General features: G+C 68.8%; 82 protein-coding genes, 1 tRNA gene and 2 pseudogenes. 38 read left to right on the forward strand and 47 right to left on the reverse strand.

Annotation, left to right across the window (positions count from 1 at the left end):
- Positions 1-34: 34 nt before the first annotated feature.
- Both HQ312_RS08125 and HQ312_RS08130 read left to right on the forward strand, forming a co-directional pair.
- Positions 35-1030 carry an alpha/beta hydrolase gene (locus HQ312_RS08125; RefSeq protein ID WP_374198284.1) on the forward strand — a complete coding sequence of 332 codons (996 nt, stop codon included), beginning with the start codon at positions 35-37 and terminating at the stop codon, positions 1028-1030.
- Between the two features lie 56 nt (positions 1031-1086).
- Positions 1087-1515 (forward strand): SRPBCC family protein, encoded by a 429-nt coding sequence (locus HQ312_RS08130; RefSeq protein WP_027504095.1) that lies wholly within the window; start codon positions 1087-1089, stop codon positions 1513-1515.
- 16 nt (positions 1516-1531) lie between these two features.
- Here the strand turns inward: HQ312_RS08130 and rsmI are convergent, their stop codons facing one another.
- On the reverse strand, positions 1532-2359 hold the full coding sequence (gene rsmI, locus HQ312_RS08135; protein WP_027504096.1) for a 16S rRNA (cytidine(1402)-2'-O)-methyltransferase: 828 nt from the start codon (positions 2357-2359) through the stop codon (positions 1532-1534).
- Between the two features lie 176 nt (positions 2360-2535).
- On the opposite strand from rsmI, the gene HQ312_RS08140 reads away from it, so the two are divergent.
- Positions 2536-4002: a dolichyl-phosphate-mannose--protein mannosyltransferase gene (locus HQ312_RS08140; RefSeq protein WP_222629038.1), complete on the forward strand. Its 1467-nt coding sequence runs from the start codon at positions 2536-2538 to the stop codon at positions 4000-4002.
- Positions 4003-4006: 4 nt separating this feature from the next.
- Here the strand turns inward: HQ312_RS08140 and HQ312_RS08145 are convergent, their stop codons facing one another.
- The 3 genes from HQ312_RS08145 to HQ312_RS08155 form a co-directional block, all read right to left on the reverse strand.
- On the reverse strand, positions 4007-5695 hold the full coding sequence (locus HQ312_RS08145; protein ID WP_261781633.1) for a BCCT family transporter: 1689 nt from the start codon (positions 5693-5695) through the stop codon (positions 4007-4009).
- Positions 5696-5754: 59 nt separating this feature from the next.
- On the reverse strand, positions 5755-6189 hold the full coding sequence (locus HQ312_RS08150) for a DoxX family protein (protein ID WP_222638299.1): 435 nt from the start codon (positions 6187-6189) through the stop codon (positions 5755-5757).
- A 76-nt stretch (positions 6190-6265) separates the two neighbouring features.
- Positions 6266-6625 carry a GntR family transcriptional regulator gene (locus HQ312_RS08155; RefSeq protein WP_027504099.1) on the reverse strand — a complete coding sequence of 120 codons (360 nt, stop codon included), beginning with the start codon at positions 6623-6625 and terminating at the stop codon, positions 6266-6268.
- Between the two features lie 27 nt (positions 6626-6652).
- On the opposite strand from HQ312_RS08155, the gene arsC reads away from it, so the two are divergent.
- Positions 6653-6994, forward strand: a complete 342-nt coding sequence (gene arsC / locus HQ312_RS08160) for an arsenate reductase (glutaredoxin) (RefSeq protein WP_222638300.1) — start codon at positions 6653-6655, stop codon at positions 6992-6994.
- A gap of 60 nt (positions 6995-7054) precedes the next feature.
- Here the strand turns inward: arsC and arcA are convergent, their stop codons facing one another.
- Both arcA and HQ312_RS08170 read right to left on the reverse strand, forming a co-directional pair.
- Entirely contained in the window at positions 7055-8269 is a 1215-nt protein-coding gene (gene arcA, locus HQ312_RS08165; protein ID WP_027504489.1) for an arginine deiminase, read from the reverse strand.
- Between the two features lie 62 nt (positions 8270-8331).
- Positions 8332-9210: an SDR family oxidoreductase gene (locus tag HQ312_RS08170; RefSeq protein ID WP_222627644.1), complete on the reverse strand. Its 879-nt coding sequence runs from the start codon at positions 9208-9210 to the stop codon at positions 8332-8334.
- Between the two features lie 108 nt (positions 9211-9318).
- Here HQ312_RS08170 and HQ312_RS08175 point away from each other — a divergent pair, with 108 nt between their 5' ends.
- Positions 9319-9918 carry a sulfite oxidase-like oxidoreductase gene (locus HQ312_RS08175; RefSeq protein ID WP_056447072.1) on the forward strand — a complete coding sequence of 200 codons (600 nt, stop codon included), beginning with the start codon at positions 9319-9321 and terminating at the stop codon, positions 9916-9918.
- Position 9919: 1 nt separating this feature from the next.
- Positions 9920-10690: a ferredoxin reductase gene (locus tag HQ312_RS08180; protein WP_222638301.1), complete on the forward strand. Its 771-nt coding sequence runs from the start codon at positions 9920-9922 to the stop codon at positions 10688-10690.
- A 23-nt stretch (positions 10691-10713) separates the two neighbouring features.
- Here the strand turns inward: HQ312_RS08180 and HQ312_RS08185 are convergent, their stop codons facing one another.
- From HQ312_RS08185 to HQ312_RS08205, 5 genes are all read right to left on the reverse strand, one after another.
- Positions 10714-10896, reverse strand: coding sequence for a hypothetical protein (locus HQ312_RS08185; protein ID WP_056447066.1), 183 nt, complete (start codon positions 10894-10896; stop codon positions 10714-10716).
- An 84-nt stretch (positions 10897-10980) separates the two neighbouring features.
- The gene (locus HQ312_RS08190; RefSeq protein WP_051612955.1) at positions 10981-11676 is read right to left on the reverse strand and encodes a TetR/AcrR family transcriptional regulator; all 696 of its coding nucleotides are present in this window, start codon (positions 11674-11676) and stop codon (positions 10981-10983) included.
- Between the two features lie 267 nt (positions 11677-11943).
- Positions 11944-12381 (reverse strand): effector binding domain-containing protein, encoded by a 438-nt coding sequence (locus HQ312_RS08195; RefSeq protein ID WP_027504103.1) that lies wholly within the window; start codon positions 12379-12381, stop codon positions 11944-11946.
- Entirely contained in the window at positions 12378-12845 is a 468-nt protein-coding gene (locus HQ312_RS08200; protein WP_027504104.1) for an effector binding domain-containing protein, read from the reverse strand. The genes HQ312_RS08195 and HQ312_RS08200 overlap by 4 nt, the downstream gene beginning before the upstream one ends.
- 135 nt (positions 12846-12980) lie before the next feature.
- Positions 12981-14003: a DMT family transporter gene (locus tag HQ312_RS08205; RefSeq protein WP_082544602.1), complete on the reverse strand. Its 1023-nt coding sequence runs from the start codon at positions 14001-14003 to the stop codon at positions 12981-12983.
- A 59-nt stretch (positions 14004-14062) separates the two neighbouring features.
- Between HQ312_RS08205 and HQ312_RS08210 the strand changes: the two genes are divergently transcribed.
- The 5 genes from HQ312_RS08210 (at position 14063) to HQ312_RS08230 (ending at position 18653) form a co-directional block, all read left to right on the forward strand.
- A complete protein-coding gene (locus HQ312_RS08210; RefSeq protein WP_027504105.1) occupies positions 14063-14605 on the forward strand; it encodes a CGNR zinc finger domain-containing protein in 543 nt (180 codons plus the stop codon).
- A 248-nt stretch (positions 14606-14853) separates the two neighbouring features.
- Positions 14854-16098: an aspartate aminotransferase family protein gene (locus HQ312_RS08215; protein ID WP_222638302.1), complete on the forward strand. Its 1245-nt coding sequence runs from the start codon at positions 14854-14856 to the stop codon at positions 16096-16098.
- Positions 16095-17129: an SDR family oxidoreductase gene (locus HQ312_RS08220; protein ID WP_222638303.1), complete on the forward strand. Its 1035-nt coding sequence runs from the start codon at positions 16095-16097 to the stop codon at positions 17127-17129. The genes HQ312_RS08215 and HQ312_RS08220 overlap by 4 nt, the downstream gene beginning before the upstream one ends.
- A gap of 26 nt (positions 17130-17155) precedes the next feature.
- Positions 17156-17650, forward strand: a complete 495-nt coding sequence (locus HQ312_RS08225; RefSeq protein ID WP_051612957.1) for a type II toxin-antitoxin system RatA family toxin — start codon at positions 17156-17158, stop codon at positions 17648-17650.
- A 28-nt stretch (positions 17651-17678) separates the two neighbouring features.
- Positions 17679-18653 (forward strand): TAXI family TRAP transporter solute-binding subunit, encoded by a 975-nt coding sequence (locus tag HQ312_RS08230; protein ID WP_222638304.1) that lies wholly within the window; start codon positions 17679-17681, stop codon positions 18651-18653.
- On the opposite strand, the gene HQ312_RS08235 is transcribed toward HQ312_RS08230, so the two are convergent.
- From HQ312_RS08235 to HQ312_RS08245, 3 genes are read right to left on the reverse strand one after another with little or no spacing between them, the layout of a single operon-like run.
- Positions 18580-19965, reverse strand: coding sequence for a HAMP domain-containing sensor histidine kinase (locus HQ312_RS08235; protein ID WP_222638305.1), 1386 nt, complete (start codon positions 19963-19965; stop codon positions 18580-18582). The genes HQ312_RS08230 and HQ312_RS08235 overlap by 74 nt on opposite strands.
- Complete coding sequence (locus HQ312_RS08240; protein ID WP_222638306.1) at positions 19962-20636, reverse strand: response regulator transcription factor; 675 nt, start codon at positions 20634-20636, stop codon at positions 19962-19964. The genes HQ312_RS08235 and HQ312_RS08240 overlap by 4 nt, the downstream gene beginning before the upstream one ends.
- A 44-nt stretch (positions 20637-20680) precedes the next feature.
- Positions 20681-22012 carry an MFS transporter gene (locus tag HQ312_RS08245; protein ID WP_222627659.1) on the reverse strand — a complete coding sequence of 444 codons (1332 nt, stop codon included), beginning with the start codon at positions 22010-22012 and terminating at the stop codon, positions 20681-20683.
- A 149-nt stretch (positions 22013-22161) separates the two neighbouring features.
- On the opposite strand from HQ312_RS08245, the gene HQ312_RS08250 reads away from it, so the two are divergent.
- On the forward strand, positions 22162-22911 hold the full coding sequence (locus HQ312_RS08250; RefSeq protein WP_222638307.1) for a hypothetical protein: 750 nt from the start codon (positions 22162-22164) through the stop codon (positions 22909-22911).
- A gap of 13 nt (positions 22912-22924) precedes the next feature.
- Here HQ312_RS08250 and HQ312_RS08255 read toward each other — a convergent pair.
- The 5 genes from HQ312_RS08255 to HQ312_RS08275 all read right to left on the reverse strand — a co-directional run bounded on the left by HQ312_RS08255 (position 22925) and on the right by HQ312_RS08275 (position 26963).
- Positions 22925-23000 (reverse strand) — tRNA-Ala (locus tag HQ312_RS08255).
- Between the two features lie 62 nt (positions 23001-23062).
- Positions 23063-23827 (reverse strand): gephyrin-like molybdotransferase receptor GlpR, encoded by a 765-nt coding sequence (gene glpR, locus HQ312_RS08260; protein ID WP_056447538.1) that lies wholly within the window; start codon positions 23825-23827, stop codon positions 23063-23065.
- 208 nt (positions 23828-24035) lie between these two features.
- Positions 24036-24686, reverse strand: a complete 651-nt coding sequence (locus tag HQ312_RS08265; protein ID WP_027504111.1) for a GNAT family N-acetyltransferase — start codon at positions 24684-24686, stop codon at positions 24036-24038.
- 31 nt (positions 24687-24717) lie between these two features.
- Positions 24718-25974, reverse strand: coding sequence for a gephyrin-like molybdotransferase Glp (glp, locus tag HQ312_RS08270; RefSeq protein ID WP_027504112.1), 1257 nt, complete (start codon positions 25972-25974; stop codon positions 24718-24720).
- Between the two features lie 32 nt (positions 25975-26006).
- On the reverse strand, positions 26007-26963 hold the full coding sequence (locus HQ312_RS08275) for a UTP--glucose-1-phosphate uridylyltransferase (protein ID WP_051612960.1): 957 nt from the start codon (positions 26961-26963) through the stop codon (positions 26007-26009).
- 63 nt (positions 26964-27026) lie between these two features.
- Between HQ312_RS08275 and HQ312_RS08280 the strand changes: the two genes are divergently transcribed.
- From HQ312_RS08280 to mscL, 4 genes are all read left to right on the forward strand, one after another.
- Positions 27027-27626, forward strand: coding sequence for a 5-formyltetrahydrofolate cyclo-ligase (locus HQ312_RS08280; protein WP_222638360.1), 600 nt, complete (start codon positions 27027-27029; stop codon positions 27624-27626).
- A gap of 93 nt (positions 27627-27719) precedes the next feature.
- Entirely contained in the window at positions 27720-28061 is a 342-nt protein-coding gene (locus HQ312_RS08285) for an FmdB family zinc ribbon protein (protein WP_222638308.1), read from the forward strand.
- A gap of 89 nt (positions 28062-28150) precedes the next feature.
- The gene (locus HQ312_RS08290) at positions 28151-28807 is read left to right on the forward strand and encodes an SAF domain-containing protein (RefSeq protein WP_222638309.1); all 657 of its coding nucleotides are present in this window, start codon (positions 28151-28153) and stop codon (positions 28805-28807) included.
- 100 nt (positions 28808-28907) lie between these two features.
- On the forward strand, positions 28908-29354 hold the full coding sequence (mscL, locus tag HQ312_RS08295) for a large-conductance mechanosensitive channel protein MscL (protein WP_037183963.1): 447 nt from the start codon (positions 28908-28910) through the stop codon (positions 29352-29354).
- A gap of 80 nt (positions 29355-29434) precedes the next feature.
- On the opposite strand, the gene HQ312_RS08300 is transcribed toward mscL, so the two are convergent.
- From HQ312_RS08300 to HQ312_RS08330, 7 genes are all read right to left on the reverse strand, one after another.
- The gene (locus HQ312_RS08300) at positions 29435-29857 is read right to left on the reverse strand and encodes a hypothetical protein (protein WP_056447534.1); all 423 of its coding nucleotides are present in this window, start codon (positions 29855-29857) and stop codon (positions 29435-29437) included.
- A 247-nt stretch (positions 29858-30104) separates the two neighbouring features.
- Complete coding sequence (locus tag HQ312_RS08305) at positions 30105-30743, reverse strand: MspA family porin (protein ID WP_222638310.1); 639 nt, start codon at positions 30741-30743, stop codon at positions 30105-30107.
- An 803-nt stretch (positions 30744-31546) separates the two neighbouring features.
- Complete coding sequence (locus tag HQ312_RS08310; protein ID WP_197027709.1) at positions 31547-32041, reverse strand: molybdenum cofactor biosynthesis protein B; 495 nt, start codon at positions 32039-32041, stop codon at positions 31547-31549.
- A gap of 95 nt (positions 32042-32136) precedes the next feature.
- Complete coding sequence (locus tag HQ312_RS08315) at positions 32137-33507, reverse strand: S1C family serine protease (protein ID WP_222627665.1); 1371 nt, start codon at positions 33505-33507, stop codon at positions 32137-32139.
- A gap of 41 nt (positions 33508-33548) precedes the next feature.
- A complete protein-coding gene (locus HQ312_RS08320) occupies positions 33549-35021 on the reverse strand; it encodes a HAMP domain-containing sensor histidine kinase (protein WP_231476140.1) in 1473 nt (490 codons plus the stop codon).
- A gap of 71 nt (positions 35022-35092) precedes the next feature.
- Positions 35093-35779: a response regulator transcription factor gene (locus HQ312_RS08325; RefSeq protein ID WP_027504120.1), complete on the reverse strand. Its 687-nt coding sequence runs from the start codon at positions 35777-35779 to the stop codon at positions 35093-35095.
- Positions 35780-35838: 59 nt separating this feature from the next.
- Positions 35839-36984: a lipase family protein gene (locus HQ312_RS08330; protein ID WP_374198282.1), complete on the reverse strand. Its 1146-nt coding sequence runs from the start codon at positions 36982-36984 to the stop codon at positions 35839-35841.
- A 73-nt stretch (positions 36985-37057) separates the two neighbouring features.
- On the opposite strand from HQ312_RS08330, the gene HQ312_RS08335 reads away from it, so the two are divergent.
- Positions 37058-37297, forward strand: a complete 240-nt coding sequence (locus tag HQ312_RS08335; RefSeq protein ID WP_027504121.1) for a hypothetical protein — start codon at positions 37058-37060, stop codon at positions 37295-37297.
- 407 nt (positions 37298-37704) lie between these two features.
- Positions 37705-39267 carry an HNH endonuclease signature motif containing protein gene (locus HQ312_RS08340; RefSeq protein ID WP_222638312.1) on the forward strand — a complete coding sequence of 521 codons (1563 nt, stop codon included), beginning with the start codon at positions 37705-37707 and terminating at the stop codon, positions 39265-39267.
- A gap of 62 nt (positions 39268-39329) precedes the next feature.
- On the opposite strand, the gene HQ312_RS08345 is transcribed toward HQ312_RS08340, so the two are convergent.
- Positions 39330-40397 (reverse strand): cellulase family glycosylhydrolase, encoded by a 1068-nt coding sequence (locus HQ312_RS08345; RefSeq protein WP_307109166.1) that lies wholly within the window; start codon positions 40395-40397, stop codon positions 39330-39332.
- Positions 40398-40599: 202 nt separating this feature from the next.
- On the opposite strand from HQ312_RS08345, the gene HQ312_RS08350 reads away from it, so the two are divergent.
- The 10 genes from HQ312_RS08350 to HQ312_RS08395 all read left to right on the forward strand — a co-directional run bounded on the left by HQ312_RS08350 (position 40600) and on the right by HQ312_RS08395 (position 53081).
- On the forward strand, positions 40600-41319 hold the full coding sequence (locus tag HQ312_RS08350; protein ID WP_027504123.1) for a GAF domain-containing protein: 720 nt from the start codon (positions 40600-40602) through the stop codon (positions 41317-41319).
- A 271-nt stretch (positions 41320-41590) separates the two neighbouring features.
- The gene (locus HQ312_RS08355) at positions 41591-42961 is read left to right on the forward strand and encodes a sugar transferase (RefSeq protein WP_081821047.1); all 1371 of its coding nucleotides are present in this window, start codon (positions 41591-41593) and stop codon (positions 42959-42961) included.
- 19 nt (positions 42962-42980) lie between these two features.
- A complete protein-coding gene (locus tag HQ312_RS08360; RefSeq protein ID WP_222638313.1) occupies positions 42981-44354 on the forward strand; it encodes an O-antigen ligase in 1374 nt (457 codons plus the stop codon).
- The gene (locus tag HQ312_RS08365) at positions 44264-45316 is read left to right on the forward strand and encodes a glycosyltransferase family 1 protein (protein WP_056447022.1); all 1053 of its coding nucleotides are present in this window, start codon (positions 44264-44266) and stop codon (positions 45314-45316) included. The genes HQ312_RS08360 and HQ312_RS08365 overlap by 91 nt, the downstream gene beginning before the upstream one ends.
- Entirely contained in the window at positions 45316-46866 is a 1551-nt protein-coding gene (locus HQ312_RS08370; protein ID WP_081821048.1) for a flippase, read from the forward strand. The genes HQ312_RS08365 and HQ312_RS08370 overlap by 1 nt, the downstream gene beginning before the upstream one ends.
- Complete coding sequence (locus tag HQ312_RS08375; RefSeq protein ID WP_308123851.1) at positions 46863-47948, forward strand: glycosyltransferase family 4 protein; 1086 nt, start codon at positions 46863-46865, stop codon at positions 47946-47948. Before HQ312_RS08370 ends, HQ312_RS08375 begins: the two co-directional genes overlap by 4 nt.
- A 211-nt stretch (positions 47949-48159) precedes the next feature.
- On the forward strand, positions 48160-49491 hold the full coding sequence (locus tag HQ312_RS08380) for a hypothetical protein (protein ID WP_197027710.1): 1332 nt from the start codon (positions 48160-48162) through the stop codon (positions 49489-49491).
- The gene (locus HQ312_RS08385) at positions 49478-50590 is read left to right on the forward strand and encodes a glycosyltransferase (RefSeq protein WP_027504128.1); all 1113 of its coding nucleotides are present in this window, start codon (positions 49478-49480) and stop codon (positions 50588-50590) included. Before HQ312_RS08380 ends, HQ312_RS08385 begins: the two co-directional genes overlap by 14 nt.
- Positions 50577-51869: a hypothetical protein gene (locus HQ312_RS08390; RefSeq protein WP_222638314.1), complete on the forward strand. Its 1293-nt coding sequence runs from the start codon at positions 50577-50579 to the stop codon at positions 51867-51869. The genes HQ312_RS08385 and HQ312_RS08390 overlap by 14 nt, the downstream gene beginning before the upstream one ends.
- A gap of 6 nt (positions 51870-51875) precedes the next feature.
- Entirely contained in the window at positions 51876-53081 is a 1206-nt protein-coding gene (locus tag HQ312_RS08395; protein WP_308123852.1) for a lipase family protein, read from the forward strand.
- 1 nt (position 53082) lies between these two features.
- Here HQ312_RS08395 and zwf read toward each other — a convergent pair whose 3' ends face one another.
- The gene (gene zwf / locus HQ312_RS08400) at positions 53083-54540 is read right to left on the reverse strand and encodes a glucose-6-phosphate dehydrogenase (protein ID WP_056447015.1); all 1458 of its coding nucleotides are present in this window, start codon (positions 54538-54540) and stop codon (positions 53083-53085) included.
- A gap of 124 nt (positions 54541-54664) precedes the next feature.
- On the opposite strand from zwf, the gene HQ312_RS08405 reads away from it, so the two are divergent.
- The 3 genes from HQ312_RS08405 to HQ312_RS08415 all read left to right on the forward strand — a co-directional run bounded on the left by HQ312_RS08405 (position 54665) and on the right by HQ312_RS08415 (position 58997).
- Entirely contained in the window at positions 54665-55915 is a 1251-nt protein-coding gene (locus HQ312_RS08405) for an Ig-like domain-containing protein (protein ID WP_027504131.1), read from the forward strand.
- Positions 55916-56051: 136 nt separating this feature from the next.
- Positions 56052-58436: an ATP-binding protein gene (locus HQ312_RS08410; RefSeq protein WP_056447009.1), complete on the forward strand. Its 2385-nt coding sequence runs from the start codon at positions 56052-56054 to the stop codon at positions 58434-58436.
- 27 nt (positions 58437-58463) lie between these two features.
- Positions 58464-58997 (forward strand): DUF1992 domain-containing protein, encoded by a 534-nt coding sequence (locus HQ312_RS08415; RefSeq protein WP_027504133.1) that lies wholly within the window; start codon positions 58464-58466, stop codon positions 58995-58997.
- On the opposite strand, the gene HQ312_RS08420 is transcribed toward HQ312_RS08415, so the two are convergent.
- Genes HQ312_RS08420 through mrf form a run of 5 tightly spaced genes read right to left on the reverse strand, consistent with a single transcriptional unit; the run spans position 58912 to position 62320 of the window.
- Positions 58912-60087 carry a cation:proton antiporter gene (locus tag HQ312_RS08420; RefSeq protein WP_027504134.1) on the reverse strand — a complete coding sequence of 392 codons (1176 nt, stop codon included), beginning with the start codon at positions 60085-60087 and terminating at the stop codon, positions 58912-58914. The two genes, HQ312_RS08415 and HQ312_RS08420, sit on opposite strands and share 86 nt — an antisense overlap.
- 3 nt (positions 60088-60090) lie before the next feature.
- A complete protein-coding gene (locus HQ312_RS08425) occupies positions 60091-60570 on the reverse strand; it encodes a cation:proton antiporter regulatory subunit (RefSeq protein WP_027504135.1) in 480 nt (159 codons plus the stop codon).
- Between the two features lie 17 nt (positions 60571-60587).
- Positions 60588-60764: a 50S ribosomal protein L32 gene (gene rpmF, locus HQ312_RS08430; protein WP_056447007.1), complete on the reverse strand. Its 177-nt coding sequence runs from the start codon at positions 60762-60764 to the stop codon at positions 60588-60590.
- A 3-nt stretch (positions 60765-60767) separates the two neighbouring features.
- Positions 60768-61025 carry a type B 50S ribosomal protein L31 gene (locus tag HQ312_RS08435; protein ID WP_027504137.1) on the reverse strand — a complete coding sequence of 86 codons (258 nt, stop codon included), beginning with the start codon at positions 61023-61025 and terminating at the stop codon, positions 60768-60770.
- Positions 61022-62320, reverse strand: coding sequence for a ribosome hibernation factor-recruiting GTPase MRF (gene mrf, locus HQ312_RS08440; protein ID WP_027504138.1), 1299 nt, complete (start codon positions 62318-62320; stop codon positions 61022-61024). Before mrf ends, HQ312_RS08435 begins: the two co-directional genes overlap by 4 nt.
- 148 nt (positions 62321-62468) lie before the next feature.
- Here mrf and rpmB point away from each other — a divergent pair, with 148 nt between their 5' ends.
- The 6 genes from rpmB to HQ312_RS08470 are packed head-to-tail and all read left to right on the forward strand — an operon-like array spanning position 62469 to position 64922.
- Complete coding sequence (gene rpmB / locus HQ312_RS08445) at positions 62469-62705, forward strand: 50S ribosomal protein L28 (RefSeq protein ID WP_027504139.1); 237 nt, start codon at positions 62469-62471, stop codon at positions 62703-62705.
- 1 nt (position 62706) lies between these two features.
- Complete coding sequence (gene rpmG, locus HQ312_RS08450; protein WP_027504140.1) at positions 62707-62877, forward strand: 50S ribosomal protein L33; 171 nt, start codon at positions 62707-62709, stop codon at positions 62875-62877.
- Entirely contained in the window at positions 62877-63182 is a 306-nt protein-coding gene (rpsN, locus tag HQ312_RS08455; protein WP_222638315.1) for a 30S ribosomal protein S14, read from the forward strand. Before rpmG ends, rpsN begins: the two co-directional genes overlap by 1 nt.
- A gap of 12 nt (positions 63183-63194) precedes the next feature.
- A complete protein-coding gene (rpsR, locus tag HQ312_RS08460) occupies positions 63195-63449 on the forward strand; it encodes a 30S ribosomal protein S18 (RefSeq protein WP_027504142.1) in 255 nt (84 codons plus the stop codon).
- A 31-nt stretch (positions 63450-63480) separates the two neighbouring features.
- Entirely contained in the window at positions 63481-64407 is a 927-nt protein-coding gene (locus HQ312_RS08465; RefSeq protein WP_056447002.1) for an AEC family transporter, read from the forward strand.
- 53 nt (positions 64408-64460) lie between these two features.
- A complete protein-coding gene (locus tag HQ312_RS08470) occupies positions 64461-64922 on the forward strand; it encodes a hypothetical protein (protein ID WP_027504144.1) in 462 nt (153 codons plus the stop codon).
- Between the two features lie 6 nt (positions 64923-64928).
- Here the strand turns inward: HQ312_RS08470 and HQ312_RS08475 are convergent, their stop codons facing one another.
- From HQ312_RS08475 to HQ312_RS08485, 3 genes are read right to left on the reverse strand one after another with little or no spacing between them, the layout of a single operon-like run.
- Entirely contained in the window at positions 64929-66893 is a 1965-nt protein-coding gene (locus HQ312_RS08475; protein WP_056446995.1) for a VWA domain-containing protein, read from the reverse strand.
- Complete coding sequence (locus HQ312_RS08480; RefSeq protein ID WP_222627689.1) at positions 66893-68296, reverse strand: sigma 54-interacting transcriptional regulator; 1404 nt, start codon at positions 68294-68296, stop codon at positions 66893-66895. Before HQ312_RS08480 ends, HQ312_RS08475 begins: the two co-directional genes overlap by 1 nt.
- A 48-nt stretch (positions 68297-68344) precedes the next feature.
- A complete protein-coding gene (locus HQ312_RS08485) occupies positions 68345-68680 on the reverse strand; it encodes a hypothetical protein (RefSeq protein ID WP_081821049.1) in 336 nt (111 codons plus the stop codon).
- 67 nt (positions 68681-68747) lie between these two features.
- On the opposite strand from HQ312_RS08485, the gene HQ312_RS08490 reads away from it, so the two are divergent.
- Positions 68748-69239 (forward strand): glutathione peroxidase, encoded by a 492-nt coding sequence (locus HQ312_RS08490; RefSeq protein ID WP_204866400.1) that lies wholly within the window; start codon positions 68748-68750, stop codon positions 69237-69239.
- Between the two features lie 29 nt (positions 69240-69268).
- Here HQ312_RS08490 and purH read toward each other — a convergent pair whose 3' ends face one another.
- From purH to HQ312_RS08550, 11 genes and pseudogenes are all read right to left on the reverse strand, one after another.
- Complete coding sequence (gene purH, locus HQ312_RS08495) at positions 69269-70870, reverse strand: bifunctional phosphoribosylaminoimidazolecarboxamide formyltransferase/IMP cyclohydrolase (RefSeq protein WP_051612967.1); 1602 nt, start codon at positions 70868-70870, stop codon at positions 69269-69271.
- Positions 70839-71483, reverse strand: coding sequence for a phosphoribosylglycinamide formyltransferase (gene purN, locus HQ312_RS08500; protein ID WP_222629067.1), 645 nt, complete (start codon positions 71481-71483; stop codon positions 70839-70841). The genes purH and purN overlap by 32 nt, the downstream gene beginning before the upstream one ends.
- Positions 71484-71589: 106 nt before the next feature.
- Positions 71590-73038, reverse strand: a complete 1449-nt coding sequence (locus HQ312_RS08505; protein ID WP_222638316.1) for a DUF6350 family protein — start codon at positions 73036-73038, stop codon at positions 71590-71592.
- A 59-nt stretch (positions 73039-73097) separates the two neighbouring features.
- The gene (locus tag HQ312_RS08510; RefSeq protein WP_222638317.1) at positions 73098-74369 is read right to left on the reverse strand and encodes a DUF5336 domain-containing protein; all 1272 of its coding nucleotides are present in this window, start codon (positions 74367-74369) and stop codon (positions 73098-73100) included.
- Between the two features lie 99 nt (positions 74370-74468).
- Complete coding sequence (gene sfnG, locus HQ312_RS08515) at positions 74469-75593, reverse strand: dimethylsulfone monooxygenase SfnG (protein ID WP_027504151.1); 1125 nt, start codon at positions 75591-75593, stop codon at positions 74469-74471.
- 38 nt (positions 75594-75631) lie between these two features.
- The gene (locus tag HQ312_RS08520) at positions 75632-76867 is read right to left on the reverse strand and encodes an acyl-CoA dehydrogenase family protein (protein WP_222638318.1); all 1236 of its coding nucleotides are present in this window, start codon (positions 76865-76867) and stop codon (positions 75632-75634) included.
- A gap of 68 nt (positions 76868-76935) precedes the next feature.
- Positions 76936-78426 (reverse strand): annotated as a pseudogene (locus HQ312_RS21855) (DUF222 domain-containing protein).
- Between the two features lie 30 nt (positions 78427-78456).
- A complete protein-coding gene (locus HQ312_RS08535; protein WP_222638321.1) occupies positions 78457-79449 on the reverse strand; it encodes a zinc-binding alcohol dehydrogenase family protein in 993 nt (330 codons plus the stop codon).
- Between the two features lie 90 nt (positions 79450-79539).
- Positions 79540-80442, reverse strand: coding sequence for a succinate--CoA ligase subunit alpha (gene sucD, locus HQ312_RS08540; protein WP_027504157.1), 903 nt, complete (start codon positions 80440-80442; stop codon positions 79540-79542).
- Positions 80443-80456: 14 nt separating this feature from the next.
- On the reverse strand, positions 80457-81620 hold the full coding sequence (sucC, locus tag HQ312_RS08545) for an ADP-forming succinate--CoA ligase subunit beta (RefSeq protein WP_056446972.1): 1164 nt from the start codon (positions 81618-81620) through the stop codon (positions 80457-80459).
- Between the two features lie 137 nt (positions 81621-81757).
- Positions 81758-82019 (reverse strand): annotated as a pseudogene (locus HQ312_RS08550) (hypothetical protein); the annotation flags it as partial.

Genomic DNA, 82019 nt, shown 5'->3' on the forward strand with positions numbered 1-82019 from the left:
CGCCGTGGACCGCCAGGAGTTCGAGGGCGGCAGCATGCAGTCCAAGCTTCTCGCCGCGTACCTGCGCCGCACGGTCCGTCCCTTCCTGGGCGTGTGGGCCCGGACCCACAGCCTGCCGTGGCCCATGTCGATGGTCGACCAGGCCGGCCGACTCCTCCCACCCGTGGGTGACACCACCGTCGCGCCCGTGCGGCTCGACGAGTGCCGGGCCGAGTGGGTCCGCACGGACAGCCCGCGTCGTGTCGGTGCCGGCGGCAGGTCCGAGCGACCGACCCGCCGCGCGGACCGCGATCGCGTGATCCTGTATCTCCACGGCGGCGCGTTCGTGGTGTGCGGCCTCAACAGCCACCGCCGGCTCGTCTCGCGCATCGCTCAGTCCACCGGTGCCGACGTGCTGTCGGTCGACTACCGGATGATGCCCCGCAACCCCATCTCGCACGCGGTGGAGGACGGGGTCGACGGCTTCCGCTACCTGCTCGACGCGGGGTACCTGCCGGAGCAGATTTTCATCGCCGGTGACTCCGCCGGCGGCTACCTGGCCTTCATGGTGGCGCTCGCCCTGCAGAGCCAGGGTCTGCCGCCCGCGGGCGGCATCATCGCCCTGTCTCCGCTCACCGATCTCGATCCGACGCGGAAGATGCTGCATCCCAACGCGTCCCTGTGCTCGGTGTTCCCCAAGGGCGCCGTGCCGGCGCTCACCGAGCTGGCGGACGAGGTCGAGGCCCGCATCGTCGTGGACGGCAAGCGTGGTCCCCGCGTCTGCCCCGTCGACGCGGACCTGTCCGCCCTCCCGCCGGTCCTGATCCAGGTCGGATCCACCGAGATGGTCTACGCCGACTCCGAACTGATGGCGGAGCGCCTGGCGGACGCCGGAATCGAGTGCCGTCTCCAGGTGTGGCAGGACCAGGTGCACGTGTTCCACGCCGCGGACTTCGTTCCCGAGTCGGCGCGGGCGATCTCGGAGATCGCCGTCTTCGTCGACGAGCAGGTCCGCCGCGGCACAGTTCCCCTGGCCGGCACCGGGACATGATCACGACACCGACCCAAACCGCCCTGTAGGTGTGGACGGTCGGTTACATTCACGCCATGGCTGTCAGCGGAAACAGAGAAGTCGAGATCGAGGCACCACCGGCCGACGTGCTCGCGGTCATCGCGGACCTCGAGGGTCTGCCGGCCTGGTCGTCGATCCACAAGAAAGTCTCGGTACGCGAGCGTGACGATCAGGGTCGTCCCGTCCTCGCCGAGATGACCGTCGCCGTCATGGGATTCACCGACGAGCAGGTGCTGCGCTTCACGTGGTCCGACATGTCGGTGGCATGGGACGTCGTCGAGAGCACCCAGCAGAAGTCGCAGCACGCGGAGTACCGCCTCAGCGAGACCGACAAGGGCACCCACCTCGAGTTCGAGATCACGCTGGACCCAAAGATCCCCGTGCCGGGATTCATCGTCAAGCGCGGGACCAAGTCCGTCCTCGAGACGGCGACCGACGGACTGCGCCAGCAGGTCGTCGGCTGACGTCGCGGCGTCGGCGTCAGCCGCGCGCGGCCAGCACCGCTTCGTAGAGCGCACGCTTGGACACGTCCGCCGCCGTCGTGGTGGCCACCCGTGCGCACGCGTCCTTGAGGCCGAGCCCGGCGGACACGAGATCCTCCACCTCCGCGACGAGGTCGGCGGGATCCGCACTGACGGGCTCGGCTCCGGCCAGGACCACCGTGATCTCGCCGCGCACGCCGTCGGCGGCCCACGCGGCCAACTCCCCCAGCGTCCCTCGCTTCACTTCCTCGTAGGTCTTGGTCAACTCCCGGCACACCGCGGCGCGCCGATCGGGGCCGAGTACCTCGGACGCGTCGGCGAGGCAGTCCGCGATGCGGTGCGGGGCCTCGAAGAACACGACGGCGCGGCTCTCCGTCGTCAGCGTGCGCATCCACGCCTGCCGGGGACCACGCTTGCGAGGGGCGAACCCGTCGAAGCAGAAGCGCTCGACCGGCAACCCCGACAGGGCCAGTGCGGTGGTCACGGCGGACGGCCCGGGCAGGCAGGTCACGCCGATCCCCGCCTCTGCGCACGCGGCGACGAGTCGGTAACCCGGGTCGCTCACCGAGGGCATACCGGCGTCGGTGACCAGCAGGACCCGCCGTCCCTCGCGCATCTCGGCGAGCAACAGGGGAACCCGATCGACCTCGACCTGGTCGTAGAAACTGACGACGCGACCGGTGATCTGCACACCGAGAGCCGTGGCCAGGGACTTCGTGCGACGCGTGTCCTCCGCCGCGACGACATCGGCCGTGGCCAGTGCGTCGCGCAGTCGGGGCGACGCGTCTGCGGGGTCCCCCATCGGTGTCGCACCGAGTACCAGCACGCGTCGTCCTCATCTCGCTCGTCGGTCACGACCGCGGTCGCCGTCGGCATCTAGCCTACGATCGAATCGTGACCCTCGTGACCGCGCGTATCCCCACCGGTCGCGACGGTTCCGACGAGTACCTCACCGCGCCGCGCCCGGCTCTCCCGCCCGCAGTGTTCGGGCCCACCGACCGCATGCGCGGATGGATCGTCACCGCGGTCCTCACGGTCCTCGCGGCCGTCACCCGCTTCACGATGCTCGGCTATCCGACCGACGCGGGCACCCCGGTATTCGACGAGAAGCACTACGCCCCGCAGGGCTACCAGGTGCTCACCGGCGGCGGCGTCGAGGACAACCCGGCCTACGGCCTCGTCGTCCACCCGCCCGTCGGCAAGCAGCTGATCGCCGTCGGCGAGGCACTGTTCGGCTACACCGGATGGGGTTGGCGGCTGTCGTCGGCCGTCTTCGGTGTGATCCTCGTTCTCCTCGTCGTCCGCATCGTGCGCCGCATGACGCGCTCGACGCTGCTGGGCGCGATCGCCGGGATCCTCATGATCGTGGACGGTGTCACGTTCGTGACGTCCCGAGTCGGCATGCTCGACATCTTCATGGTCGTGTTCGTCGTCGCCGCGTTCGGCGCTCTGGTCCGCGACCGGGACGACGTCCGGGAGCGGTTGCACCGGGTCGCCGTCGAGGGCCGCATGGAGATGACCACGTGGGGCCCGCGTCTCGGCGTCCGCTGGTGGCGGTTCGGCGGCGGACTCCTGCTCGGTCTGGCGTGCGGAACGAAGTGGTCGGGCATCTACTTCGTCGCGTTCTTCGGACTGCTCAGCGTCGCCTTCGACGTCGCGGCGCGTCGCCAGTACGGGGTCACCCGGCCGTGGGTCGGCACCGCCGTGCGCGACGTCGGACCCGCGCTGTACGCGCTGGTGGCGATTCCGCTCGTCGTCTATCTGGCCACCTACGCCGGCTGGTTCGCGAGTGAGACCGGCGTCGACCGGAACGCCGTGGGCACCGACATCGGGACGGGCGGACCGTTCTCGTTCGTGCCCGCCGCTCTGCGCTCGCTCTGGTACTACAGCGGCAACGTCCTCGACTTCCACGCCGGACTGACCAACTCGGCCGGTAACCGCCACCCGTGGGAGTCGAAGCCGTGGACGTGGCCGATGGGTCTGCGGCCGATGCTCTACTACTTCGCCGACGGGCAGCAGATCACCGGTTGTTCGACGGGCGGCAACTGCGTCAAGGCCGTCATGCTCATCGGCACGCCTGCTCTGTGGTGGGTCGCGTTCCCGATGCTCGGCTGGGCGCTGTGGAGCACCGTGGCCCGCCGCGACTGGCGCTACGCCGCCGTGCTCGTCGGCTACGGCGCCGGCATCCTGCCGTGGTTCCTGACCCTCGACCGTCAGATGTACTTCTTCTACGCCGCGGCGCTCGCGCCCTTCCTCGTCATGGGCGTCACCCTGGTCCTCGGCGACATCCTCGGGCGAGGACTCCGCGGTGGGCAGGGTCGCGAGCGCCGCACGCTCGGTCTGCTGCTGGTCTCGCTGTACGTCGCCGTGGTGATCGCCAACTTCGTGTGGCTCTGGCCGATCCTCACGGGTCTGCCCATCAGTCAGGAGACGTGGCAGCAGCAGCTCTGGCTGCCGAGCTGGCGCTGACCGCTCAGAGCTCGGTGCGCCCGGCCTTCGTCAGCCGGAGACGTCGACGACGTTGCGTGAGCACCAGTGGATCGTGCGACAGGTCGCGGTAGAGCGACACCGACAGCCCGATCATGACCAGCACGAACGGCGCCGCGGCGATGATTGTCATGGTCTGCAAGCCGTTGAGCGCGTCCGCGCCGCCCGTCCACAGGATGATCGCGGCGGTGCCACCGGTGATGGCTCCCCAGAACACGACGACCCAGCGGCTGGGCTCGAGGGTTCCGCGCTGACTGAGGGTGCCCATGACCATGGACGCCGCGTCGGCACCGGAGACGAAGAAGACGGCCACGAGAATCATCACGACGACCGTCGACAGCCCGAAGAGCGGCAGGTTCTCGAGCATGCCGAACAGCTGAGACTCGCTGCTGGCGCGCGCGGCCAGGTCGATGCCGTCGCGCTGTTCGCCGATACCGGCTCCGCCGAAGATCGAGAACCACACCAGGCTCACGGCACTCGGGATCACGATGACACCGATGATGAACTCACGAACGGTGCGGCCACGGCTGATGCGGGCGAGGAACATGCCGACGAAGGGGGTCCAGGAGACCCACCAGGCCCAGTAGAAGATCGTCCACGACGACAGCCACGACGCGGTCTCCGGATCGGACGACGCCGCCGAGCGAGCCGACATGTGGAACAGCTGGCTCGCGTAGTCGCCGATGGTGGTGGGAATCAGGTTGAGGATCAACACCGTCGGGCCCAGCACGAACACGAAGAGTGCGAGGACGAGTGCCAGCACCATGTTGATGTTGGACAGCCACTGGATGCCCTTGGCGACGCCGGAGACCGCGGACGCGACGAAGGCGAGGGTCAACAGCGCGACGATGGCGACGAGCAGGAGCGTGCCGGCCTCACCGAGCCAGCCGATGACCTCGACACCCGAACCGATCTGCAGCGCACCGAGTCCGAGGGAGGCGGCGGTACCGAACAGCGTCGCGAAGATGGCGAGGATGTCGATGACCTTGCCGATCGGGCCCTCGGCGCGGCGACCGAGGAGCGGGAGGAAGGCGGAGCTGATGAGCTGACGACGGCCGCGGCGGTAGGTGCTGTACGCGACGGCGAGACCCATGACGGCGTAGATGGACCACGGATGCAGGCTCCAGTGGAACATCGTGGTGGCCATGGCCGTTCCGACACTGCTGTCGGTGCCGGGCGGCGGCGTGACGAAGTGCGTCAGCGGCTCGGAGACGCCGTAGAACATCAACCCGATGCCCATGCCGGCGCTGAACATCATGGCGATCCAGCTGACGGTCTTGAACTCCGGCTTCTCCCCGTCCTTGCCGAGCGGGATACGTCCGTACTTCGACATCGCCAGGTAGATGCAGAAGAGCACGAAACCGGTGGCGGAGATGATGAACAGCCAGCCCATGTTGGTGACGAGCCAGTCCAGCATCGAGGACGTCACGTTCTCGAGGCTCGTCGGTCCGGCCAGTCCCCAGACGATGATGCCCGTGACGACGGCTGCCGCGACGCCGAACACCACGGGGTCGAGGGTGGCGCGCCGCGGCGCCGGTTCCTGCGACCCGGGGTCCTGCGCATCGGGGTGCGCGGAGGTGGGCAGCACGGCAGATGCCGCGGACGACGGAACGTCCGCGGCATCATCGCGTGGGGTGTCAGCCGGTCCTGTGTCCGTGTCCATACGCGATGTCATGAGACGTCACGTTGCTCGCCTCGACGCCCCGGTGCAAGTTCACAGACTGTTTTCGCAGGTCAGGACGATACGCGTGCACGTGACTTCGGACGGCGGAATGCGCGGTCGACACTGTACGTGCCCGAGCCGACTGCCGCGAGGAGAAGCGCTCCGGCGCCGAGTGCGACGACCAGTTCCCAGCCGCCCTCGCCGACGAACACGCCCTTGTCGAGGTGCACGAAGACGAGCGCGCCGACCATGTCGGCGACCAGCAGCAGAGCCGCGACGGACGTCAGCACGCCCAGGATCAGAGCGGCTCCACCGATGAGCTCGACGAAGGTGGCGAAGTACGCCGACACCTGCGGGGCCGGAATGCCCATGCCCTCGAAGCCGGCGGTGGTGGCATCGAGCCCGTTGGTACGCAGTTTCTGCCACCCGTGGGCGACGAACACGACGCCCAGGGCGATGCGCGCGACGAGTGCGGCGATGTCTCGAACGACGACAGGTGTCTTCACAGTGATCCTCTGATGGGTCGGGGTGGATTCGGGATCACGATGACACACTTAGGTTGAAGCGTCAACCTTGGTGGTGTCAGGAGTCCGTGAGCGCCGTCCGGACGTAGCGCAGAGCCACCTCGTCGTCGATGCCGGCGCGACGCGCCGCGCGGACGTACTCCGTGGCCGCGAGTTGCACTGCCCCTGCCGAAGGATCGCCGCCGGCCGCCACGAAGGTGCCCGACCGCCCCCGGGTCTCGATCACGCCGTCCTTCTCGAGTTCGCGGTACGCCTTCGCCACCGTGTTGGGAGCGAGGTCCAGCGTCGCCGCGAGAGCTCGCACCGTCGGCAGTTTCGATCCCGCGATGAGCTGCCCCGACCGCACCGCGGCCACGATCTGCGACCGCACCTGGTCGAACGGCGCCGTCCCCGACGCACCGTCGATCGTGAACCTCATCGGTCCCACTCCCGCCATACTTGCTCCATGTCCGTCACGATCTATCACAACCCCCGGTGCTCGACGTCCCGCAACGTACTCGCGGCCATCCGCGACGCGGGGGTGGAGCCGACCATCGTGCCCTACCTGACCACCCCGCCGGACGAGGCGACGTTGCGAGCCCTCATCTCCGATGCCGGCCTCACCCCGCGCACCGCTGTGCGCAAGCGCGAGACACTGTACAAGGAAATCGATCTCGCGAATGCCGACGACGAGACGGTCCTGCGCGCCATGCTGACGCATCCGGTACTCATCGAGCGGCCCTTCGTGGTCGGCGAGAAGGGCACCGTCCTGGCGCGCCCGGCGGCCACGGTGAGCACGGTCCTCTAGCCGGCCGGACAACAGCGGGAAGGCCGGCGGCCGGCCGGACATCTGCGGGAAGGCCGGAGGTCAGACGGGATCGCGGGCGACGGGGCAGGACATGCAGCGGGGTCCGCCGCGGCCCGATCCCAGTTCCGATCCCGAGATGCGCAGCACCTCGATGCCCGACGCCTCGAGGCGCGCGTTGGTCTCGACGTTGCGTTCGTACGCGACGACGACGCCGGGAGCCAGTGCGAGCGTGTTGTTCCCGTCGTCCCACTGCTCACGTTCGGCGGTGACGTTGTCGAGTCCGGTGTCGATGACCCGCAGTTTGCCGATACCCATGGCGTCGGCCGCGGCGTCGAGGAACGGGCCCGCGCCGGTGATGGTCACACCGGTGTCCTCGCGACGAATCGTGAACGCGGACAGCGTGTCCTGGATGATCGGGTACATCACCACCGCGTCGGTGTCGACCATCGTGCACACGGTGTCCAGGTGCATCGACGCCCGTTCCTGCGCGATGGGCACCACGAGCACGGTGTGCGCGAGGTCGTCGTCGAAGAGGCTGCGCGCGAGCGCTTCGGCACCGGCGGGCGTGGTGCGTTCACCGACTCCCACGGCGACGACGCCGGGCGCCATCAGCAGCACGTCGCCGCCCTCCACCGGCGCGGTGTGCGACTCGTAGGCCCGGCGCACACCGAGGAATCGTGGATGGAAGGCGTAGATCAGATCCGTCAGCGACGTCTCCCGAGCGCGGGCCCGCAGCGCCAGCGACGTGATCGCGACGCGTTGCTGGATCCAGAACGACGAGTCGCGGGTGAACAGCAGGTTCGGGAGCGGCTCGATGACGAAGTCGCCGCCGTGGTGCATGCGCCGGACCAGCGAGACACCCGAGTCGTCCGCTACCGGCAGTTCGTCGAAGGTCATGCCTGCCATCAGCACGGTCGCCAGTTCGGGTGCGGGCAGGCCGCGGAGGTAGGTCGCCAGGTCCCGGGCGAGCACGTGTCCGAGCCGCCGGGGTTCCACCGCGGCGGCGACACCCTGCACGCGTGCGGCACCGCTGAGGGCCAGGGTCTCGGTCAGCAGATCACCGAGCAGGAGGACCTCGACACCGCGTCCTCGCAGCAGGTCGGCGAACGCGTCGTGCTCGTCGCGAGCGCGGTCCACCCACGGCAGTCCATCGAACAGCAGCTGATCGTTGTTGCGTGGGGTGAGTCGGCGCAGCTCGTCGCCAGGGCGGTGCAGCATGACCGTCCGGAGCGTTCCCACCTCGGAATCCGCTCCCAGCGGAGCCGTCGCGTCCATGCCAGAACGGTAGTGCGTGAGCGCCGACTCGGCACGCGCTCCGCCGCGACACGCGCGTGAGGTCAGCGCAGCAGTCGGGAGAAGTAGTCGTTGGCCGCCTGCATGGTCATCTCGTAGGGGCGCGCGAACTTGCGCGACACCCAGTACCCCACCCGGATGTCGTTGCTCGAGTAGACGAGGAAGTGCCGCTTCGCCATCCCGGTCAGGATCTTCTCCGCGACCACCTCGGGGGACACGGCGTGGGCCTCGAAGCGTGCGGTCAGCTTCGTCACGCGTGGGTCGTCGCGATCCACGCCGGCGATGTCCACCGTCTCGACGAGCGGTGTCCGCACCGCCCCGGGGACCACGAGCGAGACGTCGATGCCGTGCCGGGCGAGGTCGTAGCGCAACACCTCGGACATGCCGCGCACGCCGAACTTGCTGGCGCTGTACGCCGCGTGCCACGGATACGCGAGCAGGCCGGCCGACGACGACACGTTGACCAGGTACCCACCGCGACCCGCCGCGATCATCGGGGGAACGAAGCACTGGGTGACGTGGATCGGGCCCATCAGGTTGATGTCGATCAGCGCCTTCCACGTCTCGTGGGCCATGTTCTCGACGGTGCCCCACGCGGAGATCCCGGCCACGTTCATGACGACGTCGACGCTCCCCACCTCGGCGTGCACGGCGTCCGCGAACGAGGCGACGGCGTCGTGGTCGGAGACGTCGAGCGCACGCGAGGCGACGACGCTGCCGCCGTTCTCGGCGATGGTGGCGGCCGTGGCGGCCAGTCCCGCCTCCGCGATGTCCGTGACGACCAGCCGCGCCCCACGCCGCGCGGCCTCGATCGCCGTGGCGCGACCGATGCCGCTGGCGGCGCCGGTGACCAGCACGATCGCCCCGCGCAGGTCGGTCCACGACCGTCGCGGACGTCTCCCTCTCAGCCTGCTCTGCACCATCGCGTCGCACTCCCCCCTCGCCGGCCTGCTGTGGTGCCCGACACTACCGGTCGAGTGTGCGCGCTCCGACTTGTCAGAGGCGCGACGACCGGCGCAGAATCTGCCACCATGGCGTTGATCTCGAAGGGCTTCGTGGGCCGCCGGCGCGGCGACGACGGTCGGACTCCCCCCGGCCAGTACCTGACCAACGATTTCCCGGTTCTCGCCATCGGGCCCGCGCCCGTGGTCGCGACCGACACGTGGTCGTTCTCCATCACGTCCGAGACCGGTGAGACCCGGACCTGGACGTGGGACGAGGTGGCCGCGCTGCCGCACGAGACCCCGACGGTCGACATCCACTGCGTCACCAAGTGGTCGAAACTCGACACCAACTGGAACGGCGTGAGTCTCGACGTGCTGCTGGACGGTCTCGACACCGAGGCCGGATACGTCGTCGTGCACGGCTTCGACGGATACACCACCAATCTGCCCCTCGAGGACCTGCGAGACGGGAAGGCCTGGCTGGTCACCGAGTTCGACGGAGAGCCGCTCGCACGCGAACACGGCGGTCCCGCAAGGCTTCTCGTGCCGCACCTGTATTTCTGGAAGTCGGCGAAGTGGGTCTCGCGCATCGAACTCACCGAGGAGAACGAACAGGGATTCTGGGAGCGCGGCGGCTATCACGACTACGGCGACCCGTGGCGCGAGCAGCGATACCAAGGCGACTGACGTGACCACCGGATCCACCGCCGGGGTCGGGGCCCGGCCGTGGCTCGTCGCGAGGGTCCTCGAGGTGCGGCGCGAGACACCGACCGCCTCGACGCTGGTGCTCGACGTCGACGGCTGGCCGGGACATCTCGCCGGACAGCACGTGGACGTGAAGCTGACCGCCGAGGACGGGTACAGCGCGCAGCGCAGCTACTCCCTCGCCTCCGCACCGGACGGCACGTCGCGCATCGAGATCGCCGTGCAGAACGTCTCCGACGGCGAGGTGTCCCCCTACCTCGTCGGCGCCGTCGAGGTGGGCGACCGGTTCGAGATCCGCGGACCCGTCGGCCGGTGGTTCGTCTGGCGGCCGTCGGCACCCACCGAGACCCCGTCACCGCCTGTCCTGCTGGTGGGCGGCGGCTCGGGCATCGTTCCGCTCCGCGCGATGGTCCGCGCGCAGGCCGCGGCGGGATCGAGCGGCGGCCGGGTGCCGTTCCGCGTGCTCTACTCGGTCCGTGAACCGGCGGAGGTGTACTTCGCCGACGAGTGGGCGCATCCGCCCGCGGGAGTCGACGTCACCACGCTCTACACGCGGCGCGCTCCCACCGGCTCCCGCAGGCCGCTCGGCCGCATCACGATCGAGGATCTCGACGCGCACGGGTGGCCCGCCGAGTTCGAGCCGCGGTGCTACATCTGCGGGCCCACGAGCTTCGTCGACACGGTCGCGGACATGCTGGTCGAGCGAGGACATGCACCGGCGAACATCCGCACGGAGCGCTTCGGCCCCAGCTGACAACCGTCCCCGCCCGGCCGAGTTCAGAGGCGGGTGGTCATCTCGTCCTGGTAGTCGCGGACAGTGCGTTCGATGCGTGCGGCATCGTCGGCGTCACCGCGTTTCCGAGCGTCGTCCGCGCGTGACTGCAGCACGCGGATGGCCTTGCGCAGCTCGTTGTCGGACATGCGGCGGTCGGTGCGTTCGCGCGTGGCGATGTCTTCCATGGGTCTCTCCCGACGTCACTCGTGCGGTCGACACACGATGCCGTGTGTCTCACGTCACAGTGTGCGCCGGGAGAGCGCCGAACGCTAGTGGTTGCTGGAGACGCCGGTGTCGCTGGTGGCGTCGGCACCCGAGCGATCGCGCACGAAGCTGGAGAGGCTTCGCGAGGCGAACTCGCGGAAGTACGGGAGCTTCGCCGGCGGCACGAGCGAGGGCAGGATGGTGTGCCAGACCTGCTCCATGCGCACGGCGGCACCGTCGAGGCGCGCAGTGCCCTCGGCGACCATCAGCACGCCACTGAGCATCTCCGAGACCAGGCAGGACGCGGTCTCGGCGTCCAGCGAGTCGATGACGTCACCGTGCTCGATGGCACGCTCGAAGAGGTGCGAGAAGATGTTCTGCCACGTACCGAAGACGCTCCCCCGCGTGGGGTCCGGTGCGTCCACCTCGAGCTGCAGGCGGTACATGATGCGCACCAGGTTGTCGGTATTGGCAAGGTCGAGAACGGAATACGTGATCCCGATGACGGATTCCAGTGCGGGAGAACGGCTGTCGACCATTCCGGTGCAGGCGGCCGCGACACGCTCACGACCCTCGTCGACGAGCGCGCGCGCCAGCTCTTCCTTGGAGGCGAAGTGGAAGTACAGCGCGCCCTTGGTCACACCCGACTCCGCCGAGACCTGGCTCAGGGTCGCCGTGGCGTGGCCGACCCGCAGGAACAGATCGGCGGCAGCCCGCAGGGCCGCGGACCGCGTTGCCTCTGCACGTAATTGCCTGACCATTGTTACTCCCCACTAGTCACGCGCGTTCGGACCGGTGCTCCGAACCGCCGGTGTGAATCCCGTGTCACACCCTTCTACTGCGCGTGATCATGATAGGCACAGGTTGGACTCGAACACCGCCACAGAAATGCACTCGAGACAAAATCACAATGACGACCAGCGCTCGAGCGAGTCCAGGCACCGCTCCGACTGCTTCTACTCGTCGGTAGGTTCTTTATCTCGACGAGAGCCGACTTCTCGTCCGCCGGCACCGGACGTCGGCGCACGTCATTGCAGCGAGACGGCGACGAAGATCTCGACGTTCCCGTCGGCTGAGAGGCACTCGAACTCCACCCCGCCGGCGCGCACGATCGAGCCGTCGGCGATGGCCTCCTCGGCCTGCGCCCACGCGTCCTCCGCCCGGTCGGGCAGCGTCATCGACGGCGTGAAGACCGCGAACGCTCCCGACGGAACCGTGACGAAGACGTCGCCGATCGGCACGTCGTCGACGTTCCCACGAGGTACGCCGACGACGACGTTGCAGACACCACGCTGATCCGGGACGTAGACGGTGTAGACGTCGGCGTCCTCCGGTTCACGTTCGCGGATACGTTCACGCAGGAACACGACGAGATCGCTGGCGCTGCCCTCGGGTCCGGGATCGACACCGGGCACGACCAGTCCGCCGAACACCATGCTCGGACGTGCCACGAGACGGAACGTCATCCCGCACCGCCGACGCCCCGCGAGCCGGGCGTCGCGACCGGAACGTACATCTCGATCTTGTACGCGTGGGGATACACCTCGAACTCACCGGTGAAGGCACGAGTGAAGGACCCCATCTCCTCCGCGTGGGTGATCTCGTTCCACAGCGTCGTCAGGACCTGCGGAAAATTGCCGACCGCGGAGAATTTCGCATAGCGCCCCGCCGGCACACGCGCCACGATGTGCCCGCGGCGCACGTCACCGTCCGCGACGCGGTACCCGACGATCTGCGTGCTGTAGGACCCGATCGCGGGAACGAAGTCGGTGTAGATCGACCCGAGCGGTTCACCGATGTCCTGGTTCAGGATTCCGGACCACGCACGTTCGAGATTGGTGTCGTAGAGAGAGCCCAACGCCCGTTTCGGGCTACGCACAGGGAGACCCGCAACCCACGTTTCCGCGAGGTCGACGAATTCGATGGTCATGACGGGCTCCCGTGCAACGGCTTCGATGTCCGCGTGGTGGTCACTGACATTCCGGCGGACCGGCACTCGCGACCCCGCCCGGAGAAGTGCCCACCCGCCGAATACCACGACGCGCCCTCACCATACAGTGCCGCGTCAGGGGAGAACGGATACCCCGTGAGATCCGTCCATTCCTGCCGAGGCCGGCAACGCCTCCACGGGCGGCGGTGCATCGGACCGCCACTGCACCACGGCGGCTCCCGTCAGAATTGCTGCACCACCTGCGATTTGAGTGAGAGACACCGTCTCGCCGAGCAGGAGCCACGCCGCAACCACCGCGCACAGCACCTCGACCAGCGCGATCACCGATGCGGTCGATGCCCCGAGGGCGCGGGACGCCATGATCCCGAAAACGTACGCGACGGCTGCGGAGACCAGGGCGAGCACTGCGACGGCAGTCCACCACGGCCACGCCCGGCCGTCGAGAGCGACGTCGTTCGTCGACACCTGCAACGGAACCATTCCCAGCATTCCGGCGACGCCGACCACAATGGCGCCCACCGCCAGTCCGGCGGCCGAGAGAACCAACGGATCGACGGCGTCACCCTGTTTCGCGGACACCACGAAGTAGAACGCGAGACACACGGCGGCGGACAGTCCCCAGAGCACGCCGACAGGATCGAACACGGCGCCGTCGAACACGTCGAGCACGACCAGCGCACCGCCGAGCGCGAGTGCGACACCCGCCATCGTCGTCGGGCGGGGGCGCCGCCGGGTGGTGATCCAGATCCAGCCGATCACCAGGACCGGCCCGAGGTACTCGAGCATGAGTGCGACACCCACCGAGAGGTGTTGGATCGCATTGAAGAAGCAGACCTGGGCTCCTGCCACCGCGACGACGCCGTACGCGACGACGGTGACGGGAGCCGAGAGCACCCCGCGGAGTGCGCCGCGGCGCAGCAGGACGACGACGGGCAGGAGGATCACCGCACCGCCAACGATGCGAGCGAGCACCGCGGACTCGGGCGACCACCCGGTGTCGGTGAGCGCCTTCGCGAACGGGCCCGACATTCCGAACGCGATCGCGGAGGTCACGGCGAACGCGACACCGGAACGGGAGGACACCATGAGCGGCCCTTTCGAGGATCCGGCCACACCGTCGGGTACGTCGCCCGTCATGTCATGACCGTAACTGTAGATTGGTCATGACACTAGAGACCCGGAAGGTCAGGAGTCAAATGCTTTTTGCTCATGACACACGCACCGCCCTCGTCTGGGCGGCGGCGCTGATCAACACCGCCGCGAACGGCGAGGACCACCTCCCTGACGTGAGCACCCTGTCGTCGATGCTCGACGAGCACGAGTGGACGGGGCGCCGCGACGGCACACAGGAGGAACTCGACGCCGTGCGGGCCCTGCGCCCGGCCTGGCGGGCGCTGTGGGAGACGGGCGAACCCGACGCCGTCGTACCCGTCGTCAACGCGATGCTGGCCGCATCCGACGCCCGGCCGTACCTCACCCGCCACGGCGACTGGGGCTGGCACATGCACGTCAGCGACGACGACGCGCCCCTCGCCGATCGCATGACGGCCGAGACCGCCGTCGCCCTCGCCGACATGGTGCGGTCGGACGAGCTCGAGCGGCTCCGCCTGTGCGACGCACCGGACTGCGACGCGGTGCTCGTCGACCTCTCCCGCAACCGATCGAGGCGGTACTGCGATACGGGAAACTGCGGCAACCGCGCCAACGTCGCCGCGTACCGGGCCCGCAAGAAGATCTGACGGCGACCGGTTCGGGTGAACCGATATTCGCACAATTCCTGATCATCCGGATTCACTCCGTGGTCACCGGACCAGCCACTGGTAGCTACCCCGCTCAATAACGGTGGTTCGCTCCATCTGTTGTCGCGCAACATCATACGACTCATCGGTGGCTTTGACGCCACCTGCAGCCGGGGTTACCGTCGGTGATCGCGGCGGCCCGCCGGGCCGCACGCCTCATCGCTTCTCCTCGTCTCGGGAGCCACACCATGTCGATCTCGACGTCCCTCGACGGGCGGGTGCAGAGCCACACCCGCGCGCATCTGTCCGAGTCTCGTGCACGCGTGGCCTCCATGCTGGGCGACATCGTCGAGGACCGCTCCCTCGGAGCCAGGCTGTGGTCGACCGACGACGTCGAGTACCTCAACTGTGGCGGGTACGGGACCCTCCTGCTCGGCGCCCGGCATCCCCGCGTCGTCGACGCGGTGATCGGCCAGCTCGGACGCCATCCCGTCTCCACCCGCACCCTGCTCGAACCTCGGGTGGCCGAGGCCGCGGCGGCGCTGGCGGCCCGCCTGCCGGACTCGCTGTCGAAGGTCTACTTCGGCGCCTCCGGAACCGAGGCCACCGAAGCCGCCGTCAAGATGGCCTGCAGCGCCGGCCACCATCGCCTGATCGGGGCGAGCCGCGGCTACCACGGCAAGACCCTCGGCGCGCTCGCCCTCACGGCGAATCCGTCGTATCAGAACCCGTTCCGTCGACTGTTCACCGCGGCGACCACAGTTCCGTACGGCGACGTCCAGGCACTGTCGGACGCACTCGGCGACGACGCCTCCGACGCCTGCGTGGTCCTCGAACCCGTGCAGGGCGAGGGCGGGGTCGTGCTCCCGCCCCGCAACTACCTCGCGGTCGCCTCGGCACTGTGCCGTGAACGCGGAGCCCTCCTCGTGATCGACGAGATCATGACCGGGCTCGGACGCACCGGCCTGATGTGGGAGAGCGAGCGGGACGCCGTCGATGCCGACATCGTCCTCGTGGGAAAGAGTCTGGGCGGCGGCGTGATTCCCGTGTCGGCCGCCGTCGCGACACCGCGCGCCTTCCGTGCCTTCGACATCGACTTCGGCATCCACACGTCGACCTTCTCCGGTGCGCCGCTGGGGATGGCGGCCGCGTGCGCCGCGCTCGAGGTCATCGACGACGAGAAGCTGGTGGCGCGATCCGCACGGACGGGCGGACGACTGCTCGACGAGTTGCGCATACTCACAGCGGATCTCGGGACCGTGGAGGTCCGCGGTCGAGGGTTGCTCATCGGGCTCGACTTCGGCGACGCCGGCACCGCCGGCCGCTTCCTGCTCGCGCTGCTCGACCGGCGCGTCGTGGCCAACCACTCCCTGAACGCCAGTCCAGTCGTGCGTTTCACTCCCCCGGCCACGATGACCGAGGCTGATGTCGACTGGATGCTCACCGCCGTCGGCGACGCACTGCGCGAGACGTTCTCGAAAGGACACCGATGACGATTCTGCTGACCGGAGCCTCCGGCGTCGTCGGACTGCCGACGCTCCGCGCCCTCACCGAGGACCACGACGTCGTCGTGCTGGAAGGTCGACGGGCCGTGCCGCACTCGGGGATCACTGTCCGCGGCGACCTCCGCGCGCCACACCTCGGACTCGACGACCGGACGTGGTCCGCCCTCACCCGCGACGTGGACACCGTCGTGCACTGCGCCGGCGTCGTGGACTTCGGGATCGACGACGCGTCCACCCGGGCCGTCAACGTCGACGGAGTCCGCCACATCGTGGAGCTCTCCCGGGACGCGTCGGCACGCCTGGTGCACGTCAGCACCGCCTTCGTCGGCCAACCCGTGATCCCGGACGTCACCGGCGGACTCGCCACCATGCACCCCGGTGCGTACATCGCCAGCAAGAGGGACGGCGAGGATCTCGTGCGGAGCAGCGGCGTCGACTGGACCATCGTCCGCCCGTCCATCGTGTGCGGCGATTCCGAGACCGGTGAGATCTCCGAGTTGCAGGGGCTGCACACCCTCGTGCGCGCCTTCCTGCGCGGGACGTTGCCGGTCGTCCTGTGCGAGGACGCGCTGCAGTACGACTTCGTGCCGTGCGACGTCGTCGCACGGTCGATCGCGACGGTGGTGAACCACCCGCGGCAGTACGACCGCGAGCACGTGTGGGTCACCAGCGGGGCCGCGGCACTGGACATCGACTCGCTCGTCGCCGTGCTGGTCGACGAGGCCACCCGCCTCGGGATCGCGGTGGACGCGCCTCGCCGGCTGCACCCGGACGTGTTCCAGCGCCTGTGGAAGCCGGCCTTCTTCGACCTGCTCGACCCCGCGTCGCAGACGAAGTTCGCCAATCTCCTCGCCTCCGTCGCGAACCTGTTCAACACCAGCCCGTTTCCCACGTCGCTCGGGTCCGGACCCCTCCCTCCCGCGCAGACGGCGGGCACCATCGAACGCTCCGCCCGCCTCACCGCCCGACATCTGGTGGAGCGCTCCCCCGGCGCCTATCCCGTCCTGCAGTCCGCCTGACCGTCGATTCCATTCGAGGAGTTCTCATGTCCCCCAGCATCATCAGTGTGATCGCCACCCTCACCGGCGTCACTCCGGACGACGTGTTCGATCGGGTCAGCGACTTCGCCTCCTTCGGCGATCACGTACCCATGGTCGACCGCATCACCGTGACGGATCCCGAGTCGCGGGACGCGGCCGGGTACGTTCGATCGTCGTCGTGGTCGACCCACTTCCGCGGCGGTCTGCTGCAGTGGGTCGAGACGGACACCGTCGACGTGCCCGGCCGCACCGTCACCTTCGAGCAGTCGAGCGGCGACCTGGGATCGTTCGACGGCCGGTGGGCGGTGCGGGAGACCGGCGACGGCGCCGTCGAGATGGCCTTCGACGCCGCCGTCGACATCGGCATCCCGTCGATGGCCGACATGCTCAATCCGGTCGCCGCACAGGAACTGGCCACCGGCGTGCACCAGATCGTCGACGGGCTCTTCGGCTCGGGCGTCGTCTCCGTCGAGACCGGGTCGCGGCTCACTCAGCGCTGACGGACCGGCCCCGGCCTATGCTGAACGCGTGCTCGGCCGACGGCAGTTCCTCCGCGGGGCCGGCGCGGCTGCGGCCGCCGCCGCCCTGGCGGGGTGTTCCCGAGATACGTGGTGGCAGGACGCTTCCGGCCGACTGCGCATCGCCACCGGCAACGTGGGTGCGGTGTTCGACGAGTACGGCGCGGCTCTGCGCACAGAGGCCACGCAGGTGCTGCCGGGTGTGCGCTCGGAGGTCGTCGTGACCGGCGGCTCCGTGGGAAACGTGCTCGACCTCTCGTCGGGCACCGCGGACGTCGCGTTCTGTCTCGGCGACACGGCGCTCGACGCGGTGCGCGGCGAAGGGGCCTTCGACTCCCCGGTCCCCCTGACCGCGCTGGCCCGGCTCTACGACAGCTTCCTGCAGATCCTCGTCCCGGTGGATTCCCCGGTCACGGGAATCCAGGATCTGACGGGCGTGCGCCTGAGCGCGGGCCAGACCGACTCGGGCACCCGGTCGGTGACCGAGAGGTGCCTGGCCGCAGCAGGAGTGGACACGGCGGACGTCGACTTCGTCCCGCAACCGCTCGGCGAGGCGACGGCGGCGCTGAGCACCGGACGCGTCGACGCGCTGGCCTTCGTCAGCGGGTTCCCGGTGCGGGCACTGGTCGAGCTGGGCGCGCGCACACCGGTCCGCGCGCTGGATCTCGGTGGACTGGTCGAGGGACTCGTGTCGACGTGGGGTCCGCAGTACGTCACCGGTCCGCTGCCGGCCGGGCCGTACCGTCTGCCCGCCGCCGTCCAGACTGTCAGCGTGAAGACCTACCTCATCGCGACGCCGACGCTCCGCGAGGACACGGCCTACGGGTTCACGTCCGTCGTCTTCGACCGTCAGGACGCGATCGCACGAACCGTCCCCGACGTCCGGCAGCCGACCGTCGCCGCCGGGATGTTCACCCAGCCGGTCCCGCTGCATCCGGGGGCGCTGCGGTGGTTCCGCGATCGAGACGCGCGGGAAGTGAGATGACCGTCCGCAGGCCGGGATCGGCGGGGTCGAAGACCACGTCCCCGTCGGCGTCGCGGATGCGGAGGACGACGATCGCGAGACCCAGTCCGGTGCCCTCGACGCCGGCGTGCCGGTCGAGTCGATGGAAGCGCCGCCCCAGCTCGGCGGCTTCGGCGGCACTGACGCCGTCACCGTGATCGCGCACCGTCACTCGCCACGCGTCGCCGGCCTGCTCCAGCGCGACGTCGACGGACCGACCCTCCGCGTACTTCAGGGCGTTGTCCAGCAGGACGTCGAGGACCGTGGGGACGAGGTCCTCCTCCAGGAACGCCGGGGCGGTGTCGACGTCGGCCCGGACGGTCAGCAGATCCCCGAACAACGGCGCCCACAGCGCGACCCGCTCGCGAAGCTGCCGGGCGACGTCCACCTCGGAGGAGCGTCGGTCGAAGCCTCCCGCGCGGCTGATCTCGATCACCGCGTCGAGTGAGCGCGCCATGCGTTCGGTCTCGGCGAGCACCGGTTCGACGGCCGGATCGTCCACGGCCAGGTTCTCGAGCCGGAGCCGCAGTGCCGTCAGCGGATTGGCCAACTGGTGCGACACGTCCGCGACCAGTTCGCGCTGCTGCTGCCGGGAGTGCTCCACGTTCGCCGCCATGTCGTCGAACGACTCCGCGAGCCGCCGGAGTTCGGGAGGCCCGACGTGGCGTCCCTCGGTCGGAGTGCGGCCGCGGGACAGCTGCTCGACGCGGGTGGTCAGATCGTCGACCGGCCGCACCACCCAGCCGACGAGTGGCACTCCCACGAGCCAGGCGACGAGCGCGAGGACGACGGCGCCGCCCGCCGCGGCGAGCACCATCGCTCGCTGCACGTTGTCCCGCGCGGCCGACGTGTCCTCCAGCATGACGACGGCACCGAGGATCTGCGCGTCCCGGCCGATGGGCGTCGCGACGATCAACGGCTCGGTCTGCCACGGCCACAGCGCAGTCGGAGCGGAGGTCGGTGTTCCCGCGAGCGCGTCGCGTACCGCGCCCGCCAGACCCGGCACGTCCGCCGGCAGATCCGAGTCGGCAGGTGCGAGCACCGATCCGTCGATGTCGACGATCCACGTGCGGGTGCTCTCCGTGACCTCGCCGTACCGCATCAGATCGGGTCCCAGTGAGCTCGCGTCACCGACGCTGTCGGCCAGGGTGGCGAACCGGGTCGCGGCGGCCAGACGCCGTTCGTGGATGGTGATCGCCCGTTCCTCCGCGTGGGCGGCCACGAGCGGCGCGACGAGAGCCGCCAGCACGGCGGCCGTCAACGTGATCGCCAGTGCGAGCAGCCGTCTCCTCACGCGTCGGGCTCGGCCGGAGCGACCAGTCGATAGCCGACACCGCGCACCGACTCGATCCGGGCGACGTCCTTCAGCTTGTTCCGCAGTGACGCGACGTGGACGTCGAGTGTGCGCGAGGCACCCACCCACGTCGTGTCCCACACCTCCTCCATGAGCGCGGCGCGGCTCACGGGGCGGTCCGGTGTGCGGGAGAGTGCCACGAGCAGTTCGCATTCCTTCGCGGTGAGCGTGCGCACGGTGCCGTCGGGTGCGGTGACCTCGCGGGTGTCCCGAGCGAGGTCGAAGCCGAGATCGACGGCCGGCTCGGTGGCGACGCGTCCGACACTGCGCCGCACGACCGCGTCCAGCCGTGCGAGCAGCACCGCGAAGCTGTACGGCTTGGTGACGTAGTCGTCGACACCCGCACGCAGAGCGCCGATCACGGAATCCTCGGTGCGCCGCGCCGTGAGCGCCACGATGGGAACGGACGAGTGCTCCCGGATCCGGCGGCAGACCCACAGGCCGTCGTGATCCGGGAGACCCATGTCGAGCAGGACGAGATCGGCGTCGTCCACCATGTCGAGCGCCGCGGTCCCGGTCGCGGCGTGCCGCACCGCCCAGCCCTGCCGACGCAGCGACTGTGTGAGTGCGTCGGCGACTCCGAGGTCGTCCTCGACGACGAGAATCTGCATCGTCAGGCCCTCCCGTCCGGCGCGGAAAGCCTAACGCACGGACCTCAGGACACTGCCGCCTCGTTCCTGTCCGCTCGGCGTGCCTGCTCGGCGTCCAGGAAGGTCGGTGCGCGGTTCTTCAGGACGAAGACGTACACGACGAGCGAGACACCGATGGCGATGGTGACGTAGATGCCGAAGGCGTCGAGCGCATCGTTCTCCTTGGCGGCCTCGTAGATCACCGGAGCCGTGCCACCGAACATCGAATTGGCCAGTGCGTAGCCGAGTCCCAGTCCCAGAGCGCGCACGTGCGCCGGAAACAGTTCCGCCTTCACGATCGCGTTGATCGAGGTGTAGCCGGTGAGGATGACGTAGGTGCCGGCGAGCAGCAGGAAGGACACCATCGGCGTCTCGACGCGCGGCAGCAGGTTCAGGAAGGTCCACGACCACAGCACACCCGCGATGCCGAACCCGACGAGCAGCGGCTTGCGCCCGATCTTGTCGCTCAGCAGTCCGCCGAGTGGCTGGATCACCATGAGCAGCACCAGCGCCGCGAGGTTGATCCACGTCGCCGTCATGCCCTGATCGGCGTAGGTGCTCTTGACGATGAGCGGCCCGTTGACGCTGTAGGTGTAGAACGCGACGGTGCCGCCGAGGGTGACGAGGAAGCAGATGAGCAGCTGCTTCGGATACGCGGTGAACAGTTCGGTCATCGAGCCGCTGCGCTTGCCGTCGACCTCGGTCTGCAGGGATTCGTCCATGCTCCGACGCAGGAACAGCACGACCACGGCGCCGAGGGCGCCGATACCGAACGCGATGCGCCATCCGAAGGAGGCGATCTGTTCGTCGGTCAGGACGCTCTGCTGGATCAGCAGTGTGACCTGGGCGAGGACGTGACCGCCCACCAGGGTGACGTACTGGAACGAGGAGAAGAATCCGCGCAGCCCCGGCGTCGCCGCCTCGGACATGTACGTCGCCGACGTGCCGTACTCGCCACCCGTCGCGAAGCCCTGCAGCAGGCGGCAGAGGACGAGCATGACCACGGCGGCCGACCCGATGGACGCGGCCGTCGGGGTCAGCGCGATGAGCAGGGACGAGCCCGCCATGAGCGAGATGCTGAACACCAGCGCGGGACGACGCCCGTGCCGGTCCGCGTACCGACCGAAGAACCACGACCCGATCGGGCGCATCACGAAGGTGATCGCGAAGATGCCCATCGTGTAGATGCCCGCGTTGGGCTCACCGTCGGCGAAGAAGCTCGACTGCAGGTACGACGCGAAGACCGTGTAGACGTACACGTCGTACCACTCGACGAGGTTGCCGAGTGATCCGCGAATGGTGTTGAACACCGCCCGCTTCGTCGAGGGAGGCCCCGCGGGGATGGCTGTCGTGGCCATGGATGGTCACCTTTCGGTCCGGTGCAGGGGATGCACCGAACGAACACTAGGTGTGACCGGCGCCATATGAGGCACGGCTGCGGGCAGTCTTTACAGACACTTTGCAAACCCGACCGAGGCTGTCGGTGGGACCTGCCACCATCGCCGACATGACGACGACGCCGGCGCTCCCCGAAGCGTGCCTCGCGTGGTGCAGCACCCGTTCGTACGAGTACGACGTGCTGGGTGATCTCGCGGAGATCGACCTCGACTGGTGGAACAGTCGGCTCACGAGCGCGCGCATCCCGGTGCGGGTCCGCGCCCGAGGTCTGGACGGAGATGTCGTCGAGACCGGCACCGGGTTCCTGCGGCGCGGCGATCTGCAGACCATCGGGAGCGGGTGCGATCTGACCACCGTCTACCACTGCGCCGCATGGCTCGTCGGTCATCGAGACCGAGACCGCGCTCGCCGCTTCCCCGATGCGCGGGACCTCGAGGAGCCGGCCGGCGACCGTCGGCTGCACGGTGTTCGGCAGGCACTGGACGAGTGCCGCCGCGCGCCGGCGCTCATCGACGTCGGTCCGCACCGGGACTGGTCGGGCTGGCCGAGGGCCACGGGATTCGGGCGCGTTCCGATGTCCCTGTACGTGTGGGCGATCGGGTCGGAGACCATGCTGCACCGCCCGCAACTCCTCGACCAGCAGGCGCTGTCGGAACTCGTGCACCTGGGGTGGGTGGACAATCCCTCGGTGTCGGCCATGACCGTGCGGCGCTACCTCGACTACTGCGAGGTGCTCGACGAGTGGGCGAGACTGGGCCACGTACGGCCCGAGCTCGTCGAGATGTGGCTGGTGCGGTCCTGGCGGAGCCGACGGGAGACGCCGTCGCCGTTCCTGGACGAGTTCCGCGATGCGCTGTGACGAGAGTCGAACGTGGTGGAGCTGAGGGGAATCGAACCCCTGACCTTCTCGATGCGAACGAGACGCGCTACCAACTGCGCCACAGCCCCTGACCCGGCGAACCAGGATCGTCTCGAACTCTAGCAGCCCCGCGGGACTGCCAGAAATCCGGTCACTCCCCCGCTGCGCGGCGCATGCGGACGTCGAGGTGGGAGTCGCCGACGCGCTCGTCGTAGTGCTCGAGATGGTCGAACGCCGGGTCCTCGTCGTCCACCTCGAGCACCACGGCGCCAGGACGACGCAGGCGCTCGGGAGTGAGCTTGAGCTCCGGGTCGGTGCTGGACTCGACACCGAGGCGCGAGCGCTGCAGACGCTGCATACGACGACGACGGATGTCCTCCTCGATGCGCACCTGGCGGCGGAGGTAGAACAGGTAGGACGACAGCCCGACGATGGTGACGGCGAAGACCCACCAGAAGATCGGGCTCGCAAGGAATCCCAGCGCTGCAGACATCGCGATGACGAACACGGAGCCGAGCACCGTGCGCTGACGGAACGCGTAGCGGGCGGCGCGGGCGATGGCGTCGGCCTCGGGATCGAAGCCGCCGCGGCCGCGTCGCTGCGGCACGAAGTCCTCCGAGAAGTACTCGTCGACGTGCTCGTCGCTCTCGTGGCCGTGCTGGGTCTCCATCGGATCCTCCGAAAGCGAGTCGGTCGAGTGCAGGTCGTCGTCGGACGGGCGCCAGTCGGGGTCGCTGCGGTGCCCTGCCGCGGGACCGGGATCGACGCGGAGCCGCGCTCCGCCCCGGTGCAGGACCCGTGTCGCGAGCGCGACGTCGGTGGTGCGGCGGATACGCGGGCGCGATGTGACCACCATCGGCACGAGCACGAACAGCCAGATGGCGACGAGGCCGATCCAGATCACCGAATTGGGCACACCCACCACCTCCTGACGTGAATCACATTCATGTGAGCTTGCACGTCAGCGTAGTGGGGCGCGGTGAACCGCCGACGACGACGCGCCGAACACGAGTGCACTCATGTCACTCCAGTCACAGGCCGGACCTTCCCGTAGTGCTTGCGTGTTCCCGCGGACACTGCAGCACGCGCGGGAACACGGAACCCCTACGGGAACCTCGAGGCAACTACCGAGCCCACGCCGCCCGACCACTGCGCACCAGCACGTCCGCCACCGTCCCGGGCGTCTCCCCCACCGTCATGGCGACGAGGATGTGGTCGCGCCACGCACCGTCCACGTCGAGGTACCTCTGCAGCAGGCCCTCCTGGCGGAACCCGACGTTGCGCAGAACCGCTTGACTGGCAGCGTTTTCCGGCCGCACGGTGGCTTCGAGCCGGTGCAGCCCGGCCGACGAGAAGCAGTGGTCGACGCCGAGTGCGAGTGCTGCCGTGGCGACCCCCTGCCCGCCGACGTCCTTGGCCACCCAGTAGCCGATCCACGCCGATCGAAGGGCTCCGCGAACGATGTTGCCGACAGTCAGCTGCCCGACGAAGGTGCCGTTCAGTTCGATGGCGAAGGGCAGCATCATCCCGCGCCTGGCCTCGGCCTTGAGGCTCGAGAACAGGGGCGGCCACGACGACATCGCGTGCCGCATGTCCCACGGCGCCTCACCGGTGGGCTCCCACGGTTCGAGGTGCGCGCGGTTGTCGATGCGGGTCCGCGACCACACCGCGGCATCACGCAGACGCACCGGTCGGACCGTCACCTCGCCCGCGGGAACCACGAGAGGTCCCAGCTTCGCCGGCCATCCGGGATGGCTCGACCACGATCGCGGCATACTTCGAAACCTTAGCGAAGAGGACGGAGCGTCAGCCGCGCTGCGCGAGGAATGCGACGTCGACCTCTTCGCCGGTCCGCACCTCGGTCACCTCGGGGTCGACCATGACCAGGCAGTTGGCCTCCGCCAGCGTCGCCAGCAGGTGCGACGAGCTGCCGGGAGCACCGCCGAGTGCCTGCACGAGGTACTCTCCCGTGCCCTCGTCCCGCATGAGCTGGCCGCGCAGGTAGGCGCGGCGCCCGGCGATGGACGTGATGGGTCCGACGGTGCGGGCGGTGACGATGCGGCGCATGGGCTGGCGTCGACCGAGCGCGATGCGCACGAGCGGCCGCACCATCACCTCGAAGACGACGAGCGCACTCACCGGGTTGGACGGCAACAGGAAGGTGGGTACCTCGTCGCGACCGAGCTGGCCGAAGCCCTGCACCGATCCGGGGTGCATGGCCACGCGGCCGACCTCGATGTCGCCGAAGTCCTCGAGCGCCTCGCGGATCTCCTCGGACGCGCTGCCGCCGACGGCTCCGGCGATGACGACGATCTCGGAGCGGATGAGCTGCCCTTCCACCACCTCGCGCAGCCGCTTCGCGTCACCGCTGACGATGCCGATGCGGTTGACGTCCGCGCCCGCGTCCCGCGCCGCGGCAGCGAGGGCGTAGCTGTTCACGTCGTACACCTGGCCCTGGCCCGGTGTGCGTTCGATGTCGACGAGTTCGCCGCCGATCGAGATGACCGAGAGGCGGGGACGGGGATGCACCAGGACCTTGTCGCGGCCCACGGCTGCGAGGAGCCCGACCTGCGCTGCGCCGATGATGGTCCCGGACCGCACGGCGACGTCGCCGGGCTGCACGTCGTCGCCGATGCGGCGCACGTACTCTCCGGAACGCACGGGTGCGAGCACCTCGATGCGGCCGCGCGCGAACTTCGCTCGATCCACGGGCAGAACGGCGTCCGCGAGGGTGGGCAGCGGTGCACCCGTGTCGACGCGCACCGCCTGCCGCGGCTGCAGACGGATGGGCTGACGCGACCCCGCCGCGACCTCGCCCACCACGGGCAGCGAGATGTCGACGGGTGCGCCGTCGTCGTCGGTGGCCGACCCCGCGGCAGCGATGTCCACACTGCGGACCGCATAGCCGTCGATGGCCGCCTGATCGAATCCGGGCAGCGGGCGCTCGGTCACCACTTCCTCCGCGCAGAGCAGACCCTGCGCCTCGGAGATGGCGACTCGCACCGGCCGGGGGGCAACCGCTGCAGCCGTCACTCTCGACTGCTGCTCCTCAACCGAGCGCATCCGCACCTTCCGTCATCCGTGTCGACCGGGCGTCACTCGTAGGTCGTGAGCTCCGGTGCCCAGCTGTCGCTCAAGCGCTCCTGGAGCCACTCGCGCAGTGCCGGACCGTAATCTTCGCGTTCCAGTGCGAAGTCAACCGCAGCGCGGAGGTAACCCCCGGGATTTCCGAGGTCGTGTCTCACTCCGCGGTGCACCACCACATGTACCGGATGACCCTCCTCGATGAGGAGAGCGATGGCGTCGGTGAGTTGCAACTCGCCGCCGGCGCCGGGCTGGATGCGTCGCAACGCATCGAAGATGGCCCGATCCAGAAGGTATCGGCCGGCCGCCGCGTAGTTCGACGGCGCGTCCTCCTTCTTGGGCTTCTCCACCATGCCGTTGACCTTGAGCACGTTGGGGTTCACTGCGTCGGGCACGATCTCGGTGTCGAACACTCCGTACGCGGACACCGCGTCCTCGGGAACCTCGATGGCGCACAACACGGTTCCGCCGCGCTTGGCACGCACCCGCGACATCACGTCGAGCACACCCCGCGGCATCACCAGGTCGTCCGGGAGCAGCACTGCGATCGCGTCCTCGTCGTCGTCGAGCACCTCCTCGGCGCACGCGACGGCATGTCCGAGACCCAATGGCTCCGCCTGGATCACCGACTGGACGTCGAGAAGACCGGGCGCGACACGGACCTTCTCGAGCATCTCGAGCTTGCCGCTCGCCTCGAGCTTGTTCTCCAGCACCAGATCCTCGACGAAGTGGGCGACCACACCGTCCTTGCCGGGCGAGGTGACGATGACGAGGCGCTGCGCGCCGGAATCGGCAGCTTCTCCGGCGACGAGCTCGATTCCGGGCGTATCGACCACCGGCAGTAGCTCTTTCGGTACCGTTTTCGTGGCGGGGAGGAAACGTGTTCCCATGCCTGCAGCGGGTACGACGGCCGTACGGAACGACGGCTTCTTGCCACCGGCCACGGACTCACTGTTTGCTGAGCTCATGCGCACACCCTATCCATGTAGACCGCGAATCGTCCTTCGCGAGACACTGGGGTTTCCCCCGTGATCAGTGACGACAAACTCGAGTGGAGGACACGCATACTCACTGCCCGCAAGCAGCGAGACGTCCACGCACGAGAGCGGGCATCAGAGGCACTCTCTCACGCCGTGTCGGTTTTGGCCTCCGATGCGCGGGAGCGCGGCGGCGGCACTCTCGCCGCCTACGTACCAGTGGGTAGCGAGCCCGGTGATGCGAGCATGCTCGACTCCGCACTGGCCGCCGGACTGCGAGTGCTGCTGCCCGTCGCGCGTGAACCGGGGCCGCTGTCTTGGGCCGAGTACCGCGGACCCGACTCGCTCGTCGCGGCCGCGTACGGCTTGCGCGAACCGTCCGGCCCGACGCTTCCTCCCGAGACCGTCGCGGACGCGTCGATCGTGTTGGTACCCGCACTCGCCGTCGATCGCAGCGGCGGTCGCCTCGGCCGAGGCGCCGGCTTCTACGACCGCACACTGGATGCCGTCCGGCCCGACGCGTGGCTGGTGGGCGTGGTGTACGACGACGACCTGGTCGACGCGCTGCCCACCGAGACGCACGACGTGCGGATGACCCACGTGTTGACGCCGCTGTCGGGGCTGCAGCGACTCGGCCACGACAGCCACGGCTGAGGAATAGCGCCACCTGCACGGACGTTGCCTCGATTGCCGACGCTGGCACTGTCGACTGTAGAGTGCCAGTCAGGGACCGACAGCGGAGGAAACGTGCCTACCTACTCTTATGCGTGCACCGAGTGTGACAACCGGTTCGACATCGTCCAGAAGTTCACGGACGACTCGTTGACGGTCTGCCCCGCGTGCTCCGGCAAGCTTCGCAAGCTGTTCAACACCGTGGGCATCGTCTTCAAGGGCAGCGGCTTCTACCGCAACGACAGCCGAGGCAGCTCCAGCAGCAGCGAGTCGGGCTCCTCCGACTCCGGCAGCTCCTCGGACAGCAAGAACTCGAGCGAGAAGAAGAGCGACACGAAGTCCGACTCGACCTCGACCTCGACCACCTCGAGTGAGAAGAAGTCGAGCAGCACCTCCACCCCCGCCGCCGCAAGCTGATCGTCCGACCCGGGGATCGCTGAGCCGCTGTCCCCGGGCACCGTCGATCCTGGCCGCGTCCTGCGTCGCCCGCGTTCTACGGTCGCGTCATGTCTCCCACGGTCGATCACCCGCTGACTGCGCGCCTGTTCGACCGCATCCCGCCTCTACCACCGCGTCTGCGGTCACCTGCCGCTCGACGCATCCTCGCCGCTGCTCTCGTGGGGCTCGCTGTCGTCTCGGTCTATCGAACCGATCCGTCGCGGACCGAGGTCCCAGTCGTCGTGACCGCCACCGACCTCGCTCCCGGCACCTCACTCACGGCCGCCGACGTCACGCTGACCCGCGTCGACTCGTCCCTGCTCGCGGACGGAACGCTGCGGTCGGTGGACGACGCGGTGGGACGGACTGTCGCCGGACCCGTCCGATCCGGCGAGGTGCTCACCGATGTCCGACTGCTGGGGCCTCGGCTGGCGTCCGCCACCCTGCCGTCCGGTGACGCCCGCATCGTGCCGATCCGCCTCGCCGATCCCGAGCTGGCGCAACTGCTTCGAGCCGGCGACGTGGTCGACGTGGTGCGGTCGGCGCCGGACGACACGTCCCCGTCCGGGGTGATCGCCGAGAGCGCCACCGTGGTGATGGTCTCCGCCCCGGGCTCGGGCGTGTCTCGACGCGACCAGCTCGTTCTGGTCGCCCTGCGCGCGGACGACGCGTCGGCCGTCGCCGCTGCGTCGCTCTCCGATGCACTGACGGTCCTGCTGCGGTGACCGTCCCGGGTCGCGGGCTTCGGCGCGCCCATCGAGACGCGCTGGTCGGTTACTCTCGTCGTGGCTCAATCCATGATCGACGAGAGTAGGGGCGGATCGCATGTTGAAGGGCTTCAAGGACTTCCTGCTGCGCGGGAACGTGGTCGACCTCGCGGTCGCAGTGGTCATCGGTGCGGCCTTCACGGCCATCGTCACCGCATTCACCACCAACATCGTGAACCCGTTGATCTCGTCCATCGGGGCGAGCAACGAGCTGGGCTGGGGCTTCCTGATCCGCTCCGGCAACGACGCGACATTCGTGAACATCGGGGCCGTCATCACCGCGGTGATCAACTTCGTCATCATCGCGGCGGTCGTCTACTTCGTGCTCATCCTCCCGGTGAACACCGCGAAGAACCGCTTCGCGACGAAGAAGGAGAAGGCTCTGAGCGATCAGGACATCCTGATCCAGATCCGGGACCTTCTGGCGGAGGGCCGGTCCGACGGCGTCAAGACCACCTCGGACGGCATCACCGGCAACACGACGCCGGGCACCACCACCACGTAGTCACCCGCAGACACGACGAAGGGCTCGTCCTCACCGCACGGTGAGGACGAGCCCTTCGTCGTCTGTTCGAACGAGCGGGATCAGTTGAACTTGACCAGCGGGAACTCGTCGAGCGTGATCGCGGTGCCGGCCGCGGAGCAGGCGTCGACCACGGCCGTCGAGTTGTCGACGAACGCCTGACCGGACGAGCTGTCCGGCTCGGTGAGTTCGAGCGAGTCGGCGGGCAGCGCACCGATGAGAGTGCTGAGCGAGGACTCGACGTCACCGGTGGCGGTGTCCGCGAGCGGCTGGAACTTCTGCATCTCGGCGGTCTTCGCGTCGGTCCAGGTCTGGACGTCCGTGTCGGCCGGGCCGGCCTTGACGAGGGCGGTGAACTGGTCGTACGTGGTCTCGAAATCGGTGCAGGCGGTGGCGTTCTCGGACGAGTCGTCGGACGTCCCGGAATCCCCGCTGCTGCAGGCGGACAGGCCCACCAGGGCCGTGAGGGCGAAAGCTGCAGTCATCACACGAGTCGCGGTACCGGAGTTCATGCCGACCATTCAACAGGATGCGTGGACGTCGGAACGCAGTGGGGCGGTGCACCTTCGGATGCTCGTGACATGCCACCGACCCCTGTCGCACGCCATTGTCACGCTTCACGAACACGACGAAGCCCCACCCGGATGACCCGGATGGGGCTTCGTCTGTGTTCAGATCTGCTGTGGCAGCGGACTACCGATCAGCAGGCAACTGATACTGGCTGGGCCAGGATCAGTTGAAGCGCCACGGCTTGCCGTAGGTGACTGCGGTGTCGCCATTGCTGGAGACGACCTTCACGTACGGGCGAACCGAGACGTTGCCGGCGATGTTGGTCGCGGTGCCGTGCACGTTCGAGATCTGGATCTCGGTGCGCTCGCCCGAAGCCGAGCCGGTGCCGACCTCGACGTCCTCGATGCCGGGGCCCGGCTCGAGGGTGACCGACGTGCCGACCTGCGGCAGGATGTCGGAAAGAGTTCCGCCGTCGGCGTCAACCGAGAGCTGCGGCGTCGTGTAGTTGAAGGTCAGCTCTCCACCCAGCGAAGCCGGGTAGCCGAACTGGTAGCCGAGGGTGATGTCACCCTCGAAGTCGGCGGCGTCGGGGCCGGTGACCTCGACGATGGCGCGACCGTTGTGGAACCACTCACGGGTGAGGGGGCTTCCGTCGAGCGGGAAGACGCTGTTGATGAAGGTGTCGGCCTGCGAGACCGTGATGGTGTTGCCACCACCGTCGACGACGGAGTTCGAATCGTCGACTGCTGCAGATGCCGAGCCGCCACCGACGACCAGGCCGACGACTGCGGCACTGGCGACCACTGCGGTACGCATGGACTTGAGCCCCCGGCTGCGCCGCGGCTTCTGAATTACGGTCATGTACTTCCTCATCATGTTCGTCCCGCGGCGTGTTCGCCTCGGGTGCGCTGTCGGGCTCTGACGTCCTCCCGAGCGGTTCGCTTGCGAGCGAACCGTATCAGGCGGCGACTGCAAGCTCATGGCTTACGCGTCGGGCAGTGCAGGAACACAAGTTGGACGCGTCCTCGTATCGATTCAGCATCCACCGTTGAACCTGAGCGAAACCTTAGAGGGTGATTCGGACCGTGACAATCCCTACGTTCGCGGCGTTGCGTCCGAAAACCGCCGTCCACGTTTCGTGCGTGTGAACGTGCGTCACAAGCGTTTTGGCCGCACGACGCGCCACAGCTCCAATGGCGCGAAACGTCGTCGGACTGTGCTAACCGGGTGCCCGGGTGCCCGTGACGTGGGCGTTATTGAACTCGGCCCCGAGCGGAACCACTGCTCGACGAGGGTTGCCAGTCACACCAGTCACATCTACCCTGCGGTAACTCGCGGGGAGGTCATCCGGATTCAGGCGAATTCGCGGTTAACAGACAGGCAACACCGGGTTCGCACTGTGGTAACTCCCAGTGATGTGGATCACACAAAACTAGTCGTAATGCGGAGGCCTCTGGCTCCTCAACCACTCCTCCGAGCCCGAGGACGAATCACCTCGATGTGGTTCGCCCGACGTTCCGTCGTCCCGAGTCGACTCGGGAAGAACGTCGCCGAACACACGAGCGAGCCGGGCCCGTCGTGCACGGGCCCGGCTCGCAGTGTCCTCGAAGTCCGGATCGACGGGTGTTGCGTCGCCGGCTCGGGGGTCGTTCTTCTGGGGGTCGTCAGCCGTCAAGGCTGGACAACTCACCGATGACATGGGCGGCGAGGGGCGTCAGCGTCGCCATTCCGTCGCGGACGGCCGCGCGGCTCCCGGCCAGGTTGACCACCAGCGTGCTGCCGGACACTCCGGCGAGCCCGCGGGACAGGCCGGCGTCGAGCGACCCCGCCGCCAGTCCGGAGGAGCGGAGCGCCTCACTGATACCGAGGAGTTCACGGTCGAGCACCTCGGCCGTCGCGTCCGGGGTGACGTCGCGCGGCGACGTGCCGGTGCCGCCGACGGAGACCACCAGGTCGACGCCGCCGATGACCGCGGTGTTCAGTGCGTTGCGCACGTCCACCTCGTCGTTGCTGACCACGACGACACCGTCGACGAGGAAGCCCGCCTCGGTCAGCAGTTCGTTGACCAGAGGTCCGGTCGAGTCGGCATCTCCGTGAGCCGTGCGGTCGTCGACGATCACGACGAGCGCACGTCCGGCCACGGCTGCATCCATAGTCATGTCGCTCACCGTAATGCCCGGGCCCGACGGAGACTCGATGTGCCCGACGATGGGCGTGAGGTGCCCACGGTCACGGACGATCCGGGGTCGCTTCATCAGTTGCCTCCGCTCGGGGCCGTCCCGAGCGTGACCTGCACGGTCTGCTCGTTGCCACCCTGTGTGTAGGTCACCGAGACCTGGTCGCCCGGGGCGTGGGAGCGGACCGCCGCGATGAGTGCGTCGCCGCTGGCGATGACGCGGTCGTCGACCTTGGTGACCACTGCACCGGTCGGAATGCCCGCCTGCGCGGCCGGCCCGCCGTCGGTGACGGCCATGACCGTGGCTCCGTTGGCGTCGTCGCGGCTCGGGACGCTGATGCCGATGATCGCCTGCGTCGCCTTGCCGGTCTGTACCAGCTCGTCGGCGATGCGGCGGGCCTGGTCGACCGGGATGGCGAAGCCGAGGCCGATGGACCCGCTCTGCGACTCGGACGAGCTGGCGCCCGCTCCCAACGTCGCGATGGCGCTGTTGACGCCGACCAGCTTGCCGTTCATGTCCACGAGCGCGCCGCCCGAGTTGCCGGGGTTGATGGCCGCGTCGGTCTGGATCGCGTCGATCACCGTGGTCTGGTCCGTCGACTCGCCACTGGTCGCGACCGGGCGGTTGAGCGACGAGATGATTCCGGAGGTCACCGTGCCGGCGAGGCCGAGCGGCGAACCGACCGCCACGACACCCTGACCCACCTGCAGACCGTCCGAGGTGCCGAGCTCGATGGGCGTCAGGTTGCTGCGACCCTGCGCCTTGATCACCGCGATGTCCGAGGACGCGTCCGCACCGACCACCGTCGCCGACGACGTGGATCCGTCGTTGAAGGAGACGGTCAGCTGGGCGTTCGCACCCGCGCCGGACACGACGTGGTTGTTCGTCAGGATGAGCCCGTCGGAGGAGAGGATCACGCCGGACCCCTCGCCCTCGGCGGTGCGGCCCGCCACCTGGATCTGGACCACGCTGGGGAGCACCTTGCCGGCCACGGCCTGCACCGAACCGTCGGGGGCGTTGGCGGCCGGGTTCGCCTGCGTGACAGGCTGATTAAGGGCGTTGGTCACGCCACCGTTGCCGCCGTCCGCGGCGATGGCGCCGACCGCGCCGCCGACTCCACCGCTCACCAGGGCCAGGGCGATGGCGCCTGCGACGAGGGCTGCACGCCCCGGCTTCCGCGACGTGGTCGCCGGCGCCGTCCCGCCGTAGTACTGCGGCTGCTGGTACGGGTTCTGCTGGTAGGGGTTCTGTCCCTGCTGATGAGGCTGCTGATACGGGTTGTGGGGCTGCTGGTGTTGACCGGCCTGGTGTTGACCCGACTGTCGACCGTCCCACCCGGTGTACTGGGGCTGTGTCTGTCCTCCGTACGCGGGCTGCTGCGCGGTGGGCTCCGATGCGCCGTCCCGGCCGTCGCGGCCGGTGTCACCAGTGGTGCGGTCCTCGTTCATGCGTTTCGCTCCATCTCCATGACCGGCTCGCACCGGTCACCTCACGTCGTCCTGATCGACGATGCTCCGCCGGACTGAGAGGGCGCTGAGATCATCGTGTCAGTGGCCTGTGGGTCCTGCGATCCTGTTCCCAGCAGATCCTGCGGACCGGCGGATTCCCCCGGGAGAACGATTCGAATCAGGGTGCCGCCGGTGACCGAGTCCTCGACCGCGATGGTTCCGCCGTGCTTGAGCACCACCTGGCGCACGATCGCCAGACCCAGTCCCGATCCGGGCATCGACCGCGACGCGGTGGACCGGTAGAAGCGTTCGAACACCAGCTCTCGTTCCTCGGGCGCGATACCCGGACCCGCGTCGGACACGGTGAGTTCGAGCAGGCCGTCGGGCCGGGCGATCATCGCCACGTGCACGGTGGCGCCCGACGGACTCCACTTGGCCGCGTTGTCGAGCACGTTGAGGACGGCGCGGGACAGACCTGCCTGGTCGCCGTACAGGATCCACGGTGTGGTCATCGAGTCGAAGTCGATCTCGTTGCGACGCCTGCGAACTCGCTCCAGGCTGCGTTCGACGACATCCGCCATGTCGACACGTTCGAAGACGTTCTCCGGGGCGTCCTCACGTGCCAGGTCGACCAGATCGCCGACAAGCGTGGACAGTTCCTCGATCTGCGCCACCACGTCGAGACGCAGCTCCGCCATGTCCTGCTCCGGGATGCGCGGCGCACCCGGCCGACTCGACGCGATCAGCAGTTCCATGTTGGTGCGCAACGACGTCAGCGGGGTCCGCAGTTCGTGACCCGCGTCCGCCACGAGTCGACTCTGCCGCGCCCGCGACTCGGCGAGCGCCCGCAGCATCGTGTTGAAACTGTCGGTGAGGCGGGCGAGTTCGTCGTTACCCGTCACCGGAATGGGCGTCAGGTCGTCGGTTCGGGCGACACGCTCGGCCGCCGCCGTCAGCCGTCCGATGGGTCGCAGACCGGTGCGTCCCACCGCCGTGCCGGCCACCGCCGCGAGGACGACGCCACAGCCGCCCACGACGAACAGCACCCAGGCCAGTCGGTCCAGGACCTGGCCGGTGGGCGCGAGCCGCTGTGCGATCACCAGCGTGCTTCCGGTCTGCGTGCGCTCCGCGAGAACGCGAGCTCCCGAGGTGGTGCGCAGCGACGAGGTCGACTGTCCCAGCGCGACGTCCATCTCGGGGTCACCGATGGGCACGATCGAACCCGGCGGGATGTACTTCGTCAGGTCCGGAAAGATCAGCGCGACACTGACATCGGTGCTGTAGAGCGTGGCGCCCGCGACGTACCGGGGATCGAAGGCGACGAGGTTGGTCTCGATCAGCGCACTCGCCCGGGTACGCAGCTGATTGTCGACGTCGCCGTACAGCGCGCGGGACACCACCGCGTACGCGGCGATCGCCATGACGGCGACCGCGATGGCCACCACGGACGCCGCGAGCAGCGTGACACGCCACCGCAGGGACACCGAGCGGGTGAGGGGCATCGGAGGACGCATGAGTCCGTCCTGTGCCGCGCGCCCCTTGTCGGTCCCGACCTCGCCCCGCCGACGGCCGAAGGGAGCAACCATCACGGAGGCGTTTCCCGCAGCACGTAACCCACACCGCGGACGGTGTGGATGAGACGAGTCTCGCCGTCGGCCTCGGTCTTGCGCCGCAGATACCCGACGTACACCTCGAGGGCGTTGCCCGACGTCGGGAAGTCGTAGCCCCACACCTCCTCGAGGATGCGGCTCCGACTGAGCACTCGTCGGGGGTTGGCGAGCAGCATCTCGAGCAACGAGAACTCGGTGCGGGTCAGGCTGATGGGCCGTTCGCCCCGTCGCACCTCGCGCGTGACGGGGTCGAGTGACAGATCGGCGAACGTCATGGCCTCGCTGTCGGGACCCAGTTCCCCACCGGTGCGTCGCAGGAGTGCGCGCAGCCGTGCCAGCAGCTCCTCGAGCGCGAACGGTTTGGGTAGGTAGTCGTCCGCCCCGGCATCGAGACCCGCCACCCGCTCGGACACGGAGTCACGAGCCGTCAGGACCAGGATCGGCAGGTCGTCTCCGGTGCTGCGCAGGCGACGGCACACCTCGAGCCCGTCGAGCCGGGGCATCATGACGTCGAGGACCAGCGCGTCCGGTCGCTCGGCCGCGACCTTCTCGAGGGCGTCGAGACCGTCGGTGGCCAGGTCCACGGTGTACCCGTTGAACGTCAGCGACCGTCGCAGCGATTCTCGGACGGCACGATCGTCGTCGGTCACCAGTACACGCATGGGAACAGTGTCGCCCCGACGACTGAGACGCTGCTGAGAGGACACAGGGGCGGCCGGTGTCAGCGCCCGAACAGCCGGTCGACGAACGCGATCGCATCGGGCTGCGAGTCACGGAACGTCTGACTGTGGTCGCCCGGGTAGGTCCGGAAGGTCAGCGGTTCGCCGTTGGCCGTCATGGCCGCCGCGAGCGACAGGGCGGACGGTGCAGGCACATCGACGTCCCGCAGACCCTGGCCGATGAAGACGGGACGGTCGTACCCGGAGGTGGGCACACCCATGTAGTCGTTCAGCAGTCCGTACACGTTCGGGATCTGCGCCAACGGCCGCGAGAACATGTCGCCGAGTCGCAGCCCGGACACCGCATCGTGGAACGGGTTCGCGCACTGCGTCTCGGCGGTGTCCACCCACTGCCGGCCGAGCGGAGTCAGGTACGAGTTCAGATCGATCTCGGGATGGGCGGCCCGCAACCCCGCCAGAATGTAGAAGACGTACGACGTCAGACCGTCCGGAATCGCGACGGGCGGGACTCCGGGCCCGAGCGGAAGCAGAACGAGTTCGATGTTGGCGGGCACGCCGGTCCCGACGGCGCCGAGGTAGTCCAGGCCGTCGCCGCCGTACTCGGTGGCGTACCGCGCGGTCGTCACCGCGGCGCCGCCGCCCTGGGACTGGCCGATCGCGACCCATCGATTCGACAGCGTCGGCTCCAGTTCCCTTGCAGCAGCGACACTGTCGACGACGCTGTGCGCCTGCACCTTGCCGTCCAGGTACGGCATCACTCCGGGGGTACCGAGACCCACGTAGTCCGTGGCGACGATCGCGTAGCCGCGGTTCAGCCACGTCTGGAGGTACGGGAAGTCGCGGTCCGGCAACGTGGGGCCGACGACCGACGGAGCGCAGTCGTCGCCGAGCCCGGACGTGCCGTGGGCCCACGCGATGACAGGCCAGCCACCTTGGGGCGCCTCGCCGGGCGGCAGATAGACGCCACCGGTACTCAGGGCCGGCTCGTTCTGCGAGCCCACCGACCAGTAGGTGATGCGCCGGGCGTCGACACTTCCCGGAACCGGGGCCGGTGACGCCGTCGATCCGACGAGAGTGCCCGGATCACGGTCCTGCGCCTGCGCCACACCCGTGAGGGTCAGCGCGACGGACGTCGTGGCGGTCAGGGTCACCAAGGCGCGCAGCAGGCGGCGGGAGCGGTTCGGCACGGCGTCACCGTACCGCTCCGGCACCAGATTCCGGACTAGAACATACGTTCGATCACGGCTACGCTCTCCAGTCATGGACGAGGTGGGTGCGACGCAGAGTTCGGTGAACGACAAGGTGCTCGAGCTGCGCGCGGTCGCGGACGAGCTCCGGGCGCTCGACGACCACCGAGTGGCCCTCGGCGACAAGCTGGTGGACCTCGAACACTGGTTCCGACGGGTGGGGTGCCTGGAGTTGTCCGACCACGCGCTCGACGTCTTCGTCTCCCGGTACGTGGGCCGGGTCTTCGAGCTGGCGGACGGCCTACGCGAGTAGCCGTGACCTCGCGTCACACTCAGTTGTGACCGTCGTCGCCCCGATCGGCACCACGTGGGGTGCCCCTCATTCCGGTGGAAACCACCTCGCAGCGGGCAATCATGGAGCACGGCGGGACACGCTCCCGCCGGGGCCGGTCAGGGGAACCGACCTCAGCACGATCGGAGGAAACACATGATGATCACACTGACACTCGTCGGCGCGGCAGCACTCGCGGTCGCACTGTTGTCCGGCGGACGCGACCTGGACTTCCGGGGACGCCAGATGTCGCACAGCTACCGTTCGCGCTGACACCGAAGCACAACGACGACTGCCCACCGTTCACCTGTGAACGGTGGGCAGTCTTCTGTCCACATTCGGTGACATCTACTATCGAACATATGTTCTAATCCATGTAGTCTGAGGTCATGGAATCGGGGGATCCAGGGTCGGCCTGGCAGGTGCAGATGGGCCGACGTGTCGGCGCGCTGCCTGCTGTGGCCGCACCTGTCGACGATCCCCGCGTGTGCGCGCTACTCGCCCAGCTCGGCTCCGCGGTCGAGGGCATCGCTATGCTCGACGCGTCGACGCTCACCAGCGAGGACCGACTGGCGCTGGTGTGCGGGGCCGAGAACACCCGGCGCCTGCTCACCGGCGCGTCACACACCTGGCTCAACGGCCTGGTGGCCGGCTCGGGATTCGACTCTGTGATCGGTGCGATCGGCGCGAGCGGTGTTCCGCACGCGCTGGCGCACATGCTGCGCATCACCACGGCTGCCGCCGCATCCCGCCTTGCCGTGGCACGCGATCTCGGCACCGGAACGACCATGACGGGTGAGACGCTCGATCCGCCGTTGACCCATACGGCCGCGGCAGCGCGGGACGGCGCGCTGGCCGACGCACACGTCTCGATCATCCGCTCGTTCCTGAAGAAGCTCCCTCACGCCGTCGATGCCGAGACGCGCGACGCCGCCGAGCAGACTCTCGCCGACCTTGCGCGCACGGTCGGACCGGAGGAGCTCACGGCCATCGCGACGCGCCTCACCGAATACCTCGATCCCGACGGAGCGGAGCCCGACGATCGCGACCGCGCCAGGAAGCGCTTCTTCGAGATCGACCCCCAGGGTCCCGATTCGATGTCGACCGGCCGCTTCTGCGTCGACCCGGTGCTGCGCGCCCTGCTCGACGCGTTCCTCGCCAAGTTCGCGGCACCCGGAACGAACAACTCCGAAAGCACTCCCTCAGCAGTCGATCTCGACGACCCGCCCCCGAAGGATGACACGACCCCCACCGACGCTGTCCCGTCCGGCGACGCAGGACAACCGGCCGACAGCGCGGAAGGGTCGGACGACCGAGAGGCCGAGTGGGACCACCGCACCCCCGGCCAGCGCAATCACGATGCACTGACCTACCTCCTGAAGGACGTGCTGGCCTCGGGTCGACACGGACAGCATCGTGGTCTGCCCCTGTACGTGGTCGTGTCGGTGTCACTCGACCAGCTCACCGCCGCAGCGGGTCTCGGGCTCACCGCCACCGGATCCACAATGCCCGTGGCAGACGTGGTGCGCATGGCGGCCGAGGCGCACCACTACCTCCGCGTCTTCGACGGGGCCACCGGCAGCACGCTGCACTTCGCCCGAGCCCGCCGGTGCGCGAGCACCGACCAGCGGCTCGCCCTGTTCGCCCGCGACCGCGGCTGCACCGGGCCGGGATGCTCGGCCCCCGCGTCACGGTGCGAGGCCCACCATGTCGACGACTGGGCGGCGGGCGGCCTGACCGACATCGACGACCTCGCGCTGGCGTGCGACGTCCACCATCCGCTCGTCGGCGAACGTGCCGGCCAGTGGGCCACCAGCACCGCTCCCCCGAGTCATCCGTACCCGGGCACAGTGCTGTGGCATCCGCCTGCCGTCATCGACGAGGGTCGGCACGGCATCCCGAACCACCTGAACTTCCCCGAACGGCACCTCGCGCCGCCCCCGGACGACTGATCGAATCCGAGACGGTGAGCCGAGGGCGACCTCAGGTTCGACACTGCGCCGGCCTGGCACCGTCAGCCGGAATGTTCCGCCGTGAATTCCGTGATCTCGGCGAGCGCAGGCTTGGGCGAGAAATCGCGGCGCACCATTCCGAAATTCTGCTCCGTGTCGGACTCGTCGCTGCCCGAGTCACGCATGCTGTAGACGTACGCGGGCCCGAGCCAGGAATTGCCGAGAAGGGCATTGAGCATGATGCCGATGGACTCGGCCTGCCCCTCCTCGCTCATGGCATTCGCGTTCGTTCCCGTGGGGGCGCCCATCTCGGTGATCCAGATCTGCTTGTCGCCGTCACCCTCGGCGCTCATGACATCGTGCATCGACCACATCGCCATCGCCGTGTTCCACGGCGCCGTCGACAGATCGTTCGGAAGGAACGGCCACGTGTACGGGTGGACGTTGAAGGCATCGAAATAACGATTCGCTCCGAGGGTGTAGAGCGACGAGAGGAAAGCGGTCGGCGAGATGTTGGTGCCGTTGTTCACCGCGGGCGCCATACCGCCGGCGAGCACCAGCGCCTCCGGTTGCACCTTCTTGATGGCGCGGTACGTCGCGCGCAGCATCAGCGCGTACACCGTCGGGTCGGGCAGCGGCGTGAAGTAGGTGGTGATGTTCGGCTCGTTCCACACCTCCCACAACACGATTCGGTCGCGGTACCGCTCCGCGGCGAGTGCTGCGAAAGCCCCGAACGCGTCCGGACTCGCCGGCCGGGCGTAGGGCTGATCCCGAGCCGTCGCCACACGCGCCCAGGCAGGTGCGTAGGTCACGATGGCGTACGGGCACATACCCCGAGCGACGATGGCGTCGACCACTCTGTCCGTCGACGACCAGTCGCGCCGACCGGGCTGCGGCTCCACCACCGACCAGTCGATGTCGATGCGGACCGAGAACATGCCCGCATTCTTCGCAATGTCGAGTTCGCGTCCGAGGTCCTCGTCCGACAGGAATCCGAAGGAGCCGCCGGGTGATCCGCCCACCCGGACGCCGTCGGACTCCGCGACGCACCGCGGTACCTCGCCCGACGGAGCGCCGGATGCCGGTGCCGGCACACCGACGAGAACGAGAAGGACAGCGGCACCAGACACGCTGCATCGCCGGAGAAACCCGGCACCGGCTCCGCGCCGAGTCGGCCTCGAACGCGAAACAGACCGATCGGTGAGCACCGGCCCAGGCTAACAGCGGCGGCCGCGCGGGGCGTACCAGCGAAAACGGACACCGGCGAGGCTCCGGCTGCGATGATTCTCCACATCGCTCGATCCCGTACAAGCCTGCATTAGTATCGGCGAAATGACGACGGGAAACGACGGCTTCGACGCCCGCCTCAACGAGGTTCTGGAACAGCAGGCCGTGAGGGTGGGCGAGACGGTGCCCGCCTATGTTCGGCGCGCCGTCATGACACGCCTGGTGAAAGAACTTGCCGAGGCGGACGACACCGATCTCGGCCATCTGCTCAAGCGCCTCGAGTCGACGGCGGATCCGGTGCCCGACACGCCCGCGTCCACACCTCCGGCGGCATCCGACATGCCCGCGATCGTCACCGATCCCGATCGCGTGCGCGCCGTCGAGGCCACCGGGCTGCTCGACACCCCGTCCGAACCGGCCTACGACCGCATCGTGGCCATGGCCGCGGACGCGTTGTCCACGCCGGGCGCCTCGATCTCCTTGATCGACAAGGACCGACAGTTCATCAAGAGCGCTGTCGGTTTCGGGCCGGAGGAAGAACGACCTCGGGAGATTCCCCTCGAGGCCGGAATGTGCCGCCACACGGTGGCCCTGGGTGAACCACTGCTGGTGGAGGACGCCCGCCTCGACGAGAAGTTCATGAACCACCCCGGCGTGCTGGACAAGACCTTCATCTCCTACCTCGGCATCCCGTTGGTGGACGACGGCGGTCACGCGGTGGGCACGCTGTGCGTCTGGGACGCCGAGCCACGTCAGTGGACGACGGGGCACGTACAGGTACTGAAGGACATCGCGTGGATGGTTCGCGAGCGAATTTTCGAGTGAGCGAACCATTCCGGGCGTGATCTACATTTTCGCCTCGTTAGTCTGTCCATCGGTCGCTTTTCCGTAATGGCGCCGTGACCATTCTGAGAAGACAACTCCAAAGAATGGTCTAGTGTTGACCTCGGTCGGTCAACCACTAGGTCCGTACGGAGTGAATCCTGTGTCCGAAACACTGGAATCGCGAGATACGTTGCTACGCAACGCCCCTGCCACGAGGGTGTCCAATGAACGTGGAATAGCGGACCGTCTTCGCGTCGATCCCGCACACACGATGGTCACCATCGCGGCAGACGCGACGGCAGCGATCGTGGCTGTTGCCGTGGCGAGGTTCTGGCCGGGAACGGGCGGCATCGACTACGGCTGGGTGCCGTGGTTGTTCGTGCCGCTGGTTCTGCTCATCCTGGCGTCCCGCTCGCTCTACCGACGCGGACTCCGCCGGAACTTCCTCGACGAGATCGGTCCCGTCGAGACGTCCGTCGCGCTCGCCACTCTGCTGGTGCTGACGATCTTGCTGGTCATCGGCACGGAGTACCGGCCCGGCCTCTTCATGGTCCGGGTGTGGATCGCCGCGGCGATCCTGGTGGCGGTGGCGCGGTTCCTGCGCACCGCGATCCAGCGGTACCTGCGGGTGAACCACAAGTCGGCGGCTCCGACGCTCATCATCGGCGGCGGTCCGATCGCCCACCAGCTGGCGTCGCGCATGCACCAGTTCCCCGAGTACGGCCTCGACCCCGTGGGCGTGCTCGACAAGGCACCCGCGGTCGATCCGCAGCCCGACACTCCCGAGGCACTGACCGTCCCCTACATGGGCACACCGTCGCAGCTCGCGCAGGCCATCGAGCAGACCGGCGCCGAGGAGCTCGTCATCGGGTTCTCGGACGTTCCGACCGAGAGTCTGGTCAAGGCCATCCGCACCGCCCACTCGAACGGCATGCGAGTGTGGTTAGTACCGCGCCTGTTCGACACCGTCGGCGTGCGGACCCGCGTCGAGCATCTCGGCGGGTTGCCCCTGATGGTGCTGCCGCACACCGACCCCAAGGGATGGCAGTTCGTCGTCAAGGGCGTCATGGACCGCACCCTGGCCGGACTGGGCGTGCTGGTCCTGTCTCCCGTCTTCCTGGTGCTCGCGCTGCTGGTCAAGACGAGCTCCCCCGGACCCATCTTCTTCTCCCAGGAGCGCATCGGCCGTGACGGAAAACCGTTCGGCTGCCTGAAGTTCCGGTCCATGCGTCCGCCGCGTGCCTCGGACGCCGAGTTCACTCGCGTCGAGGGCGCCGCTCCGGGCGGCGTCGAGGGCGTCGATCGCCGGACGCGCATCGGCAAGATCATGCGTCAGACGTCGCTCGACGAGCTGCCCCAGCTCCTCAACGTCGTTCGCGGCGACATGAGCCTCGTGGGTCCCCGACCGGAGCGCCCCGCGTACGTGGATCTGTTCGAGATGCAGATCCGCCGCTACGGTGAGCGCCACCGGGTGAAGGCCGGTGTCACCGGGTGGGCGCAGGTGCACGGACTGCGCGGACAGACGTCCATCGCCGACCGCGCCGAGTGGGACAACTACTACATCGAGAACTGGTCGCTGTCCCTCGACATCAAGATCCTGTTCCTCACCATCGCCGCGGTCCTGAAGAAGGCGGAAGACTGACCGTGTCGGCGGTCCCGTCATGCTGATCGTCCTCGAGGGTCTCACCGCGGTCGTCGTGCTGGTCGTCGCGTTCCTGGTGGCAAGCGCGGTCTTTCACCGACCGCAGCTCGGGGTGCTGCTGCTGGCCGCGTTCGTCCCGCTGAACGGTCTCCTCGCCATCCTTCCGCTGCCCGGCTTCGTCGCCGGCTGGAAGGAGGGCCTGGTGATCTTCACGCTCGGCAGCGCCTGGATCCGGCGCAGTCGAGCGCTGGGCCCGCGTCGTCCGACACTGCTGATGCCCTGGTGGCCGGCCGCAGCCCTGTTCGTGGTGTTCGGGACCGCGTCGGCACTGCTGTCGTTCGGGATCATCGGCTTCGTCGGCATCAAGGTGACGTTCTTCTACCTGCTGCTGGTGGCGATCCTGTGGCTCGCGCCGTTCGACGCCCGCGACCGGGACCACCTCGTCAGCATCCTCATGGGCATGGGCGCGTTCACGTCCCTGGTCGGCATCGCTCAGTTGCTCGCGGGACCGGCGGCGCTCGTGGCGATCGGGTACGAGTACGGCACCCAGGTCCGGACGTCGGGCGGGCTGCTCCGCACGTTCAGCACGTTCAACCTGCCCTTCCCGTTCGGGCTCTACGTGATGCTGTCGCTGCTCGTCGGCGGAGCCGTGGCGCTCGCGAACCCCATGCGCCGGCGCAACCTGCTGTTCCTGTGCGCGAGCCCGTTCATGGTGGTCGCCATGTCGAGTGCCATCGTGCGAGCGGCGCTGCTCGGACTCGCGGTCGGGCTGATCTACATGACCATCATCCGGTTCCGCGCACTCGGCGGTCTGCTCGTGATCATGGCGGCGCTCGTCGGCGCGATCCTGCCGTTCGTCCCCAAGATCACGTCGGTCTTCTTCTCGTCGAGCAGCCTGAACGAACGTGGCGGTCGATGGAACGAGGTCATCGAGAAGGTGCGCACCCACTGGCTCGGCGAGGGGCTCGGGTCGAGTGGTGCGGCAGCGGACCGGATCTCGTCGGCGCAGGGTGAGAACATCACCGGGTCGCTCGGGCTGTCCACCAACTACCAGCCCGACAACTACTACGTGAAGACGGCTCTCGAACTCGGTCCGATCGGACTGTGGGCCGTCCTCGCGCTCCTGGTGACCGCCCTGATCTGGTGCACGCGACTCTCCCGCACCCTCCCCGGTCAGGACGGCGCGCTGACACTCGGTGTCGGCGCCTCCATCGTCGCGGCGATGTTCGCGTCGCTGGTGGCCACCTATTTCGAGATCTTCCCTATCGACGTCTATTTCTGGCTCTTGTTAGGAGTTGTGGGATGCGCAGCAGCACAACACGAATCGTTTTCGGGGCCCTCGCCCTCCGTCCCGGCGGCAGCGGCGTCCAGACGTACATCCGTGAGCTCCTGAGGGAGCTGCCCGGCCGTCTCCCCGGAACGGACCTCGCCGCCGTCGTCCAGAAGGACGCGATCGGCGAGCTGCCGACAGGCGTCGACGCGCTCCCCCGGCCGGTGTCCGGCGGTGCCGTCCGCGCGGTGCTCGGTGCGCTCCCGGTCGGATCGCACGACGTGGTCCACGGGCTCGACGTCGATCTCCCCCTCGTCGGCCGGGGCGCCACCGTCGCCACGGTGCACGACATCTCGGTCATCGACATGCCGTCCGCGTCGAGTCGCTTCCGCGCCGCCGGCGAACAGCGCCTCGTGCGACGGTCGCTGCGCAAGGCCGACCTGCTCATCGCCGTCTCGCAGTTCACCGCCGACCGCATCAAGGCCGTCAGCGGCCGCGACGCCGCGGTCGTCGAACTCGCCCCGGCAGCCTGGGCCGTGCCCCCGGAGGACGGCGCGGTGGAGACGGTGCGCGCGAAGTACGGTCTGCCCGAACGCTTCGTCATGCAGGTGGGCACCGTGGAGCCGCGCAAGAACGTGCAGTTGGTCGCCGACGCCGCGGAGAAGCTGGGCGTGCCCTTCTTCCTGGCGGGCGCGGGGTCCACGGGCCCGGACGCACCCCGCTACGCGAACGGGCTCGGCTACGTCGACGTGGAGGACCTGCCCGCACTGTACGCGGCGGCGACCGTCACCGCGTACGCGTCGCGTTACGAGGGCTTCGGGCTGCCCCCGGTCGAAGCGATGGCGTGCGGCGGCGCCGTGGTCGCGAGTGCGGTGGGCGCCCTGCCCGAGGTGGTCGGCAAGGGCGCCGTGCTGCTCGACAACGAGCGGGTCGACGACTGGGCGGAGGCACTGAGCCCGTTGATGTTCGACGAGACGGCGCGCGCGGACCTGGTGACCGAGGCCCTGCACGCGATGGCCGACCTGACGTGGGCCCGGACCGCCGAGCGCACCGCGGACGCCTATCGGGACGCAGGCCTGCTCTGATGGACGACGACATCACCGTCGAGGGTGCCGTGATCCCCGAACCCGAGACCCCCGAACCTGAGACGACGGCACCTGAGACCACCGCACCCGACTATCGCGCGCTCGCCGCCGATCCGAAGGCGGCGGCGCGGGCGACCGCGGCGGTGCTGATCTCCCGCGTGATCGTGGCGGGACTCGGCTGGGTGGGCAGCGTCATCGTGGCCCGCTCGCTGAGCCCCGAGGGGTGGGGTCAGTTCAGCTTCGTCTTCGCGCTGCTCGGACTCATGTCCGTCGTCACCGACCTCGGCGTCGGCCGCGTCGTCCTGGCCCGACTGATGGACGACGACGCCGAGGAGATCGGCCGCACCGCCTCGTCGTTCCTCGCACTGCGCACCGTGCTCGGACTCGTGGGGTACGTGCTCGCCGTCGGCTACGTCGTGGTGCTGCAGTACCCGGGTGAGGTCATCGCGGCGACCGCTCTGGGCGGCCTCGTCGTCGTGTTCGCGACGCCGTCCCACGCACTCTCCGTGCTGTTCCAGGCTCGCCATCGACTGTTGCTGGTCGCGGTCATCGAGAGCCTGGGCCAGGGCCTGCAGCTGGTGCTCACGATCCTCGCCGCCGTCTTCGCGCCGGTGCTGCTGATCTTCGTGCTGCCGGCCGTGCTCAACGAAGCGTTCCGCGCGGTCGGCAAGGGTCTCGCGGTGCGGCGGCGGTCGGTGGGCTTGCGCCCCTCTCGTCACATCGACGTCCACCGGTGGGGTGCCTACCTCCGCGAGGCGATTCCGCTCGCGATCGGCTTCGCGCTGACCATCGCGATGCTGAAGATCGACGTCCTGATGCTGAGCCTTCTCGACACCTTCGACGCGGTCGGCCTGTACTCCATCGGCTACAAGTTCTCCGACATGATGGACACCATCGCGCTGGCCGCCGTGGCGCCGGTGAGCACCCTCCTCGTGGCGGCCTGGCCGAGCGAGACGGCCACGTTCCGCGCCCGATCCCGTTCCGCGGGACTGTACTTCGCGACCTTCGGCGCCGTCGCCGTCGCCGGCTTCTGGCCCTCTGCCGAGCCGCTCATCCGCCTGCTCTACGGCGAGCGCTTCGCTCCCGGTTCCGACGCGGCACGGCTCCTCGTCCTCGGTGCCGCGATCATGTCGCTCATCCTGCTCGGCATCTTCCTGCTCGCCTCCGCGGGGATGCAGCGGCACTACCCGCTCGTCGCGCTGTTCGGCCTCGCTCTCAACATCGGCCTCAACGTCGCGCTCATCCCGAGGTTGTCCTACAACGGATCCGCCATCGCCACCGTCGTCACGTTCGGTGTCACGGTGATCATGCTGTGGGTCGTGATCGAGCGCAGCATGCCCATGTCGGGGCTGCTCGCCGTGTCGCCGATCCTCGTGCTCGCCGCCGTCACGGCCGCGGTGACGGTCGGGGCGACACTGCTCGTCGACGCGGCACCGTCCCTGTGGTTCCTGATCTCGGTCGTCGCGGCGCTCCTGGTCGCCGCGTGCGGGTTCCTCCTGACCAAGCGCGACTCGCGCAGCAACTCTCCTGCCCCGGAGGTCGCCTCGTGACTCCGGATCGCACCACCGTGTTCGTCGCGCACACCGCGAACATCTCGGGTGCCGAGAAGATGCTGCTGTCGCTGGTGTCCGAGGCACTGCGGGGGCCGGGCGGAGTCACCGTCGTCTGTCCCGTCGGGGCGCTGTCCGAGGCGCTGCCCGACGCCGCGGTGCACGTCGCGATCCCCGAGCTGGGCCTGGGCGGAGAGCAGGGAGTCGCCCGCATCGGCGCCGCGGCGAGGATGGCGGCGCGGTGGGTGTCCGCCGCACGGACGCTGCGTGCGGTGACGCGACGGCCGGCGACCCAGACCGTCGTCAACTCGCTGTTCGCCCTCCCCGCAGCGCGACTCGCCCGGCCACCGCACGGTGTCGCCTGGCTGGTGCACGATGCGATCGCGGCGGGACGCCAGCGCGCCGTGGCATCGGCGAGTCGAGGCGCCGTCCGCCGCGCGGTCGCGTGCACGTCCGCCGCGGCGGCACCGGTACGCGACCTCGGCATCGAGGTGGAGATCGTGCCCTACGGCGTGCCGTGGCCCGTGGAGGATTTCGCCGCCCCCACGCACTCGCCGCCCGTCGTGGGCATGCTCGCGCTCCTCACTCCGTGGAAGGGGCACCTCGTTCTGCTCGACGCGGTCGCGAGGCTCGACGACGTGGTGGTCGAACTGGCGGGCGGCAGCTTCTCCGGCGATCAGGCGTACGTCGACGAACTGCACACGCGGGCAGCACGTCCCGATCTCGCGGGACGTGTCCGCTTCCTCGGGCACGTCGATCCCGACAGCGCGCTGCGCCGGTGGGACGTCGTGGTGTCGGCCAGCGTTCTCCCCGAGGCGGGGCCCCTGTCCGTCCTCGAGGCCATGTCCCACGGGGTGCCGGTGGTGGCCACCGATCACGGCGGTCCCACCGAGTTCCTCGCTCGCGGGGAGGGCGTGCTGGTCCCGCCGGGTGACGCGGCGGCACTGGCCGACGCTCTGCGAAGGGTGCTCGGCGACGACGCGGCGCGCGCGGACATGGGAGCACGCGCGCGGGACACCGTCGCGACGCGTCACGACATCTCGATCACCCTCCCCCGACTGTTGACGGAATTGACCGCATGAATGCCACGACAGAAAGAGCCATCAGCCATTCCTCACGCGCCCAGAATGGGTACCGCGTCGGTTTCACGACGGCCCGCGAACCGATCTCCCGAACGGTGACACACGGCAATTCACCTACGCAGGAATGGTCTCCGTCCCTGCGTAGTATCGAATGGGACATGCCGTCGACCGGGCATGACCGCACGCGCACCAGCAACTCGAGGAGATTCGGTTGGCGCCCGTAGACGACCCCGTGCACCGCGGAGACGTACCTCCGCCGATAGATCTCGCCGGGCACATGCGGGAACTGGGACGCGCGTTCCTTCCCGCTCTGATCATCGCGCTGATCGTCGGCGCCGGCGTCTTCGCCCTCCGCGAGTACGGCACCGAGAAGCAGTACGCGGCATCCGTCGTGACGGAGATCCGGGCGACCGGCGAGGTGATCCCCGGCGACGCGTTCATCGAGCAGCTGCGCGCCCCGTTCATCGGGCTGGCCGCGGACAACGACGTGCTCGATCAGGTGCTGTCGCAGGTCGACACAGGCTGGGACGCCGGTGAGCTCGCCTCCCACCTCGAGCTCGCCCCGGGAACGTCGCCGGCGCTGCTCACCTTCACCGTCACCGCGGACTCCCCCGAGCTCGCCCTCGAGGTCGCCCGCACCACGGTGACCACGGTGTCGCAGGCGTCGTCGGCCAACGCCGCCCGCAACGCACAGGGGCAGCTCGAGCAGGTTCAAGCCTCGATCGCGGCCGAGGAAGCCCGCAACTCCCAGCTCATCCCGGGCGACCCCGCCCGCTCCGCATCGGACCAGTCGCTCGCCGACCTCCGCGACCAGCTGACACAGCTCCAGAGCACGGGCGGCGGGAACCAGCTGGTGGTGCTCGCCGTGCCCGAGCAGAGCACCGCCCCCGTCTCACCGATGCCGGCCTCGGAGGCCTCCGTCGCGGGTCTGGTGGCGTTCATCGTCGCCGCCGAGCTGATCGTGTTGCTGCGCAGTCGACTCGGGCGTCGTCCGCGGCCCGCGTGGGCCCGCCGCGTCGCTCGCAAGTACCAGGCCGACTTCGATCCGAAGGTGACCACGGGCCTGCCGCCCATCGTCGCCGCGACGGTGGCCGCGTCGGACCGGGGCGCGTCGTCGTCCAACGGGAACGGCAGCAACGGCAACGGCACCCGATCGGCCGGCGCTCGGCACGCCGCCCACGGCCGCATCGAGCAGAACGTGCTGGTACTCGTCGGTGACGACGCCGTGTATCCGGCTCCCACCTCCCTCTCCACGGGCGGGCAGCCCCGCCACCCGGACGCACTCGTCGGGGCCGACCTCACGAGCGAGTGGTGGACCTTCGTCGACGTGCACGACGTCGAGACCGCGGTGGTACTACTGTCGTCCGGTGGACGCGACCGCCGAGCTGCCGAGGGAGTGCTGAAGCAGCTGCGGACGTTCGGCATCCACACTCACCTCGTCGTGCAACCGTCCGGCCGCAAGCGCCGGTCCGATCCCGCTCCGGGTGGACGCACGGCCTCCCAGCGCCCCGAGGAACAGGTCGGACACAATGCCAGACACTGACAAGATCGCGATCGTCCACGAGCGCTTCACCGAGATCGCCGGATCCGAGCACGTCGTCGAACAGCTCGCTCTGCAGTGGCCGGGCGCGCGCGTGTACGCACCCATCGCCCGTCCCGAGGGAACTCCCGCCGGGCTGACCACGCCGCCGAACACCACGTGGCTCAACTCGATCTACAACGGCATCGGTCAGCGGTCCTACGCCCCGGTCCTGCCGCTGATGCCGACGGCGTTCCGTCGTCTGCCGTTGCGCGACGCCGAGGCCGTCGTCGTGAGCCACCACGCCTTCGCGACGCAGGCCGTGCACGCGACCGACGCTCCCGTCATCGCCTACGTGCACAGCCCGGCGCGTTGGGCGTGGGATCCGGAACTGCGGGCGGGTGAGGGCGGCGGCCGCGCAGGTGCCGCGATCCTCACGGCACTGTCGGCCGTCGCACGGCGCTGCGAGACAGGAGCCGCGCCGCGTCTGACCACCGTCGTCGCCAACTCGACCGCCGTCGCGGACCGCATCTCGCGCTGGTGGGGACGAGACGACGCCGTGGTGGTGCACCCACCCGTCGACACCGAGGGCTTCACTCCCGATCCGACGGTGGAGCGTGAGGACTTCTTCCTGCTCGCCGGTCGCCTGGTGCCGTACAAGCGTCCCGACATCGCGATCCGTGCGGCAGCCCTGGCGGACGTACCGCTCATCGTCGCCGGCGACGGCCGCGCGATGGAGCAGTGCCGCGCCCTCGCCGGACCGAAGACGGTGTTCCTCGGCCGCGTCTCGCACGAGAAGCTGCTCGAGCTCCACCGCTCCACGCGTGCACTGCTGATGCCCGGCATCGAGGACTTCGGCATCGTTCCCGTCGAGTCGATGGCCACCGGTACCCCGGTCATCGCGCTCGGTGAGGGTGGTGCCGTCGACTCGGTCATCCACGGCACCACCGGATTGCACGTGCAGCCCGGTACCGACGACGAGATCGTCACCGGTTTCGCCGACGCCATGACGTCGTTCGACCCGGCCCAGTTCGATCGAGCGCAGATCCGCGTCTGGGCGGAAGGCTTCTCGCGAGCCAACTTCCGCTCACGGATGCAGGAGGTGATCGATGCCGCAGTCTGAGTACCCGTCGACCGAACTCGACCGCACCTTCGCGTCCGCGCAGACCCTCGCCGTCGTCGGGCCGACGGCGGGTCTCGACGTCGCCGCCGCGCGGGCGATGCTCGCCGCGGCGGAGAACGCGTCCCCCACCTCCCGCATCCGGCTCGATCCCCGCTCGGACAGTCGGAACTGGGCGTACCGCACCGACATCGGCGCCGGCACTGCCGTCACCAGCAGACCGGATCTGGCCACCGACGATCTCGGTGAGCTGATGGACCGGGTGCGCACCCGCGACGGTGTACGCGCCCCCGTGGAGATCGTGCTGTGCGGTGACTACGCCGTGGTCCACTACTCCCACGGCGTGGGCGACGGTCAGCTCGGTGTACTGCTGGTCGGCGCCGCCGCGAGCGACCCCGGCTTCGCGATCGCACGCAGCATGGCGCCGTCGCTGCCGAGAAGCGCCACGTGGAGTGCTCTGCGGCGGCACTACCGATCCAACCCTCGTGCCCTGCAGGACTTCCGGCGCCTACGCGCCGTCCACAAACGGCGTGACGCGACGGCCGACGGGGCGCCGACGCGCCGTATCGAGCACTGGGAATCGTCGAAGACCACGCGCGCGGCCTACATGCGTCCCGAGCAGGTGGCGGAACTGCGATCGTGGTCGAAGGCGAACGCGCCGGGCGCCACCGGCGCGTCGGTGTCGGTCGCTCTGCTCGTCGCCGCTCTGCGCTCCGAGGGTGTCCCCCTCGACGAGCACGTCATGATCCTCTTCAACTGCCGCCGGTACCTCGACGAGAAGCACCGCGCGGAACACGGCAACTTCGCGATCGGTATCCCGGTCCGCCTGCCCGTGCTGCCGACGCCGGGTGACGTCGCCGGTGTCATGAAGCAGGTCATCGACTCCGGCTGGCCCATCGCCGTGCTCGGAATGGCCGATGCCCGAGCAACTCTCAAGGGTCACCGGACAGCCCCGGCGCCGGCGCCGAGCGAGGACGTCGTCACGGTGCCCGACCGACCGCGACTCGCGGTGAGCGACCTGGGCACCCTCTCGATCTACGACCATCTTCCCTGGCTCGACGACGGTCGGCCCCGTCAGATGACGGCTTCTCTCGAACCCGACGGCCCGGACGGCATCTCGATCCTCGTCTCGCAGGTCCAGGGCGGACGTTCGTACTCGGCGTCGTTCTGCAGCGGCATGATCGAGACCGAGACGGTCGACCGTGCCCTCGCCCGCGCGTGTGCCGATCCCGTCGGCCTGCTGAGCCGGAACACGGCCGACCTGCGCTCCGACGGGGAGTGACGTGCGGTGGCCGCGATCGAGACGACGACCGCGCGCCGCCACGTCGCGCTGACCTGGCTGTCGGTGTTGGTCGTCCTCTGCGCGAGTTGCGCTGGGCTGCCCGGAGAGTCGGACCCGGAGACGGCCGTCGACTCTCTCGCCGACGTCGCCGCCGGCTCACTGCTGGGCACCCCCCGTGACTTCGCGGGCTATCCCGCGCTCGCCACCCTGACAGCGGTGTCGAAGACGGTGCTCTACCGTTCGACCTCCGGCATCGACGGCTCCGCCACCGAGGTGAGCGGGCTGGTCCTCGTTCCTCGCGGCGACCCACCGGCGGGTGGGTGGCCGGTCGTCTCCGTCGGCCACGCGACCACCGGTACCGACAGTCGGTGCGCGCCGTCCACCCACATCGGGCTGCTGGGGGCGCTCACCACCGTGATCCCCTTCCTCGCCAACGGTTACGTGGTCGCCATGACCGACTACGAGGGCCTGGGCACCCCGGGTCCGCACCCGTACCTCGATGCCGCCACGGCCGGCAACAACGTGATCGACGCGGTGCGCGCAGCGCGCGAGGTGGAACCGACGGCGTCCGACTCCTGGATCGGCTACGGCGTCTCCCAGGGCGGGCAGGCGGTGTGGGCCGCCAACGAACGGGCCGCCGACTACGGCGACGGACTCCGCCTCGTCGGCACCATCAGCATGTCCCCCGCGACCGACCTGAGCCCGCTCGTCGACGCGATGGTGGCCGGAACACTCACCGCCGAACAGGTCGCGCTGGTGCCGTCGGTCCTGACAGGGCTGTCCGTCGCGCACCCCGACCTCCAGGTGACCGACTACCTCCGCGGTGTGCTGTACGAACGCCGGGACGTCTTCGCCGCCTGCGAGGGCGAGAACGACGGTCTCGAGAGCGCGATCGCCGAGTCCGTCACACCGTCGGACTACGCACCGGTGGACGAGGCCGCCGCAGATCGTCTGCGCGCGTGGCTCACCGAGGCCGGAGTGCCGGGCGCCGCGGCGACCGCGCCCATGTTCGTCGGCTACGGCGAACTGGATCGACTCGCACTCCCGGAGTGGACGGTGGCCGCGGTGCAGCGAGCGTGCGCACTCGGCGACACCATCGAGCTCCGCGAGGCACCGGGACAGGGCCACGGCATCCTGAACCTCGGAAGTGCGCCGGCGGAATGGCTGGACGGCCGGTTCGCCGGGACACCGGCGCCGAGTACCTGCAACTAGGTCACTCCCCGCGCCACTCGCGCTCGAACGGCAGCCGCCACGCATCGGGCGCGACCAGACTGTGGATCGCGTTGGGACCCCACGATCCCGGCGCGTAGGACCGGACGGGCGGCGGGTCCTCGAGCAGCGGTGCCGAGACCTCCCACAGCCGCTCGATGCCCTCGGACGTGGTGAACAGCGTGTGATCCCCGTGCATCGCATCGAGGATCAGCCGCTCGTACGCCTCCAGAACGTCTGCGGCACTCTCCGTCTCGTGCAACGCGAACTGCATGCTGAGCTTGTCCAGGCGCATGCCCGGGCCCGGCCGCTTGCCGTAGAAGGAGAGCGACACCTTCGACGAGTCGGTGAGGTCGAAGGTCAGGTGGTCCGGCCCCTGGGCGCCGACGCCGGAGCCCGCCGGGAACATCGACTTGGGCGGCTCCCGGAACGCGATCGAGATGATGCGCTGCCCCTCGGCCAGCTTCTTGCCGGTCCGGAGATAGAACGGCACACCCGCCCACCGCCAGTTGTCGATGTGGCACTTCAGGGCGACGAAGGTGTCGGTGTCCGAGTCGGGGGCGATGTCCTTCTCGCTGCGGTAGCCGGAGTACTGGCCGCGCACGACGTTCCGCGGATCGAGGGGAAGCATGGAGCGGAAGACCTTGTTCTTCTCCTCCTTGATCGCCTCGGGTTCCAGCGCGGTGGGCGGTTCCATGGCCGTGAAGGCCAGTACCTGGAACAGGTGGGTCACCACCATGTCCTTGAAGGCACCCGTCGACTCGTAGAAGCCGGCGCGGCCGTCCAGTCCCAGAGTCTCGGGCACGTCGATCTGCACGTGTTGGATGAACGTGCGGTTCCAGATCGGCTCGAAGAGACCGTTGGCGAAGCGGAACGCGAGGATGTTCTGCGCCGGCTCCTTGCCGAGGAAGTGGTCGATGCGAAAGATCTGCTCCTCGGCGAAGGTCTCGTGCACAGCCGCGTTGAGCGCGACGGCGCTGGCGAGATCGGTGCCGAACGGCTTCTCCATGATGATGCGGGCCCGCTCGACGAGCGTCGCCTCGGAGAGCATGTCGATGACGGCGAGCGCCGCGGACGGCGGTACCGACAGATAGTGCAGCCGCTGCACGCCGTCCCCGAGTTCCTTCTCCGCCGCTGCCACCGCGTCCGACAACGCCTGCGGGCCGGCGGTCTGGGGCACGTAGGTCAGGCGAGTCGCGAAGCGGTCCCACTCGTCCTCCGTCGGTGTGCGCGTGGAGAACTGCTCGATCGCCTCCTTCGCCATCGCTCGGAACTCGTCCGACGTCATCTCCTGCAACGACGTACCGACGACGCGCATCCGCGGCGCCAGTTCGGACAGGACGAGGTGCATCATCCCCGAGAGCAGCTTGCGTTTGGCCAGGTCTCCGGTGGCACCGAAGAGGACGACCACCTGGGGCGGCAACGCGTCCGGGACGGAGGATCGGCGGCGAGTCGTGGTCATGCCCGCGATGCTTCCATCGAACCCGCACTCCCGCTCGGCGGGGGTGAGCGCCGCGCACGCGCTACCGTGGTGGTCAGCGCCGTGTCGTCGCGCTGCCCGATTCCGCACCTTACGGAGCACCCGCATGTCGTCCCGTCCTGCCCTTCTCCGCACCGTTCTCCTGGCGTGCCTCGCGTTCGTGATGCTGCTGGCCTCGGCCTGCACCATCGGATCGAGTGACGGCGGCTCGGGAGGTGATTCCGGCGGCGCGCCGGAGACGACGCAGGCCGCACCCGCGCCGACCCTCACCCTCGACCCGCCGGACGGCGCGGCCGACGTCAACCCGCTCGCGCCGGTGAGCGTGACGGCGTCGAACGGCACCATCACCGCGGTGCGGATGACGAACGCGGACGGTGTCGTCGTCGACGGGGTCGTGACACCCGACGGATCCACCTGGAAGCCGGCCACCACGCTCGGCTACGGGAAGCAGTACTCACTGGAGATCGACACCGAGGCGACCGACGGCGCCGCGCACGAGCAGACGAGCACGTTCACGACCGTGGAGCCGGACAACTACACGCTGCCGTCCTTCGTGACGTCGGGCGGCAACCTGCTCACGGACGGGGGCACCTTCGGCGTCGGCATCGTCGCGGTGGTGCACTTCGACGAGCCCATCGGTGACCGCGCCGCCGCCGAGCGCACGCTGTCCGTCCAGACCACGCCCGCCGTGACCGGATCCTGGTACTGGGCCGACGACCAGAACGTCCACTGGCGGCCGGAGAACTACTACACGCCCGGAACCGCGGTGACCATCTCCGCGAAGGTGTACGGCGTCGAGGTCGGTGAGGGCCTCTTCGGACAGGAGGACGTCACCACGTCGTTCACCATCGGCGACTCGCACGTCTCCGTCGCCGACGACGACACCAAGCAGGTAGAGGTGTACGAGAACGGCACGCTCGTGCGCACCATGCCCACGTCGATGGGCATGGGCGGCAGCGAGACCGTCGGTGGCCAGACGTTGACGTTCTGGACTCAGCCCGGCGTCTACACCGTGCTGGACAAGGCGAACCCGGTGATCATGGACTCCTCGACGTACGGCCTGCCGGTGAACTCGCGCCTCGGGTACAAGGAGTCGATCAACTACGCGACGCGCATCAGCAACGACGGCATCTACCTGCACGAACTCGAGGACACCGTGTGGGCGCAGGGCAACACCAACGTCTCGCACGGCTGCCTCAACCTGAGCCGGGCCAACGCGTCCTGGTTCTACGACTTCTCGGTGCCCGGCGACGTCGTCGAGGTGCGCGACACCGGCGGTGCACCGCTGCAGCAGTGGCAGAACGGTGACTGGAGCGTCCCGTGGTCCGAGTGGCTCGCCGGGAGTGCGCTGGCCTGATCCGCTCGCAGTCGTCACCACCCCGCGCGCACCTTTACACTGTACGGAGACGCGCGAGGAAGGTTCATCAGGAATGCCGGGGACGACGACAGCACACAGCGCATGACGGGTGTGCTCGCATGATGCACGTGGTCGCGTGACGACCCGCGACGAGCTGTTCCCCGGCACGGACGCCACCTCGACCGCCCATCGCGAGTTCGACTGGTCGACGACGTCACTCGGACCGGTCGAGAACTGGCCGGACGCACTGGTGACCGCCATCCGCACGCTGTTCCCGTCCGAGGTGGGACAGCTCGTGTGGTGGGGCGAGGATCTGGTCCAGCTCTTCAACCACGCCTACACCCCGATGGCAGGCGACCTGTTTCCCGAGGCCGTGGGCCAGCGCGCCGCGGACTGCTGGCGCGTCGGCTGGGAGCAGCTCGGCCCGTTGGCGCACGACGCCCTGCGCGGCACCGCCGTCCATCGCACCCGTCAGCGCGTCCTGCTGGACCGTTTCGGCTACCTCGAGGAGACGTTCTTCACGTTCTCCTACAGCCCGATCCTCGGTTCCGGCGACACGGTGAACGGGGTCTTCGTCGCCACCACCGACGTGACCCAGCAGGTGCTGGCGGAGCGCCGCATGTCGGTGCTGCACGAGCTGGGCTCGATCTCCGTGGCCTCCCGCGACATCGACGACGTCTGCCGGGCGTCACTGGACCTGCTCGCCGGCAACGAGGCCGACGTGCCGTTCGCGTCCATCCACCTCCGCACCACCCACGACGCGGAACTCGGCGAGATCCGTCCCGTCGCCTCGACGTCCGCGACGCTCCCCGGTCGGCCGCACACCGCCACGACCGTCGATCGCGGCGTGATCGATCGCGTCAGCACGAGCGGTGTCGGCGAGATCGTGGGCACGACCGCCGTCGTGCTCCCCCTGCACGCGTCGTCGGGCCGACCCGTCGGCGTTCTCGTGGCCGGCATCAGCGCGTTGCGGCGCTTCGACGAGCCGTACCGCGTGTTCCTCGATCTGGTGGCCGGACGCATCTCGACGGCGCTGACGGATGCGTACTCGTATGCGGCAGAACGCCGCCGGGCTCGCGACCTGGAAGAGCTGGATGCTGCCAAGACCCGGTTCTTCGAGAACGTCAGCCACGAGTTCCGCACCCCGCTGACACTGCTCCTGGGTCCGTTGGGCGACGTGGTGGACGACCAGGAGAACCCACTGCCGCCGCACCGGGTGCGATCGCTGCAGACCGCGCGGCGCGCGGCACTGCGACTGCAGCGACTGGTGGACACCCTGCTCGACGTCGCCCGCGGCGATGCCGACGGATTCGTCGTGTCTCTCGAACCGACCGACATCGTCTCGCTCACCACGGACTGCGCCTCGATGTTCCGCGACGCGACGGCGCGGGCCGGCGTGGAACTGCACCTCGCACTCGACGGCGTCACCCACCGCTTCGCCGAGATGGACCGCACGATGTGGACTCACGTGGTGATGAACCTGGTGTCCAACGCGGTCAAGTTCACGACGGCGGGATCGGTGACCGTGAGCCTGCGAGACGACGCGGACACGGTGACGTTGACGGTCACGGACACCGGGCCGGGTGTCCCCGAGGCCGACCGAGCGAAGATCTTCGACCGGTTCTATCAGGTCGCGGCCGCCGCCGGTCGCAGCCGCGAGGGGTCCGGCGTCGGACTCTCCCTGGTGCGCGACCTCGTGGCCGCCCTGCACGGCACCATCGACGTGAGCGACGGCCCGGACGGCACGGGATCCACGTTCACCGTGACGCTTCCCCGCACGGTGGCGTCCGCGCCGCCCGCCTCCGACGCCACCACACAGGAGGTCGCGGAAGCGTTGGGCGCCGGGTACATCGGTGAAGCCGACACCTGGCGACCGCTGGACGGCGTCCGGACCGATCCGACACCCGATCAGCGCCAGGTGGTGCTCGTCGAGGACAACGCCGACATGCGCGACTACCTCGTCGGACTGCTCCGCGAACAGAACTGGCACGTGACCATGTTCGCCGATGTCGACTCCGCGATGGCGCACGCCCGCGCCCACCCGCCGGACGTCATCCTCAGCGACATCATGCTGCCGGGACGCTCCGGTCTCTCGCTCGTCGACGAGGCGAGGTCCGACGGCCGGCTGGTGCGCGTCCCGATCGTGTTGCTCAGTGCACGTGCGGGATCCGAGTCGGTCGTCGAAGGCCTCCGCCTCGGTGCGGACGACTACGTGACCAAGCCGTTCCAGCCGGCGGAGCTCGTCGCACGTGTCCGGGTGCACCTCGAGCTCGCCCGGTTGCGGGAGCAGCTGCTCGGCAGCGCGCAACGCGAGGTGTCCTCGCTGCGCACGGCGCTCGACAGCCGCAGTGTCCTGAGTCAGGCAGTGGGCCTGCTGATGGTCACGCAGCGGATGTCGCCGGAGGCGGCCTTCGACCACATCGCGACGATGAGTCAGGCCGCCAACGTCAAGGCTCGGGTGATCGCGGAGCAACTGGTCCGCGACTTCGTGGAGGAGCTCGGGTCCGACCCCGTCGGATAGGCACAGCAGCGCAGGAGGTCTCGTCGCATGACGGAACGCAAGCCGTCGGACATCAGTGTCCAGACGTGGGTGGACCGGCAGATCGCGTCCGCTCAGGAGAACGGCGCCTTCGAGAACCTGCCGGGCCTCGGCAAGCCGATCCCGCCGTCGAGCACCGACGAGTTGTCCTGGGTGCGGGGGTATCTGAAGCGCGAGAACCTCTCGGGCGATGCTCTTCTGCCGACGCCGCTCCGCCTGCGCAAGGAGGTCGAGCGTCTCCCGGAGGCGTTGCGGGACGTACGGTCCGAGGACGCGGTCCGTGCGATCGTCAAGGATCTGAACGCGCGCATCATGGACTGGCTGCGGGCGCCCGTGGGACCTCAGGTACCCATCGGCCGCGTCGACGCCGACGAGGTGGTCGCGCAGTGGACCCGGGACCGGTCAGCGGCTCGGGCAGCGCTCGCGGCGAAGAAGGCATCGCTGCAACAGGCCGGTCTCATGACGTCGGACCCCGCGCCGCCAGCACGCGCAGCGTCACGGGCTCGACGACCCTGGCTGCGATGGGTCCGGCGACGGCCATGATCAGCACGTAGGCCGTGGCGAGTGCGGCCAGCTCGCTCTCCACGGCGCCGGCCGCGACGGCCAGACCCGCGATGACGATGGAGAACTCGCCGCGCGCGATCAGTGCTGCCCCGGCACGCATCCGGCCCAGCTGTCCCACGCCGATCTGCTTCGCGGCCCACGCGCCGGTGGCCACCTTGGTCACCGCGGTGATGACTGCGAGCAGCACCGCGTACCCGAGGACGGGCGGGATCGAGCGCGGGTCGGTGTTGAACCCGAACACGACGAAGAAGATGGCCGCGAACAGGTCACGCAAGGGCTCGAGCACCCGGGTGGCGGCCTGGGCGGTGGATCCCGAGATGGCGATCCCGAGCAGGAACGCCCCCACGGCCGCGGACACCTGCATCGCCGACGCGATTCCGGCCACCAGGAGGGCGAGCCCGAAGACTTTCAGCAGCACCACCTCTCGGTCCCGGCTGGCGACCACCTTCGACACCACCCACCCGTACCGCAGTGCGACGACCAGCACGACGGCGACGACCAACAGGGAGATCCCCACGGCCTCGGCGCCGCCGAGAATGCTGACGCCGCCGAGCACCGCGGTGAGGATCGGCAGATAGAGCGCCATCATGAGGTCCTCGAACACCAGGATGGACAGCACGACGGGCGTCTCGCGGTTGCCCAGTCGGCCCAGGTCACCGAGCACCTTGGCGACGATGCCGGACGACGAGATGTAGGTGACACCGCCGAGCACCAGGGCGCCGATCGGTCCCCAGCCGAGAATCAGCGCTGTCACCGCACCGGGCACGAAGTTCAGCACCAGGTCGACCAGGCCCGCGGTCCACGACCGTTGCAGCCCGGTGACCAGTTCGTTCGCGGTGTACTCGAGTCCGAGGAGCAGGAGCAGCAGCACCACGCCGATCTCGCTCGCGAGATGGGTGAAGTCGTCGATGCCGTCGAGCTCGACGATGCCGCCGTTGCCGAAGAACAACCCGGCGAGCAGATAGAACGGGATGGGGGACATGCCGATCCGCGAAGCGAGCCTGGCGAGCAACCCCAGCGCGAAGAAGACAGCGCCCAGCTCGGTCAGTCCGAGCGCAGTCTCTCCCACCCGTCAGCTACCGAGGATCTTCGCTGCGTGATCGAGACCGTCGCTCGTTCCGACGACGACGAGCAGGTCGCCCGAGACGAGGGTGAAGTTCGGCGGCGGCGACGGCTGGACCTGCCCCGCCCGCATGACCGCCACGATGGACACCCCGGTCTTGGTCCGCATGGCGGTGTCGCCGAGAAGTCGGCCGTCGAAGCGGGATCCCTCGTGGATCGGCAACTGCCGGGTCCGGATACCGGGGAGGTCGCGGTGCTCCTCCCCCAGCTGCGCGACGAGTTGCGGCGTGCCCAGCAGGTTGCCGAGCGCCGCCGCCTCCTCGTTCGTCAGCGTGATCGACGCCTGCGTCGAGTCCGGGTCCTCCTTCTTCGACACGATCAGCTCGTTCGTGCCGTCCTTGCGCGTGATGACCCCGATGCGTCGCCCCGTGGACAACGCGAAATCCTTGCGTACCCCGATGCCGGGAAGCAGGGTGACGTCGACGTTCATGCGGCGATGCTAGCCCCTCAGGTCAGTCGTGACGGGTCCAACAGTCCCGTCTGCACCGCCTTCACCAGCCGACGCGGCACCCGGTGCGTCACGCCGCCGACGGTGACGGACACCAGATCCGGCGGCGTCGCCTTCCACTGCGAGCGTCGACTGCGCGTGTTCGAGCGGGACATCTTCCTCTTGGGAACAGCCACGGGTCAGGCCTTTCTCGTGCGGGTGCCGTAGCGACGCTCGAACTTCTCGACGCGTCCCTGCGTGTCCATCACCCGCGCCGCGCCGGTCCAGAACGGGTGCGACTCGTTGGTGACGTCGACGACCACCAGCGGATATGTGCGACCGTCCGAGTACTCGACGGTGCGATCGCTGGTGACGGTCGACCTCGTCAGGAACATCGATCCCGTCCCGGAGTCCTGGAATACGACCGGATGGTAGTCCGGATGTACGTTCTTCTTCACTGTGCAGCCCTTCTGTCGTCGTCCGCCCCGACGGCGGAACTGTCTGTCTCGCAGGGATCTTCGTGGTACTGCCCGAAAGGGTCGGCCCACTCGGCCCAGAGCTCGGGAGTCTCGAGCTCGTCCGGCGTGAGCAGCGCGTCGGACAGCGCCGCGTACACGTGCTCGGGATCTGCCTCGTGCACCAGCACCACCAGCGACTGCGCGCGGTCCCCGTACTCCTCGTCCCATGCGAGTGCGGCGAGAGCGCGGCGGGCGGTGGGCGCCTCCTCGTAGTCGTCCGGTGCCATGGCCGCGAGCCACGAGCCCGCGGAGGCAACCCGGAGCCCACCGCCGGCGGACTCGAGCCACAGCACGGCGTCGGGTTGCGTGGCCACCCACAGCCGACCGCGGGTGGCGACGACACCGTCGAGGAGAACATCGATCGCGTCGTGCAGCCGGCCCGGGTGGAACGGCCGTCGGTCCGTGAACTCGACCAGGGTGACGCCGCACTCCGCCGACAGCGGCGGCTGCCCGTCGAGCAGTGGCGCGTGGGCGTCGTCGACGAGTCCTCGCCGCGCCGTCGCCGGAACGCGGGCCAGCAGGTCTCGCGGACGTTCGCCCGGCAGGATCCAGACCCGCGGCGCGCGTGGTGCGAGCCGCGCCAGTACCGCATCGAGGCGCGCGGCGTCCCACCGATCGACTCCGGTGTCCGCGACGACCAGCAGATCGGATCCTCGAACGGTGCCGACGGCGACCTGCGCGACGGTGCGGTCGTCGAGAAGATCCACGACCTGACCGCCGTCGGGCCCGGGCGGGAACGCCCGTTCGCCGACGAGCTCGTCGCCGGTGGCGTCGGACAGCCAGGTCGCGCCGTCGACGCAGCCGACGACCGCCTCGATGCGCACGTCTCGCGACGCCGTGGCGTCCACCCGGCCGACCATGCCGGTGACGACGGTGTTCTCGATCGCCCAGCAGATCGCCTCGACCTCCAGCGAGGGATCGACCCGGACGACGATGCGTCGCACGGACGAGTCCGCGGAGACCGATCGCAGCAGGGGCAGCAGATCCTCCCGCAGCAGGCAGGAGACGCAGCACCCGAGACCCGCCAGGTCGACGACCCGGGTGGTCGGCGTGCCGTCGTCGTCCATCCGGACCGTCCGCCGCCGCACGACACCGACGGTGGCGTCGGAGAGGTCGTGGTGCAGGACGATCGTGCCCGGCTCCTGGAACGTCGCGCTCACCGCGGCGCCGAGATCCTCCGGCCCGCACACCACGACCAGGGGCGTTCTCCTGTCGGGCGCCTCGAGGTTCTCCATCGGCACTGCACGTCCTTTCGGTTCTTCGAGTTGTCGACAACGATTGTCAGTTACCGGCGTCCGAGCGTACAGTTCCGATACAGCGCTTGTCGACAATTGTTGTCGATAAAGTCACCGGTCACCAGTCGACAGAGAGGAAGGGTTCGCGATGTCCGCGCACTGCGACGTCACAGGACGGGTCCCGAGCTTCGGGAAGTCCGTCTCGCACTCCCACCACCGCACGAGTCGGAGGTGGAACCCCAACGTGCAGCACAAGACCTACTTCGTACCGAGCCTCGGCCGACGAGTGCGGCTGACGGTCTCGGCGAAGGGGATCAAGACCATCGACCGCGACGGCATCGACTCCGTCGTCACGCGGCTCGTCGCGGCCGGAAAGAAGTTCTGACATGGCGAGCAAGAGCACCGACGTCCGGCCGATCGTGAAACTGACGTCGACCGCCGGCACCGGCCACACGTACGTCACCCGGAAGAACCGGCGCAACGATCCCGACCGACTGGTCCTGCGCAAGTACGACCCCGTCGTGCGTCGACACGTCGATTTCCGGGAGGAACGCTGATGGCCACGAAGTCGAAGATCGCCCGCAACACCCAGCGGGCCGAGATCGTCGCCCGCCACGCGGCACGTCGCCACGAGCTGAAAGAGCTGATCCGGAGGCCCTCGACGAGCGACGAGGACCGGTTCGCGGCGCAGCGGGCTCTCCAGCGTCTACCGCGCGATGCGAGTCCGGTAAGATTGCGCAATCGAGACGCTGCGGACGGTCGCCCGCGCGGGTACCTCCGAAAATTCGGACTCTCCCGCATCGGCGTTCGAGAGAGAGCACATCGCGGGGAACTTCCCGGCGTCCACAAGAGCAGTTGGTGAGATGGAGAACTCATGGCAGTGAAGAGGGGCCCGTCCAAGAAGGATCGGGTCGAGAAGGATCGCAAGCCCAAGAAGAACCCGCTCATCGCGGCGGGCATCACCGAGGTCGACTACAAGGACGTGAACCTGCTGCGTCAGTTCATCTCCGATCGCGGCAAGATCCGTAGCCGCCGTGTCACCGGGCTGACCCCCCAGCAGCAGCGTCAGGTCGCCACCGCCGTGCGCAACGCACGCGAGATGGCGCTCCTTCCGTTCACCACCCGCTGAGTGTCGACCGGTAGGGGCTGACAGGCCCCCCGTGTCAGGAGTTCTCGCCGGATTCACCGTCATCTTCGTGGTCGTCTTCATCGGCTACGTCGTCGCCCGTACGGGCGTACTCGGTGAGTCCGGCGGACTCGTTCTGGGGCGGATGGTGTTCTTCGTCGCCACTCCGGCGCTGCTGTTCGACACCCTCGCCCGCGCCGACCTGTCGGTGATCTTCTCCCCCACACTCGCCATCACGGCCGTGGGGGCTCTGCTGGTCGGAGCCCTGTATCTGGTGATCGCCCTGACGATCACGAAGCGCACGGTCCCCGAGGCCACCATCGGGGCACTCGCCGCGTCCTACGTCAACGCGGCCAACCTCGGCATCCCCATCGCCGTGTACGTCCTGGGCGACGCCTCGTTCGTCGCGCCGCTGCTGCTCTTCCAGATCATGATCTACTCGCCGCTGGCCCTGACGATCCTGGACGTCTCGACGTCGTCGCGCGGCACCTCGCTGGTCGGTGTCGTGGCAGCCCCGTTCACCAACCCGATCGTCCTCGCCGGCCTCGCCGGACTGGCGCTCGCCGTGACGGGTCTGAGCCTGCCCGACCCCGTGATGCAGCCGTTCGCACTGCTCGGCGGCGCCAGCGTTCCCGGCGCCCTTCTCGCCTTCGGCATGTCGTTGCAGGGCGTACGCGTGCTCGAGCGGGGAGCCGGACCGCGCCGCGACGTCGCGCTGGCGACCTTTCTCAAGATGGCCGTGCTGCCCGTCCTCACCTACGTCCTGGCGCGGTGGGTGTGGCGCATCGACGGCCACGACCTCTTCGCCGTGGTGGTCATCGCAGCGCTTCCCACCGCGCAGAACGTGTTCATCTACGCCACCCGCTACGGCCGCGGAACCGTGCTGGCACGCGACACCGCGTTCGTCACGACGCTGGTGTCCGTTCCCGTCATCGCCCTCGTCGCCGCGCTGCTCGCGTGACCGTGGGAGCGAGCTCGGCCGGGCCCGCGCGCGGCCGCGCTACCGTGGAGGTCATGAGGTCGTTCGCCCTGGGGCTGCTGTTGTGTGTCGCACTCGGCGGATGCGGCTCCTCCGACCCCGGCGACGCCGGCGACCTCGAGACCGGCGCGGCGTCCCCCACCGACCTCGTGCCCGTCCCCGGCTCACCGCCGGTTCCCCACGAGGTGGCCGCGGACCAGGTGGGCACCGAGTTCACACCCGGCGCGTCGCTGGTGATGGCGCAGTCCACACCGTTCGAGGCGTGGACCGCGCTGCCGGGCAACCGGATCGCGGTGCACTTCGTCACCGGCACTCCCGAGTGCTACGGCGCCGACGCGACCGTGGAGGAGACCGAGGAGACGGTGGTGGTCACCGTCCGGACCGGCACCCTCGAATCCGCGAAGGACAAGTCCTGCATCATGATCGCCGTGTACGGGACCATGGAGCTGCAGCTCGCGGCCCCGGTGGGCACCCGCACGGTGCTCAACGGGACCTGAGCCGGCTCAGCGCTTCCTGCGGGCGCTCAGATAGTCGCTCACCACCGCGGCACCGAGTCCGTCCAGATCGGGTGCGACGACCCGCCCGCCCACGCGCTGGGCCATCCGGTCCACGACGCGGGCCAGACCGGGATCGTCTCCCAGCCGGAAGATCGTCACCTGCGCACCGATCTTCGCCAGGGTATCGAGCTCCCTGACCGTCAACCCGAGGGTCCGCGGATGCGGCGGATAATCGAAGAAGGCGTGGCCGTCCGGTTCGAGATGGGCGGTCGGCTCGCCGTCCGTGACGATGAGCACCACGGGTTGGGCGTTGGGATTGCGCCGCAGGTGCGCCGTGGCCAGCATCAGCGCGTGGTGCAGGTTGGTGCCCTGGTCCCACGCGCCGTCGAGCCCCGCCAGTTCCGACGGTGTGAGCGTCTGCGCGTGTCGTCCGAAACCGATCATCGTCAGATCGTCGCCGCGGAACCGCGTGCTGACGAGGTGATTCAACGCCAGCGCCGTCCGCTTCATCGGAACCCAGCGACCCTCCATCACCATGGAGAACGACGTGTCCACCAGCAGGGCCACCACGGCCTGTGACCGTAGCTCGGTCTCGCTGATCTCGACGTCGGTGACGGCCAGACGCACTCCGGTCTCGCCGTCTCCGCGAGGTTCCGTCGCGGTGCGCAGGACGGCGTTGGTCACCGTCCGGACGACGTCCCACGGCTCGGTGTCGCCGAACTCCCAGGCGCGCGACGCACCGGTGGGCTCGCCCATCGCGCCCGCTCGGCGGGTGTCACGCTCACCGCGGCGCGATGCCATGCCGCCCGCGACGTCCTTCAGAGCCGATTGCCCCAACTGCCGCATGGCCTTCGGGGACAGGCGCCACTGTCCGTCGGCCCCCTTGTCGAGGAAACCCTCCTGCTGCAACGCCTTCTCCAGGTCCGCCAACGTCCGCGCGTCCGCGGCCGCCTCCGGACCCAGTTGGCGCAGCAACGCATCGGCGTCGATGTCGTCGAGCGCCGCACCATTGTACTGCTGCGAGAGCTGGTCCCCCAGCTCCTCGAGTTCGGCGATGTCCTGCAGCACACCGGTCCCGTCGCCGAGTCCCATGCCCTCCTGACCGCGGAACTTCTGGGCGGAGTCCCAGTCCTCCCCCGGCCGGGCAGACTGCAGATTCGCGTCGAGTCGCGACAGCTGGTCCATCAGGTCCTGGCTGCCGAAGGCCTGCTGCGCCAACGCGTCCAGCTCGGCACGCTGCTCCGCGGAGAGCGAGTTCCGCAGCCTCTGCGCTGCCGCGGACCGCTCCGCGAGAGCATCGATCAGGTCGTCGATGGTCTCGGGATTCTCGGGGAAGAACTCACCGTGATCGCGCATGAACTTCTCGAACTGCTCGTCGGTGTTCTCCCCGCGCGCATGGGCGTCGAGCATGTCGTTGAGATCGGACAGCATCTCGGCGACCCGAGCACGGTCCTCCTCGGTGGCCCCCTCGAGTGCCTGCTTCATGCCCTTGAAGCGTTGATCGAGCACCTCGCGGCCGAGCAGATCCTTGATCTTCTCGTAGTTCTCCCGCGCCTCGCTGCTGCGCCAGTCGTAGTCGGCGAGCTCCTGCACGGCCTGCGCCGTCGACGGAGGCAGTTCGGCGATCTGCATCTCCTGGAAGCGGGCGTCGTCGTCCAGCGCACGGGCCAGGGTCTTGCGCTCCTCGAGGACCGCCTCGTCCAACAGCTCGCGCACCTCCTGCAGGGTGCCGTCGAGATTCTTGTTCTTCAGCAGTTCCCGCCGACGACGGTTCGCCCGCGCGGCGAGATCGTCCAGGCCGCGCATGTTCTTCGTCCCGCGACGCAACATCTCCTGCATCGCGCGGCGCGGCGACGCACCTTCGAGAACGTCCTGACCGATCGCGTCGAGCGCCTCCCGCAGATCGACGGGTGGCGCCAGCGGATCCGGACCGTCGACGTACGGCCCGTACCGGGAGTTGTGGCCCGCCATCAGCTGTACACCGTCTGCCCGTCGTCGCCGGTGTCCTTGCCGATGCGACGTGCGAGGTAGAGACCCTCGAGCGCGAGCTCGACAGCCGCGGCGCGCTCACCGTCGGAGGTCGCGCCCAGACGCTCGGCGATCTCGTCGATGACAGGAAGATCCGGCAACTCGTTCAGCAGCACCTTCGCGGTGACTCGATCACCGGTGATCACGGGCTCACCCTGCTCGACGGCCGTGACGAGAGGGCCCAGGTCGATACCGCCGAGTGAGTCCCGTGCGGTGTCGGCTGTGGCCCGCCGCAGCAGGTGGTTCAGAACCTCGATCTCCCGTCCCTCCTCGCCCGACTCGAACTCCACCTTGCCCCGCAGGACGTCGACGATCGTCTGGGTGTCGACGGGTCGAGCCACCGGATCGGACTCGCCCAGCACGGCGGCACGGTGCACGGCGGCCGCGCCGACGGTCTCGGCGGCGGCGACGGCGAACCGAGCCGAGACGCCGGAACGCTGGTCGACCGACGGCGATTCACGCAGCAGCCGGGTGAACCGCGCCAGCACCTCGAGCACGTGCGGCGGCACGACTGCGGTGAGGTCGGCCTCCTGCTCGATGACCGCGATCTCGTCGGTCAGCAGGATCGGATAGTGGGTGCGGATCTCGGCGCCGAACCGGTCCTTCAGCGGAGTGATGATCCGACCGCGGTTGGTGTAGTCCTCCGGGTTCGCACTCGCGACGAGGAGCACGTCGAGGGGCAACCGCACCGTGTAGCCACGGATCTGGATGTCGCGCTCCTCCATCACGTTGAGCAACGACACCTGGATGCGCTCGGCGAGGTCGGGCAGCTCGTTGATCGCCACGATCCCGCGGTGGGTACGCGGCACGAGGCCGAAGTGGATTGTCTCCGGATCGCCCAGGCTGCGGCCCTCGGCGACCTTCACGGGGTCGACGTCGCCGACGAGGTCGGCCACCGACGTGTCCGGGGTCGCCAGCTTCTCCGAGTACCGCTCGGAGCGATGGCGCCAGGACACCGGCAGATCGTCGCCGAGTTCGGCTGCCCGGCGGATCGAGGCGGGGGTGATGGGGTCGTAGGGATGCTCACCGAGCTCGGAGCCGTCGATGACGGGCGTCCACTCGTCGAGCAGCGTGGCGAGGGTACGGAGCAGGCGGGTCTTGCCCTGCCCGCGCTCGCCGAGGAGAACGACGTCGTGCTGGGCGAGGAGTGCGCGTTCGATCTGCGGAAGGACGGTGTTCTCGAATCCGAGAATGCCGGGCCATGCGTCGCGGCCCTCGCGCAGGGCGTCGAGCAGGTTGTCGCGGAGTTCGTTCTTGACTGTCTTCTGGACGTGTCCCGACGCGCGGAGTTCACCGAGGGTGGTCGCGCGCGGGTGTGGATCTCGACTACTGGGAGACTGGGTCACCCTTCCAACGTACGAGCGTCGAGCCGTTTCGGCACGTGCACAGCTCGATCAGTGCCCCGACGGGTCCGTCAGGTCTTTGCCCTCGGCGTTCTTGACGCGCTTGCGTTCGAGCAGGATCACTGTCAGACCGGCGGCCCAGAGGATCACGGTGGCCGGGAACAGGATCATCACCCACCCCTCGAAACCGCCTCCTGCGGCAGTGAGCCCGAGACCCATGGCCCCGAGGCCCAGTGCGATGAGGAAGTAGCCGGGCCAGTTCCGGGCATCGGCGATGGCCTCGCCGGCGTGTGCGCGGAAGGTCCGCTCGTCGTCGCGAGGCTCGCGCTCCGAGCTGCCCTCCTTCATTCCGCCGTCCGGGTCGCCGTCACGGTGGTCCTGAGTCATGGCCCGCGTCTACCCTCGCCGAGAACAGACCAAACACGATGTGGCCTCCTGCCGGTAGCGTCGAGCGGTGACCGAGACCAGTGCATACGACTTCACCGCCACGACCATCGACGGCGAGCCCGTCGACCTCGCCGCCTACAAGGGCAAGCCGCTCCTCATCGTCAACACCGCTTCGCAGTGCGGATTCACGCCGCAGTACGAGGGCCTCGAGGTGCTGAACAAGACGTACGGGCCGCAGGGGCTGGTGGTTCTCGGCTTCCCGTGCGATCAGTTCGGGCACCAGGAGCCCGGCGACGCCGACGAGATCAAGAACTTCTGCTCGCTGCGGTACGACGTCACGTTCCCGATGCACGAGAAGATCGAGGTGAACGGCGACGGCGCTCACCCGCTCTACAAGTGGCTGCGCGACCAGAAGTCGGGCGTGCTGGGCAGCCGGATCAAGTGGAACTTCACCAAGTTCCTCATCGACGCCGACGGCAAGGTGGTCGACCGTTTCGGGCCGACCACCAAGCCGGAGAAGCTCGCGAAGCCCATCGAGAAGGTTCTCGCGAAGGGCTGAGCCCGGGGGGGGTCGAGGTTCGGGAGAGGTCAGTGTGCGAAGTGGCGTGACCCGGTCAGGTACATGGTCACGCCCGCCTCGCGCGCTGCCTCCACGACCTCGGTGTCGCGGATCGATCCGCCGGGCTGCACCACCGCCGCCACCCCCGCTGCGGCGAGGATCTGGAAGCCGTCGGGGAACGGGAAGAAGGCATCCGACGCGGCCACGGCGCCCGTGGTGCGGTCGCCGGCGCGGCGCACGGCCAGTTCGGCGGAATCGACCCGATTGACCTGTCCCATGCCCACTCCCACGGACGCACCGTCCGCGGCGATGAGGATGGCGTTGGACTTGACGGCGCGGCACGCCTTCCAGGCGAACTCGAGGTCGGCCAGCACTGCCTCGTCGGCGGGCTCGCCCACGGCCAGGGTCCACCCCGACGGATCGTCGCCCGCGGCGTCGAGACGGTCACGGTCCTGCAGCAGCAGGCCGCCCGAGATCTGCTTGATCTCCGGCACCGCCGTCGGCGGCTCGCACACGAGGACGCGGATGTTCTTCTTGCGCTGCAGCACTCCCAGCGCGCCGTCGGCGTAGGACGGGGCGATGATGACCTCGGTGAAGATCTCGGCGACCTGCTCGGCCATCTCGACGGTGATCTCGCGGTTGGACGCGATGACGCCGCCGTACGCGCTCACCGGATCGCAGGCGTGCGCCTTGCGATGCGCCTCGGCGATGGAGCCGGACGCCGACACCGCGATGCCACACGGGTTGGCGTGCTTGATGATCGCCACGCACGGGAGATCGTGGTCGAACGCGGCACGCCAGGCGGCGTCACCGTCGGTGTAGTTGTTGTACGACATCTCCTTGCCGTGCACCTGCTCCGCCTGCGCGATGCCGGCGGGAGCGGACGGGTCGACGTACAGAGCGCCGGCCTGGTGCGGATTCTCGCCGTAGCGCAGAACCGAGGCGCGCTCGTAGGTCGCGCCCATCCATGCCGGGAAGTGCTCGGACTCGTCGGAACCGCCGGCGACGAGGACGTCGGTCATCCAGGACGCCACCGCGACGTCGTATGCTGCGGTGTGCTGAAACGCCGTGGCGGCCAGAGCGATTCGCTGCTCGAGCGTGAATCCGCCACCCTGCACCGCGGTCAGCACGTCGGCGTAGCGAGCGGGATCCACCACGACCGCCACCGACGGATGGTTCTTCGCCGCGGCGCGGACCATGGACGGGCCACCGATGTCGATCTGCTCCACGCACTCGTCCGGACTCGCACCGGACGCCACCGTCTCGGTGAACGGGTAGAGGTTGACGATGACGAGCTCGAACGGAGCGACGCCCAACTCGTCGAGCTGCGCGAGGTGTTCCGGCTTGCGCGTGTCCGCCAGGACGCCGGCGTGCACGCGCGGATGCAGCGTCTTCACGCGGCCGTCCAGGGTCTCGGGGAAGCCGGTGAGGTCTTCGACCCGAGTCACCGGCACGCCCGCGGCGGCGATGCGCCCGGCGGTCGATCCGGTGGACACGATCTCCACCCCGGCGGCGTGAAGGCCCACGGCCAGCTCGTCCAGACCGGTCTTGTCGTAGACGCTGACGAGTGCGCGCGAGACGGCGCGCGTGTTCTCTGGGTTAGTCACTGGGGATCTGGGCCTTTCGTCCATCGGTGATGACTCCGCGTGTGGCGACGGCGGCGACCACGTCGATCAGCAGCCGTCGTTCGACGATCTTGATGCGCTCGTGCAGCGACTCCTCGGTGTCGCCGTCGAGCACCGGAACAGCTTCCTGCGCCACGATGGGCCCGGTGTCCACACCGTCGTCCACCAGGTGGACGGTGGACCCGCTGACCTTCACACCGTGGGCGAGGGCGTCGGCCACCGCGTGCGCGCCCGGGAACGACGGCAGCAGTGCGGGGTGGGTGTTGACGATGCGGCCACCGAAGCGTGCGAGGAACACCGGCCCGAGGATGCGCATGAATCCCGCGCTCACGACGAGATCCGGTGACCAGGAGTCCACGACCTCGGTGAGGGCGGCATCCCACTCCGCACGCGAACCGTGGTCCGACACGGCCACTCGCCGGGACGGCAGCCCTGCGCTCTCGGCACCGCACGGGCGATCCACCACCACGGCGACGACCTCGGCCGGGAACTCGGGAGCGGACGCGGCCTCGACCAACGATCCGAGCAGTGATCCGACCCCCGAAGCGAGGACGACGACGCGGGCCGGGAGGTCCCGCCCGGGTGTCGAACGCGGGGCAGACAGCGTGCTTCTCCTCAGCTGCTCGGGCGGGTCAGGTGCTCTGTCGGCGTGGGATCACGCCGACAGGAAGCCTAGACGGCCGCCGTTCGCCTCCTCGATCGGCCTCGCTCGGGGAAGACGCGCGTCAGGGAGCGGTGTCGGTGCCGCCGGGCTTCTCGGGCTCGGCCGACTCGTCCGGCAGGTCGACGATCTCGGCGTCGACGACGTCCGCCTCCACGGCATCGTCTTCGGTCTCGACGGTGTCGGTGTCGGTGGTCTCGACTTCGGTCTCGGCTTCCACGATGTCCGTGTCCGTCGGCGCGGCGTCCGGGGCTGCGGGGAGGGCGGCCGGCTCACCGAGCATCGATGTGCCCGCGGAGTCGTCGGATTCGCTCTCCTCGGCTTCGCTGTCCTCGTGCCATCCGTGGATGTCGTGGCGCCGCATCGACCAGGCGGTGACGGCCGCGGTGAGCGCGCCCACCACGAGGCACCACGCGAAGGTGGTGACGCCGAGGAGCGGCGCATCGACACCGAGATGGCCGAACGTTCCCACCGAGCCACCGGCGACGACGCCGATCAGGACGGCCGCCACGCTCACGCAGACCGCGGCGGCGGCGGCACTGCGCACCGCGTCCACCAGGGACGTCGTCGCACGAGCACACGCACGCCCGAGCACCACGGCGGCGAGTGCGGGGACGACGAGCATGACCGGCCACCACACCTGGGCCGACGATTCGGGCATGACTGCCAGCACCGGGACGGCAGGAAGCTGACCGCCGGTCGTCTCGGTGACGGAGACCATCGCCGCGCCCACGTGGGCGGACGACCCGGTGACGACCGACGACGCCGCCACCACGATGTTGGGCAGATACAGCACCGAGATCGCGGTCAGACCCAGCGCTCCGCCGATCCCGCCGCCGGACTCGAGCAGCGTGCCGAGCGTGGAGAAGGACAGCACGAGAGAGGCGGCGACGACGACGGCGCCACCGGCGAGCAGTACCGCGCCGGCACGCGCCGCGGGAGCGAAGGACGCTGCGAGCCACGGCGGCAGGACCACCGTGCGCATGAGTGAGGGCCAGGTACCGCGGATGCAGCCGATCGCCGCACCGATGCCGTGCACGAGGATCACCCACCCGAAGGTGGCGAGTGCGTTGGGCGTGCTCAGGGCGATGACGGTGGACGCGTCGTGAATCATCGCGAGCATCACCGCCGCCATCGCGAGCGGACCCGCGATCGCCGCGCCGACGACCCATCCGATGTCGCGACGGGTGGAGGCGTCGGTCAGTGGCCGCGCGACCGCCGACGACACCGCGTGCACCAGCACGAGAGTGGGCAGCAGCGGAAGGATCGACAACGTCGCACCGGCGATGCCCAGCGGCACCTGATGCACGGCCAGCCACGTGGCGGCCAACGCGCCGAACGTCCCCGTCAGGTCGCTGTTCGCGGAGACGAGCGTCACCAGCACCACGGCCGTGACGACGGCCAGGAGTAGCCCGACGGGCCGGAACGCCACGGTGAGCAGCATTCGAGCCTCGTCGGGACTCGGACCGAAACGGCCCCGCGTGTGCGGTTCGCGATCGAGTAGTGAGGTCATCACCGATCAGGTTCTCACCGTCGGCGCGGTGGAGAACCTAGGCGCGCCGACGACGCGGTTCAGCGGCGGTCGTCCGACCGATCGCCGAAGTCGAGTGCGCGGGTGGCTTCCGGTGCCTGCTGCTCGGGCGCCTGCTGCTCGGGTGCCTGTTGCTCGGGTGCCTGTTGCTCGGGTGCGTGCCCCTCCGTGCTCGGCTGCTGCGCGGACGACTGCTCACCGGTGGGAGGTGTCGCGGACTCCGCCGATGCGGCGTGCGCGGGGGCGGTGTCCGCGGCGGTCTGGCCGACCGGCTGCCCGTAGCGCTCGGTCGGGGCGCTGTAGGGCGATCCGTAGCCCTGCGGCTGGCCGTACCCCTGCTGACCGTAGGCGCCGGGCTGCGCCTGACCCTGCTGGCCGTATCCCTGCGGCTGCCCGTAGGCACCCGGCTGTCCGTATCCCTGGGGCTGCCCGTATCCCTGCGGCTGCCCGTATCCCTGCGGCTGCCCGTATCCCTGCGGCTGCCCGTATCCCTGCGGCTGCCCGTAGGCACCCGGCCGCCCGTAGGCACCCGGCTGGCCGTACCCCTGCGGCTGGCCATAGCTCTGCGGCTGCCCGTAACCCTGCTGGCCGTATGCCTGTTGGCCATATGCCTGCTGCCCGTAGTTCTGCTGGCCGGGACCCTGCTGTCCCGGGCCACCCGGCTGGCCGAACTGCTGCTGCTTCGGACGCGGCGCCGGAACCGTCACGACTCCCGAGTCGACGAGAAGCGCACCGACGGCCGCGGCCACCTGCACGATGGCCAGGATCAGCACCAGGATCGACCCGATGCCGATACCGACGCGGACGGTCTCACCGAAGGCGGTGAACGCCGCCCCGCGGTTCACCAGCTGGAAGATCAGCGTGAGCAACGCGGTGACGGACAGCGCCGCGACCAGTCCCCGCGACGTCGTCTGCCGCGGCAGGAGGCCCGCGGCCGTTACGAGCGCAGCGAGGAGGAGCAGCGCCACGGACGTCGGGTCGCCCAGCTCGCGTTCGAAGAAGTTGGAGGACTCACCGCCGAGCGCGAACTGCGCGGACAGACCGAGCAGGAACGCGAGGACACCGGTGCCGATGACGACGTACGACGCGATACGGGCGACCTGCGTCGTGCGCGCCGCGATCTGCTCGGTCGTGTTGTCGTCGGCGCCGGCCGCGTCCGCGTCGACGGACGGGGTCGCAGCGCCGTCAGTGCGGTCGATCGACGCTGAACGGTCGTCGACCTGCCCGGTCTCCGTGGACGGGTCTCCGAAGGTGGTCGTCCGCGGGTCCGTCCGGCCGTGGTCGTGGTCGGGTCCCCCTGGTGAGAAGGTCATCTCGATTCCTCTTCCTCGGTGCTGGTCGTCGGTCGGCCGCCGACTGCGGCGGCCGCGCCGCTCACCAACACTACGGACCCGCGGTGAGTGACTCCTCGCTCAGGCGACGCCGACGGGTTCGCGGTCACTCGCCCGCGCGGCCTCGATCTCCCGCACCAGCGGCAGAATCTTCGCTCCGAAGTACTCGATCTCCTCCTGGAAGTGCAGGAAACCGCCGAGGATGAGGTCCACGCCGCGGTCGCGGTAGTCGACGATGCGCGTCGCCACCTGTTCGGGCGTACCGATCAGTTGAGTCTTGAAGCCGTCGTTGTACTGCACGAGGTCCTCGAAGCTCGAGTCGGCCCACATGCCCTTCTTGTCCGACGTCGAACTGCCGGCCTGCTGCACGGCACCGCGGAACCCCTCGACTGCCGGCTTGTTCGCCTTCTCGATGATCTCGCGGAGGGTGTCCCTCGCCTCCTTCTCGGTGTCGCGGGCGATGATGAAGCCGTTGAGACCGAACTTCACTTCACGCTGATGGGCCTGTGCGACGCGCCGCACGTCGTCGATCTGCTCGGTGATGCCGTCGAAGTCCTTGCCGTTGGAGAAGTACCAGTCGGAGTACCGACCTGCGTTCTCCCGTGCCGCCGACGAATTACCACCCTGGAACAGTTCGGGATTGGGACGCGCGGGCGTGTTGAGCGGTTTCGGCTTGAGCGTGAAGTCGTGGATGCGGTAGAAGTCGCCGCGGAAATCGACGTCGTCCTCGGTCCAGATCTTGCGCAGCACCTGCAGGAATTCGGCGCTGCGTCGGTAACGCTCGTCGTGTTCGAGCCAGGGCTCACCGAGATGCGTGAACTCGTCTTTGAACCATCCACTCACCACATTGACGGCGAAGCGTCCGTTGGAGAGATGGTCTGCTGTCGCACCGAGTTTCGCGAGCACGGCCGGTTGCCAGAGCCCGGGATGCACGGCGGCGATGACCTTGAGGCGCTCGGTCGCGAGGAGCAGTCCCAGACTGAAACTCGTGGACTCGTGTTGAAACTCGGCTCCGTAGCTGGCCTCGTACCGGACCTGGCTCAGCGCGTACTCGAACCCGTTGTTCTCCGCCGTCTGCGCGAGCTTCTTGTTGTACTCGAACTCCCAGCTGGTGCGTTGCTCGATGTCGCTGGTGACGAGGCCACCACTGACGTTGGGCACCCAGTAGGCGAACTTCACTTCGTCGGCGATCTTCTCTGTACTCATGCAGTCCTCGGTTCGATAATAGTGCGCGACATATGATTTCAGGAGTACCAGGTGGGCTGGGGCAACTCGCCGGTGAGCACGTGGCGGCCGACCTCGCGGCGCTTGTAGGCCACCGGATCGTGCAACGTGTGCGTGCGCACGTTGCGCCAGAAACGGTCGAATCCGTGACTCGACGCGGTGGCGCGGGCGCCGAGCCCCTCGAAGATGCCCGACGTGATCTCCAGGGCGACCTCCGTGGCGCGTGCCTTCGCCGCGGCGACGCGCACCTCGTGCTCGCCGCGCTCGTGCTCGGTGACGGTCCAGGCGTTCTCGTGGATCCGCTGCTGCTCCGCGGCCACGGCGTCCGCGAGAGCCTCTGCGGCCCAGAGCTTCGCGGTCAGGTCTCCGTACAGGTCGATGATGTAGGGCTCGTCGAGCGCGTTGTCCACGGTGCTGTGCAGCCACGCTCGCGTGGTGGTGCGCGTGTAGTCGGCAGCGGTCTCGAGGGCTCCACGTGCGATGCCGAGGTAGAAGTTGACGAACACCAGCTGGATGATCGGGACGTTGAGGGTGTTGTAGACCCGCGGCTCGAACGCTTTGTTCGCGAATCCGGCGGCCGAGCTCCAGTCGGTGCGGACGTGATCGATGGTGACACTGCCACTCTCGGTGCGACGCTGACCGATGTTGTCCCAGTCGTCGTGGAACGTCAGGCCCTCGGAGTTCGACGGAACGATGGCGAAGACGTGGGTGTCGGTACCGGCGAGCACCCCCTCGAGCACGGTCACGTCGGAGACACGACTGCCCGTGGAGAACGTCTTGGCACCGTTGTAGACGATCGTGTCGCCCTCGTCGGTGATCTCGACGTCGTTGTCGCGCGGGTTGACCGCGCCGCCGAAGAACCAGGCGTTCTCGGTGGCGGCTTGTTCGACGGCAGCGATCTGCTCCTTCGTCCCGACCAGACGTGCCGCCCAGAACCACAGCAGGTGGTAGCCGAGCAGCTGTCCGATCGACCCGTCGGCGGCGGCCACGGCGCGGATCACCTGGTAGGCGGTCTCCCAGGTCTGCCCGCCACCACCGAACTCGATCGGCCCGAGGATCGTGACCAGACCGGACTCCTTCAACAACGTCACCTCCTCGTGCGGCGCCTCGGTGGCGCGATCACGGGCGACGGCGTCGACGGCGAGGATCGCGGCCACCTCGTGGGCACGGTCGATCCATTCCGCGGACGTCGTGGGAGCGGTGGTCCAGCGCGGTTCGGTGGCGGCGCCGGCGGGGCGGGTGTCGGTGATCGTCATGCCCGGAAGTACATCGCCCGGGTCGATGCGGAACCACCGTTGCGCTCTGGGTGATTCGAACGGTTCGCTCACTCGCCGGGTGCGGTGAAGTAGTCGGTGCCGTGCGAGTCGCGGACATGGACGATCCCGTCCCGGAGCATGCGGTGGTGCCACTGCCGCCGGGTCTTCAGGCCGTGGTGCCGACGGCACAGCGGCGCGAGGTTGCCGGTGACGGTCCAGCCGCCTCTCTCCGGGTCGGTGTGGTCGAACGGGACGACATGGTCGAGGTCGCAGTCCTCGCTGGGCACAGCACATCCCGGGTGAACGCACGTCGAATACAGCGCTGTCACCAGCGACGCGATCGCTTCCGACGGCCGGTACGTCAACGCCCCGGCCGGGGGTACGGCGAATCCCCCATGTCCGTCGGGGTCGGCGACGGCACGGTCCACCGCCGATGGTGGGAGCGCGCGGAGGTACTCGGTGTCCTCCCGCACCGCCCGCGCTCGAACGCTGTCCATTCGCCCCGTGGTCGGTGTCCAGCCTGCCGGCATCCGCCGAGTACGTCGAACCTCTCGCCCGGCATCCGCGGCCTCGTGCTCCGGGCATCGGCAGCTGCACCCCACCCGCGGTTCCGCGACCTTCGCGGCGGTGATCATCGCCTGCCACGTCGCATCCCCGGCGATTCGCCGGGCCACGTCCGCAGGAACCGGACCCCAACCCACGAGATGCCCCGGCTCCCCCGCCAACCCCGCCGCCGTGGCCGCATCGAGCACGATCACCGCAGTAGCCTCCGGACGGGCGACCGACCCCCGCTGTTCGCAGTCATGGCCGGCACAGTCACACGCGACAGCTCCGCCGGCGAGCACCGCGTGAGCTGCATCGAACAACCGCGCGGACAGCGGCCGCGGATCCGTCGCGCACACCCCACGCGCCGCCGACACGATCACCCGCTACACCGCGGCGACCTGCTCCGCCGGACCACGAATCGTCAGCTCCGCCTGACCCCGAGGGCGCTTGCGCACCGTTGCCGACCGCTCCCGCGTCGCCCGTTCACGCGCTTCCCGGTGCCACTGCGCGTCGAACTCCGCGAGGATCCGGTCGACCGCCGCTGCCACCGCACCCGGAGTGCACCTCGACGCGGCAGCGATCACCCGCTGCAGCAGCGCTTCGGTGGCCTTCGGAACCCCGGCCACCGATCGGCACACCGTCCGAAACGCCGCATACGCCAACCGGCCCGCATCGAACGCCTCCGCCACCGCCGGACGGGCTGTGCGAATCAGAAACAGCCACTCGGTCACCGTGCGCGTCGACACCGCCAACGCCGCCGCGACCTCCGCCACCGCACAGGTCTCAGCAGCTTCCGCGTCGAACACCCCACCCGGACCGAGCACCGACGGCCGACGCGACGACTCCTGCACGTACGCACACGACGCCGACACGGTCCGGGCGAACGAGGCCTGAGCGTCAACCTTCGCCGACACCAACACATCCGTCGAAACCACTGTGTCGTACACGAATTCACCCCCCGGTGATGCCTCGATCAGACCGCCCCCCGACGACCTGAGCAGACAGTAACCCACCCCACCGACAAGAACTCGGGCACGATTTTCCTACCGAACGACGACCACCTTGCCGATGGTGCCGCCACTTTCCAACCGCCGGTGCGCGTCCTGCAGGGTGTCCACGTCGAACGGTGACAGAGTCGTGGTGCGGGTGCTCCGCAGAGTTCCGTTGTCGATGAGTCGCGAGACCTCGTCGAGGATGGTGTGCTGAGAAGTGCTCTCCGGCAACGACAACGGCACCGTGAACATCAGTTCCCAGTGCCAGGTCTGGCTCTTGGCCTTCAGCGGCATCAGGTCCAGGCCGACCGGATCGTCGATCGCCACGACCTGACCGTGCACTGCCATCACCGCGGCGTAGGCGTCGACATTGCCCTCGGAGAACGGCGAGAACACGTACTCGACGCCGTCCGGTGCCAGGGCACCGACCTCGTCCACGAGGGAGTGCCGATCCACCACGTGATGGGCGCCCATCTCCATTGCCCAGTCGCGGGATTCGCCGCGCGATGCCGCGGCAACAACGGTGAGCGAGGTCAGTGCCCGGGCGAGCTGGATGATCATCGACCCGGTACCGCCGGCGGCCCCCATCACGAGAAGTGTGCCGGTGCTGTCTTTCCCGAGTCCGAGCCGGACGAACAGCGATTCCCAGGCGGTGATGGCGGTCAGCGGCACGGCCGCGGCGTCCTCGGCGGACAGTGACGACGGCGCATGGCCGACGATCCGCTCGTCGACGAGTTGGTACTGGGCGTTGCTGCCGTCCCGAGCTATGGATCCCGCATAGAAGACTCGATCGCCGGGCTCGAAGATTCGGGCGTCGGAACCCACCGCGACGACCTCACCGACGGCGTCGAAACCGAGGACCTTCGGGCCGTCGGACGGATCGAAGGACGAGCGAACCTTCGTGTCCACCGGATTGACGGACACCGCGTCGACACGTACGAGAACGTCGAATCCGGTGGGCGACGGAGTCTCTCGCTCGATCTGCACGAACGGCGAGTCGGGTTCGACGGAGACGATGGCGGAGTGAGTCGCGGGAATGCTCATACCTCGACGGTAGTCCCCCGGAACGACACGAGGGAGGCAAGCTTCCCGAGCGGGAAATCGGCCTCCCTCGTGTGAGAGAAGAAAGAGTGACTACTTCTTCTCGAGGATCTCGCGCGCGAGGGCAGCGGTCTCGGACGGCGTCTTGCCGACCTTCACGCCGGCCGCCTCGAGGGCGTCCTTCTTGGCCTGAGCCGTTCCCAGCGAGCCGGAGACGATGGCGCCGGCGTGGCCCATGGTCTTGCCCTCGGGAGCGGTGAAGCCGGCGACGTAACCGACGACGGGCTTGGTGACGTGCGCCTTGATGTAGTCGGCTGCACGCTCCTCGGCGTCGCCACCGATCTCGCCGATCATGACGATGATCTCGGTGTCGGGATCGTTCTCGAACGCCTCGATGGCGTCGATGTGCGTGGTGCCGATGACCGGGTCGCCGCCGATGCCGATGGCGGTGGAGAAGCCGAAGTCACGGAGCTCGAACATCATCTGGTAGGTCAGGGTGCCCGACTTCGAGACGAGGCCGATGGGGCCCTTGCCGGCGATGTTGGCGGGCGTGATGCCGACCAGTGCCTCGCCGGGGGTGATGATGCCGGGGCAGTTCGGCCCGATGATGCGGGTCTTCTTGCCCTTTTCGACGTTGTAGGCCCACGCGTACGCGCTGTCCTGCACCGGGATTCCCTCGGTGATGACGACGAGCAGCGGGATCTCCGCGTCGATGGCCTCGACGATGGCGTCCTTGGAGAATGCCGGCGGCACGAACGCGATGGACACGTCGGCTCCGGTCTTCTCCATGGCCTCGGCAACGCTGGCGAACACGGGCAGCTCGACGTCGGAACCGTCGGCTGCGGTGTGCTTGACCGTGGTCCCGGCCTTGCGAGCGTTGACGCCGCCGACGACCTGCGTGCCGGCCTTGAGCATCAGGGCGGTGTGCTTGGTGCCCTCGCCGCCGGTGATGCCCTGGACGATGACCTTGTTGTTCTTGTTCAGGAAAATAGACATAGTTTCGGTGCCCTCTACTTCGCAGCCAGCTCGGCGGCCTTGTCGGCGCCTTCGTCCATGGTCTCGGCCAGTGTCACCAACGGGTGCGCAGCATCGGCGAGAATCTTCCGGCCTTCTTCGACCTTGTTGCCGTCCAGGCGGACGACCAGCGGCTTGGAGGCGGTGTCGCCCAGCGTCTTCAGAGCGCCGACGATGCCGTTGGCAACCGCGTCGCACGAGGTGATTCCGCCGAAGACGTTGACGAACACGCTCTTGACCTGCGAGTCGCCGAGGATGACGTCGAGGCCTGCGGCCATGACCTCTGCCGAGGCGCCGCCGCCGATGTCGAGGAAGTTGGCAGGCTTGACGCCACCGTGCGCCTCACCGGCGTACGCGACGACGTCGAGGGTCGACATGACCAGTCCGGCACCGTTTCCGATGATGCCGACCTGTCCGTCGAGCTTGACGTAGTTGAGGTCGTTCTCCTTGGCCTTCGCCTCGAGTGGGTCCGCCGCGTCGGCGTCCTCGAACTCGGCGTGGCCCTTCTGACGGAAGTCCGCGTTGGCGTCCAGGGTGACCTTGCCGTCGAGGGCGAGGATCTGGTCGTCCGGCGTGCGCACGAGGGGGTTGACCTCGACGAGCAGCGCGTCTTCCTTGATGAAGACGTCCCACAGCTTCTGGATCGTGTTGGCCGCGGCGTCGAGCACCTCGGCGGGAAGCTTGCCGGCCTCGGCGATCTCACGCGCGAAGGCGAGGTCGACACCCTTGACGGCGTCGACGGGGATGCGGGCGAGCGCGTCGGGGTTCTCCTCGGCGGTGACCTCGATCTCGACACCACCCTCGACGGAACACATCGCGAGGTACGTGCGGTTCGTGCGGTCGAGCAGGAAGGAGATGTAGTACTCCTCCGCGATGTCGCTGGCCTCGGCGACGAGGAGCTTCTTGACGACGTGGCCCTTGATGTCGAGCCCGAGGATCGCTTCCGCGTTCGCCTCGGCCTCGGCGACGTCCTTGGAGTACTTCACGCCGCCGGCCTTGCCGCGGCCGCCGACCTTCACCTGGGCCTTGACCATGACAGGCTTGCCGATTTCTTCGGCGATCTGTCGTGCACCGGCGACCGTGTCGGTGACACGACCTGCCGACGTCGGAACCTCGTGCTTGGCGAAGAGTTCCTTCGCCTGGTATTCGAAGAGATCCATCAGCTCACCATCTCGTCTGCGTTGACGCCCGCTCGAGGGGTAGGAGCGGGTCCGACTTGCGACTGTAACTTTCCACCGAGAGGCCTGATCGACAGCCCGTCGAACTTGTGGTTCAGATCACCGACCTGCGCCGACATCTACTCACCAGTACGAAAAAATCCTGCCGCCACCAGCGCCGATGCCGCAGCGCCAACAGCGGTCACGAAGGCCCCCGACGACGCCGTCACGCCGGGGCCCGCGCCGCCGAGGATCGGGCTCAGCGCGACACCCGCCAGAGCCACCGCGGAACCGATCTGGAGCGCCGCGGCGCGCGACGACCGAGCGCGAGCCGCGACGGCGGCGCCGATCAGGACGGCGGCCACGAGCACCAGCCGCCCCCACACGTCCCACCCCCACGGC

Source organism: Rhodococcus sp. BP-316 (assembly GCF_019836105.1).
Lineage (GTDB): Bacteria > Actinomycetota > Actinomycetes > Mycobacteriales > Mycobacteriaceae > Rhodococcoides.

Bases quoted from the DNA above. Each gene is read 5' to 3' on its own strand.
- HQ312_RS08125 (WP_374198284.1), top strand. From the start codon at position 35: ATGCAGTCCAAGCTTCTCGCCGCGTACCTGCGCCGCACGGTCCGTCCC.
- HQ312_RS08130 (WP_027504095.1), top strand. From the start codon at position 1,087: ATGGCTGTCAGCGGAAACAGAGAAGTCGAGATCGAGGCACCACCGGCC.
- HQ312_RS08140 (WP_222629038.1), top strand. From the start codon at position 2,536: ATGCGCGGATGGATCGTCACCGCGGTCCTCACGGTCCTCGCGGCCGTC.
- HQ312_RS08145 (WP_261781633.1), bottom strand. From the start codon at position 5,695: ATGACATCGCGTATGGACACGGACACAGGACCGGCTGACACCCCACGC.
- HQ312_RS08155 (WP_027504099.1), bottom strand. From the start codon at position 6,625: ATGAGGTTCACGATCGACGGTGCGTCGGGGACGGCGCCGTTCGACCAG.
- arsC (WP_222638300.1), top strand. From the start codon at position 6,653: ATGTCCGTCACGATCTATCACAACCCCCGGTGCTCGACGTCCCGCAAC.
- arcA (WP_027504489.1), bottom strand. From the start codon at position 8,269: ATGGACGCGACGGCTCCGCTGGGAGCGGATTCCGAGGTGGGAACGCTC.
- HQ312_RS08170 (WP_222627644.1), bottom strand. From the start codon at position 9,210: ATGGTGCAGAGCAGGCTGAGAGGGAGACGTCCGCGACGGTCGTGGACC.
- HQ312_RS08175 (WP_056447072.1), top strand. From the start codon at position 9,319: ATGGCGTTGATCTCGAAGGGCTTCGTGGGCCGCCGGCGCGGCGACGAC.
- HQ312_RS08185 (WP_056447066.1), bottom strand. From the start codon at position 10,896: ATGGAAGACATCGCCACGCGCGAACGCACCGACCGCCGCATGTCCGAC.
- HQ312_RS08190 (WP_051612955.1), bottom strand. From the start codon at position 11,676: ATGGTCAGGCAATTACGTGCAGAGGCAACGCGGTCCGCGGCCCTGCGG.
- HQ312_RS08195 (WP_027504103.1), bottom strand. From the start codon at position 12,381: ATGACGTTCCGTCTCGTGGCACGTCCGAGCATGGTGTTCGGCGGACTG.
- HQ312_RS08200 (WP_027504104.1), bottom strand. From the start codon at position 12,845: ATGACCATCGAATTCGTCGACCTCGCGGAAACGTGGGTTGCGGGTCTC.
- HQ312_RS08205 (WP_082544602.1), bottom strand. From the start codon at position 14,003: ATGACGGGCGACGTACCCGACGGTGTGGCCGGATCCTCGAAAGGGCCG.
- HQ312_RS08210 (WP_027504105.1), top strand. From the start codon at position 14,063: ATGCTTTTTGCTCATGACACACGCACCGCCCTCGTCTGGGCGGCGGCG.
- HQ312_RS08215 (WP_222638302.1), top strand. From the start codon at position 14,854: ATGTCGATCTCGACGTCCCTCGACGGGCGGGTGCAGAGCCACACCCGC.
- HQ312_RS08220 (WP_222638303.1), top strand. From the start codon at position 16,095: ATGACGATTCTGCTGACCGGAGCCTCCGGCGTCGTCGGACTGCCGACG.
- HQ312_RS08225 (WP_051612957.1), top strand. From the start codon at position 17,156: ATGTCCCCCAGCATCATCAGTGTGATCGCCACCCTCACCGGCGTCACT.
- HQ312_RS08240 (WP_222638306.1), bottom strand. From the start codon at position 20,636: ATGCAGATTCTCGTCGTCGAGGACGACCTCGGAGTCGCCGACGCACTC.
- HQ312_RS08245 (WP_222627659.1), bottom strand. From the start codon at position 22,012: ATGGCCACGACAGCCATCCCCGCGGGGCCTCCCTCGACGAAGCGGGCG.
- HQ312_RS08250 (WP_222638307.1), top strand. From the start codon at position 22,162: ATGACGACGACGCCGGCGCTCCCCGAAGCGTGCCTCGCGTGGTGCAGC.
- HQ312_RS08265 (WP_027504111.1), bottom strand. From the start codon at position 24,686: ATGCCGCGATCGTGGTCGAGCCATCCCGGATGGCCGGCGAAGCTGGGA.
- glp (WP_027504112.1), bottom strand. From the start codon at position 25,974: ATGCGCTCGGTTGAGGAGCAGCAGTCGAGAGTGACGGCTGCAGCGGTT.
- HQ312_RS08275 (WP_051612960.1), bottom strand. From the start codon at position 26,963: ATGAGCTCAGCAAACAGTGAGTCCGTGGCCGGTGGCAAGAAGCCGTCG.
- HQ312_RS08290 (WP_222638309.1), top strand. From the start codon at position 28,151: ATGTCTCCCACGGTCGATCACCCGCTGACTGCGCGCCTGTTCGACCGC.
- mscL (WP_037183963.1), top strand. From the start codon at position 28,908: ATGTTGAAGGGCTTCAAGGACTTCCTGCTGCGCGGGAACGTGGTCGAC.
- HQ312_RS08300 (WP_056447534.1), bottom strand. From the start codon at position 29,857: ATGACTGCAGCTTTCGCCCTCACGGCCCTGGTGGGCCTGTCCGCCTGC.
- HQ312_RS08305 (WP_222638310.1), bottom strand. From the start codon at position 30,743: ATGACCGTAATTCAGAAGCCGCGGCGCAGCCGGGGGCTCAAGTCCATG.
- HQ312_RS08310 (WP_197027709.1), bottom strand. From the start codon at position 32,041: ATGACTATGGATGCAGCCGTGGCCGGACGTGCGCTCGTCGTGATCGTC.
- HQ312_RS08315 (WP_222627665.1), bottom strand. From the start codon at position 33,507: ATGAACGAGGACCGCACCACTGGTGACACCGGCCGCGACGGCCGGGAC.
- HQ312_RS08320 (WP_231476140.1), bottom strand. From the start codon at position 35,021: ATGCGTCCTCCGATGCCCCTCACCCGCTCGGTGTCCCTGCGGTGGCGT.
- HQ312_RS08325 (WP_027504120.1), bottom strand. From the start codon at position 35,779: ATGCGTGTACTGGTGACCGACGACGATCGTGCCGTCCGAGAATCGCTG.
- HQ312_RS08335 (WP_027504121.1), top strand. From the start codon at position 37,058: ATGGACGAGGTGGGTGCGACGCAGAGTTCGGTGAACGACAAGGTGCTC.
- HQ312_RS08340 (WP_222638312.1), top strand. From the start codon at position 37,705: ATGGAATCGGGGGATCCAGGGTCGGCCTGGCAGGTGCAGATGGGCCGA.
- HQ312_RS08350 (WP_027504123.1), top strand. From the start codon at position 40,600: ATGACGACGGGAAACGACGGCTTCGACGCCCGCCTCAACGAGGTTCTG.
- HQ312_RS08355 (WP_081821047.1), top strand. From the start codon at position 41,591: ATGGTCACCATCGCGGCAGACGCGACGGCAGCGATCGTGGCTGTTGCC.
- HQ312_RS08360 (WP_222638313.1), top strand. From the start codon at position 42,981: ATGCTGATCGTCCTCGAGGGTCTCACCGCGGTCGTCGTGCTGGTCGTC.
- HQ312_RS08365 (WP_056447022.1), top strand. From the start codon at position 44,264: ATGCGCAGCAGCACAACACGAATCGTTTTCGGGGCCCTCGCCCTCCGT.
- HQ312_RS08370 (WP_081821048.1), top strand. From the start codon at position 45,316: ATGGACGACGACATCACCGTCGAGGGTGCCGTGATCCCCGAACCCGAG.
- HQ312_RS08385 (WP_027504128.1), top strand. From the start codon at position 49,478: ATGCCAGACACTGACAAGATCGCGATCGTCCACGAGCGCTTCACCGAG.
- HQ312_RS08390 (WP_222638314.1), top strand. From the start codon at position 50,577: ATGCCGCAGTCTGAGTACCCGTCGACCGAACTCGACCGCACCTTCGCG.
- zwf (WP_056447015.1), bottom strand. From the start codon at position 54,540: ATGACCACGACTCGCCGCCGATCCTCCGTCCCGGACGCGTTGCCGCCC.
- HQ312_RS08405 (WP_027504131.1), top strand. From the start codon at position 54,665: ATGTCGTCCCGTCCTGCCCTTCTCCGCACCGTTCTCCTGGCGTGCCTC.
- HQ312_RS08415 (WP_027504133.1), top strand. From the start codon at position 58,464: ATGACGGAACGCAAGCCGTCGGACATCAGTGTCCAGACGTGGGTGGAC.
- HQ312_RS08425 (WP_027504135.1), bottom strand. From the start codon at position 60,570: ATGAACGTCGACGTCACCCTGCTTCCCGGCATCGGGGTACGCAAGGAT.
- mrf (WP_027504138.1), bottom strand. From the start codon at position 62,320: ATGGAGAACCTCGAGGCGCCCGACAGGAGAACGCCCCTGGTCGTGGTG.
- rpmB (WP_027504139.1), top strand. From the start codon at position 62,469: ATGTCCGCGCACTGCGACGTCACAGGACGGGTCCCGAGCTTCGGGAAG.
- rpmG (WP_027504140.1), top strand. From the start codon at position 62,707: ATGGCGAGCAAGAGCACCGACGTCCGGCCGATCGTGAAACTGACGTCG.
- rpsN (WP_222638315.1), top strand. From the start codon at position 62,877: ATGGCCACGAAGTCGAAGATCGCCCGCAACACCCAGCGGGCCGAGATC.
- rpsR (WP_027504142.1), top strand. From the start codon at position 63,195: ATGGCAGTGAAGAGGGGCCCGTCCAAGAAGGATCGGGTCGAGAAGGAT.
- HQ312_RS08470 (WP_027504144.1), top strand. From the start codon at position 64,461: ATGAGGTCGTTCGCCCTGGGGCTGCTGTTGTGTGTCGCACTCGGCGGA.
- HQ312_RS08475 (WP_056446995.1), bottom strand. From the start codon at position 66,893: ATGGCGGGCCACAACTCCCGGTACGGGCCGTACGTCGACGGTCCGGAT.
- HQ312_RS08485 (WP_081821049.1), bottom strand. From the start codon at position 68,680: ATGACTCAGGACCACCGTGACGGCGACCCGGACGGCGGAATGAAGGAG.
- purH (WP_051612967.1), bottom strand. From the start codon at position 70,870: ATGGACGAAAGGCCCAGATCCCCAGTGACTAACCCAGAGAACACGCGC.
- HQ312_RS08505 (WP_222638316.1), bottom strand. From the start codon at position 73,038: ATGACCTCACTACTCGATCGCGAACCGCACACGCGGGGCCGTTTCGGT.
- HQ312_RS08510 (WP_222638317.1), bottom strand. From the start codon at position 74,369: ATGACCTTCTCACCAGGGGGACCCGACCACGACCACGGCCGGACGGAC.
- sfnG (WP_027504151.1), bottom strand. From the start codon at position 75,593: ATGAGTACAGAGAAGATCGCCGACGAAGTGAAGTTCGCCTACTGGGTG.
- HQ312_RS08520 (WP_222638318.1), bottom strand. From the start codon at position 76,867: ATGACGATCACCGACACCCGCCCCGCCGGCGCCGCCACCGAACCGCGC.
- HQ312_RS08535 (WP_222638321.1), bottom strand. From the start codon at position 79,449: ATGAGCATTCCCGCGACTCACTCCGCCATCGTCTCCGTCGAACCCGAC.
- sucD (WP_027504157.1), bottom strand. From the start codon at position 80,442: ATGTCTATTTTCCTGAACAAGAACAACAAGGTCATCGTCCAGGGCATC.
- sucC (WP_056446972.1), bottom strand. From the start codon at position 81,620: ATGGATCTCTTCGAATACCAGGCGAAGGAACTCTTCGCCAAGCACGAG.